We start from the raw sequence: 115,343 nt of genomic DNA, 5'->3' as shown, positions 1-115,343 counted from the left end.
CGAATAGGCGTGAGGAAAACCACATCAACGCGCGGGAGCGTGCGCCCCGCGCGCCCGCGGGCGCCTGCCCTTGCGAGCCGACCGCCGCGGGACATACCGCTCAGACCAGGCGGACCGGCTTGTCCGCGCGTACGCCACGGTCCGCCAGCCAGGCCTTGAGGGGCCCGGAATCCCCGTACTCGACGAGCCGCAGCACCAACTGCCCGACCTCCGCGTCCCGTTCACCGCCGACGAGCAGCGAGGGGCCGTCCAGCCAGTCGAGCCCAGGCGCCGCCCCGGCCGTGTCGACCGCGGCGCAGCACACCATCGCCTTCACATGGTCGGTCAGCAACTCCCTTGCCGTACGCGGCTGCTGGAGCGGAAACAGCGGCAGTATCCCGTCACCCCACCAGGCGGTGTCCGCCCCGGCCACACCGCCCTCGGCCCCGGCACCGAACGCCCGCGGCCCGGGCGAAGCGGCCTCCTCCCGCGCCAGCTCGGCACTCAGCCCGGCCGCGAGCAGCGAGGTCCGCTCGTCGAGTACGGGGTCGGGATCGGGGTCAGGGCCGAGGTCGGGGTCGAGGTCAAGATCGGGATCGAGGGCGGGGTCAGGATCGAGGGCGAGGCCGGGGCCCCTTTCCTCGTGCGGGGCGGGTGGTGCGCTCGGGTCGGACCGCTCGATCGGGTCAGGTCGCTCGCTCGGGCCAAGCGGCTCGCTCGGGCCGGGTCCCTCGCTCGGGTCAGGAGGCTCGATCGGGTCGAGCGGCTGAGGCAGGTCAGGGGAGGAAGGCAGCTCAGGTGGTTGAAGCAGCTCAGGTGGCCGAGGTGAGTAGTGAGGCGGCTGAGGCGGGCGGGACGGCGAGGGCGGCTCGGTCGGATCCGTCAGCTGGAGATGGGCCAGCACCCTTGCCAGCGTGGGGCCTTCGGGTGCCGGGGCGGCGGCGGTCGGCGAAACCGGGGCGACCCCCGCGCCATGGTCTGCGCCGCCGGAGTGCGGGCCGGCAGCCGTGCCCGGAGCGGTGGCCGCCGGGCCGGGGAGGCCCGCCGGGCCGGAGAGGCGGTCGAGGACCTTGTGCAGGCGGGCGGCGTCGGCGCGCCACTTCCGGTCGACGACCTCCTCCGGGTAGTGCTGCCAGTCCACCGGCGCCCAGTCCGGGCCCGGTTCGGCCGGGCCGCCGTGGAAGAGGCGGGCGGCGAGCAGCGAGGCGGCCTCGTCCATCGAGCCCGGCTCCTCCAGGAGATCGCAGGCCGGGCGCTCGCCGAGGCGGGAGGCGAAACCGTCCGCGAGGCGGTCGCGGCGGGAGAGTTCGGTGAGCGCGGAGACCACCCCGGCGTCCAGCCGCGCGGGCCAGCGCCCCATCCGCCAGGCGGGCAGCGCCACCTTGGTGAGCAGCCGGTCCCAGCCCGCGTAGGCCAGGCCCACCTGCTCCTGCGCGGTGATCCGCAGCCCGTAGTCCACAGCCTGTGCACGCTCTGCGGCGGCCGCCGCGGCGCCGCGCTCCATCTCGGCCGCGTGCACCCGGCAGCTCCGCAGCAGCAGCCGGGCCACCCAGCCGACCCCGGCCAGCGCGGCCCGCGCCACCGGTCCGCGACGGGGGGAGGCGCTCACGGCCACGGCCGCGTCCAGGCCGCGGACGAACCGCCGGGCCGCCGCTATGTCCGGGTGCGCGGAGGGCTCGGTCCCGGCGACCACCGGCGCGAGCACCGCCCGCAGCTCGGCCACCCGCATCCACCACAGGAAGGGCGAGCCGATCACCAGCACGGGCGCGGGCGGCACACCCCGCTCGCCACCGGCTCCCGACCCGTCGGCCGCCCGGAACCCGGAACCGCCGGCGGACCCGGATCCCGTACGGAATCCGTCCGCGGCCGGTCCCTCGCCGTCCGCCGCGCGGTACGCCCGATGCGTACGGTCCTCCAGCCAGCTGTCGCAGTCCGGGGTGAGCGCTATCGCCGAGGGTGCCGGGACGCCGAGGCGGTCGGCGAGATCGCGCACCAGCCGGTACAGATCCGGCGCGGACCGCTCCGGCACCGGCACCGTGGGGCTCACCGCCGGGCGCGCCCGCGCCACGACCAGCCCCACGGCCAGGGCGCCGAGCAGCGTGAGGACGGCGACCGCGGTCACCACCCAGCGCACGGTGTCCCAGACCCCGGCGCCGAGCCGTCCGGTGCCCTCCGCCACGAAGAGGACCACGGCGCAGGCGGCGGGCAGCAGGGCCGCGGCCAGCGCGCGACCGCGCATCCGCAGCACGGCCAGCGCGCGCGACCGCGCCACGTACGCCCCTGCCTCCAGACCCATAGCGGCCATGCCCGCTGCCACCCCCTACCGTCGCCCGTGACGGGAACTCCGCACGCCGCCCGCGGGGGCGGCCTTTTGCGCGCGAATGTCCCTGACTGTGCTCACTCCCCCACTGTGACAGCCGCCACTGACATCGCAATGCCGGTGGGCCAAGTGCCGGAAAGCCTGCGCCGCACCATAGTTGGGCCCCCCGCACCCGTCAGCGGGTTGAGCGGGGGGCTCACTCGATGGAATGGCTTTGGGTAAAGGTGAGGCCTCGGGGATCGCGGGGGCGTATGGGGCCGGTGCGGCGGACGGGACCGGTCGGCTGGAGGCCCTTCACCGCCGGAAGGGTCCTTCACCGCCGGTGGCCGGGGCTGGGCGACGGCCACGGCCAGAGCCACGGCCGCGGCCACGAAGGCGACCGTACGGGATCCGGAAGCGAGCGGGCCGGGATCGGCGGAGAGCGGGCCGGGCCCGCACCGCCGGTCTCAGACCTGGCCGGCCGCCCTCGCCGCGATGTCGGTGCGGTGCTGGGAACCGTCGAGGCGGATGCGGCCCACGGCGGCGTAGGCCCGTTCGCGCGCCTCGGCGAGGTCGGCGCCGGTGGCCGTGACCGACAGGACCCGCCCGCCCGCGCTGACGACGGCGCCCTCGGCGAGCCGGGTGCCCGCGTGCAGGACGTAGGCGTGCGGGGCGTCCTCAGCGGTGACCTCGTCCAGGCCCTCGATCCGGTCGCCGGTGCGGGGCGTACCGGGGTAGTTGTGGGAGGCGACGACCACGGTCACCGCCGCGTCCTCGCTCCAGCGCAGCGGCTCGGCGTCGGCGAGGGTGCCCTCGGCGGAGGCGAGCAGCAGCCCCGCGAGGGGGGTCTTCAGACGGGCCAGGACCACCTGGGTCTCCGGGTCCCCGAACCGGGCGTTGAACTCGATGACCCGCACGCCCCGCGAGGTGATCGCGAGCCCGGCGTAGAGCAGGCCGGAGAAGGGCGTGCCGCGGCGGCGCAGTTCGTCGACGGTGGGCTGCAGGACCGTGGCCAGGACCTCGTCCACCAGCTTCGGATCGGCCCAGGGCAGCGGCGAATAGGCGCCCATGCCACCGGTGTTGGGCCCCTGGTCGCCGTCGAGCGCGCGCTTGAAGTCCTGCGCGGGCTGCAGCGGCAGCACGGTCTCGCCGTCGGTGACCGCGAAGAGCGAGACCTCGGGCCCGTCCAGGTACTCCTCGATCACCACCCGCCCGCAGGCCAGCGCGTGCTCCCGCGCCAGGTCCAGGTCACCGGTCACCACGACGCCCTTGCCCGCCGCCAGACCGTCGTCCTTCACCACGTACGGGGGCCCGAAGGCGTCCAGCGCCGCGTCGATCTCCGCGGCGGTGGTGCAGACGTAGCTGCGGGCGGTGGGCACCCCGGCCGCCGCCATCACGTCCTTGGCGAAGGCCTTGGAACCCTCCAGTCGCGCGGCCTGGCGGGACGGGCCGAAGCAGGGGATGCCCGCCTCCCGCACCGCGTCCGCGACGCCCTCGACCAGGGGCGCCTCGGGGCCGACCACGACCAGCCCCGCCCCGAGCTGCCGCGCGAGCACGGCCACGGCGTCGCCGTCGCTCGCGTCCACGGTGTGCAGCTCGGCCAGCTCGGCGATACCGGCGTTGCCGGGCGCGCAGTGCAGTGCGCTGACGTCGGGGTCGAGGGACAGGGAACGGCACAGGGCGTGTTCGCGGGCACCGCCGCCGATGACAAGGACCTTCACACGGGCCAGCCTATCCGCCACCGGTCCCCACCCCTTGGACGGGCCACCGAACGGCCGGACCGGTCACTTTCGTATGTTCGGACAGCTTGCCTTCGGACAGCTCGTGTTCAGACAGCTCGTGTTCAGACAGCTCGTGTTCAGACAGCTCGTGTTCAGACAGCTCGTGTTCAGACGGCTTGTGTTCGGACGGCTTGGCTGTGGACGGCCGCGCTGATGCGTTCAGGCAGCGGCCCGGTGTGCGGAGTCCCGCGGGCGGCACGTGGTGAGGCGTGTACGTCGTACGTCGTACGTCGCCACGTCGCCACGTCGTCAGCCGTCCGGCCCGGTGCGGGCGGTCACCCGCGCGGGATCACTCATGCGGGCGGGACCGCTCATGCGAGATCACTCGTGCGGGATCTCCTCCAGGACGGTGGCGCCGAGTTCGCGGACGATCAGGTCGTGCCCGGAGAGCGCCGCGGTGGCGTCCAGGTCCGCGTCGTCCTCGGCGGGCATGTCGTCCTCGGGGGCCACATACGACGATCCCGGATGCCCGGAAGCCGAGGCGTTCGCCGCCTGCCCCGCCGCCCCGGAGGAGTGGGCCGCCCCGGTGTGCCCGCCGGACGAATGCGCGGACGAGTACCCGCCGCCGCCCTGGGCCTGGGCGGCGGAGGCCCCGGACGAGCCGGAGGAGTGGGCGGAAGCGGACGAGGAGTACGAGGAGGACGAGGACGAAGAATAGGAGTGCGGAGAAGAGGAGGAAGAGGAGGAAGCGGACGGAGAAGAGTCGGAGTACGAGGTGGCGGGCCGCTGGCCGGAGGAACCGCCACCGGGCGCCCCGCCGCCGTAGCCGCCGCCGGGACCGCCACCGGACATGCCTCCGCCGGGTGCGCCTCCCCCGGTCGGCCCGCCGCCGAAGCCGCCCGCCGCGGGGGGCGGGGCGCTGCCGCCCGAGGGGTCGACGATGGCCTCGACCTTCCACGGGACGTTGAACTGCTCCACGAGCGCCTGCCGCAGCACTTCCTCGCTGCCGCTGCTGGCGAAGTTGTCCCGGGCCCCGGCGTTCACGAAGCCGAGTTGGAGCGTGGTGCCGTCGAACCCGGCGACCTGCGCGTTCTGGCTGAGCAGGATCCAGGTGAACCGCCGCCGGTTCTTGACGGCCTCCAGGATGTTCGGCCACAGCACCCGGGGGTCGAGTCCGCCTCCGCCGCCGGGTGCGGAGTGGGCGGGCGCCGGTTCTGCCGGGGCGTACTGCGAGGGGGCGGATGGGCCGCTCGGCGCGGACTGGGATGGGCTGGACTGGGCGTTCGACGCGGAGGGCGTACCGGCACCCGGGGCCGGGGGCGCGGCGGACGGCCCGGCTGACCTGCCGGGGATCTGGCCCCCGCCCGCCGTGGCCGCGGTCGGCCAACCACCGGGGCGGCGCTCGCCACCACCGCCGGCGCCGGCGGGTGCGCCTTGGGCTCCGGCCGATCCGGCGGCTCCGGCAGCGCCTGGCCAGGCGCCCGGGGCGCGCGTACCCGAGTCCGTACCTTCAGCGGGAGCTGCCCCGGCCGAGGGCGCGGATGCGGCCGAGGGAGAAGAGGGAGAAGGGGGAGAAGGCGGAGAAGCAGGTGTCGGTGCGGAGGCGGCATCGGCTGTCGCGCCGGGTGCGGCCGCCGCGCCTTCGTCCGCCGGGTGACCGCCGGAGGGGCGCCCCTCAGCCGACTGCCCGGGACCGTGACCAGCGCCAGGACCCGGACCGGCCCCCGGCCCGGTGCCTGAGCCGCCGTCGCCCCCCTCCGGAACCCCGCCCCGTACCGCCGCACGAGCCGCCGCGGGACCGCCGCCCGGAGGCACCGCGCCACCGGCCGCCGGTCCGGGCGCGGCACCCTGCGCCGGGCCGGGCCCCGCCTGCATCGGCGGATGGGCGCCGGGCCCGGGCGCGTAGGCCATCGGCGGCCCCAGGTTCCCCGGTACGAAGTGCACACCGCCGCCGCGCTCCAGGCGGTCCAGGCGCGCGAGGAGGGCGCGCTGGTCGTCGTAGGCGGCGGGCAGCAGGACGCGGGCGCAGATCAGCTCCAGCTGGAGGCGGGGCGCGGTGGCGCCGCGCATCTCGGTGAGGCCCTCGTTGACCAGGTCGGCGGCGCGGCTCAGCTCGGCGGCGCCGAAGACCCCGGCCTGCGCCTGCATGCGCTCCAGGACATCGGCGGGGGCGTCGATGAGCCCCTTCTCCGCGGCGTCCGGCACGGCCGCGAGGATCACCAGGTCGCGCAGCCGCTCCAGCAGGTCGGCGACGAAACGGCGGGGGTCGTTGCCCCCCTCGATGACCTGGTCCACGACCTCGAAGGCGGCGGCCCCGTCCCCCGCGGCGAAGGCCTCCACCACGGAGTCGAGCAGGGTGCCGTCCGTATAACCGAGCAGCGCGGTGGCCATGGCGTACGTCACACCGTCCGCGGCCGCTCCCGCGAGCAGCTGGTCCATGACGGACATCGAGTCCCGTACGGAACCGGCGCCCGCCCGCACCACCAGCGGCAGCACACCGTCCTCGACCGGGATCTGCTCCCGCCCGCAGACCTCGCCGAGGTACTCGCGCAGGGTGCCGGGCGGCACGAGCCGGAAGGGGTAGTGGTGGGTACGCGAACGGATCGTCCCGATGACCTTCTCGGGCTCGGTCGTCGCGAAGATGAACTTGAGGTGCTCCGGCGGCTCCTCGACCACCTTCAGCAGGGCGTTGAAGCCCGCCGAGGTGACCATGTGCGCCTCGTCGATGATGTAGATCTTGTACCGGCTGGAGGCGGGCCCGAAGAAGGCCTTCTCCCGCAGCTCACGGGCGTCGTCCACACCACCGTGCGAGGCGGCGTCGATCTCGATGACGTCGATGGACCCCGGCCCCGTCCGCGCCAGATCGCGGCAGGACTGGCACTCCCCGCAGGGCGTCGGGGTGGGCCCCTGCTCGCAGTTCAGGCAGCGGGCCAGGATGCGCGCACTGGTCGTCTTGCCGCAGCCGCGCGGACCACTGAACAGGTACGCGTGATTGACCCGGTTGTTCCGCAGCGCCTGCTGCAACGGGTCGGTGACATGCTCCTGCCCGATGACCTCGGCGAACGACTCCGGGCGATAACGGCGGTACAGCGCGAGAGACGACACATCTACGAGGTTATAGGCGCCCACCGACAACCGGCCCCGCCCCTGCCCCGGCCCCTGCTCACAGCCCTGGAGACACAAAGGGCCCCCCACGCACCCGCCAGAGCCGACCTACCCTTGCTGCCTTCCGGCCCTGGGGGAGTTCAGTCAGATAGCGCCACGTGAGGGGCTGCGCCCAGGGTACCCGATCAGCTGACCGGGAACGAGTTCGCGAGCACTCCCACGCTTCATGTAATGTTCCCGGCGGAGGATTCGCCTAGAGGCCTAGGGCGCACGCTTGGAAAGCGTGTTGGGGGCAACCCCTCACGAGTTCGAATCTCGTATCCTCCGCCAGTGCCTCACCGGGCACGATGTCGAGGGGCCCCACCGCAAGCGGTGGGGCCCCTCGGCGTGTGTGGCGGCCGTTGCCCCCCTCACCCCTGCCCGCTGGGAATCACGCAGTTCTTGGGTTGAGGGCTGCCCGTGGGCCAGCCGAGGCCGATGAAGCGGAGTTTGCCGCGGCCTTTTTCGCCGGGGTCGAGTTCGACCACGGCGGCGGGTTTGTCGTAGGCGTTGCCGCCGCTGGTGAGGCAGATGAGGCCGCTGGTGCCGGGGACGCGGTGCTGGGACTGGAGGAGGACCCACTGGTTGCCGACGTCCTCGCGGGAGGGGATCCTCGTGCCGTCGCCCATGGCCTGGTGCACGGCCTTGCCGACGGTGACGAGGCCGTCGTAGGAGAGCATCGTGCGGGAGTCCTCCAGGCGCGGGGTCGCCGCCGGGGCCTTCCAGGTCTCCCCGGTGTCGGCGATCCACTGGTGCAGGGTGTCCAGGGCGGCCTTGGGCTGGGTGAGGTACTCGGGCGGCTCCGCGGTGCCGTGCTCGCGCCGCCAGCGCTTCAACTCCTGTTCCCAGGCGGCCGGGTGCCCGGGGGCGGCGTACTGGACGCTGACCTTCGGCCTGCCGTCCTCGCCGCGCAACTGCTCCCAGTTGCGGGGGGACATGGAGAGTTGGAGGGAGGCGGCGTCGGAGCCGCTGATGACGGTGTAGTGGCGGCCCTTGCAGCCCACCTCGGCGAGTTTGAGGGCGAAGATGCGCAAGTGCATGGAGCGGCCGGCGAAGTAGACGGTGTCGGCCTCGGAGTCGCAGATGTTGTTGGCGACCTGGGCGAACTGGTTGCCCGTCGAGCCCGCCTCGTCGATGGCGGGGGACTCGAAGGGCATCGCGGCGGGGCCCGAGGGTCCGACCTCCTCGATGTCGCCGAAGGCCTCGGCAAGGGATTCGGTGTAGGCGTCGGCGCGCTTGTCGTAGACCAGTACCGTCCTGCTGTCCCGGCGGCCCTTCTCGTTGAAGTCGGCGAGCGCCTGGGCGGCATCGTGATTGGTGGGGATGATCCGGGCAAGGCCGGGGAAGCGCTCCTCGCCCCTGTCCCTGTTGGCGATCTGGTCCCCGCTGATCCGGGCGGCGAGCACCGGGACCCGGTGTTCCGTGAGGCGTTCGACGGCCTTCTCGGTGTTGTCGAGCGTGAGGTTGAAGCCGGTGACGGCGCGCAGCCGGTCCTCAGCGGAGCCGGCCATGCGCACCAGGGTGTCGGAGACCGCGGCCCACTGCCCGTAGTTGCGCCCGGGGTTGGCGAGCACCAGCCGGATCCTCGGGGGCTCCCCCTCGCCCCGGTTGGCCTCCAACTGGCCCAAGTACGCGCCCTGGAGGTCGCTGCGCATCTGTCGGCGCAGCGCCTCGGAGCCGGACTGGAGCGGCAGCATCATCGCCACCGTGACATGCGGTTCGTCGGCGATCCGCGCGTTCTCCCTCGCGATGGCCCGGGACACCTCGGCGATCTCCGGGGAGCCGAAGTCGTAGCCGCCGGCGCTGACGCCGATGCACTCGCCGCCCTTCTTCTCCACGCCGTCGGCGCACATCTCCGGCTTGCGGAAGACGGTCCAGGCCGTCCAGGAGGCTGCCGCGAGGGCCGCGACGAGCAGCACCGAGTAGAGGATCTTCTTCCATCTGGGCATTGCGCTACCTCCTTCGTCCGAGCTGACCGGTGCAGGTGCAGCGCAGCAGCGGCTGCTCGTTCTCCGCGAGGCCGCTCCAGTCGGTGGCCATCTCGCTGAGCTGTCCCGCGCCGTCGAATTCCATGATCGACAGCAGGTCGAGGAGCTTGGCCAGGGTGCGGGCGGTCTCCCTGCCGGTCGGCCTGGTCCGCTCCTCGCACAGCCAGACCGCGTGCAGCAGTTGGTCGACGGTGCGGCGCAGCGCGGGGCCCCGGGCGGCCATCCGGCCCTGGGCCCGCTCCCGCCGGGCGTCCGCCCCGCCGGGGTAGGGCGCCTGCGCGATCTCCAGGAGGTCGGCGCACCACTGGCGGGGGCGGCCCGGCAGGGTGGCGACCAAGTGGTCGACGACGTCGTCCGCGCCGCCGGAGACCAGGTGGTGGCTCATCCGGTGCGCGGTGACCGAGCGGAACGCCCGGCCCTCCGGGGCTGCCCCGTCCACAGCCGCGCGCCCCGTGTAGTGGTCCCGCAGCAGGTGGTGGTCGGCGCTCCAGGCGGCGCCGCCCGGGCGCAGCCCGTACAGCCGGTGCACCAGCATCTGGCGCAGGCCGAAGTCGCCGATGAAGTGGCGTTCGCAGCTCGGCCAGCCCGTGTCGGTGAGGAGCTGGGAGAGGTGATGGGCCGTCAAGTGGTGGACGTGGCCTGCCTGGTGGTGGCGCAGAAGGACGTCCGCGCACTCCTTGTCGTGGGCGACCGACAGATGGGTGAGCAGGTCGAGCCACTGGTCGCGGTGCTCGGTCGGCAGCCGTACGGGCAGTTGGTCGAGGATCAGCTCCTGGAGCAGTACGTCGGCCACCCGCTGCTCGGGGGCGCCGTCGCCGGGTATGCGCAGCGGGGCGTCCAGGATGTCCCGGTCGTTGGCGTCCTCGGGCATCCGGAAGGCGGCCGCGGCGGCGGCGAGGCGGATCACCGTGTGCGGCCGTCCGCCGCTGAGCCGGGCCACCGCGGCGTCGATGCGGCGGCGGTTCGAGGCGCCCTCCGGCTCGGTGTGGAGCTGCCTGCGTTCGGTCTCCCGGCGGAGCTGGTCGCCGGTGAGCAGGGGCATGCGCAGCAGCAGTACTCCGTCGGCGAGCGGGGCGCGGTCGGCGGTGCCGTCCGCACGCCGGGTCCAGGCGGGCGGTCCGCCGTCGGCCGGCCGGAACTCCGCGGGGGCCGCCGCCTCCTCGGCCGGGAGTCCGCCGTGCAGGAAGGCGCCGCCGTCCGCCCTGCGGGCCGTGCCCACAATCACCAGGCGGTCGCGCTGCCCGCCCCGGCGGTCGGTGAGCGCGGCGCGCAGCAGCTGCTCCCCGAGCGGCGACTCGGCGTGGTCGAGGAGCAGTCCGGGGCGGCCGACCCGGCGCAGCCAGCCGGCGGCGGAGGCGTAGGCCGCCTCCAGGTCCTCGCGCAGCGCCCGGAAGAGGAAGCTCTCCGCCAACTCCCGTGCCTCGCCGCCGGTGTGGAAGTCAGCGGCGAGGTTGCGCAGTCCGTGCCTGGGCTGGCCCGCGGCGCCGGGGTACGAGCCGTAGATGCGTTCGAGTTCGTGCCGGCCGCGGGGGGCGAGGCGCTCGAAGAGGGCGTCCAGGATCGCGTTGCTGACGGCCGCCGAGTACGGGTCGAGGGCCTGCCCGGACAGGGTCGTCAGAAGGTTGCGGACGGTCCCGCCGAGCATGCCGCGCCAGAAGTCGCCGGTGACCAGGCCGCGCAGGCGCTGCTTCTGGGGCAGCTGCTCGTAGCGTTCGACCTCCGTGGCGACCGCCTCGGGCGAGCCCTCGGTGGCGCCGGTGGCGATCATCGCGAGGCCGGTGAAGAGCCGCGGGAAGGCGAACGAGCCGCCCGTCCCCTGCCACAGGCACAGCCGCCGGGCGACCTCCACCAGGGCCTCGGTCGCGGCGGAGCGGGCGCCGGGCTCCGGCTCGGCCCGGTCGGCGTAGACCGGCGAGCCGCAGTCCAGGTGGATCACCGGCACCTTGGCGGCGAAGGCGTCCCGCACCGCGCGCAGCAGCCGCCCCTTGCCCATGCCGGGTCCGCCGGTGAGCAGCACCACGGGCAGGTCGGGCCCGTACAGCGGATCCCGGCCGCCGCCGGAGGGCGACCGCCCGAGGAGGTGCGCGAAGAAGCCCTCCTCGCTCAGGAGTTTCTCGAACCCCAAGTCGTCACACACGGACCCCCCATGAAGTGTTCATCCCGTCCGAAGACGGTTTCCCACTGTCCGATGCACCAGAAAAGGGTTAGTGGAACACGAACACTGTTGTTCGGCAACGACCCCTGCAAAAAAGGGAGTTGGGGGGATGAGGGGGTGGCGCGAGGGTGGGCGCCGCGGCAGGCAGGCGCCCGCGTGCCGTCCCGGTGACGGGCACCTGCTCTCCGCTCGGCGAGGGGACGGGGGTGCCCCGGATGTCCGGGGGTGCGCAGGTGTGGACCCACTGGACGGAGCGGAGCGGTCCGGTACCGCCGAGGTCGCCGCGGCCGCCCGGGGGAGGCACTCCCCGGTGGGGACGCGGTGGTCGGTGCGCGCGTAGGAGGCCGCGTTCGGGTGGGCGTCCTCGCCGTAGCCGTTGTCGCACACCGAGCGGGGCGCCCTGGTGCGCAGCCGGTCGCAGACGATGATGCCGCTGAGGGTGTCCCGCTCGGTGTCGTACCCGACGACGATGCCGTACGGACCCATGGCGGAGCCTCCCCCGTGCGGAGCGGCTGCCGGCACCGGGTGGGCGTCACCCTGTGTGCGGGGCGGCACGCTGGCGGCAACTCGACCGGAGGGCACGGCGTTTGCGGCTGACGGCCGGGGGATCCGTGCGGCCGGGGACGCGTCCGCCGCGCTCGTCAGGACGTCCCGCGCGCCCCTCGTCCCGCCGCCCGGCGGGCCCACTCCCCCAGCACCGGGACGCACCGCTCGGCGAAGTGCTCGTAGTCGGCGGGGGTGTTGTAGACGTGGGTGGACAGGCGGAAGTAGCCGGTGCCGCCGAAGCTGGTGAAGGCGGCGGCGACACCCAGTTCGCGGCCGACGCGGTCGCGGAGGGCGTCCGCCTCGACGCGGGTGGCGCCGAGTGGTGCGGGGAGGCGGACCAGGCGCATCGCGCCGACCGGCATGCCGACGTCCACCCGGCTGTCCTCGCCGGTGAGTTCGGCGAAGGCCGCGCCGATCAGGTCCTCGGCGTAGTCGGCCAGGGCGCTCAGGTAGGCGCGGGCGGCGGGCCAGCCCCAGGTGTCCTCGACGAAGGCGAGTGCGGTGGGCGCCGCAAGCGGGCCCGTGGCGTCGACGGTGCCCTGGGTGTCGAAGCGCTCGGGGTACGGGTCGGGAGCGCCCCAGGAGTCGATCAGGGGGTGGAGGTCCTCGCGCAGGGGGCCGCGGGCGACCAGGGCGGCGGTGCCGCGCGGGGCGCAGCCGAACTTGTGCAGGTTGCCGACCCAGAAGTCGCAGTCGAGGCCGGCGAGCGGCTCCTCGGCGAGGCCGGGCACATGGGCGCCGTCCACGAGCACCGGCACGCCCCGCTCGCGGGCCGCCGCCGCGATCCGGGCCACCGGCAGCCAGCGCGCGGTGGCCGAGGTGATGTGGTCGATCACGAGGAGCCCGGTCGAGGGGCCGAGGGCGGCGGTCACCGCCTCGTGGGCGGTGTCGGCGTCCGCGTCCAGGGGGACATGGACGGTGCGCAGGCTGCCGCCCCAGCGGCGGGCGAGGCGGGCCGCGCCCATGGTGACCGCGCCGTAGCCGTGGTCGGTGACCAGGACCTCGGCGCCGGGGCGGGGCGGCAGGGCGAGGTGGGCCGCGCTCGCACCGCCGCTGGCGTTGGGGACGAGGGCGAGGTCGCCGGGCGGCACCCGCAGGAAGGCGGCGACGGCGGTCCGCGCGGCGGCGACCCTGCCGGGCAGCTCGGGGAACCACCGCACCGGTGAGGCCTCCATCTGCTGCCGCAGCCGGTTCTGCTCCTCCTGCGCGCAGCGCGGGACCGCCCCGAACGAACCGTGGTTCAGGTGCCTGATCGCCGGGTCGAGCGTCCAGGCGGCCGCGGCGGGCCGGCCGTCGGGCAGCGTGAGCGGTTCGGGCGCGGGGGCCTCGGTCGTACGCACGGGACTCCTGGTGGCCGGGCGGCGGGTGCCGCGGGGGCGTCGCGGCCGGCCCTGTGCTCGGGTGCCCCGCGACGGGACCGGTGTGACGGGCACTCCTCGCGGTGCCCGTCACACGGTAAGGGGGACAGTGGTCGGGGGCGGGGCGGTACCGGCGGCCCCGCCCGGCGCCCGGCTGCTACCAGGCGCGCATCTCGGTGCCCGCCGCCGACTCGCTGCGCAGTCCGCCGGGCCCCTCGACGGGCTCGCCGAGGACGGTCACGCGGTGCATGACGCGGTCCACGTCCAGGTGGGCGAAGTCGGTGGGGGCGAAGTGGCAGGTGCTGCGGTTGTCCCAGAAGGCGATGCTGTGCGGTTCCCAGCGGAAGCGGACGGTGTACTCGGCGCTCGTCAGGTGCTGGAAGAGGAGGTCGAGGAGGTGGCGGCTCTCCAGTTCGGAGAAGCCGGTGATCCGGGTGGTGGAGCCGGGGCTGACGAACAGGGCGCGTTCGCCGGTCTCGGGGTGGACGCGGACCACAGGATGCTCGGCGACCTGGGGGTCGGCGCAGAACTTGCGCAGGATCTCGCGGTCGCGTTCGTCGGAGTGGCGCAGGTGCACGGCGTTGAAGAAGGCGTGCTCGGCCATGAGTCCGTCGCAGAGCCGGCGCAGGGGGGCGGCAAGGCCCTCGTAGGCGGCGACGGTGTTGGTCCACTGGGTGTCGCCGCCGAACTCGGGGGTGCGCTCGGCGCGCAGGATCGAGAGGGCGGGCGGGTTGGGGTACTGGGTGAGGTCGCTGTGCCAACCGGCAAGCGGGGAGAGCCACTTGCGTCGGTAGTGCTCCTCGAAGTCGGCGCCGTAGCGCTCGGTGTCGGCCCGGGGGTCGACGGTGAGGATCTCGGGGTGGCCTTCCGGGTGGACCCCGTGCTTGGCGCCCTCGCGCCGGGTGAGGGCGCCGAAGCGGCGACCGAAGGCGATGTGCTGGGCGTGGTCGAGCGGCTGGTCGCGGAAGAAGACGACGCGGTGGGCGAGCACCGCGGCGCGTATCTCCGCCACGGTGGCCCCGTCGAGTTCCTCCCGCAGGTCGACGCCGGAGATCTCGGCGCCGATGCGTCCCGCGGTCCGGCGGACGGTGAGTCGGGTGGGCTGCACGGTCTGGTTCACGGTGGTGCCTTTCGGACGGGCTTTTCACATGGGGGGAGGGGCCGGGCGCGGCACGGGTGTGCCGGCGGGGCCGCCGGAAGGAGTCCTCGGGTGGGGGCGGTCAGGGGGTGCGGCTGAGGAACTGCGTCCACAGCGGGAGCAGCAGCAGCGCGGCCACGGAGCTCTTGACGACGAGGGCCGCGGCCATGTCGGCGCCCACGCGGTAGCGCTGGGCGAAGATGAACAGGTTCTGCGGGGCCGGCATCGCGGCGATCAGGACGAGCTGGTCGAGCCGTACGCCGTCGACGCCGAAGAGGTGGTGGCAGACCGCATAGGTGAGCAGCGGGAAGGCGAGGCACTTGAAGGCGATGAGCCCCAGTTCCTCGCGGGTGGTGCCGCGCACGTCGAGGCCGGTGCCGCCGAGGTGCAGGCCGAGGGCGAACAGGGCGACGGGGGAGGCGCTGGCGCCGACGAAGTCGAAGCTGTCGAGCACCACGCCGGGCAGGTGCAGCGGCAGCAGGTTGAGCAGGATGCCGGCGTTGCAGGCGAGGACGACGGGGGTCACCAGGGAGGCGTACACGGCGCCGCCGAGGCGGCGGGCGCGGCTGCCGGTGCGCTCGGCGCTGCCGAGCTCCATGACCGAGAGGATGATCAGGGAGAGCACGCACACCTGGAAGAGCAGCACCGGGAAGATCGGCGCCGCGTCCCCGAAGAGCATGATGAAGACGGGTACGGCGAAGTAGGCCGTGTTCACCTGGACGGCAGCCATCACCCGCAGGGCGATGCCGCGCGGATCGCGTACGCCGAAGGTGCGCACGAGGGTCCCGGTCAGCGCGGCGGCGGCCAGGGCCGCCGCCGCGTAGCCGGTGAACGCCCGCCAGTCGAAGAGGGCGCCCAGGTCGCTGCGGTAGATGCTGCCGAAGAGGAAGCAGGGCACCGCGAAGAGGAAGGCGTAGTCGGCGAAGACCTGGGAGGCGGCCGCGGGGACGGCGCCCCGCCGCGCGAGAAGGACTCCGCAGCCGAAGGCCAGCACCACCGGTGCCAGCTTCTCCAGCGCCTCGACCGCTCCCATGCGCGCGTCCTCGCCTCGTCCTGCCTGCTTCGTCCCGTGTGCGGTGCCCGCTCCCGCGGCGGCTGCCCGCGGGCCGGTCCCGGTCAGGGGGCCGGGGCCCACGCATTCGGCACTTCCACGTCGCCGCTGCCGTCAACCAGCCCGCGGTAGCCGGTGACGAGGGAGTGCAGGAGCGTGTTGCCCCGCACCTCGTAGCCGTGGCCGTCGATCTCGGCGACCGGGAGGATCTCGCAGGCCGTGCCGCACAGGAAGGCGCCGTCGGCCTCCTGGGCGAAGGCCGGGGGCAGGTCGCCGACGACGACCTCGACGCCCTGGTGCGCGGCGAGCGCGAGGACCGCCGCCCGGGTGATGCCGTCGATGGTGCAGCGGGTGGTCGGCGTGTGCAGGACCCCGTCCTTGGTGAAGAACAGGTGCGCGCCGGTGGCCTCGACGAAGTTGCCGCGGTCGTCGAGGAGCAGGGCGTCGTCGTAGCCCGCCCGCAGGGCCTCGTTCTTGCTGACGGTGCCGATCATGTAGTTGCCGGCCGCCTTGGACTTGACCGGCGCGTACGCGGGCGAGGGGCGCCGGTAGCGGCCGGTGACCAGCCGGATGCCCTTGTCGAGGGCGTCGGTGGCGGCGTAGTACCCGGCCGGGAGCTCCCAGGCGGCGAGGGTGGTGTGCACGGAGGTGTGCAGCGCCGCCGTCTGGATGATCTCGGAGCCGCGCCAGGCGTTGACCCGCAGGTAGCCCTCGGTGATGCCGGCCCGCTCGACCACGTCGCGGGCGGCCTTGTGCAGGACCTCGCGGTCGTACTCCAGCGTGAAGTCGAGGATGCGGGCGGAGGCGGCGAGGCGGTCGAGGTGGTGGCTGAGCAGGAAGGGCTCGCCGCGGTAGATGCGGATGCCCTCGAAGATGCTGGAGGCGTAGTGCAGTCCGTGGCTGAGGACGTGCAGGGTGGCCTCGCTCCACTCGACGAGGGAGCCGTCGTACCAGATGTGCCCGGTGCGCCGGTCGAAGGGAAGCATGCGGGCCTCCTCAGAGCGCCAGGTCGAAGAGGTGGTGCTGCAGGTCGCCGACGAGGGCGACGAAGCGGCGCTGGTGCTGGGTGAGGGCGCGCACCGAGACGCCGTGCAGGGCGAGCCGGTTGATCGGGTAGAGGACCAGGGTGTTCGCCTCGTAGGGGATGGTCATGACCTCCTCGACGTACTGCGGGTCGATGTCGAAGCGGTTGTCGCCGTACTCGGAGGCGCTGGTGTGGAACTTGTGGGCGCCGGGGCGGTACTTGTAGAGGACCAGGTCGCCGCCCTCGGTGTCGTCCTCGGGCAGGCGCATGTAGAAGAGGCCGCCGAAGAGCTTGTAGGGCTTGTCGACGTGCGGGCCGCGGTAGGCCGAAGGGCGGCCGGTGACCGCGGAGTTGATGACCGCCGTGCAGTCCATGAGGATGTCGTGGGTCTCGAAGCCGTCGCGGTTGCGGCGGCCCACCCGCAGCTCGCGCAGCGGGGTGCCGATCTTCTCCTCGGCCTCGGGCAGGTTGGCGAGCAGGTCCTCCTGGAAGAGGTCGAGGAACTCCTCCAGGAAGGCGGGCGAGGCGTGGTAGGTGACGAAGTCCTTCCAGACCTGCGCCACGGTGGGGTCGGCGAGTATGGGCTCGGACATGTAGTTGTAGCGCTCGTTGCTGGTGATGGGCTTGCCGATGCGCTCGGCGATGTACTCGCCGGTCGGCATCGACTTCGACAGCGCCTCGTAGAGCTCCTGCGGGAGCGCGTTGCGGACCACGACGTGCGGGAAGGGGTCCCGGCGGATGTCGTCCTTGGTGACATGGGCGAGCAGCGAGACGACGGAGGGTCGGTGCTCGGCCTGCGGTGCGGTCATGTTCGGCTCATTTCCTCGGGTGTGCGGCGGCCTCGGTGGTGAGGCCCCGGCGGTCTCGGGTGGTCAGGCGGTGAGGTCGCGGGTGGCGAGCCAGGTCTCCAGCATCAGCAGCGACCAGAGCGCGTCCGCGGCGTGCGCACCGGGCGACTCGGTCTGCAGGCGCAGGAGTTCGCGTACGGAGTCGGCGCGCACGAAGGCGTGGCAGCGGGCCCCGGGGGCCAGCAGCAGGTCGCCGATCATGTCGTAGAGGGCCTCGCCCGGCTTGATCATGGCGGCGATCGGCAGGGTGAACGGCTGCTTCGGGCGGTCGAGGACGCTCTGCGGGACCCAGCGGCGCGCGGCCCTGGCGACGGGCGCCTTGACGGTGTCCCCGGCGACCTTGATCCCGGCCGGCAGGGCGTGCGCGAAGCGCATCACCGAGGGCTGCAGGAAGGGCATCCTGGCCTCCACCGAGTGGGCCATGCTCAAGTGGTCGACGCGGCGCAGGATGTAGTACGGGAAGCGGGCGAACTGGTCGTAGCGCAGCAGGGTTTCGAGCTTGTTCCGCTCGCCGGTGCGCACCCGCCGGTCGAGTTCGTCGCCGCTGGCGTCGCCGAAGAAGCCGCCTGCGGCGCGGACCTGGGCGAGGTAGTCGGGGGTGTAGAGGCCGCGCAGGCCCTCGGTGTGCACGGCGGCCATGGTGCCCTGGTAGGCGCGGTGCCAGGTGGGGCTGTCGTCGCGGGCCGCCTTCACGAACCGGGCGTAGCCGCCGAAGAGCTCGTCGGCGCCGTCGCCGGTCAGGGCCACCTTGAAGCCGGCCTCGTGGACGGCCTCGAAGAGGGCGTACGTACTGAGGCTGTGCGGGGCGTTGTTGGGCTGGTCGAGGTGGCGGACGAAGCGGTCGACGAGGGCGGGGAACCCGGCCGGGTCGAGCAGGACCTGATGGTGGTCGGTGCCGCAGTGCCGGGCAACCTCGGCGGCCCAGTGGCGTTCGTCGGCGGGCCAGTCGCCGCGGTAGGCGATGTTGAAGGAGGACACCTCGGGCAGCAGGTGCGCGGCGAGTGCGGTGGTGTAGCTGGAGTCGAGGCCGCCGCTGGTGATGACGCAGACGGGGACGTCCGCGTCGAGCATGCGGCCCATCTCCCGCTGCAGGAGGGCGTCGAGCTGCTCGCCCGCGGCCTCCACGGTGGGCGTGGCGTCCGGCCAGTCGGGCCGGGCGGGCTCCAGCGCGGTCAGGCGCAGGTCGAGGCGGCCCGCGGCGAGGCGCAGGACGGAACCCGGCTCCAGGGTGCGGACCTCGCGGTGGACGGTGCCGGGGCCCCAGACGGCGCGTCCGCCGAGGTAGCGGTCCACGGCGAGCGGGTCGATCGCGGCGGGGAAGTCGGGGTAGCGGGCGAGCGCGCGCAGTTCGGAGGCGAAGCGGAGCCCGCCGTCGGAAGTCCGGTAGTAGTAGAGCGACTTCATGCCCGCGTGGTCGGTGAAGAGCTGGAGCACGGGCTCGGGCCCGCGTTCGTCGACGAGGGCGATCGCGAACATGCCCTCCAGGCGGGAGACGAAGTCCTCCCCGTGCCGCTCGTACAGCGGCAGCAGGACGTCCCCGTCGCAGTCGCCCTCGAAGAGGTGCCCCTGGGCGCGCAGTTCGGCCCGCAGCTCCCGGTGGTTGTAGATCTCCCCGTTGAAGACGCAGGTGAGCCCGGGGCGCCGGTAGGGCTGGCTGCCGTGGGCGATGCCCTGTACGGCGAGGCGGTTGCTGCCGAGCGCCCAGCGCTCGCCGAGGCCTGTGGTCTGCGCGTCGGGGCCGCCCTCGCGCATGGCCCCGCCGACCGCGCGCAGGGCCTTTGGGCCGAGGTGCGGGCCGTCGAGGTGTCCGTAGATGCGGCACATGGTTCAGACCTCCGCGGGGGTCCCGGCGCCGACCGGGGAGAGTCGCAGCCCGGCCGGGCTCTGGCGGGCGGCCGGGTAGTGGCGGGCGAGGAACTCGATGACGATCTCGACCTGCCGCAGGATGTCGTCGACCTGTTGGGGCCCGGGGCTCACCCCGTGGCCCTCCAGCGCGCTGTTGCCGGTCTTGAGGTGGAGCGGCGCGGCGACGCGGACGAAGTCGGGTGCCTCGTAGGTGCGGATGAAGCCGCCGGACTTCTTCGGGTTGTCGACGTGGCAGTCCAGCGGGATCCGCACCGCCTGCCGCAGGGCGGCGATCATCGGCAGGGTGAGGTCGCGCACCGGGTTGAAGCTGTCGGCCCCGAGCATCTCCAGCATCTGGGCGGCGGCCGGGTTGCCCTGCCCGCAGTGGGCGGAGACCTTCAGGTGCAGGTCGGCGGGGAGGTCTCCGGCGGTGCGCAGCCGCCCGAGGGCCCACAGCAGCCCCTCGTCGTAGACGACGAAGCCGCGTACACCGAGTTCGACGCCGCGCTTGACGTCCTCCACGGCGCGGACGATCTGCTCCTGGCCGCGCAGCCGGTAGCTGATGCGGGAGCCCTCGGGGGTCTGCACCCCGGCGCCGATGTCGTAACCGGCGCGGGGGCCGACGGACATCAGGATCTCGGCGCCGAAGTCCCTGCCGAGGGCGACGTACTCGCCGATCTCGCGGGCGGTGTGCCGGTACATGCCGCGGGTCTCGGTGATGCGGTTGATGGTGAAGCCCCGGCGGCGGCTCTCGCTGAGCAGGGTGGCCGCGGCCTGGACGGAGTTGACGGTGGGCACCTCGATGCGGAAGTGGCTGCCGTCCGCGAAGGTGCGGGCCGAGTCCGGTACGTCGGCCAGGTCCCCGGAGGGCAGCCCCAGCCGGGCGAGCTGCGCCCTGGTCTCCTCGTAGAAGGCGGTCGTGGTCACCTCGTCACCTCGAATCCCAACTGGTCGGCGGTGCGGTGGACGATCTCCTCCGCGAGGCGGATCGAGGTGTCGTGGTCGGGGTGGACGACCTGCACCTCGCCGAAGTTGCCGAGGTTTCCCCGGCAGGGGGCGAGGACCTCGCCCTCGGGGAAGCGGACGGTGAAGGAGTGCAGGTGCGGCGCGTACTGGGCGGCCCAGGCGGTGTCGGGCAGGTGCGCGGGGCGGGGCACGGCGTCGGCGGCGCCGAACCAGCGGACGGTGGCGTACTGGGTGAAGCGGGTGGGCGGCCGGTCGACGGGCTCGTTCAGGTGGATGCGCACCAGGAGTTCGAAGATGTCGCCGCCGCCCGCGAGCCGGAAGAGGTTCGGCAGGCAGGAGCCCATGAGGCGCGGGTTGCACTCGATGAGCCGGGGCCGGCCGTCCGCGCCGAGCATCACCTCGACGTGGAAGACGCCGAGCCCGAGTCCGAGCGCGCCGACCACGGACTCGGCGAACTCCATCACCCGGTCGTGGTCGGCCGCGTCCAGGGCGGCCGGGATGGTGGTGCCGGTCTCCAGCGCCTCGTGCCGGTGCCAGGTGGACCGCTCGCTGACCGCGAGGCGCAGGAACTTCCCCCCGGACAGGCCGAGTTCGGCGGAGACGAAGCGCCCGCTGAGGTACTCCTCCACCAGGATCCCCGCCGCATACGCGGGGTCGGCCGCCGCATCGGCGAGCACGGCGCGCAACTCGTCCTCGCCGGCGAGGACATGGGCGCCTTCGCTGCCGGAGCCGCGGGCGGGTTTGACCACCACCGGGTAGCCGTGGCGGGCGGCGAAGGCGGCGGCCTCCTCGGCCCCCGGCACCACGGCGTGCGCGGTGCCGTCGATCCCGGCGTCGGCGAGGATCCGGCGGCAGCGGTCCTTCTGCTTGGCGTTCTCTGCCGCGGCAGCGGAGGTGAAGGGCACCCCCAGCTCCTCCGCGATCCGGGCGACGGGCACCACGAGGGCGTCGACGGTGGCGACGAAGCCGTCCACGGGGTGCGCGTCGTGCACCGCGCGCACCTGCGTGCGCAGGGCCCCGAGGTCGGTGGCGTCCTGAAGGACGTGCACGGTGTCGACGAACCTGCCGTACGGGGTGGCGTCGAAGTCGATGTTCTGCGACTTCTCCATCCGCAGCGAGCGGATCAGCGTGACCCGGTGGCCGAGGCGGGCCGCGGCCTCGAAGGCGGGGGCGTTCCCGGCCTTCCAGGTCACGAACACCACGTGTTTTCGGCCCTGTCGGGGCTCTGCGAGCCCTTCGTGCCCGGTCATCGGGTCCTCCTCGCGAAGCGCTGGCCGATCCGTACGAAGCCGGGGGTGGCGCTGCCCGGTGCCGGGATGAAGGAGATGGAGCCCGCGAGGACGTTCCGCTCGGACATCGAGCTGAAGCCGCCCGCGCCGGACAGGACGAGGCTGCCCTCGTCGAGCTGCCGCCAACTGCCGTTCGGGGCGCGCTCGGCGTACTCGTACCGCAGGTGCTCCTCGCCCCGCAGGACGTGCAGGCGGTAGCCGTCGGAGGCGTACACCCCGGGGCAGTCGTCGAGTTCCATCTCGAAGGGGCGGCCGGTGCGGATGAGGCCCTCGCCGGTCAGCTCCCGCAGCAGGTCCTCGTAGAGCCCGAAGGCCGGGTAGGCGTTGGCGAGCAGCAGCAGGAAGGTCCCCTCCTCGGGGAAGATCTGCACGAAGTTGTGGTGGCCGCTGCCGTTGGAGTTGAAGCCGAAGGCGGAGGGGCCGAACATCAGCCAGCCCAGTCCCCAGGCGTGCATGAAGTGGTGGCCCGGCACCGGGATCTGCGGGGTGCGCATCTCCGCGGCGAGTTCGGCCGACAGCAGGCGTTCCCCGCTCGGGGCGACGCCGTCGTCGAGCGCCAGGCGGGCGACGGCCGCCAGCTCTTCGAGGGTGAGGCAGACGGAGAAGGATCCGGCGGCGTCGTCGGCGACGGTCTGCCGGGGCGGGTCGTGCGGCCGGTAGCTCTTGGTGGGCTCGTGCCACAGGTAGCCGGTGGAGATGTCGTCCCCGTAGTGGCCGTTCTCCGCGAGGGTCTCCGGGATCGCGGCGATGCCGAGCGGCAGGAGCATCAGCTCGTTGACGGCGCGCCGCCAGGACATGCCGAGCAGCTTCTCGATGACGCCGGCGACGATGGAGGTGCCGACCGCCGAGTAGGCGAAGACCTCTCCGGGCGCGAAGAGCTGGCCGTACTCGCCGAGGGTGGCCAGGTAGCTGTCCAGGTCGGGCAGATCCGTGTCGTGCCAGACCTCGTAGCTGTCGTCGACACCGCTGGTGTGCGAGAGCAGGTGCCGCAGGGTGACCCGGACCCGCTCGCCGCCGCGGCGCACGAAGGCCTCTGGGAGGATCCCGTCGAGCGGCTGGTCGAGCCCGAGGAGCCCGCGGTCCACCAGGCGCAGCGCGACGAAGGCGAGCATCGGCTTGGTGATGCAGGTGATGCGCTGGCGGGTGCGCGGCCCGTAGGGCGTGCCCGCGGCCACATCGGCGAGGCCGTGGTACGTGCACTCCACCCGCCCGTCCACCAGGACCGCGACACCCGCGCCGGGCACGCCGTGGCCGCGGGCCGACTCCCGCAGGGTCGCGGCGACGGCCGCCGCCCGGCCGGGGCCGCCGGCGGCGGTGCCCGCGGCGGGGGCCTCGGCGCGCTTGCGGCGCAGCAGCTCCGCCTGGGCGGCGAGGGTGCGGTGGGCGTAGATCTCGGCGACCCGCACCGGGCGCCCCGCGGTGTCGCCCAGGCGGGCGGCGAGCAGGTTCGCGAGCAGCGAGTGCCCGCCGACGGAGAAGAAGTCCAGCTCGGCGGCGAGCTGCGGCAGGCCGAGCAACTCCGTCCAGGCGTCGGCGACTTCGCGTTCCTCGGGGTCCTCGCCGGTGAAGGCGGCGGCGCCCGCGCGGCCCCAGTCGACCGGGCGGGCGGCCAGCGCCTTGCGGTCGACCTTGCCGTTCGGCAGGACCGGCAGCCGCTCCTCCAGGAGGATCTTCGCGGGCTGCATGTAGTGCGGCAGCTTGGCCCGCAGGTGGGCGGACATCTCCTCGGCGGTGACCGCGGCACCGTCGAGTCCGACCCAGCAGACCAGCCGGGTGTCGCCCGCGGTGCGCACGGCCAGCGCCGCCACGTCGCGCAGACCGACCACCTCGCGCAGCACCGACTCGATCTCGCCGAGTTCGATGCGGAAGCCGCGGACCTTGACCTGGTTGTCCTTGCGGCCGAGGAAGCGCAGTTCGCCGTCCTCGGTCCAGCGGGCCAGGTCGCCGGTGCGGTAGAGGCGGCAGGCGGGCCTGCCGGGCCGCGGGTCCGCGGGGGCGGGCAGGAAGGCGGCGGCGGTGCGCTCGGGGTCGTCGAGGTAGCCGTCCGCGACTTTGTCGCCCCCGAGGTGGAGTTCGCCGACGGCGCCGAGGGGCACCGGCCGGCCCTCGGGGTCGAGCAGGTAGGCGCGGGTGTTGTGCACCGGCACGCCGATGGTGGGCTGGCCCTGGACCGGCCCGGTGAAGCACTTCCAGGTGGAGTAGGTGGTGTCCTCGGAGGGGCCGTAGAGGTTGTAGAGGCGCTCCACCGAGGTCTGCGCGAAGGCCGTGTCGACCAGTTCCCTGGACAGCGGTTCCCCGGCGACGTTCAGCACCCGCACGGAGTCCGGCACCGCCCCGCGCTGCAGCAGGACGTTGAGCGCGCTGGGGACGGTGTTGACGAGGGTGGGGGCGAACCCGGGGTCCTCGGTGAGGGCCAGGACGTTGCCGACGACGACCACGCAGCCGCCGCGGGTCAGCGGCGCCCACAGCTCGTAGACCGAGAGGTCGAAGTTGAGCGAGGTGGAGAACAGGACCCGCGCGAGGTCCCCGGCCGGGTAGGTGTCCTCGGCCCAGGCGAGGAGGGCGACGACGTTGCGGTGGCTGATCACGACGCCCTTGGGCAGGCCCGTGGAGCCCGAGGTGTGGATGAGGTGGGTGGTGTCCTCGGGGCGCACGGCGAGCTGCGGGCTGCTCCCCGGCTCGGAGGCGGCCTTCTCCCACAGCTCCCCGCTGGGCAGGCCCGGCACCCCGGTCCCGGCCAGCCAGCCGGGGGCCTGCTCGCCCTCGTGCACGACGAGGGACATCCCGGCGGTGGCGGCGATGGTGCGCAGCCGGTCGGCGGGGTAGGCCGGGTCGAGCGGCACATAGGCGCAGCCCGCCTTGTGCACGGCGAGCAGCAGGGCGACGGTGCGGTGGGTGCGCTCCAGGCTGACGCCGACGCGCGCGCCGGGCGCGAGTCCGCGGGCGCCGAGCGCGCGGGCCAGACGGTTGGCCTGCTCGTCCAGCTGCCGGTACGTCCAGACGGTGCCGCCGAAGTCGACGGCGGGGGCCTCTGGGGTGCGGGCGGCCTGCGCCTCGACCAGGCCGTGCACGGTGGCGGTGGTGTCGTAGGGGTGGCCGGTGTCGTTGAGGACGGTCAGCAGGCGGTGGCTCTCCTCGGCGGAGAGCACGCTGAGCCGGCCCGCGGGGGCGTCCGGACGGGCGGCGGCGTCGCGCAGCAGGACGCCGAGGTTCACGGCCATCCGGGCGGCGAACGCCGGTTCCAGGAGGGCGGCGTCGTGGTGCAGGACCAGGTCGAGGGCGCCCTGTTCGGTACCGATCTCCAGGAGCAGGTCGTATCCCTCGGGCAGTGGGACACCCTCGCGCCGCAGGTGGCTGCCGGCGCGCAGCCCGGCACCGAGCGCGGCCGGGCCCCGGGCCGACGCGGCCCGCTCCTCGCGGAGCCGGGCGAGCGCGGCGGCGGCGACGGGCAGCGGGGTCTCCTCGTCCAGCAGGGCGGGCACCGCGAACTCGGCTGCCGCGGACGGGTGTTGGCCGCCCGGCGCGGGGTCGGCGGTACGGCCGAGGGCCAGCGCGGGCTGCCCGCTGCAGCGGTGCAGCAGGAGGGCGAAGGCGGCGTGCGCCAGGTCGTCGAGGCGGGCGCCCGCCTCCTCGGCGCAGCGGGCGAGGTCCCCGGGGCGCTCTTCGGACCAGGCGTGCCGCCTCGGCTCGGCGGCCGTGCCGCGCGGCTCCCTGACGGGAAGCTGCAGGGCCACGGTGGAAGAAGCGGCGGAAAGATCGCCCACGGTCATGTTCCCCTTGTTGTTCTGCTGGGTTCTTCTGCGTACTTCTGTTTTCTACTGCGCTTTTCCGGGTGCTGCGTCGCGCCTGCGGACGCGGAATCCGGGCGGCAGCGGCGGATCATTTCCCGGTGTTCTCCGGGCGCGGTCCGCCGCAGCCTTTTGTCATGTCATTTCCGCGCGGGATCGCTGCGGTTCCTCTCCCTTTCGCAAGGGAAGATGTCGGGCATTCCCCGGGCGGAGCGGCAGTGATTCCCTGCGGACTCACCGTGAATGCACGGTTCCTCGGCGGTCAGACCGCGGCCGGTTCGGGGGCCGCCTTTCCGGATTCGCCGGCGCGCTCGGCCCACCGCACGAGCAGCGGCATCGCGGCGCCCACCAGGGCGAAACCGACCGCCATCGCCACCCAGCCGGCCACCCCGTGCTCGATGGCGAGCCAGGTCAGCAGGGCGGGCGCGAGCATCTTGCCCATGTCGGCGCCCATCGCGTAGGTGCCCTGGTACTGCCCCTGGGCGTGCTCGGGGGCGAGCCCGAAGGCCATGCCCCAGCTCCCGGCGGACTGCCGGATCTCGCCGAGTACGTGGGCGAGGGCGCCCGCGAAGAGCAGCAGGCCGGCGAGGAGCGCCGAGCGGCCGCCGCTGCAGGCGAAGACCAGGCAGGCCGCGGCGAGGCAGAGCGCGCCCGAGCGGGAGGCGCGGGCGGCTTCCCGCGGCTCGTCGGTGCCGCGGGCGGCGCGCACCTGGAGCAGCACCACCGCGACGGTGTTGGTCAGCAGGATCGCCGCGATCATCCAGCGCGGGGCCTCGGTGCGGTGCAGCACCCACAGCGGCAGGACGACGTCGAGCAGCAGGTTGTGCATCGACAGCAGCCCGTCCAGGACGACGAAGGCCAGATAGGGCCGGTCGCGCAGCACGACTAGCGCGGGCCCCGGCCGGGCGGGCTGCGGGGCGACCGCGGGGAGCAGCAGCGAGAGCAGCCCGGTGACCAGGTAGGTCGCGGCGTTGAAGACGACGGCCGCGCGGTAGAGGGGCTCGGAGTCGACGGCGAGCAGGAGCCCGGCCAGGCCCGCGCCCACGGAGACGCTGACGTTGCTGGTGGCCCGCAGATAGGCGCGTACCGAGACCCGGTCCTCGGGCGGGATCAGGCCGGCCACCATGGCCATGCGGGCGCTGCGGCTGGCGCTGTAGGCGACGGCCTGCACGCAGACCACGGCCACGTACGTGCCGAAGCCGTCGACGGCGAGCAGGGCGGCGGTGAGCGGGCCGAGGGCGAGGAAGGACCAGAGCTGCAGGGCGCGCGGGCCGAGGCGGTCGGCCAGGTGCCCGGTCGGGGTGCTGACGGCGAGCGCGACGGCCGCGGCCGCTCCGACGCCGATGCCGAACTGGCCGGGTGTCAGGTCGAGCACGGTGGTCGCGTAGATCGCGTTGAGGGCCATCCACAGGCCCTGGCCCATGGTGTGGACGAGAGTGATGCCGGTCAGGGTGCGCGCCGGTCCGCGCGGGGGGAGGAAGCGGCTCAGCATGTCCCTGCCGTACGCCGCCGTCGACCGCCCCGCCGCCGCTCGCGGCACCAGGGCACCGCTCGGCCTCCGCCTGCCAGCAGACCTGACACGCTCCCCCACCTCTCGTTCAGCGCCATTGCCAACGAAGAACGGGTAAATCCCCCGTAACCGGGACCAAGATCACCGGTCCCGCGCAGCCCCTATCGAAACGGCGGACACGCCATGGTGTCCAGAAAACTATTCTGTGACGCGCATCACAGTGAATAGATATTCTATCTTCAACACAATCCCTCCTGGCAATTCCGGAAAGATTTGTCGCCGATATCCTATCTACCGGCGGGTACGAGCGGTCGGAGGCGTGAATTCCCGATAAACCGGAGACCTCACCCCTGCCCACCCCGGAAGCGCGGGTGCCGCACCCCTGCCCGGGCCCGCGGATGCAACCGCACGCAGACCGCACCACGCACCCTCGGAGATCACCGACTCGCCCTTCCTCACGGGGAATGGGCGCCGACGCACCCGGGAGCGGAGCCGAAGAGCCGGGCGGAGTCCGCGAGTCGGCGAGCGTGCGGGTCGCACGGCAGGGGCCGCACGGCAGGCAAGGGCACCGGGCGGCGGGGAACGGCAGAACACGACAGGGACACAGCGGCCGGGCCGCCGCCACCGCGAGGGCTACGCGCGTAGCGATTCCGCGGAGAAGTCATTGTCATGTCCGCAACATCTCGCTAGTGTGCGGGACTTCAGCCCTCGCTCCCGACTCCCGTGTGGTGCGAGGGCGTTCCTGTACCCCCACAGATCAGGAGCACCGATGCCCCGCCCCTCCACCTCCGGCCGCCGACTGCGCACCCTGGTCCTGGCCGGTATCACCGTCACCGCGCTCGCCACCACCGGACTGCCGGCCGGCGCCGCCGTGCTGGACGGTACGGCCCCCCACACCCGTACCCAGTCCGCGCAGGACACCTCACTCAACTCGGCCTTCGCCAAGGCCGCCGAGCGCTTCGGCGTGCCGCGCGACCTGCTGGCCGCGGTCGGCTACGGCGAGACGCACCTCGACGGCCACCAGGGCAAGCCGAGCCAGGCCAACGGCTACGGCGTGATGCACCTGGTGAGCAACCCAGGCCACCGCACCCTGCACGAGGCCGCCGAACTGACCGGGCTCAGCACCGCGGAACTGCGCCGGGACAGCGAGGCGAACATCCTCGGCGCCGCGGCCGTGCTGCGCTCCTACGCCGACAAGGCGGGCCTGAGCGCCGCCGAGCGCGGCGACCTGGACGCCTGGTACCCGGCCGTCGCCCGCTACAGCGGCAGCAAGGGCGCCACCGCCGCCCTGTACGCGGACACCGTCTACGACTTCCTCGCCAAGGGGCTGCTCGCCCGGACCGGCGGCGAGGAGGTCACCGTCGTCGGGCGCTCGGTGCACCCGGAGAAGGGCGGCCTCTCGGCGGAGGACGTCACCGCGCAGAGCCCGGACTACCCGCCCGCGCTCTGGGTGCCCGCCTCCACCAGCAACTACGCCGCCGGGCGCAGCGCCGCCATCGACATGGTGGTCATCCATGTGACGCAGGGCTCGTACGCGGGCACGGTCAGCTGGTTCCAGAACCCGGAGGCGCAGGTCAGCGCCCACTACGTGGTCCGCTCCTCGGACGGCGAGATCACCCAGATGGTGCGCGACGGCGACACCGCCTGGCACGCCAGGGACGCCAACAGCCATGCGCTCGGCATCGAGCACGAGGGCTTCGTCGACGACCCGAGCTGGTTCACGGACGCCATGTACCGCTCCTCGGCGGCGCTCACCAAGCACCTCTGCGACACGCACGGCATCCCGAAGGACCGGGCGCACATCCTCGGCCACGTCGAGGTGCCGGGCAACGACCACACCGACCCGGGCCCGCACTGGAACTGGGACTACTACATGCAGCTGGTCGGCGGCACCGGCGTCGGCGACGAGCTGAGCTTCCCCTCGTACACCACCCAGCAGGACGGGGCGAGCGGCGCTCAGGTCAAGGCCGTGCAGAAGCTGCTGAAGGCGCAGGACTTCGACGCGGGCGAGGTGGACGGGAAGTTCGGGCCGACCACCGTGAGCGCGGTGAAGGCCTTCCAGAAGTCCCGGGGTCTGACCGCGGACGGCGTCGTCGGCGCGAAGACCTGGACGGCGCTGCTCTCGGCCGGGACGAAGCCCACGCTGAAGAACGGCTCCTCGGGCGAGGACGTGAAGCGGCTCCAGCGGGCGCTGACTGCGGCGCTCGGCTCCACGGTGAAGGTGGACGGCTCCTTCGGCGCCACCACCGAGACCGCGGTGCGCTCCTTCCAGAAGGCGCGCGGGCTGAGCGTGGACGGCATCGCGGGCGCGGCCACCTGGACCGCCCTGCAGTCGGGCAGCTGACCACCGGCGCGCCCCTCCTCGCGCCTCCTCTCCTACGGGTCCTACGGGGCCGCCCCTTCGTGGGCGGCCCCGTAGCCGTACCCCGGGTCCCCGTACTTCTCGGCGGGGGCACCCCGCAACGCGTACCCCATCGGTCCCGGCGGCGCGAGGCCCGCCCATAGTGCTTACCCGTTCGGCCTAGGCACCGCCGATCCCAGGATCGCCAGGTCCTCCCGCGAGAGATAGCTCACCGGATACCTTCGGCCGTGCCGGGTACCTCACCGGCAGAGCCGTCTGCATCCGTCGGGAGCGCAGGCCGTCCATGTGGTGGGATCCGCCCGCACGAAGCTGTGCGAACGGCTTACCGGGCAGTAGCGTCGCCGCCACGGCAGTGTGCAGTGTTCCTAACGGGCAGGTTGAAGGGAATTCGGACATGTTCCGCAAGGTGCTGGTAGCCAACCGCGGGGAGATCGCCATCCGGGCGTTCCGCGCGGGATACGAGCTGGGGGCGCGGACCGTCGCGGTCTTCCCGCACGAGGACCGCAATTCGCTGCACCGTCTCAAGGCCGACGAGGCCTACGAGATCGGCTCGCCGGGCCACCCGGTGCGGGCGTACCTCTCGGTGGAGGAGATCGTGCGCGCGGCCCGCGAGGCCGGGGCGGACGCGGTCTACCCGGGGTACGGCTTCCTGTCCGAGAACCCGGACCTCGCGCGGGCCTGCGAGGAGGCGGGCATCACCTTCGTCGGGCCCAGCGCGGACATCCTGGAGCTGACCGGCAACAAGGCCCGCGCGGTGGCTGCGGCCCGGGCGGCGGGCGTGCCGGTCCTCGGCTCCTCGGAGCCCTCCACCGACATCGACGAACTGGTCACCGCCGCCGAGCAGTTGGGCTTCCCGGTCTTCGTGAAGGCGGTCGCGGGCGGCGGCGGTCGCGGCATGCGGCGCGTCGAGGACGCCTCGGTGCTGCGCGAGTCCATCGAGGCGGCGGCGCGCGAGGCGGAGTCCGCCTTCGGCGACCCGACGGTCTTCCTGGAGAAGGCCGTCGTGGAGCCCCGGCACATCGAGGTGCAGATCCTCGCGGACGGCGAGGGCAATGTCATCCACCTCTTCGAGCGCGACTGCTCGCTCCAGCGCCGCCACCAGAAGGTCATCGAGCTGGCCCCCGCGCCGAACCTCTCCCCCGAGCTGCGGGAGCGGATCTGCGGCGACGCGGTGCGCTTCGCCCGCGAGATCGGCTACCGCAACGCGGGCACCGTGGAGTTCCTCCTCGACCGCGACGGCAACCATGTCTTCATCGAGATGAACCCGCGCATCCAGGTCGAGCACACGGTGACCGAGGAGGTCACCGACGTCGACCTGGTCCAGTCCCAGCTGCGCATCGCGGGCGGCGAGACCCTCGCCGACCTCGGCCTCTCCCAGGACACCGTCTATCTGCGCGGCGCCGCCCTGCAGTGCCGGATCACCACCGAGGACCCGGCCAACGGCTTCCGCCCGGACACCGGCATGATCAGCGCCTACCGCTCCCCCGGCGGCTCGGGCATCCGCCTCGACGGCGGCACCGCCCACGCCGGTACGGAGATCAGCGCCCACTTCGACTCCATGCTGGTGAAGCTGAGCTGCCGGGGACGCGACTTCGCGACCGCGGTCGGCCGGGCCCGCCGGGCGGTGGCCGAGTTCCGCATCCGCGGTGTCTCCACCAACATCCCCTTCCTCCAGGCGGTCCTCGACGACCCGGACTTCCAGGCCGGGAACATCACCACCTCCTTCATCGAGCAGCGGCCGCACCTCCTGACCGCGCGGCACTCCGCGGACCGCGGCACCAAGCTGCTCACCTACCTCGCCGACGTCACCGTCAACAAGCCGCACGGCGAGCGCCCCCAGCTGATCGACCCGGCCGGCAAGCTGCCGCGCCTGGACGGCGCCCAGCCGCCCGCCGGTTCCAAGCAGAAGCTGGTCGAGCTGGGCCCGGAGGGCTTCGCGCGCTGGCTGCGCGAGTCGCCCACCCTCGGCGTCACCGACACCACCTTCCGCGACGCCCACCAGTCGCTGCTCGCCACCCGGGTCCGCAGCAAGGACCTGCTCGCCGTCGCCCCCGTGGTGGCGCAGACCCTGCCGGAGCTGCTCTCCCTGGAGTGCTGGGGCGGTGCCACCTACGACGTGGCGCTGCGCTTCCTCGCCGAGGACCCCTGGGAGCGGCTGGCCCAACTGCGCGAGGCGGCCCCCAACATCTGCCTCCAGATGCTGCTGCGCGGCCGCAACACCGTGGGGTACACGCCGTATCCGACCGAGGTGACGCACGCCTTCGTCGAGGAGGCCACCGCCACCGGCATCGACATCTTCCGCATCTTCGACGCCCTCAACGACGTGAGCCAGATGCGCCCCGCCATCGAGGCGGTACGCGAGACCGGCAGCGCGGTCGCCGAGGTCGCGCTCTGCTACACCTCCAACCTCCTCGACCCGGGCGAGCAGCTCTACACCCTCGACTACTACCTGCGCCTCGCCGAGCAGATCGTGGCGGCGGGCGCGCACGTCCTCGCCATCAAGGACATGGCCGGACTGCTGCGCGCCCCGGCCGCCGCGAAGCTGGTGACCGCGCTGCGCCGGGAGTTCGACCTGCCGGTGCACCTGCACACCCACGACACCGCGGGCGGCCAGCTCGCCACCTACCTCGCGGCGATCCAGGCCGGGGCGGACGCGGTCGACGGGGCCGTGGCCTCGATGGCCGGCACCACCTCGCAGCCCTCGCTCTCCGCGCTGGTGGCCGCGACCGACCACACGGACCGGCCCACCGGACTGGACCTCGGGGCGGTCGGCGACCTGGAGCCGTACTGGGAGAGCGTGCGCAAGATCTACGCCCCCTTCGAGGCGGGCCTCGCCTCCCCGACCGGGCGGGTGTACCACCACGAGATCCCCGGCGGTCAGCTGTCCAACCTGCGCACCCAGGCCATCGCGCTCGGCCTCGGCGACCGCTTCGAGGACATCGAGGCGATGTACGCCGCCGCCGACCGGATCCTCGGCCACCTGGTGAAGGTCACCCCCTCCTCGAAGGTGGTCGGCGACCTCGCCCTGCACCTGGTCGGCGCCGGGGTCTCGCCGGAGGACTTCGAGGCGGAGCCGCACACCTTCGACATCCCCGACTCGGTCATCGGCTTCCTCCGCGGCGAGCTGGGCGTGCCGCCCGGCGGCTGGCCGGAGCCCTTCCGCAGCAAGGCACTTGAGGGCCGTGCCGAGCCGAAGCCCACCCAGGAGCTGTCCGCCGAGGACCGCGAGGGCCTCGCCAAGAACCGGCAGGCCACGCTGAACCGGCTCCTGTTCCCCGGCCCGACCAAGGAGTTCGACGCCCACCGCCAGGCCTACGGCGACACCAGCATCCTGGAGAGCAAGGACTTCTTCTACGGACTGCGCCCGCGCCAGGAGTACACCGTGGACCTGGAGCCCGGGGTACGGCTGCTCATCGAGCTGGAGGCGATCGGCGAGGCCGACGAGCGCGGCTACCGCACGGTGATGTCCACGCTGAACGGCCAGTTGCGCCCGATCAGCGTGCGGGACCGCTCGGTCGCCTCCGATCTGCCCGCCGCGGAGAAGGCGGACAAGTCGAACGCGAACCATGTGGCCGCGCCCTTCGCCGGAGTGGTGACGCTGGTCGCCAAGGAGGGCGACCAGGTGGAGGCCGGGGCCACGGTCGCGACCATCGAGGCGATGAAGATGGAGGCCACCATCACCGCCCAGAAGTCCGGCACCGTCACCCGGCTCGCCATCAACGCCATCCAGCAGGTGGAGGGCGGCGACCTGCTGGTCGAGCTGAGCTGAGGGCTCTCCTCGGTGACTCCGGCCCGGCCGGGTCGACCGACCGGGCCGGAGTCGTCAACCGACCGGGCCGGAGCCACCGGGGCCGGGGAGACCAGCCGCCGCCACGGCGGCCTCCCTGGCTCCGCCGCGACGGCGAGCCTCCCGGGCCCGACCCCTAAGCGCGCGGAGTGGGCGAGGTGAGATCGCCCCGGCCGGTCTCGCCCTCGGGGCTGCCCCCGCCCGCAGCCCCAGGCTCTCCGACGGACCCAGGCTCCCCGACGGCCTCAGGCTGCCCCACGGGCTCAGACTCCCCCGCGGACTCGGGCTCCCCCGCGGACTCCGGCTCCACGGACGGCTTGCCGCGGCGGGTCATCGCCACTCCGGCCAGGACGACGGCCATCCCGGCGAAGATGCGCAGGCTCAGGTCCTCGCCGAGTACCAGGGCGCCGAGCAGTACGGAGACCACGGGCAGCAGGTAGCCCACGGTCGCGGCGTCGGTGGCACCCTCGTCCGCGATGATCCGGTAGGTCAGGTGGAAGGTGACCCCGGTGGCGAGGACCCCGAGCACGATGACCGCGAGCAGGGGCTTCAGCCCGGGGTCGAAGTGGCCGAGGCTGAGGAACTCCGAGCCCGGGGAGCCGGAGCCGCTGAACGGCAGCAGCAGCGCGGTCCATCCGGTGGCCGCGAGCAGCTGGGCGGTGGAGAGCGAGAGGGTGGCGTAGCCCTTGCCGACCAGGTGCCGGTGCATGTAGTTGAAGGCGATCGCGTAGCTCGCCCCGGCGCCGAGGATGGCCAGCGCGCCCCAGCTGGTGGCGCCGTCGGCACCCCAGGGCGCGAAGATCAGCACCGTACCGGCGAAGCCGAGCAGCAGTCCCGCGAGGCGGATGGGGCGCAGTCCGCGTTCGGTGCCCAGGGTGAGGCCGAGCAGCAGGGACCAGAGCGGGGTGGTGGCGTTCAGGACCCCGGCGAGCCCGGAGTCGACGCTCTGCTGGCCGAGGCTGAAGAGGGTGAACGGCAGCGCGTTGCAGAAGAACGCGGCGACGCAGACATGCCGCCAGACCCCGGCCCCGCGCGGCAGGCGGACCCGGCTCCACAGGCAGTACAGCGCCAGGGTGAGCGCGCCGAAGACGCAGCGGATGAAGGCGACCTGCACCGGGCCGAGGCCGTCCAGGGCCAGATCGATCCACAGGTACGTCGACCCCCACAGCAGCGCGAGAACGGCGATCCGTACCCCCGCCTGTGTCGTCCGCAGGGTCCCGCTCCCGGCCATGGGGCCTCCTCCTGGCGATGTGTACGCGGGCAGCGCGCCCGGCGGGCCCGGTGCCGTGTCTCAAGAGAACGGTGCCCGCATCGACTCGACAGCACAAGCGAAAAGTTCTGCAGGATCGTTAAGCTGGACTACATGTTGGACGTCAGGCGTATGCAGGTGCTGCGGGCAGTGATCACCAGTGGTTCCGTCACCGCGGCGGCGGCGCACCTCGGGTACACCCCTTCGGCGGTGAGTCAGCAGGTGGCCGCCCTGGAGAAGCAGACCGGGGTCGCGCTGCTCGAACGGGTGGGGCGCGGGGTCCGCCCCACGGCCGCCGGGCGGCTGCTCACCGAGCACGCCGCCACCCTCAGCCGGAACCTCGCGGAGGCCGAGACCGCCCTCGCCGAGCTGCGCGCCGGGCGCACCGGAAAGCTCACCCTGCACTACTTCGCGACCTCCGGCGCCTCCCTGGTCGCCCCCGCCGTGACCCGGCTGCGCCGCGACCACCCGGGGGTACGCATCGACCTCCGCCTCACCGAACCCCAGGACACCCCCCTCGACGAGGTCGCCCGCGGCCACGCCGACCTCGAACTCCTGGTCCGCCCCCGCGGGACGGGCGAGTCCCTGCCCGAGGGCATCCGCCTGGTGCATCTGCTCGACGACCCGTACGCGGCGGTGCTGCCCCTCGGCCATCCGCTGGCGGACAAGGAGGTGCTCGACCTCGCCGACCTCGCCGGGGAGCCCTGGGTCGGCAGCGAACCGCCCGGCCCCTGCCTGGCCCCGGTCCTCGACGCCTGCGCGGCGGCGGGCTTCAGCCCCGACTTCGCGGTGGACAGCCGGGACTACGCGACCGCGCAGGGCTTCGTCGCCGCGGGCCTCGGCATCGGCCTGATGCCCCGGCTGGGCCTGGGCACCCGGCACCCCGGCGTGGTCGTCCGCCCGGTCCGCAATCCGCAGCCGGTCCGCGGCCTCCAGGCGGCGGTCCGCGAGGTCGCCCTGGAGCAGCCGGTCCTCGTCACCCTGATCGAGGCATTGCGGGAGGCGGCGGGCCAGGTCTGACCGACGCCCGCCACCACCCCTGCCGCCTGCCTGCCCTGGCCCCTCCGCTCCCGAGCCCCGCCTGCCGCACCCCGCATCCTCACCGCACTCGAATCTCCGCCGCACCCGGGTCTCGGCCGCCCCCGGGTCTCGGCCACCCGCGGGTCTTCATCGCCGCCCCGACCCCCCGGGCTCGCCCCTCACCCGTTCGGACACCGCCCGCTGGGCTCGGCCGCCGCGCCGCCGGAGGATCGGCGGCAGGCGAGTACCGGCCGCCGCGCCCCGTCGTGGGCGTATCCAGCAGTGGGGGCGGGTGAACAGCGATGGCGCAGCAGGGCAGCGGCCCGGACCGGGATCCGGCCGAAGAGCCCGAAGGCACGCCTCGCCCCGGGTCCGCAGACCGTCCTGAGCCTCCGGACCGTACTGAGACCCCGGACCGTACTGAGACCCCGGACCGTACTGAGAACACGGGCCGTACTGAGGCGCCGAACCGTACTGAGTCCCCGGACCGGACCGCGGCCCGGAGGCGACCCGGGCTGCTCGGCCGCCTCTGGTTCTCCGAGCATCTGTGGTCGCTGGCGGGCTGCCTGATCGCCTGTCTCGTGGTCGCGTACGGGCTGCTGCCGCTCGACCATCCGAGCCTGCGCCGTCCCGCGCTCGGCTGGACGCTCTTCCTGCTCGCGCTCGCCGTGGTGGCGGGGCTGCTGCTGTGGCACATCAAGCAGGTGCTGCGGGAGCACACCGACAGCCACTCGGGGCTGGTGATCGCCTTCCTGGTGTGCCTGTCGGTCCTTGTGTTCTCCGCCGGGTACTTCGTGCTGGCCCAGGAACCGGGGCAGATGGGCGGGCTGCGGACCCGGCTCGACGCCCTCTACTTCACCGTGACCACCCTGGCGACCGTCGGCTACGGCGACATCAGCCCCCGGGGGCAGGCGGCCCGGCTCGTCACCATCCTCCAGATCAGCTACACCTTCGTCTTCCTCACCGCGGCGGCCACCGCCCTCAGCACCCACGTACGCGAACGGATCGGCCAGGGCCACAAGCACGGCCGACCCCACTCACCCCGCCACGGCGGCGCGGCAGGGCACCTCGAGCCGGGACACCCCGAGCCCGGACCCACCGAGCCCGAACACGAGCAGCACGGGAACGAGCAGCACGGGAACGAGCAGCACGGGCACGGGGAGCGCTCGAAGTAGCCGCGCGCACCCCTTCACCCCCCGTCTCCCCCACCGGCCTTCCGTGCCGCCTCGCAGGCCGTGCGGAGGTCCGGCCGGCGGGCGGGGCCGGCCAGGCCCAGGTGGTAGAGGTGCAGTTCGGCGGCGCCGGCGCGGGCGAGGCCGGGGATGTGCTCGGCGGGTACGGGGGCCGGGGCGACGGCGGTGACATAGCTCCCGAGGGCCACCCGCTCCGGCAGCAGCGCGCGGGCCCGGGCCGCCGTGCGTACCGACTCCGCGCCCGGGACCCAGGCCGGGGCGACCACGGCGTCGACGTCCTCCGCGGCGGCCGGGGTCAGTCCGGGCAGGGCGCCGGTGGCCCAGGGGTCGGGGCTGGCGTGCAGGACGCGGCGGACCCCGGTGGGCACCGCCTCCAGGACGGCATGGCGGAGCCGGTCGGTGGCCGACTGGCGGGTGGTGAGCAGGAGGCGGCGCAGTTCCTCCGGCAGCGCGTCGGCCTCGGTGGTCAGGTCCTCGTCGTGGAGCAGCCGGTGGGTCTCGGCGCGCAGCCGGGCGCGTACCTCCTGCGGGTCCAGGCCCGCCGCGCTCCAGGCCCGGGCGCAGGAGGGGCAGCAGCAGACCGAGAGCAGGCGCTGTACCGCGGGTGACCAGACGGCGTCGGTCTTCTCGTGCTGGTGCTGGTGGACGGCGCCGAGCGGGCCGCAGGCCTCCAGGACCACCGTGTCGGGCCGCGTCCCGCGCAGCGACTCGGCGGTGAGGGTGGCCGCGTAGGCGCGCACCCGGGGCTCGGCGGGGCAGAGCGCCCAGGGGTAGTGCTCGCCGAAGCAGTTGGTGACCGTGCAGTCCGGATGGGCGTTGCCCAGCAGGGAGTTGTGGGTCAGCACCAGCCAGGCGGCGGTGCGCAGCCCGCTCCCGGCGAGCAGGCGCAGGGCCTCGCCGCCGCTGTCCGGGCCGCGGACCCAGTCCGGCGCCGCGGGGCGCAGCGCGGCCTCCCGCCAGGCCTCCTCGCGCACCGGGCGGTACAGGGCGGCGTGCCGCGCGAGCACCGAAGTACCGTGCGGGGAATGGGGAGTTGCGGCGCGGGCGCTGTGGTACGCGAGCGCCACCGCCACCTCCTCGACCCCCAGGTCCACGGCCCGGCGCGCGAAGTCCGGGTCGTCGAGGACATCCCAGGGGTACGCGTAACCGGTGATCCTCACGGCGCCCCCTCCCGTACGGCGGCATCAAGCCGCACACCGACTTGCTGACGGAGCGTCATGACGGCTACCACCGTGCCGTGTTGGGTGTGAAGTGCGGGACGAAGCGGCGCATGTAGGTGACGTCGTCGCGGTGGGTCAGGCCGGAGCGTTCGTAGGTCTCGTGGGCTCTGGCGAGGGCGTCCGGGTCGAGGTCGATGCCGAGGCCGGGGCGGTCGGGGACGGTCAAGGCGCCGTCGGTGAAGGTGAGTTGGCCGGGGGCGATGACATCGGTGGTCTTCCAGGGCCAGTGGGTGTCGCAGGCGTAGCTCAGGTGGGGCGTGGCGGCGGCGGTGTGCACCATGGCGGCGAGGCTGATGCCGAGGTGGCTGTTGGAGTGCATGGACAGTCCGACGCCGAAGCTCTCGCAGACCGTGGAGAGCGCCTGGGTGGCGCGGATGCCGCCCCAGTAGTGGTGGTCGGAGAGGAGTACGCCGATGGCGCGGGCCCGCAGTGCCGGTTCCAGGTCGGCGTGGCTGACCACGCACATATTGGTGGCGAGCGGCATCGGCGCCCGCGCGGCGACCTCCGCCATGCCCGCGATACCGGGGGTGGGGTCCTCCAAGTACTCCAGTACGCCGTCGAGTTGCTCCGCCACCCCCAGCGAAGTGTCCACCGTCCAGGCCGCGTTGGGGTCGATGCGCAGCGGGTGGCCGGGAAAGGCCTCGGCGAGTGCCCGCACGCCCTCGGTCTCGCGCTCCGGTTCGAGGACCCCGCCCTTGAGCTTGATCGAGCGGAAGCCGTACTCCCCGATCATGCGGCGGGCCTCCTCGACCAGCGCCTCGGGGGTGAGCACCTCCCCCCAGGGGTCGGCCGGGGCGCCGGTGTCCGGGGCGTGGGCGGCGTACTTGTAGAAGAGGTACGCGGAGAAGTCGACGCGGTCCCGGGCCCGGCCGCCGAGGAGTTCGCAGACCGGGACGCCGAGGGCCCGGCCCTGGGCGTCCAGGCAGGCGGTCTCGAAGAGGGAGAAGACCGTGGCGGCGGTCTTGCGGGCGGAGAAGCCGCCGGTGAGTCCGTGCTGGTCGGTGACGACCCGTCCGGCGAGGGCGCGTTCCAGGGTGGCGCGGATGCCCTGGAGGTCGAAGGCGTCGTGGCCGAGGAGTTCGGGTACCGCCTCCCGCACCCGGTCCAGGAAGGCGAGGTCGCCGTAGGACTCGCCGAGGCCCACGATGCCGTCGTCGCAGACGAGTTGGAGGATGCCGCGCAGCGCGTAGGGCTCGTGGACGCCCATCACGTTCAGGAGCGGCGGGTCGGCGAAGGCGACCGGGGTGAGCACGGCCTCGCGGATGCGCAGGGCGCTCCGGCGCTCGGGGGCACGGCGGCCGCCCCGGCGGCGGGGCCCCTCGCTGCTGGTGCCGGAGTAGCTCACCGCGCCACCTCCGCCAGGGCCGCGTAGCCCTCCGCGACGATCCTCTCCAGCCTGCGGAGTTGGTCCGTACCGGGCTCGGCGAGCGGCGGGCGCACCGGCCCCGCCTTGTCGCCGCGCAGCCGGGCCGCGGCCTTGACCAGGGACACCGCGAAGCCGGGCGTCTCGTCGCGCAGCGCCACCAGCGGGAGGTAGAAGCGGGCGAGCAGGGTGTCCATCACGGCGGTGTCGCCCTCGGTGAGCGCGCGGTGGAAGCGGTGGGCGATCTCGGGGGCGAAGCAGTGCACGGCCGAGGAGTAGCGCGGGACGCCGATCGCCGCGTAGGCGCGGGCGGAGACCTCGGCGGTCGGCAGCCCGTTGAAGAAGAGGAACTGCCTTGCCCGCTCGGTGCCTTGGGCGCGCACCGCGGTGACGATGCGGCTCATCAGCTCGATGTCGCCGTGGCCGTCCTTGAGTCCGGCGACCGAGGGGATGTCGAGGAGGCGCAGGACGGAGCGCTCGGTGAAGACGGCGGTGGCGCGGTGGTAGACGACCACCGGCACACTGCTCCCGCCGACCGCGTACCGCACGAAGTCGACGAGTCCCTCCTGCGGTCCGCCGACCAGATAGGGCGGCAGCAGCAACACCCCGTCGGCGCCGCCCTGTTCGGCCGCCGCGAGGGAGGCGCGGGCCGCCGCGGCGCCGCCGCCCGCGCCCACCCACACCGGCACCCGTCCGGCCGCCGCCTCGCGGGCGCGGGCGAGCAGCGCGGCGTGCTCCCCGGGCGCGAGCGAGCTGAACTCGCCGGTGCCGCAGGCCACGAAGAGCGCGCCCGCCCCGGCCGCCACATGGGCCTCGACCGCCTGGCCGAAGGCGTCCAGGTCGATGTCGAGGCTCTCGGTGAAGGGGGTGAGCGGGAAGGCGAGGAGACCGTCGAGGCCGCTCGGGTGCGGCGTGGAGGACGGGGTCGGCTGGGGCACCGGGCCGGGCGACTGTGCCATGGGTCCTTCTTTCGGGCTTTCGGCGGGGCATCGGGTGGGGCGGCGGAACCGGAGCGCGGCTCAGGGCGGCCGGGGGCGGGCGACTGCGGGACCACCGGCGGCCCCAGCCGCCCGGGCGGCCGAACCGGCAAGCGGAGTACGGGTGTTCATACGAGAGCCGTGGAGCCGTCGTCCTTGCCGCGGGGCTCCTCGTCCGTGCCCGCCGGGGAGGAGGTGCCGTACGGGCCCCGCTCGTCCTCGCCGCCGATCGCCTCGACGAGGGCGTCGGTGGTGGCGCTGCGCTCGGGGGCGAGCAGGCCGAGGCCGGTGTAGAGGGTGAGGGAGACCAGGACCGGGGTGGCGATCAGCGCGGTCTGGCCGGTGTCGAGGACGTAGTACACGAGGGCGTAGGCAAGCAGACCGCCGGCCCAGGAGGTGAGTGCCGCGCGGGCGCCGCAGCGGCGGAAGGCGGGCAGCATGCCGAGGAGCAGCGGGATGGAGATCGGGCCCATCAGGGCGGCGACCCAGTTGACGACGATCTGCAGGACCCCGCCGAGGTTCTCGGCCTGGGTGGCGACGCCCATGGTCAGGAGCACGAAGACGACCGTGGTGAGGCGGGCGGCGGTCAGTCCCTGGCGGTCGGTCCAGGTGCGGGCGCGGCGGCTCATCACCGGGATCATGTCGCGGGTGATGACGGCGGAGATGGCGTTGGCGTCGGAGGAGACCATCGCCATGGTGTGCGAGAAGATCCCGGCGAGCACCAGGCCGATCAGGCCCGGCGGCAGGAACTCGGTGGTCATGATCGCGTAGGCGTTCTCGGGTTTGTCGATGCCGGGGATCAGCAGCGGCGCGGCGAACATCGGGAACATCAGGACGAGCGGCCACAGCAGATAGAGCAGCGAGGACAGCGCGGCGCCGCGGCGGGCCGCGTGGGTGTCGGGCGCGGCCATGTAGCGCTGCGCCAGGTTCCACATGCCGCCGTTGTACTCCAGGGTCTTCACCAGGACGTAGACCAGCAGGAAGACGGTGGTGTACTTCGGGGTCGTCGGATTGTGGTGGCTCGCGGGCAGCTCGCCCCACAGGGTCCACAGGCCCTCGATCCCGCCCAGCTTGCCGAGCACCACCACGATCATGACGAGCGCGGCGACGGCCTGGATGACGAACTGGCCCAGCTCGGTGAGGGCGTCCGCCCACAGCCCGCCGACCGTGCAGTAGAAGAGGGTCACCACGCCGGTGATGAGGATGCCCAGGTTGTAGTCGACGCCCGCGAAGACGTGCAGCAGGGTGGCGACCGCGAACCACTTGGCCGCGATGTCGAAGATCTTCAGCAGGCTGCCGCTCCAGGCCAGCGCCTGCTGGGTGGTGACGCTGTACCGCTTGGCCAGGTATTCGAGCGGGGAGGCCACGCCGAGCCGGGAGCGCAGCCGGTTCCAGCGCGGCGCGAACAGCCAGGTGCCGATGCCCACGCCGATGCCGATACTGGCGAAGCCCCAGAAGTAGACGGTGATCCCGCTGGTGTAGGCGACGGCCGCGTAGGCGACGAAGAGCACCGCGCTGTAGCCGGACATGTGGTGCGAGATGCCGGTCAGCCACCAGGGCATCCGGCCGCCCGCGGTGAAGAAGTCCTTGACGTCGCCCACGCGTTGGTGCGACCACCAGCCGATCAGCACCATCAGACCGAAGTACGCGCACATCACGGTCCAGTCGAGTCCGTGCACGGCCGACCCCCTTCTCGTCCTGACGCCCGGCCGGCCGCGGTCGTCCCCGCCGCGCCCGCTCCTCCCACGCGTCCACCCGGGCCACCGGAGCGGCGGCCGCCCTCCACCTATCCACATACGTGAATTGACTGTGTTATGGTGAACGAGTTCATCCATGGGAATTTCGTTCCGGGACGCTAGCCTTACCGTGGTCGGCAGTCAACGGCCAGGACAGAACTGAACGGAACTGAGGGGCGACATGCCGAATAAGGGCGAGCGGGCCGCGCGTTCGGGCACGGCCGCGAAGGCGGCGGCGAACGGCGGGCCGGCGGCCGGGGCGGCCGAGTCCGGCGGGGTGAAGTCGGCGCGGCGGGCCATCGAGCTCATCGAGGCCTTCGCGGCCACCGACGCCTGGCTCTCCCCCTCCGACCTGCACACCGGCATCGGCTTCCCGCGCTCCAGCCTGCACGGACTCCTGCGCACCCTCCTGGAGGCGGGCTGGCTGGAACTCGACCAGAGCTCCGGCCGCTACCGCCTCGGCGTGCGCGCGCTGATCTGCGGTACGGCCTACCTGGACCGCGACCCGGTGGTGCCGTACGCCACCGAGACACTGGAGAAGATCCGCAGCGAGACCGGCTGCACCACCCACTTCGCCCGCCGCAACGGCGCCGAGGTGGTCTACCTGGAGACCCGCGAGGCCAAGCGCTCCACGCACCTGATCTCCCGCGTCGGCCGCACCCTGCCGGCCCACGCCACCGCGCTCGGCAAGGCCCTGCTCGCCGAGCTGACCCAGGAGGAGATCGACCAGCTGCTGCCCGCGAAGCTGCCCGCGCTCACCCCGCGCACCCTCGTCTCCCGCGCGGACCTGCACGCCGAGTGCGCCCGCATCCGCGAGAGCGGCTACGCCTCCGAGGTCGAGGAGGGCACCTCCGGCGTACGGTGCGTGGCCGCCGTCATCCCCTACCGCATCCCCGGCACCGACGCGCTGAGCTGCTCGATGCCCGCCGCCGAGGTCACCGACGCCGAGGCCGCGCGCATCGGCGAGGTCCTCGCGGACGCCACCGCCGACCTCGGCCGCAGGCTGCGGCGCGCCGGGGTGCGGTGACCCGACCCCGGGGCCCGCGGCCCCGGCCCACCTGAGGAGAGCTGCACATGGCGGAATCCACGGCCCCGGCGACCGGACGCGCGCCGCACCAGCGGGTGCTGATCACCGGCGCCGCCGGCACCGTCGGCACCCTGATGCGCCCGCGGCTGCGGCGCCCCGGGCGGACCCTGCGGCTGCTCGACCTGGCCGCGCAGCCCGCCGCCGGGGACGGCGAGGACGTCGAGCTGCTGACCGGTTCGGTCACCGACCCGGAGGCGATGGCGGCGGCCTGCCGGGACGTGGACGCCGTGCTCCACCTCGGCGGACTCAGCCGGGAGAACACCTGGGAGGCCACCCTCGACGTCAACATCCACGGCACCCGCACCGTCCTGGAGGCGGCGCGCGCGGCCGGGGTGCCGCGGGTGATCCTCGCCTCCAGCAACCACGCGGTCGGCTTCCGCGACCCCGCCGAGGGCGGCCCCGGGGGCCTGCCCGCCGACTCCTCGCCGCGCCCCGACACCTACTACGGGGTGAGCAAGGCGGCCATGGAGGCGCTGGGCAGCCTCTACCACTCCCGGTTCGGCATGGACGTGCTCGCCGTCCGCATCGGCTCCTGCTTCGAGACCCCGCTCGCCCTCGGCCCGCGCGGGCTCGCCACCTGGCTCTCCCCCGACGACGGCGCCCGCCTCTTCGAGGCCTGCCTCACCGCCCCCTCCCCCGGCTACCGCCTCCTGTGGGGCGTCTCCGCCAACACCCGCCGCCACTACTCCCTCACCGAGGCCGAGTCCCTCGGCTACACCCCGCAGGACGACGCCGAACGCTTCGCCCCTCAACTCGACCCGGACGGTGCCGCGTTGACGGACCCCGATCGGTACGTGGGGGGTGGCTTCTGCACGATGCCGCTGGGGGAGGCGGAGCCCTCGGCAGCCACGGCGAGCGCACCCGCCGACTCGCCGCCGCTGGGGGAGGCGGAGCCTTCGGCAGCCGCGGCAAGCGCACCCGCCGGCTCGGCGGAGCCTCCCGAGACCGCCGCCTCCGCCGTCTGGAGCGTCGACCCCCGTACGGGGACGCGGCGCGAGCAGGTCGCCGTCGAGTCGGGGGCGGCCGAGGTGGACCGGGCGGTGCGGGCGGCGGCCGGGGCCGCCGAGGCGCTGCGGGACCGGGTGCGGCGGGCGGCCTTCCTGCGCCTCGCGGCCGCGGCCCTGGAAGGCGCCGAGGACGAGATCGTGCCGCTCGCCGACGCCGAGAGCGCGCTCGGCGCACCCCGCCTCAGCGGTGAACTCGCCCGCAGCGCCTACCAGTTGCGCTCCTTCGCCGAGGTCGTCGAGACCGGCGGCTACCTCGGCCTGCGCATCGACCACGCGGACACCGGACCGGCCCGCCCCGATCTGCGCCGGATGAAGGTCCCGCTCGGCGTGGTCGCCGTCTTCGGGGCCGCCAACTTCCCGCTGGCCTTCAGCGTGCCCGGCGGCGACACGGCCAGCGCCCTCGCCGCGGGCTGCCCGGTGGTGGTCAAGGCCCACCCGGACCACCCCGCCACCTCGGAGCTGTGCGCACGGCTGCTGCGCGGGGCCGCCCGCGAGAGCGGACTCCCGGCGGACGTCCTCTCCCTGGTGCACGGCTTCGAGGCCGGCACCGCACTGGTCCGGCACCCGCTGACCGCCGCCGTCGGCTTCACCGGCTCGGTACGCGGCGGCCGCGCCCTGCACGATCTCGCCGCCGCCCGCCCCCGCCCCATCCCCTTCCACGGCGAACTCGGCAGCCTCAACCCCGTGGTGCTCACCGCCCGCGCCGCCGCCACCCGGGGCGCCGAGCTGGGTGCCGGGCTCGCCGCCAGCTTCACGCTCGGCACCGGCCAGTTCTGCGTGAAGCCCGGCCTCGTCCTCGTACCGGCTCAAGAGCCCTCGGTGGAAAGGGAGTTGGTGAAGGCTGCGGCGGAAGCACCGGCCCGGCCGCTGCTCGATCCGCGGATGCGGGAGGCATTCCTCGCCGGGGCGGCCGAGCGGGCGGCACTGCCCGGCGTCGAGGTACTGCTCGAAGCGGGCGCCGAACCGACCGCCGAGGCCCCCCTCGCGGTACGCCCCGGGGTGCTCGCCGTCCCCGCCGCCCGGCTGCACGCGCGGCTGACCGAGGAGTGCTTCGGCCCGCTCACCGTCCTGGTCCGCTACGCCGACGAGGACGAACTCAGCGCGGTCCTAGGCCAGTTGGACGGCAACCTGACCGCCACCGTGCACCTCGCCGCCGAGGAGCGCGGCCCCGGCGCCGAGGCCCTCCTGCGCCGCCTCGAACCGCTCGCCGGACGGCTGGTCGTCGACGGCTGGCCCACCGGCGTGGCCGTGGCCCCGGCGATGCAGCACGGCGGCCCGTACCCGGCGTCGACCAGCAACACCACCTCGGTCGGCACCGCCGCCATCGACCGCTGGCTGCGCCCCGTCACCTACCAGAACACCCCCGACGCACTGCTGCCCCCCGAACTGCGCGAGGCCAATCCGCTGGGGGTGCCGCGGGAGTTGAGCGCGTAGCCCGGCTCGGATACGACGCACCGGATCCCGTCACCGAGGACGCCCGTTCGAGGAGCGCTATGCGTGGGACCTCGACGCACTACGCGTGGGACCTCGACGCCGATGACGTCGTCTTCAACGCCGATGAGGTCGTCTTCGCGGGCAGCCCCGGCGTCAAGGTGTCGGGGTCCGAGGAAGTGGATGGCCTCAGGGCCATGCGGCGAACGAGGGAGCCAAGGGGGACATGCGCAGTCACCACTGGATGCCCTGCTCCGTCTCGCTCGCCGTCAGCAGGCGGTTCGCGGTGTCCAGGCCGCCCGGAAGGGCGGCGGCGGACAGCAGCCGTTCGGCGAGGGCCTCGCCGGTCTCGGGTGGGACGACGAGGAGTTCGAAAGTGCCCTGGGTCTCGGAGTCGAGGACGATCTTGTGCGGGTCCCGCCGGTCGGTGAACCAGCCGACCTGCACGGTGCAGCCCTCGACGTGCACCTTGTGCGGGATCAGCGGCCAGTGGGCGGGATTGACGCGGGCGCCGCCGATCGCCCCGCACCGCTCGGCCAGGGCCGCGGCCAGCGCGGGCAGTTCACGTGTCAGATCGCGGGACCGCGGCCACCAGGCACCCACCGGCCCGCGCTCCCCGGTCGGCCCGCGCTCCCCGGCTTGGTCGCCCCGGTCGGTCCCGTCCATCCCTTCGGGCACCAACGACAGGCGGGCCGACGGCAGTTCGTGTCGGCTCGCCCTGGTCTTCCCGGGCTTCGTCTTCGTACGGCGCAGCGTGATGTTCATGGTGCGAACCTGCCTCCGGGGACGTCTCGGCGGCTCCGGCTGATCGATCACCGGCAGCGGCACCGACGGCCGGGCCGGTGCACGGGACTCCCGGTCATTCCACCGTACTCCGCCCCCTTTCGGAGGAAACCGACCGTGCGGGTGCGAGCGCGCACGGTATCCGACCTCGACCCGCTCACCGCTCGGTGATCGAGGCAGTGAGTTCAGTAGTCGAGGGTGTGCTCGCGGACGATGTCGAGGGCCTCGCCGGTGGTGGAGAGGCCCGCCTCGGGGCGGTCGACGGTGAAGTACTCGCGGAAGTCGTCGCTGCGGTGCCGGGACATCAGCGCGATGGTGCGGTCCCAGTCGCCGCCGTCGGGGCCGTCCTCGGCCCACAGGTCGAGCAGGGAGCTGCCGATCCGGCCCTGGACCGCGTCGCCGCGGTCCCAGTCGCTGTCGCGGTCGTTGCGCAGGTCGAAGGGGGTGCCGTCGACGTCGACATAGCGGTAGTCGCCGAGTGCGTACGCGGCCGCCGCGTCGGCGAAGCCCTCGGTCCAGGCGCAGCCGGGGGAGCTGGCGAGGGCGAAGGTGTGCTCCTCGCAGTCGGGGGTGGCGGGCAGCCAGTGGCCGTAGAGCTGCCACTGGAGCCAGTGCCCGGCCTCGTGGAGGATGGTGTGCCGGGAGTCGGCGTCCCCGGCCGCGAGGACGACCTGGTCGCTGTCGCCGACGTCGAAGTAGCCGCCCTCGGTCTCGTCCTTGCCCCAGGAGAAGGTCAACTGCTCGCAGGCGTCGTCGGGTTGGCGGCTCGTCCAGCAGAGCGAACCGCGGGAGTTGGCGTCGGAGGCGGGCCAGTACAGCTCGTTGAGGGTGTCGACGATCTTCCAGGCGGGCTGCTGGCCCCGGGGCACCCGCACCACACCGAGGCTCTCGGACGTGCGCACCTCGGGCAGGTGCCGGGACTCGAAGGTGTACTGGGCGCCGGTGCCCGGATTGACCACCCGCCACAGATTGGCGCTGCTGGAGCGGAACTTGAGGTGCACCTCGGAGAGCGGCCCGCCCTTGTCGGCGCAGGCCTTGAAGCCGCCCTTCTCCGCGCCGGTCAGCCCGGCGGCGAGCATCCGCGGCTGCGCACCGCCGCCCGCCCTGCCCCACAGCTCCCAGTTGGCGTTCCGGGCCGGCGCCGAGGCGAGCGGCTTGCCGGTACCCGCCTCCGCGTCCCGGTGCGCATACCGCAGCGAGCCCCGCAGGCAGACCCGGTCCCCGTCCCCGTCCGGGGACCCGGCACAGCCGACCGGGGCGAGCAGCAGCAGGGCCGCGAGCAGCCCGCCCCCGGCCTGCCACCGGCGCCCGCGCCCCGCCCGCCGCCGCGCACCCCCGCTGAACCCGCTCATCCCGACGCCACCGCTTCTGCTCCCTCACCCGTGCCCGTACCCCTTTGGCCTGCAAGGACGAAGTATCGGACGGAATTCCGGTACGGGCGAGTAACGGTGGTACGGGGACGGGTGCGGCCCGCGCCCCGGTGCACGCACAGCTAAGGAACTGTGCACGGACAGCCAATTCGCCGGAGCCCGGAGCTGCGTATTTTGGCCGCGTCGGGCAGATCGAGACCACGGGAAACTTCCGTGCGCTGCCCGGCGGACTCACCCAGAGACCGGGACGAGGGACTCCCCGCCCGGCGCTCATGGAAGGGAACCACCATGTCAGGAACGGCAGTTCACACTCACGGAACCCTCTCACGCAGGTGCGGCGCGGATGACGATCAGGACAGCGGCTGGGGCTGAGCGGACGAGGCGGCCCCCGCCAGTTCCTTCTCGAACGGATGCGGTCCGATGTCCTCCGGGGCGGCGGTCGGGTCGTAGAGAGGGGTGTAGCCCGCGGTCAGGTAGAGGTTCTTGGCCTCGGGCTGGCGGGGGCCGGTGGTCAGGTAGAGGCGGGTGTAGCCGCGGGTGGCCGCCTCCTGTTCCAGTTCGGTCAGGACCCGGCGGGCAAGGCCCCGGCGGCGGTGTGCCGAGTGCGTCCAGACCCGTTTGACCTCGGCGGTCGTCGCGTCGTAGCGGCGGAAGGCGCCGCCCGCGATCGGCCGCCCGCCGGTCAGCAGGAGCAGCAGTACCCCGTGCGGCGGGGCGAACTCGGTGTCCGGGTAGCGGGTCAGCTCGCGGTGCGCCTCGGGGCCGTAGCGCGCGGTGTACTCGTCCGCGAGTTCGCGGAGGAGGGGCGCGGCCAGCGGGTCGGAGACCGCCACCTGGACGACGGTCAGGGCGGAGGAGGACGTACGGCTGCTCGCGGGGGATGCGCTGGCTGCGGCGCGGGGACCGCCCTCGGCGCCCGTACTACTCGCGGCGTCCGTACTGCCCGCAGGGTCCGTACTACCCGCGATGTTCGGGGTGTTCCGGGGGTTCGGGGCGCTCGGGGCGTCCGCAGTGTTCGGGGCCTGGGTGCCGTCCACGGAGGTGGTGTCCACGGAGGTGGTCATCCGGCCACCGCCACCGCGGCGGCCGGGGCCGCGCCCGCCTCGGCGTCGGCCTGGATCTTGGCGAGGAGGTGCGGGCCGCGGTCGGCGCCCTCCCGGTCGCGCCGGGCGACGCCCTCGCGGACCAGCGGGATGACATGGCGGCCGAAGTCGATCGCGTCGCCCAGGAGGTCGTAGCCGCGGGCCGAGAGGATGTCGGTGCCGAGGTCGTAGTAGTCGAGCAGCGCCTGGGCGACGGTCTCCGGGGTGCCGACCAGCGCGTTGGAGTTGCCGGCGCCGCCGCTGGCCGCGGCGGTGGGCGTCCACAGGGCGCGGTCGTAACGCTCGCCGCGTTCGGCGAGGGCGAGCAGCCGCTGCGAGCCGGTGTTCTCGGGTGCGGTCAGCCGGGTCTTCAGCCGCGGGTCGGTCACCGTGGCGCGGCGGGCCCGGATGGTGGCGACGGTGCGGTGCGCCTTCTCCCAGGCCAGTCGCTCGGTCGGCGCGATGACCGGCCGGAAGGCGACCTGGATGCGCGGGGCGTCGGTGCGCCCGGCCGCCTTGGCCGCGGCGCGGACCGCCTCGATCTGCCGGGCGGTGTCGGCGAGCGACTCGCCCCAGAGTCCGTAGATGTCGGCCTCCGCGCCCCCCGCGGCGTACGCGGCCGGGGAGGAGCCGCCGAAGGAGACCCCGGGGCGCGGCTGCTGCACCGGGAAGACATCGCTCACGAAGTCGTGGAAGCGGTAGAACTCGCCCTCGTGGTCGAAGCGTTCGCGGTGCGTCCACACCTTCTTGACGATCTCGATGTACTCCCGGGTGCGGGCGTACCGCTCGTCCTTGGTCAGCAGATCGCCCTCGCGGGCCTGCTCGTGGTCGTTGCCCCCGGTGATGAAGTGCACCGTGAGGCGGCCGTCGCTGATCTGGTCCAGGGTGGCGAAAGTGCGGGCCGCGTAGGTCGGGTACGAGACGTTCGGCCGGTGCGCGAGGAGGATCTCCAGCCGGTCGAGCCTGCTCGCCAGGTAGGCGGCGGCCGGGGCCGGGATCGGCGAGTCGGAGCCGTAGGCGAAGAGCACCCGGTCCCAGCCGTGGTCCTCGTGCGCCCGGCCGAGCCGCAGCGTGTACTCCTTGTCGAAGGACGGACCGGAACGCACGTCCGTCTCCGAGCCGTTGTGGGTGGCGGCGATGCCGAGGAACTCGACGGGCATGAGGGGCAGCCTTTCGCGGAAAGAGCGGGCGTGCGGGGGGGGGCGGGTATGCGGGGAGGGCGGCGACGGGTCGGGAATCGGGAAGGGCAGAAGGAGCAGGCCGCTGCGGGACGGCTCAACTCCCTTGCGGGTGCGGGGCTTTGCGGTGGACTTCCGGCGGCTTCCGGCAGCTGCCGGTGGCTTTCCGGTACGAGGCGGTCCCGTACGCGGACCTCCGATTCCTGGACCGCCCGTACGCGGACCTCCCGTACGAGGGCTTCCGGTACGAAGACTTCAGGGGAAGCGGCGGTACGGGCGACAGGGCGCGGAGGGCGGGAAGGAGGGGAGCCGGTGGTGCGCCGGGCGCGGGCGTCGCTGCCGGGGCGGGCGCGGTCCTGCGAGGTCAGCGGCTACAGGAGGCGGACCACACGCGGCCGAAGTCGATGTGGTCGCGGGTGACCAGCGGCAGGCTCCTCTGCATGGGGCCAGTGGAACACCGGGCATTCGGTGCGTCAACCACGCTTTCGGGAGCCCGGGCGCTCACCTGCGGCGGTTGATGCGGCGTTCATCGCGCCGATACAGAGTTCATGCGGGTGTCACCTTCGGCGGGCAGGCGGGTCGGGGTGGGGTGGGGCAGGTGGGGTGAGGCAGGCGCCGGGCGGGGGGGGCTCCGGGCAGCCGCTCCCGCCGGCCCCTCCCGCGCCTCGCACCCCTCCCCTCACCAGCCCTGCCGGGCCGCCGCTGCCACCCGGACCGGTTCCTCGCAGGCGAGGAGGTCGATCAGGAGTCCGCGGACGAGGGCGAGGACGCGGGTGGCCCGTGCCTCGGCGGCCTCGCGCGGGACCCCGGGCTGGGCCGCGACGAGCAGGGCGAGCCACTCCCGGGCCGACTCGGCCGCGAAGCCCTCCCAGGGACCCGGCTGGTGGCTCAGCGAGAGCAGGAAGGCCTCGTAGGTCAGCCGTACGGCAGGGCGGCGGTCGGGGGCGGAGAGCCAGCTCCAGAGCCGGTCGGCCAGGGCTTCGAAACCGGCCGGTGAGGCGGGGCTCGTCGGGGACTCCCGGCCCGTCGGGGACTCGGGGTCCGTCAGGGACTCGGGGTCCGTCGAGGACTCGGGGCCCGTCGAGGACTCGGGACGGGTCAGGGCCTCGGCACGGGTCAGGGGCCCGGTACCGGCCGGGGACTCGGAACCGGCCAAGGTGCCGGAAGCGGAGGTCGCGTCCGGGGCCTCGGCACCGGCAGCCGTCGCCGGGTCCAAGGCAGCCGCTACCAGGGCGAGTTGCTCGCTGCGGGCCCGGCTGAGGAGTTCGCGGAGCAGGCCGTCCTTGCTGCCGAAGAGGTAGAGCAGGACCCGGGGGCTGGTGCCGGTCGCGGCGGCGAGGGGGCGCAGCGAGAGGCCGGTGAGGCCGTGGCTGAGCAGGTAGGCGTAGCAGGCGTCGAGCAGTTCGGCCCGGCGGGCGGAGGGCGGCGCCCCCCGGCGCGCGGAGGGCGGCGGCCCGACTGCCTCGGCCACCGCGCCCGTGTCAGCCACCGCGCCCGCCGTGCCCGCCTCGGCCGCCGCGCCCGCCTCGGTGCCGCCCGCGGCTCCCTCGCCCATGTACGCCTCCCGGTCCTGGTTCGCCTGGCTGCCGCCGGATCCGCTGACCCTGGCTGCCACCAGTGTCCTTGCCCTCGACGCTGCCGGTGCCGTTCCGCCCCCGCCGGCAGTGGGCCACCCCCGTGGTCCGCCTGCGGTAGCGTCACTGAAACTACTGTTTCAGTTGCTTCGGTGGAGGTGGCGGCATGGGCGTGGGCGTGGACTTCTCTCTTGCGGGCAGGCGGGCGCTGGTCACCGGCTCGGTGCGTGGGCTTGGTCTGGAGATGGCGCGCGGGCTCGCGGCGGCCGGTGCGCGGGTGGTGCTCAACGGGCGGGAGCGGGCGAGCCTCGACGAGGCGGTGGCGCGGCTGCGCGCGGAGGGGCTTGAGGCGACCGGCGCCGCCTTCGACGTGACCGAGCGCGGGGCGGCCGAGGAGGCGGTGGCGGCGCTCGGCCCGCTGGACATCCTCGTCAACAACGTCGGCCACCGGGACCGGCGCGGCTCCGAGGAGCTGACGCCGGAGGACCTGGCGCGGCTGCTGGACGTGCACCTCACCTCCGCGTACGCGCTGAGCCGGATCGTCGCCCGGGACCTGAAGAGCCGCGGCAGGCCCGGACGCCTCATCAACGTCTCCTCGGTGATGGCGCGGCTCGGCCGCCGCGGGGATGTCGCCTACACCGCCGCCAAGTCCGGCCTGGACGGGCTCACCCGGGCGCTCGCGGCCGACCTCGGCCCCTTCGGCATCACCGTCAACGCCGTCGCCCCCGGCACCTTCGCCACCGACGTCAACGCCCGCCTCGCCGAGGATCCCCAGTGGACGGACTGGCTGAAGTCCCGTACCGCGCTGGGGCGTTGGGGCAGGCCGGAGGAGATCGCGGGGCTCGTGGTCTTCCTCGCCGGCCCGTCCTCGTCCTTCCTCACCGGCCAGACCATCGCGGTGGACGGCGGGATGACGACGACCTTCTGACCGCCGGGCCACCCCGCCGCGTACCGCCGTCCTCAGGCCGGGTCGGGCACCCGCAGCCGGAGCAACTCCGCGTGGCGCAGGGCCTGGTCGAGGAGTTGGGAGACGTGGTGGTCGTAGAGGTCGTAGACGACGCTGCGGCCGCGCCGGGTACCGGTGACCAGGCCCAGCTCGCGCAGCAGCCGCAGTTGGTGCGAGCAGGCCGACTGCTCCATGCCGACCGCGCTCGCCAACTCCGTTGCGGGGCAGGGTCCTTCGCGCAGGCGCGCCAGTATCCGCAGCCGGGAGGGGGTGCCGAGGGCGTGCAGGGTGGCGGCGGCGTCCCGGGCGGTCTCGGCCGTCAGCCGGGTGTGCGGCGGAGCGGTGCCGCTGCCGACCCCCGGGCCTGCAGGAGCGTTCATTCCGTGGCCCATGCGCCGCATCCTACGGACCGGGGCGCAGGTCGGTCCGCTGAGCGGGGCACCGCGTCCGATATCCGCTCCCGGCGAGGCTCTCCCCGGCCATCGACGCCCTCGGCATGCGGCGCCCGCCCGTTCGTACGCCCGGTCGGCACGGCTCCCGTGCCCCGGCCCCTGGCGGCGGACCGCCCGGCCGGAACCGCAGGAAGCAGCTCAGAACCGGTCGGCCGGTAGGCCCGGCGGCGCCGCCTGCCGCGCGCGGCGGCCCTCCGGCCGGGCGGGTCCGCGCCTCCCGGGCCGGGACGGGGCACCCGGACCGGCGATTGGCCGGAATACATCCCTCGGTCCCGCCGGAACCCCTTCCCCGGAATGTCCGTCATTCAGGACAAGAGGGGGGATGAGCGAGAAGGAGGAGCAGCCATGAGCGTCGAGCCGCCGCAGGCATGGAACCCCCAACCGCCCACCTCCCGGGGCGGGTTGACCGGAGCCGCGTTCCCCCCACCCGGACCGCCGCCACGACCCGGACAGCCAGTGCCGCCCGGGTCGCCGGTGCCGCCCGGGTCGCCGGTGCCGCCCGGGTCGCCGGTGCCGCCCGGGTCGCCGGTGCCGCCCGGGTCGCCGGTGCCGCCCGGGTCGCCGGTGCCGCCCGGATCGTCGCCCGCGCCGGAGGCGCCCGCCTCGCCGGAGCTGCGGTTCGCGGTACTCGGGCCGCTGACGGTGGAGCGGGACGGGGCCCCGGCCCACCTCGGGGCGGTCATGGAGCGCTCGCTGCTCGCCCTGCTCGCGCTGCGCGCGGGCGAGACCGTCGCCCGGGAGGAGGTCATCGACGCCCTGTGGGGCGAGCATCCGCCGCCCTCCGCCTGGTCGCTCGTGCACAGCCATGTGGCGCGGCTGCGGCGCTGGATCGAGCCACGCCGCCACACCGGCCCGGCCACCATGCTGGCGGGTGACGAGGGCTACCGGCTCCAGGTCACCGCCGACCGCCTCGACCTGCTGCGCTTCCACCAGGCGGCGGAGCGGGCGGAGGCCGCGTACGCCCGCGGACCCGCCGCCGCACGGCCGCTGTTCGCGGCGGCGCTGGGCTGCTGGCGCGGACCCGTCCTCTCCGACCTGCCGAGCCGTCTGCGCGAGCACCCGGCCGCCCTCGCCGCCACCGCCCGCCGCATCGACACCGCCCTCGTCCACGCCGAACTCGCCTGCGCCCAGGACGCGTTCGAGGACGCGCTCGGCCCGCTCGGCACCCTCGCCGAGGAGGAGCCGCTGCACGAGGGCCTGGCCGCCCGCCTCATGCTGACCCTCGCGGCGGCCGGGCGCCCGGACCCGGCCCTGGAGGTCTACGAGGCACTGCGGCACCGCCTCGCCGAGGAGCGCGCGACCGCCCCGGGGCCGGAGGTCGAGCGCGCCTACGCGCACCTGCGGGAGACCCGGGGCTGAGCCCACCGCCCCCGGCGGCACCTCCCCCGCACACCCCCGCGCCCCTGCGCCCGCCCCGGCTTCCGCCACCCAACCCCGAGACCTCCCGGAGTCGCACCCTGAGAACACCCTGAGGCCGCCTCCCCCGGCTCCCCCAGAGATCCCCCATCGGCCCCGGACACCTGTCAGAACCTTTTGACAGGTGTCGGCCGGGGGTGTCAGCTTCTCCTGACAGGTACGGGAGAGGGGGCGCCATGAGCCAGGACGCCATGAGCCGAGAACCGACCCCGCACCCGGACGGGAACCAACTCCCGGGCGGGGAGCAGCTTTTGGGCGGCAACCAACTCCCTGGCGAGGAAGGGCACTTGGGCGAAACCCAACTGCCGCCAGAGGAACGGCACTTGGGTCAACATCAACTGCCGTGCGAGGAACGGCACTTGGACGGGGACCAGCTCCTCAAGGTGCTCAACGCGCTCGGCAATCCGCACCGGATACGGATCGTCGCCGCGCTGGCCGAGGGCCGGAACTACGTCAGCGCGCTGGCCCGCCAGATCGGCATGGGCCGACCGCTGCTGCACATGCACCTCCAGCGCCTGGAGGCGGCGGGCCTGGTCGTCGGCTCCCTGGAACTGTCCGAGGACGGCAAGGCGATGAGGTTCTACGAGCTGGCCCCCTTCCGCTACGAACTGACCCCCGAGACGGTCTCCCGCGCCGCCCCGACCCTCACCGAGGGCGAGAAGGGCGACGGGAGCGGGCGGCCCGGCGAGGGCAAGGGCGCGGAGCAGCCCGCCGGGAACCGGGACCGGGACAAGCACCGGACCGCGAAGCCCGGGAGAACCGGACGGACACAGGAGGAGAGAGCATCATGAACGGTACGGACTGGGCGGGAGTCGCCGGTGCCGGCGGGTTCTTCATCTTCATGATCGTGGTGGTCTGGCAGATCGCCGCGACCTGGCGGGCCCGGATGCTGGCCGCCCGCGAGGCGCAGTACAAGCAGCTCACGCTCAAGTACGCCCAACTCCTGGAGGACAACGTCGAGATCCAGCGCCGCTCCATGGAGGAACTCACGCAGGCCAGGCTCTCGATCGCCTCGATGGAGAAGATGATGCGCGAGATCGAGTGAGCGGCCGCCCGCGCCCGGCGGGCGGCACCGGGAGAGCCGCGCAGCACCGGAAGAGCCACGCGGCACCAGGAACGCCCGCCCCGTAAGAGACCCGACCGCAAGAGAAGCGTCCGGACCGGAAGACAGACGCACAGCGCAGGCGCACAACGTAGACGCACAGCACCGGCACACGGCGCACGGCACCGGCACCGGCACCGGCACCGGCACCGGCACGGAGCAGTACGGTCAGGGGCGGCACCCCCGGCTGTACCGAGTGCGCTCGACGGGGCGGCAACCCGTCCGGTGCGCCGCGCACCGCCGTGCACGCGGTGCCCGGCGCGAAAGCGCAGGTCGGCGGCACCACCGCGCAGACCCTGGACACCCGGCGGGCCGCCGGCCGCAATCTGCGCACCGTCATCCCGGTGGTGCTCGCCGTGGTGCCGCTGGTGACCATGGCCCAACTCGGCGTCCTGGTCGGCCTCGGCGTGCTCCTGGACACCTTCCTGGTACGCAGCATCCTGGTCCCGGTGCTCGCCCTCGACCTGGGCCGCCGCTTCTGGTGGCCGGGGCCGCTCAGCCGGACGCCGTCCCGAACTCCCCCGCTTTCTCCCTCCGTTCACCGAGACCACGCCATATGTACGACTGAGGGCGAGTCCTCTACCTTGTGAACCGAGCTGACTGGGGCCGGCTGCGCCGGGCGCCGTCCGGTGGCTTGCGAGTACGCCGGTGCCGTGCGCGCCGGGACCGAGGAGCGGACATGCCCGTCAGCGATGCCACGCCCCGCAGAACGACCGGACGGCGACCCGTACCGGCGGGCTGGGCCGAGTTCGGGGAGCTGCTGCGGCACCACCGGCGCCGGGCCGGGCTCACCCAGTCGCAGCTCGGGGCGCGGGTGGGCTACCACCACAGTCTGATCAGCAAATGGGAGTCCGGGCAACGGGAGTTGGCAGCGCCCCTGGTCGACCGCCTCGACGCGGCACTCGGCGCCGGGGGTGCCCTGCGGGCGGCCGAGGGACGGCTGCGCGCGGCCGAGGAACGGCAGCGGGCCGCGGAGGGGCAGCTGCGGGCCGCGGAAGGGCAGCTGCGGGCGGGCCAGGACCAGCTGCCATCCGCCCACTCCGCCGATTCCGCCCACTCCGCCCCCGGGCCGCTCCCGGCACCCGGCGTCTTCGGCGGGGCGGGCCTCGGCGGCGCCCTGCTCGGCGGCACCCTCCCGGGCGGGCCGGGCAGCCGGGGCGGCAGCGGGAGCCGGGGCGGGGGCCTGCCGCTCCCGGCCGGGCTCGCGGACGACTGGCCCTCGCGGCTGCCGGTGGGCGGGACCCCCTGCCCGCTGCACGGGCCCGCCGACTGCGCGGTACCGGAGGCGACCGCCCTTCCCCCGCTGGTGGACACCCTGCTGCGGGCGGCCCGGCTGCCCCCGCCGCCCGAGGACCCGGACCTCCTGCACGCCCTCACCGCGCTGCTCAACCACTGCGCGAAGGCGGACTCCGCTCCCCTGCCCAGCGCTCAACTCGCCGCCGTGGAAAAGCTGTTGCGCGCCCTCGCGGCCTGGGGCGCGGGCATCGGGGAGGCGGGCCGGACCCCGTACGCGCAGTTGCGGCTGGCCACGCACTACGCGCAGACGGCGGGGCGGCTGCGGCTGCACCGGGGGCAGACGGGGCTCGCGATGCTCTGGTTCTCGCACGGGCTGCGCTGGGCCGAGGCGAGCGGCGACGCCGCGGCGCACGCCGTGCTGCTCACCGATGTCTGCACCCTCAGCCGTCTCGAGGGCGACCCGGCCACCTCGCTGGCTCATGCCGAGGCGCTGAACGCCCTAGCCGGGACGAGGCAGTTGGCCGGTGGCGGCCGCCACTGGCGGATCCTGCTCTCGCACCTCTACCAGGCCCGGGCCCTCGCCCAACTCGGCGCCGCCTCGGGCACGGCGGCCCAACTCGCCCTGGCGCGGCGCTGGTTCGCGCGGCTCGACGCGGACGATCTCGCCGAGGTGCCCTGGCTGGGCGGTTCCCAGGGCGAGTTGTTCGTGCAGAGCGCCTTCGCGGGGGCGCACCGCGATCTCGCCGCGGCGGGCGGCCGGGGCCCTGCGGCCCGGCAGGCGGTACGCGCCGCCGAGCACGCCCTGCGGCTCGCGCCCGAGCGGACGCAGCCCGTGCACCTGCTGCTCAGCCTGCGCCTCGCCGACTCCCGGGCCTGCGCGGGCGACGCCCACGGCGCACTGGCCACCCTGACACCGGTCCTCGGCGCCGCCGCCCGCTCCGGCCGCCTCCTGGTCACCGCCGAACTCGGCGGCCTGCACCGCAGGTTGGCCTCCCGCTGGCCCCACCTGCCCGAGGTACGGGAACTCCGCGACCGCCTCCGCGCGGAGGAACCGCCGACGGCTCCGGTACCCGGGTAGCGGTACGGCCGACTGCCTGCCTCGGTGCGGGCAGCGGCACCGCCCACGGCTCCGGTGCCGGGTAGGGACCGCCGACTGCCTCCGTGCCCGGGGAGCCATTCGGTCGGGGTCAGAGCGGTACCCGCCCGGTCGGGGCCGGAGTCCACCGGCCCGGCCCAGCCCCGCCCGGCCCGGCCCGACTAGCCCCGCCCAGCCGCCGCCGGATACACACCCGTACGTACCGGCACACAGCCGTACACACCCAGCAGCCCACCGCACCCCAACGCCCGCACCTACACGCGGAGTTGTCGTGCCCCGCACCCTGCCCGGATACCGGGCGGAACTTGCCGCTTTTTGACCGCTGGGCGGGAGGGGGCCGATTCCGTTGACCGCGCCGCGCGCCCGGTGCGACCGTCCCGACATTCAGGCAGGGACATGCCATCGCCACCGGCCACCACCCCCGCCGCACTCACCCCCCAAGGAGCCATGGTGCTACGAAGACTGGGCCTCGCCGGCCTCTCGCTCGCGGTGACCCTGGGGCTCGCCGCCCTGCCCGCCGCCACCGCCGGGGCCACGCCCGCCGATCGGGCCCCCTCGGCCGCCGCCGCGGACCAACTGGCCCTGGCCGCACCGGACATCGACGTGGCCAAGGTCCGCGCCCACCTCAGCCAGTTCCAGACCATCGCCACCAACAACGGCGGCAACCGCCGCTCCACCGGCCAGGGCTACCGCGACTCGGTCGCCTATGTGAAGGGCAAGCTCCAGGCGGCCGGTTACACGGTCACCGAGCAGCCCTGCACCTCCGGCTGCTCCAGCGGCGCGGGACCGAACCTGATAGCCGAGTGGCCCGGCGGCAACGCCTCCAACGTCTACATGTTCGGCGCCCACCTGGACGGCGTCTCGGCCGGACCCGGCATCAACGACAACGGCTCCGGCAGCGCCGCCCTCCTGGAGACCGCGCTCACCCTCGCCGCGCAGAACCCGACGATGACCAACAAGGTCCGCTTCGGCTGGTGGACCGACGAGGAGCAGGGCCTCAACGGCAGTGACTTCTACGTCCGTTCCCTGTCCTCGGCGCAGCGCTCGGCGATCAAGGCGTACTACAACTTCGACATGATCGCCTCGACCAACGGCGGCTACTTCATCAACCACATCACCTCCTCCGCCGCCGCGCCGATGAAGGAGTACTGGGACTCGCTGAACCTCCAGCCGGAGGAGAACCGCGAGGGCGCGGGCCGCAGCGACGACTACTCCTTCGAGCAGTACTCCATCCCCACCTCGGGCTACGCGATGGGCGCCAGCGCCCGCAAGACCTCCGCGCAGCAGGCCAAGTGGGGCGGCACCGCCAACGCGGCCTACGACGGCTGCTACCACTCCTCCTGCGACACCACCAGCAACATCAACGCCACCGGCCTCGACCGCAGCGTCGACGGCATCGCCCACACCCTGTGGAAAGTCGCCGTCTCCGGTGGCGCCCCGACCACCTGCCAGGCCGCCCAGCTCCTCGGCAACAGCGGCTTCGAGAGCGGTACTTCGCCCTGGACCGGCTCGACCGGCACCATCGGCGCGCACAGCGGTCAGCCCGCGCACGGCGGCAGCCGCAGCGCCTGGCTCGGCGGCCACGGTCGCGGCGCCACCGACACCCTCAGCCAGCAGGTCACCGTCCCGGCGGGCTGCACCAAGGCCACCCTGTCGTACTGGCTGCACATCGACACCGCCGAGACCGAGCGCCGGGTGTACGACAAGTTGACCGTGAAGGCGGGCAGTTCGACGCTGGCCACCTGGTCCAACACCGACGCCGCGAGCGGCTACACCGAACGCACCCTCGACCTGAGCGGCTACGCGGGCCAGCAGCTCACCCTCACCTTCAGCGCGACCGAGGACGCCAGCCTCCAGACCAGCTTCGTCCTGGACGACGTCACCCTGCGGACCAGCTGACGACGAGGAGACGAAGAGACGAGGAGACGAGGAGGACGACGGGGACCGGACCTCGCCGGACACCTCCGGCACCTCCTCGCACCGGGCCGGTGACGGGCAACCACCCCGTCACCGGCCCTCCGGCTGCCGCCGCCCCGCCGACCGCACCCGCACCCGCACCCGCACCCGCACCCGCACCCGCGAAATAATCCCCGCGCGCCCCCGTTCGTCCCGTCCTAGACTGCCGAACCGGATCCTGTACCGACGGGGTCCCCGGCCGCGCCCGCCCTTCCGCTCGCCGGGCGCGAGGCCCACCTCACCGCACTCCCGGGCAGCAGTGTGTCCGGGCCCGCACGGACGGACAGGGACCGCATGAGTGACCTCCCCGCACGATGGAGCCAGGCGACCGTATACCCCGATATGTGGGCGGACCCGGACGACGATCCGCGCAACAGCGAGGCCAGTCCGGACGGTGAACTGGCCACGCTGCTCGACTTCCTGAGCGGCTACCGGCTGACCCTGCGGATGAAGTGCGAGGGCCTGAGCCCGGAGCAGCTGGCGCGCCGGTCGGTCCCGCCGTCGACCATGTCGCTGCTCGGCCTGCTCCGGCACCTCGCCGAGACGGAGCGGGACTGGCGCAACTGGATCACCGAGGGCGACCCGCTGCCGAAGCTGTACGGCGCGCGGGACGCGGACTTCGACGGGGCGGTCGGCGAGCAGTCCGTGGTCGAGGCCGCCTACGCCGACCTGGCCCGCGAGCAGGAGGCGACCGACGCCGCCCTGGCCGCCCACCCGGACCTCGGCGAACGCCTCGGCGAGGACGACACCTCGGTGCGCGAACTCCAGGTGCACCGCATCGAGGAGTACGCCCGCCACTGCGGCCACGCCGACCTGCTGCGCGAGTGCGTCGACGGCCGGGTGGGGCAGTAGCCCCCGACGGGGACGGGCCCATGAAGAGGGCGGGGGCGTCTCACCGCCCCCGCCCAACTCGGCTTCCGTATGCGCTGGTTGTGTACCGGCTGGCTACCGGTTGACCGACTGGATCTCCTTGACGGTCACCGGGATGTCGTTCTCCGTCTCGCCGTCCGGGAGGTCGTCGTGGACGGGCGCCCCGTCCGGCCCCGCGGTCGGGTTCCAGGTGACGTCCCAGGTGATCGAGGCGTTCAGGTCGTAGGTGCCGTTCCCGGAGGACTTGCGGTAGGTCAGCAGGCACCCCGAGTCACCCGAGTCGACCGTGTACGTGCCGCCGCTCTTCACCAGGTCGTAGGTGCACGTCTGCGGGTCGGCGAACTCCGTACCGGCCTCCAGGCGCAGCTGCTTGGGGGTGGCGACCGTGGTGGCGGCCAGGTCCACGCCCATGGCGTCGATGCTCGCGGTCACCGAGACCCGGTCGAGTCCGCCCTCGAAGGCCACCTTGGTGGGGAGGTTGACCTTCAGGCGGCCGGGGTCGGGGGAGAGTTTCACGGGCGGGGTGGGGAGTTCGGTGCGGTTGTAGGCGAGGCCCGCGAGGATTTCCGGGGTGATCACCGGGCTTCCCGGCGGCGGTGGATCGGCGGGGCCCACCCATTCGTAGAGCCGCAGGGTGCGGCACCGGTTGCCGTACTCCTCATAGCTGGCGTTGGGATTCTTCACCAGCTTGTACCAGGCGCCCTTGTCCCCCTGGTGGTATTCGCCGTCCGTCTCCTCGAAGTATTCGTTGTGGATGTCCGTACCGGCGCTCCCGCCCCCGTAGTTGTGCGAGGCGAGTTCCTTCTCGAAATCCTTCGGGTTGTACTTCGGCTCGAACCAGCAGGCCGGAGGCGACCAGTTGCCCCCGGCGGGAGCCATCGGCTTGCCGGACTTCGCGGACGAGCGGTAGGTGAAGCTGACCTGGGAGCCGATCTCGTCGGAGGGGCTCTCCTTCGGCGGCTTGGAGGGCTGGTTGTCGCGCCCGGCCGAGGCGGGGACCGCCGTGGCCAGCACGCAAGCCGCCGACAGCGTCAGGACGGCCAGGCCTCTCGCCTGCTTCAGCGCTGGCAACTGCTCGCCCCTTCCTCATTGAACTGGTCGATCATCCGCCAGATCCCGTCGTCGCCCTTCTGAAGGGTGTCGGCATGACCGATGAAATCGTCCTTGCTGGGCTGCGTCTTGATGGTCTTGCCCGTCTTGGCGTCCTTGCGATAACCGTGGCTCTGGTCCTCGCAGTACGTGACCGTGGCCCGGTTTCCCTTGACCCCCACCACTTTGTGGTTGTAATAGGCCGAGTCACCGGTGATCGAATGCCCCTCCTTCTTGAGGGATTCCACGCTGCCGCGCCAAGCGGTCGCCGCCGGGCCGACCACGTACTTCTTGAACACCGGAAGATCGGGGTCCATCTTGGCGAAGGCCAGGTTGATCGCCTTGTTCGCGTAACCGAGATCCCGCAGAACGGCGTCCTTGGTCTTGTCCCCCGTCGGCTTGCTCTCGACGGTCACCGTCACATCACTCGGAAAGTCGAACTTCGGCGCCCCCGCCTCCGCCGAAGGGCTAGCCTCGGCCGACTTCGAAGGGGACTCCTTGCCCGCGCCCTCGATCTCGTCGGAGTCCTTGTCGTCGGAGCCTCCGCACGCGGTGAGGAGCAGGGCGGCGAGGGCGGCGGCGAGGGCTCCGCCGGTCGTGCGCTTCTTCATCGTGCAACCAACTCCCGTAGCTCATAAGGGTCTTCGCGGGAGCGTGGCTGGCCGGGCCGTGCCGATAGTGGTGCGCCCCCCGTAGGCCTGAACCCGTCCGACTTTACCGATGCAACGCAGAGGGCGACAGACCCGACCCGCCTTACGGCAACCGAGCTGTGACCCGGCGTGAGCCCGAGCGGCCCCGGGCGCCGGGAACTTCCCCCCTTCTCCCGGTGTACTCAGCACCACCCCCGATCCGGGTCGTGGGCCCCATGCGACCGGCGTTCACCGTCCGTAACGTCGAAGGCGAGGCGCACCGGGCGCCGGAGGACGGAAGGGGACAGCATGTTCGGGAAGCGGAACCGCGGTGCGAGGGCCGGGCGGGCGGGGCACCCGGAGGCCCTGCGGCTGGTGAAGGTCAGCAAGCGGTACGGGAGCGGGGCGGGCGGCGGTCCGCAGGACAACTCCGTGACCGCGCTGGACGAGGTGACGCTGAGCCTGCCGGCCGGGAGCTTCACGGCGATCATGGGGCCCTCGGGCTCGGGCAAGTCGACGCTGCTGCAGTGCGCGGCGGGGCTCGACCGGCCGGACAGCGGCCTGGTCATGGTGGACGGCGAGGAGATGACCGGCGGCAGCGAGGCGGAGCTGACGAAGTTCCGCCGGAGCCGGATCGGTTTCGTCTTCCAGCAGTACAACCTGCTGCCGACGCTCACCGTCGCGCAGAACACCACCCTGCCGCTGCGCCTCGCGGGCCGCCGCATCGACCGGGCGCGTACCGAGCAGGTGCTCGCCCAGGTCGGCCTCGGCGACCGGCTCGGCCACCGGCCCGACCAGCTCTCCGGCGGGCAGCGGCAGCGGGTCGCGATCGCCCGGGCGCTGGTCACCGAGCCGCGGGTGGTCTTCGCGGACGAGCCCACCGGCGCCCTGGACATGCGCAGCGCCCGCGAGGTGCTGCGGCTGCTCCAGCAGGCGGTACGGGTGCACGGGCGCACCGTGGTGATGGTGACCCACGACCCGGTCGCCGCCTCCTACGCGGACTCGGTGGTCTTCCTCGCCGACGGACGCCTCGCCGGACAGCTGCAGTCGCCCAGCGTGGACGCCGTCGCGGAGCGCCTCGCGCACCTCGGCGACCTCGCGCAGGGCGGCGCCCGGAGCCCGTACCCCGCCGCGCCCGGCCACCCCGCCCCGGGCACCGCCACCGACCACACGATCCGACTGGGGGCCTGACCCGCATGTTCTCCCTCGCATGGAAGTCCGTACGGCAGCGCCCCGGACGCTTCCTGGCCACGCTGCTCGCCGCCCTCCTCGGCGCGGGCGTCACCATGACCTTCAACTCGCTGCACGACACCGCCGCGGGCGCGGGCGTCGACGACACCAGCGCGGAGACCCTCACCACCGCGGCGAGCGTCGTCGGCGGCTACGGCACCCTGCTCGTCTTCTTCGCGATCGCCTCCACCCTCACGGTCAATGTGCGCCAGCGCGGCGAGGAGATCGCCCTGCTGCGCAGCACCGGGGCGACGCCCGCGCAGATCAAGCGGATGGTGGTCGGCGAGTCGGTGGTGGTGGCCGCGGCCGGGATGCTGCTCGCCGTCGGCCCGGCGATGCTCGGCGGGCGGGCCCTGTTCGGCATGTTCCAGGACAGCGGCCAGGTCGCCGCGGACGTCGACTACGCCTTCGGTCCGATCGCCCTCTCCTCCGGCTTCGCCATCACCCTGCTCGCCGCGGTCGGCGCCGCCTTCCTCGCGGTGCGCCGCGCCACCCGGGCGCTTGCGGGCGGCCGTCCGCCGCGCGGCCGGCTGCGGGTCCTCGGCGGGGCCGCGGCCCTGGTCCTCGGTGCCGCGAGCGTCGCCGCCACCTTCTCGATGGACGCCACCGAACCGGCGCTGATGGCGGCGCCCGCCTACGGCGCGATCCTGCTCGCGGTCGGCTTCGCCGTCTTCTCGCCGCACCTGCTGCGACTGCTGCTCGGCTGGTTCGCCCGGCCGCTGGCCCGGATCGGCGGGGCGGGCGCGTACCTCGCGGTGCACAACATGCGGCAGCGGGCCGCCCAACTGGCCGGTGTCCTGATGCCGTTGATCCTCTTCACCGGTGTGGCCGCCGCGACGCTGTCCATGCAGGCCGTCGAGAACGACGCGCTCGCGGCATCGGGCCTGACCAAGTCGGTCGACGACAAGAACCTGGAGACCCTGAACCTCACCGTCGTCGGCATCATCGCCGCCTTCGCCTGCCTGATGCTGATCAACTCCCTGTACGCGGCGACCTCGTACCGCACCCAGGAGTTCGGCCGCCAGCGCCTCGCGGGCTCCACCCCGCGCCAGGTACTCGCGACGGTGGGCTTCGAGGGCCTCTTCCTCACCCTGACCGGCACCTTCTTCGGCACCCTCGCGGGCCTCGCCGGCACCCTCGCCTTCACCAGCGTCCGCACCGACACCGCCCTGCCGGACCAGGTCTACGCCCTCTGGCTCGGCGTCCTCGCCGTAGGCACCGCCGCCACCCTCCTGACCTGCCTCGGCACCACCCGCCGCACCCTGCGCACCCCGGCGGTGGCGGCGGTCGCGGTGGCGGGCTGAGGGGCTTCGGTACGGGGCTTCCGGTACGGGGGCGGGGCAGGACGGGCAGGGCCGCTGGGGTGCGGGGGTTCCCGGCGGCTCTGTCGGTGCGGGCGGCTAGCGTGCGGAACCGGACCACACAGGGCCGGACCCCACAGGGAAGGACGGAGGAACAGGGGAGTGAAGCTCACCTCGCGGGAGCCGCTCGCTGTCGCGGTCACCGGGGCGATTCGCTCCGGTGACCTGCCGGAACTGCGGCGCCTGCTCGACGCGCACCCCGGGCTCGCGGCCGCTCGCGTGACGCATGCCCCGGCCGAGGGCGGCGGCGCCGGTACGCGGAGCCTGCTGCATCTGGCCACCGACTGGCCGGGCCACGCCCGGGCGTCGCCGCGACGGTGGCCCTCCTCGTGGCGGCCGGTGCCGATCCGAACGCCCGGTTCGGCGGCGCCCACCGCGAGACCCCGCTGCACTGGGCGGCCAGTTGCGACGATGTCGAGGCCCTCGACGCGCTCCTCGACGCCGGGGCGGACATCGAGGCGGACGGCGCGGTCATCGCGGGCGGCACCCCGCTCGCCGACGCCCGCGCCTTCGGCCAGTGGCGTGCGGCCAGACGGCTCCTCGCGCACGGCGCCAGGACGACCCTCCAGGACGCGGCGACCCTCGGTCTGCGGGAGGTGGTCGAGGAGTACGTGCGCTCCGGGCGGCCGGACGCCGAGGACCTCACCCAGGCCTTCTGGGGCGCCTGCCACGGCGGCCATCCGGCGACGGCCCAGTACCTCCGCGGACTCGGCGCCGACCCCGGCTGGGTGGGCTGGGACGGGCTGACCCCGCTGGACGCCGCCCGCGCCCAACTCGCGGAGGGGGCCGAGGATCCGGCCCGGTCGCGGGCGGTGGTGGAGTGGCTGACCGCGGGGGCGCCGGGGGAATGAGAGGGGCCGACGGTCTCAGCTCACCGACCGGCTGAGCAGGCCCGCCCCGCCAGCGCCCGCGTGAAGGCCGTGCTGTCCCGCGGGCGTTCGTGTGAAGGTCGTGCTGTCCCGCGAGCGCCCGCGTGAAGGCCGCGCTGTCCCGCCAGCGCCCGCATGAAGGCCGGTGCTATCCCGCAGGCGCTGCCCTGCTGTCGGCCCGGTCCGCGAGCGCCCGGGTGAAGGCGTGCACCGGGCGGCCCAACACCTCTGCCGCCGGGCCCTGTTGCAGGATTTCGCCGCCATCCAGTACGGCCAGGCGGTCGGCGAGGGCGGCCGTGTCGCGGTCGTGGGTGATGAGGAGGAGAGCGAGGCCGGGGTCCTGGTCGAGGCGGGTGCGCAGGAAGGTGAGGAGGGTGTCGCGGGAGGCGCGGTCCAGGCCGGAGGTGATCTCGTCGCAGACCAGTACCCGGGGGTGGGCGAGCAAGGCCCGGGCGAGCGCGGCCCGTTGGAGTTCGCCCCCGGAGAGCGCGGCGGGCAGCCTGCGTACCGTCTCCTCCGGCAGGCCCAGCGCGGCGAGCACGGTGAGCGCCTCGCGGGTGGCCGCCGCCCGGTCCGCGCCGCGCAGCCGTACCGCCGTACGGGCCACCTGGTCGAGGACCGGCCACGTACCCACGAAGGCGGCGCGGGCGTCCTGGAACACGTACTGGACCTGGGCCAGTTGGGCGGTCGAGCGGCGGCGCAGGCTGCGGGGCAGCGGAGCTCCGCCGAGGAGCAGCCGTCCCGTGTGGTCGCGGTGCAGACCGGCCAGGCAGCGCCCGAGGGTCGTCTTGCCGCTGCCCGAGGGGCCCACCACGGCGAGGCACTCCCCCGCCCGGACGTCGAGTTCGGGCACCCGGAGGGAGGTGGTGCGGCCGTGCCGGGCCACCAGTTCGCGTACGGAGAGGGCGACCAAGCCCTGGGCGCCAACATCCTTCTCTCTACGAGGAGTTGGTCGATCGGCGGGGGCCGGTGCGGGCCGTACGGCCGCCGGGCCGGGCTCGGGGTCGCCCGGCGGGTCGCCGTCCTTCTGCCCTGCCGCGCCCAGGAGTTGACGGGTGAGCGGGGAGCGCGGGGCGGTCCACAGGCGGGGGGCCGGGCCGCTCTCCACCACCCTGCCCTGGTGGAGGATGAGCACCTCGTCGGCGAGGGCGCGGACGATCTCCAGGTCGTGGCTGAGCAGGACGAGGGCGATGCCCCGTGCGGCGACGGCGGCCAGGCGGTCGGCGACGGCGCGCCGGGTGAGGACGTCGAGGCCGGTGGTCGGCTCGTCCGCCACCACCGCGCCCGCCCCGGCGAGCAGGGCCTGGGCCAGGACCAGGCGCTGCTGCTGGCCGCCGGAGAGCTGGTGCGGATAGCGGCGCAGCAGGGCGGTGCCGCCGGGCAACTGGGCCTGCTCCAGGGCCTCTTCGAGGTGCCGGCGGAGTGCCTCGGCGCGGGCGGGGCGCGGCAGGTGGCGTACCCGGAGGCGGGCGATGTCGTGCAGCAGGGCTCCCGCCCGGCGGGCCGGGTTGAGGACCGAGGCCGGGTCCTGGGGGACGTAGCCGACGCCGCCGGGGGCGCTGCGCAGCCGCCCGGTCACCCGCGCGCCCGGCGGGAACTCGCCCAGCAGGGCGCGCCCGGTGGTGGTCTTGCCGCTGCCCGAGGGGCCGACGAGTGCGGTCACCCGGCCCGGGAGCGCCCGCAGGCTCACCCCGTCGACGAGCAGACGGCCCCCGGCCTCGACGCTCAACTCGCTTATTTCGGCGACCGCTTCCATCGGCGGGGCTCCTTTCGGTCTGCGAGAGCCGCCTCGGCGCCGGGCTCGGCCCGGCCGTGCCACTCGGCCGGGTCGACGTGATTCCGCACGGCCGGGTCGTCCCGCTCGGCCGGGTCGACGTGGTTCCGCTCGACCCGGTCGTCCCACTCGACCCCGTCGCTGTGTCCGGCCCCATCGCTGTGCCCGGCCCGCTCGCCGTACTCGGCCCCATCGCTGTGCTCGGCCCAGTCGCTGCGCTCGGCCCGGTCGCCGTGCTCGGCCCCCTCGCTGCGCCCGGCCCGCTCGCCGTACTCGGCCCGGTCCTCCCCCTTGGCCAGGGCCGCGTCCGCGAGGAGGTTGCCGCCCATGGTCAGGGCGACGATGAGCAGGGCGGGGACGACCACCGCCCAGGGCTGGAGGAAGAGGCCGGTGCGGTTGCGGTCGACCATGACGGCCCAGTCGGAGGCGTCCGGGGCGACGCCGACGCCGAGGAAGGCCGCGGTGGCGACGAGGTAGAGGACGCCGGTGAGGCGGACCCCGGCGTCGGCGGCGAGGGTGGGCAGCGACTGCCGTGCCACCTGGGCGAAGGCGAGGCGGAACCGGCTCTCGCCCTGCATCCGCAGCGCCTCGACGACCGGGCGGGCGGCGGCCTCGGCGGCGACGGTGCGCACGATACGGGCGGCGTCGGGGACGTTGACCGCGGCGACCAGGAGCGCGAGTCCGACCGGGCCCGGTTCGAGTACGGCCGAGGCCAGCAGGATGGCGAGCAGCGAGGGCACCGCGAGCAGCACGTCGAGGGGGCGCATCAGGAGGTCGTCCAGCCAGCGGCGGGAGGTGAGCGCGCAGGCCAGGCCGATCGGGAGGGCGAGCAGATACATCAGGGCGGTGGCCAGCAGGGCGACGAGGACCACCGAGCGCCCGCCGAGCAGGATCTCGCGCCAGACGTCCCGGCCCACGAAGTCGGTGCCGAGCGGATGGCCGCCGCCCGCGGTGAAGGAGGCCCCGCGCCGCCCCGCCTCCCCCGCGCACCACGGCCCGCACAGGGCGAGCAGCAGCGGCGGCACGGTGAGCAGCAGACCGGGCAGGAACCGCCGACGGGCGCGCGTAGACGCGCACTTGACCGTGCCTCTGGTCATGGCTGGGGTGATGGCTGGGGTGTTGGCTGGGGTGCTGGATGGGGTCATGCCGCCGCCTCCGTGCGCGGGGTGAAGCGGTGGGCCACCACATCGGCGGCGAGGTTGACGAGGACGGTCAGGACCCCGAAGACGACCGCGAGGCCCTGGAGGACGGGGAGGTCGCGTTCGGCGACGGCGCTGACCAGGACGGTGCCGAGACCGGGGATGACGAACAGCGCCTCCACGACGATGACGCCGCAGAGCAACCAGTCGACGGTACGGGCGAGTTGCTGCACCGCGGGGGCGACGGCGTGCGGCAGCGCGTGGCCCCAGCGGATGCGGGTGCCGGAGACCCCGTAGCGGGCGGCCTGGGCGGCGTAGGGGGAGTCCAGGGCCTCGATCATGCCCGCGCGGATCAGCCGGGCGAGCGAGCAGACCGGGCGGGAGAGCAGCACGACGACGGGCAGGACGAGGGCGGCCGGGTCGTCGAGCAGGGAGCCGGAGCTGCCGACGGCGGTGGGCGGCAGGAGGTCCCAGTGCAGCGCGAAGAGGCTGATCAGCAGGACCCCGAGGGCGAACTCCGGTACCGCGTAGACGCCGAGGGTGAGGGCGCTGACCAGCCGGTCCACCCAGCCGCCCGCGCGGGCCGCGGCGAGCACGCCGAGCCCGAGCGCGAGCGGCAGGAGCAACGCGAGGGTGAGCGCGGCCAGTTGGAGTGTGGGGCCGAAGCCGCCGGAGAGGTACGAGGTGACGGGGCGGCCGGAGACCAGGGAGGTGCCGAGGTCCCCGTGGAGGAGGCCGCCCGCCCAGTCCAGGAGGCGTTCGTGGGCGGGGCGGTCCAGGTGCATGGCCTCCCGGATGGCGGCGATCCGGGCGGGGTCGGGCTGGTCCCCGGCGAGGGCGACGGCCGCGTCGCCGGGGAGCGCCTCGGTGAGGGCGAACACCAGGAGCACCACGGCGGCCGTCTGCCCGAGGCCGAGCAGCAGCCGCCGCAGCGCGAAGGCGCCGAGTGCGTTCACCGGAGCCAGACCTTGTCGAAGCGTGCCCAGTCGAGGGTGTTGGCGGGGGCCTTCTCCTCGACTCCGCGCAGCTTCTTCGCGGTGCCGAGGACCATGTCGCCGAAGCCCCAGACGAGGAAGCCGCCCTCGGTGTGCAGGCGGCGCTGCATCCGCCCGTAGACGGCGCCGCGGGCCTTCTTCTCCCGGGTGGACTGGGCCTGCCGGTAGAGGGCGTCGAAGTCCTGGTGCCGCCAGTGGGTGGCGTTGGTGGTCGAATCGGTCAACAGGCGCTGGGAGAAGTGCGATTCGATGGGCATGGCGCCGGAGCGGTAGCAGCACAGGGTGCCCGAGTCGAGGATGTCCTGCCAGTAGCTGTCCTTGCTGCCGAGGCGGACCTTGACCTTCACCCCGGCCTTCGCGGCCTGGTCGCGGAAGATGGTGGCGGCCTCGGTGAATCCGGCGGCCACCGCGGAGGTGTCGAGGGTGACGTGCAGGTTCTCGGCGCCCGCCGCCTTGAGGAGCCTGCGGGCGCGGCCGAGGTCCTGTTCGCGCTGCGGCAGGGAGTCCGCGTAGAACTCGTAGCCCTTGCCGAAGAGGTCGTTGCCGATCTCGCCCGCGCCGGAGAGGGCGCCGTCGACGAGTTCCCGGCGGTCGGCGATGAGGAAGAAGGCCTCGCGGACCCGGGGGTCGTCGAAGGGCGGGCGGTCGGTCTTCATGGCGAAGGCCTGCATGACGCTGCCGGACAGGCGCACGATGCCGATCCGGCCGCCCTTCTCGTGGGCGCGGGCGCTGGTCGGGTTCAGCTCGTGGGCGTACTCGATCTGGCCGCCGATCAGGGAGTTGACGCGCGCCGACTCCTCGTTGGCGACGAGGAATTCGAGCTCTTCGAGGTGCGGGGCGCCGTCCCAGTAGTTCTCGTTGCGGGCGAGCACGGTGGAGCGGCCGGGCCGGAAGGAGACGAAGCGGAAGGGCCCGCTGCCGACCGGCGCGCGGTCGAAGTCCTGGGTGCGGGCCGGGACGATGTACGCGCCGAACGCGGCCAGCACATTGGGGAGTTCGGCGGTCGGGCGCTTGAGGACGAACTCGACGGTACGGGTGCCGAGGGCCCGGCTCGCGGCCAGGTCGATGGGCTCCAGGGAGGCCTTGGCGCGGTAGGCCTTCTTCGGGTCGGCGATGCGGCGGTAGCTGTACAGGACGTCCTTCGCGGTGACCGGAGTGCCGTCGTGGAAGACGGCCTCGCGCAGGGTGATGCGCCAGCGGTCCAGTCGGGCGTTGGGTTCCCAGCGGGCGGCGAGCCGCGGTACGGCCGCCAAGTCGGCCCCGTAGTCGGCGAGTTTGTCGAAGAGGGCCTTGGCGCGGGCGGCGTCGGCGAAGAGGTTGCCCAGGTGCGGGTCGAGGGTCTCGCTCGCGCCGCCGCCCGCGAAGGCGGCCCGGAGCCTGCCGCCGCGGCGGGGCCTGCCGTCGCCGGAACCCTCCTCGCCGCCGGAGGAGCCGCAGCCGGTGAGGGCGAGGGCGCCGAGCCCGGCGGCCGTACCGGCGGCGAGGAAGCCGCGGCGGTGCAGGCCGGGAAAGCGAGGTGCGGGGTCGAGGGGCTCGGGCGGGCGGGGAGTGGCGTCGTTCATGGCGGTCCTGCCGTTCTGTGCTCTGCTGTGCCGTGCTCGGGGTCGTGAAGTCGGGGCGCTTGCGGGGGCGGTCGTGAAGTCAGGGCGCCTGAGGGCCTGTTGGTGCCGGGCGCGGGGCCGGGACGGCTCCCGGTACGGATCCGGGGGCGCCGCGGCGCAGGCGGGCCACCAGGTGGAGGCGGTCGCCGGAGGCGCTGGTGCCGGGCTCCTCGCCCTGCTGCCAGGGCGGTTCGGTGCGCGGGCCCGGGCGGTCGTACAGGGCGAGGACCTCGAAGCCGTGGACGGCGAGGAAGTGCCGCAGCTCCTGCGGGAAGAGCAGCCGCCAGGCCGAGCGCTGGGCCACCGGGGGCGCCCCGTCGTCGGAGACGAACACCCGCAGCCTGCGCAGGAGTTGGGCGCTGTGGTCCAGGTGCAGATGGGTGGTGGAGGTGTAGTGCACGCCCTGCCAGTCGAAGCCGCCGCGGGCCGGGGCGCCGAGGAGTTCCGAACTGCCCAGGAAGAAGGCGCCGTTGCGCATCTCGGCGAGGAGCAGCCCGCCCGGGCGCAGGGCGGTGCGGCAGGAGTGCAGGAAGCCGTCGAGCTCCTCGTTGGTGTGGCAGTAGAGCAGGGCGCTGTCCAGGCAGACCACGGCGTCGAAGGCGTCCTCGCCGAGGTGGAAGCGGCGCAGGTCGGCCCGTACGTACCGGGGTCCCGGGTGGTGGGCCGCCGCGTACCGGAGCATCGTCTCGGAGAGGTCGGCGGCGGTCACCTCGCGGCCCGCGCGGTGGAGTCGGGCGGCGTCGCGGCCGGTGCCGCAGCCGAGGTCCAGGACGCGCCGCCCGGCGTGGTGGCGGCGCAGCACGTCCTCGGCCCAGCGGCCCGCGAGCCGGGTGGGGTCGGGGAAGCGCGCCTCGTACAACTCGGGGTTGTCGGTGAGGAAGTTGCCCTCGCGGGCGCCCTGGGAGCCGTCCTGGTGGGCGGGTTCGGGGTGGTCGGTGCTGGGCATGCCGGTCTCCTTCAGGCCTGGGCGGGCGCCGGTACGGGGGCGGGCCGCGCGGGCAGTGAGCGCAGGCGGTGCAGCCAGGCGACGGCGGCGGCGGAGAGCAGGCCGAAGGCGAGGCAGCAGGCCCAGGGCAGCCAGGCGGATCCGGTGCGGGCGCCCGCGTCCATGGCCCAGCCGACGACCGCGTTGCCCCCGGCGGCGGCAATGCCGGAGACCACGTAGAACAGGCCGAAGTAGGTGCCGGTGAGTTCGCCGCGGCCGAAGTCGGGGACGAGTTCCATGACGAAGGGCTGGGCGATCATCACGCCGAGGTAGAGCAGCAGGGCGCCGGCGAGCACCGGCAGGGCGAGCAGGATCGCGGGCAGCAGTCCGTCCGGGGTGGCGAGCGCGGCGACCGTCATCGGCGGCACGAAGGCGAGGCCCATCAAGGCGAGCCCGCCGCTGATCCAACGCGCCCTGCTGCCACGGGACTTGAGGGCGCGGGTGATCCGCAGCTGGAGGCTGAGGTTGGTGACGGTGCCGACCAGGAAGACCAGGCCCGCGGCGCCGTCCCAGCCGGTGGCGCGGCGGGCGCCGTCCGGGATCAGCAGATAGAGCTGGTTCTCCATGGTGAACATGCCGACCATGGCGAGCGCGAAGGCCACGAACCGCTTGTTGGAGACGACCTCCCGCCAGTCGCCGAGCAGGCTGGAGCCGGTCGGCGCCACCTCGCGGGCGGGCAGGACGAGGGCCTGGGCGAGGGTGAGCACGGCGAAGATCGCGGCGGCGGTCAGCGCGGAGGCCCGGAAGTCGACCAGGAGCAGGGCGCTGCCGAGCAGCGGCCCGATCAGCGCGCCGGTGGTGGCGAAGACGTTGAACAGCGCGAAGGCCTCGGCCTTGTCCGCCCCGGCCTCGGTCGCCAGGTAGGCGCGTACGGCCGGGTTGAAGAGCGCCCCGGCGAGCCCGCTGAGCACGGAGGCGGCGAGCAGCACGGCGAGCGAGTCGCCGAGCGCGAACAGCGCGAAGCCGAGGGTGCGCAGCGCGCAGCCCGCGATGATCACGCCGCGGGCGCCGAGCCGGTCCGCCGCCGAGCCGCCGATCAGGAACAGGCCCTGCTGGCTGAGGTTGCGCACCCCGAGGACGATGCCGACGAGCGCCGCGGACATCCCGAGGTCCTCGCCGAGGTGCACGGCGAGATAGGGGACGAGCAGGTAGAAGCCGGTGTTGACGCCGAGTTGGTTGACCAGGAGCAACTGGACGGCGAGCGGGAACCTCCGCATTTCGTGCAGTGCGTTCATGCCGTGCTGTGCCCCTCGGTGTACGGGCCGTCGGCGGCGCCGTGGCCCTCGTGCGGTGGGTGGTCGGGTGTGTGGGAGGTGGTGCCGTGCCCGGCGGCGGTACGCGGCGCGGTGGCGCGCAGCAGCAGGCGCCGCATCCGGTGGCAGGTCACCCGGGCGCGGCTCATGCGGCCGCCCGGTTCTCGGGTGGCGGACTTCCGGGGGTCGGGTCTCCGGGTGACGGGTCTCCGAGTGCCCGGTTTCCGGGTGACGGGTCTCCGGGTGTGCGGCGGCGGACGCCGAGGCCGGGGAGGCGGCTCGCGGCCACCACGCCGTGCTCGCCGCCGATGCCGGTCCACGGGTCGTGGGCGAGCAGCAGATGCCCGTCGAGATCGGTCCAGCGGGCGCGCCCCGCGAGGTGGACGGCGGGGGCGAGGCCGAGGCTGCTGGCGGTGAGGCAGCCGAGCATGAGCGCGGTGCCGCTGCCCTCGACCGCCTCGGCGAGGCGCAGCGCGGCGCTGGGTCCGCCGCACTTGGCGAGCTTGACGTTGATGCCGTGCACCCGCCCGGCGAGGCGCCGCGCGTCCGCGAGGCCCACCGCGTCCTCGTCGGCGATCACCGGCAGCGGGGAGGTCGCGGCGAGCCGGGCCAGGGCCTCCGGGTCGCCGGGCGCGAGGGGCTGCTCGACCGCGGTGACGCCGAGCGCGGCGAAGCGCGGCAGCAGGGCGCGGGCCTGCGCGAGGCTCCAGGCGCCGTTCGGGTCGAGCAGCAACTCGGCCCCGGGAGCGGCGGCTTGGACGGCGGCGACCCGGTCGAGGTCGTCCGCGGGGTCGGCGGATCCGGCCTTGATCTTCAGGGTGGTGAAGCCCGCCGCGGCGAGCCGGGCGGCGGTCCGCGCGGCCTCGGCGGGGGCGCCGATGCCGAGGGTGCGCGCGGTCGCCGCCCGGGGCGGCTCGGTGGCGCCGAGCAGCTGGTGCACCGGGCGCAGCGCGCGCTTGCCGACCAGGTCGAGCAGGGCCGAGTCGACGGCAGCGGTCACCGCGGGCGGGCCCTGGGCGCAGCGGAGTCCACCGGAGCGCAGCGCGTCGAGGGCGCTCTCCGGCTCGGCGAACCGGGCCAGCTCGCGGCCCGCCTCGGCGCACAGCCGCCCGAGCGTCTGGGCGTCCAGCCCGTAGTACGTACTGGTCACCGCCTCGCCGTGGCCGATACGGGCCTCGTGCTCGACCGCGAGCCAGACGGCGTCCCTGGCGGCCATCGTGGACCGCGAGATCCGCAGCGGTTCGGCGAGGCGCAGCCGCACGGTCTGCTGACTGGCCTTCACGGTGCCTCCGGGGGTGCGAGGGGGGCGAGGGCGGCGGGCTCGGCCGCGGGGGCGAGGCGGTCGGGTACGCGGGCGGGGCGGCCGGGGGCGCGGGCGGGCCGCCGCAGCGGGTCGGTCACGGTGCGGCAGCGGGCCCAGCCGGTGGCCTCGGCGGCGGCCGGGTGCGGGATCTCGACCGGCCGCCGGGCCGCGCGGGCGAGGTCGAGTCCGTGCGCGGCGGCGAAGCCGTCGTCGAAGACGGTGCCGAGATAGCGGTGCGGGCCGTCCGGGAAGACGGTGGCGACGACCGCGCCCGGGTGGACGCGGGCGGCCCAGGCGGCGACCAGGGCGACCGCGCCGGTGCTCCAGCCGCCGCTGACGAAGTTGCCGGTGGCGAGCCTGCGGCAGGCGTCGGCCGACTCGGCGGGCCCCACCCAGTGCACCTCGTCGAAGGCCTCGTAGGCGACATTGCGGGGGTGGATGCTGCTGCCGAGGCCGCGCATCAGACGGGGCCGCGCGGGCTGCCCGAAGATCGTGGAACCGGTGGCGTCCACGCCGATCAGGCGCAGCGCGGGCCAGTGGCGGCGCAGGGTCGCGGCCACCCCGGCGCTGTGCCCGCCGGTGCCGACGCTGCACACCAGGACGTCCAAGTGGTCGAGTTCGGCGGCCATCTCGGCGGCGAGCCCCGCGTATCCCGCGGTGTTGTCCGGGTTGTTGTACTGGTCGGGCCAGTAGGCGCCGGGCAGTTCGGCGAGCAGCTCCCGCAGCCGGGCCAGCCGCGCCGCCTGCCAGCCGCCCTGCACGGCGGGCCGCTCCACCAGCTCCAGGCGCACCCCGTAGGCACGCAGCAACTGCCGTACGGAGGGCTCCAGTTCGCTGTCGCCGACCAGGACGACCGGGTGGCCGAGGGCCTGTCCGGCGAAGGCGAGGCCGATGCCGAGGGTGCCCGAGGTGGACTCCACCACCGGTGCGCCCGGGCGCAGTTCGCCGCGCTCGCGGGCGCCGAGCAGCATCGCGACGGCGGGCCGCGCCTTCATGCCGCCCGCGCCGAGCCCTTCGAGCTTGGCCCAGAACCCGGGCTGCGGGCAGGGCAGTTCGGCGGTGATCCGGGCCAGCGGGGTGCGTCCGAGGAGGGCGAGCAGCTCGCGGTTGCCGCGCGGGGCGGCGAGCAGGGCGGGGGCGGGGCTCATCGGTCGGCCCCGTTCCCTGCGGTACGGGCGGGCCGGTCCGCGGCGGCCGGGGAGTGGCGGGGCGCGGCCCGGTAGCGGTGCACGAGGCCGGGGCCGCCGTCCAGCCAGAAGAAGGGGTACGGCTCCGCGCAGACCGCGCTCACCCCGGCGCCGAGCAGCCGCGGGAGCACCGCGCTGCCGGTCTGCGCGAACATCACCAGCTGCTTGCCGTGGTGCCGCGCGTGCCGCCGCAGCGGTTCGAAGCTGCCGTTGCCGAGCGTCATCCCGGAGGCGAGCACCGCCTCGCACTCGTCCAGGGCCTCGGCGGCGTCAGTGCGGACCGGCTCGCCCCACTCGGTGGTGCCGCCCTTCAAATCGCAGGGTACGTAGGTGAGTTCGCGCTCGCGCAGGGCTTCCAGGAGGGAGTTGACGACGCCCACCACCAGGACCCGCGCGCCGGGCGGCAGGTCGAGCAGGCCGACGACACCGCGGGCCCGCGCCCGGGACTTCTCCAGCGAACTGCCCGGGGGCAGCGGCCAGGGGGAGGCGCCGTTCTCCGGCAGATGCGGGAAGTGCCGCAGCAGATAGGCGTCCAGGGCGGCCACCCGCACCGCGGGCAGCGGATGCCCGAGCAGGCTCGCCACGTCGGCGCCCACGCAGTCGTCCAGCGCCTCGGCGGGCAGCTGCCCCGGCTCCACGGCGCAGGAACCGACCGCCGCGCCGAGCCGCAGGCTCAGCACCTCGTTGCGGTAGCCGCCGCCGCGCCCGTCGTGCCGCACCGCCTGCCGGGTGCCGAAGGCCACCGCGACGCGCTCCTCGCGGGGGTCGGGGCCCAGCTCACCGGCGCGGACCCGGGTGCGCAGGTCCTCGTAGGAGGAGAAGGGGAGGGCGGGGTCCGTGGAGTGAGGTGCGGGTGCGTTGGTGGGTGCGTTGGTGGGGTGTCGGGCGGTCACAGGGACACCACCCGGGGACAGAGCTGGGCGAGCAGGTCCTCGACGCGGGCGCGGGCGCCCGGCCCCTCCGGGTCCCCGGCCATCAGATGCCCGAGGTACTCGTTGTTGCTGCCCGCCGCCTTCACCGCCCGCCCCGGCTCGGCAAGTTGGACCTCGATCAGCTCGGCCGGCTCGGCGTCCAGCCGGTCCCGGCCGTCGATGGCTTCGAGGACACCCTCGCGCTCCGGGACCAGGAAGCCCACGGCCGCGCTGCGCAAGCCCGTGTCCCGGGGCGCGAGTTCGGGCTCCCGGCCGAGGGCGACGTCCACACAGGCGGCGGCGAGGTCGATGCCGGTCACATGGCGGACCAGCTCGGTGATCCGGTTCCCGGCCGGGCGCGGATTGACCTCGACCACCCGCGGACCGCGCCGGGTGAGCTTGATCTCGGTATGCGCCACCACCTCGTCGAGCCCCAGCGCCGCCACCGCGCGGACGGCCGTCTCCCGTGCCCCGGCGGCCTGTTCGGCGTCCAGCGCGGCCGGGAACATGTGCCCGGTCTCGATGAAGGCGGGCGCCCCGCCGATGCTCTTGTCGGTCACCCCGACCACCCGGGTACGGCCGCCGTACGAGACGGTCTCCACGCTGACCTCGGGCCCGTCGAGCAACTCCTCCAGGAGGACGGCCGGTTCGCGCCGCTGGCCGCGCGCATTGACCGGGAAGCCGGCCAAGGCCCGGTGGGCTTCGGCGAGTTGGCGCTCGTCGTCGACCCGGCGCACGAACATCCCGGCACACAGGTCCACCGGCTTCAGCACCAGCGGATAGCCCAGCTCCGCCGCGGCGGCGGTCGCCTCGGCCAGGTCGGCGCAGCGCGCGAACCCCGGCCCCGGCAGACCGGCCGCGGCCAGCGCCTCCCGCGTACGGTCCTTGCGGCAGGCCGCCGAGACCGCCGCGTAGGAGGGGCCGGGCAGGCCGAGGCGCTCCGCGATCCGGGCGACCGCGGGCAGGTAGTAGTCGCAGGAGGTCAGCACCCCGTCGAAGCCCAGACTCCGGTGCAGCCGCTCCACGTACGGGAGGAGGCCGCCGCCCGGGGCGCCGGGGCCGGTGGCGGGCGCCTCGCCGAGGTCGTTGGTGTCGGCGGTGAGGATGTTGCGGGCGCCGAGCAGCGGGTGGGCGGTGCCCTCCGGCGCGGCGCGCAGGTAGTGGTGCAGGTCCCGGGTGAGGAACGTGAAGTCGTGCCCGCCCTCGCGGATCGCCCGGGGCAGGAGCCTGCTCATCGACCCCACCCAGCTCTCGACCATCAGCAGATGAGCCACGCTGCGCCTCCCTCTCTCTTCCCGTCGCTTGTCGTTCTTGCGGTGCTTGTGGTGCTTGTGGTGCTTCTCGTGGCCGCTTGCCGCCGCCGGGGCTTCGGGTCGCCGTCTGCTCGGGCGCCGCCTGTCGCGACTCAGCGGTTCGGCAGCTCGGCGGTTCGGCAGCCCGGCGACTCGGCACGGCCGCGGGCCGGTGCCCGCGGGACGGTTCCGGCCGCCGCGGGCAGCCAGGGGTCGCCTTGACCGAGACACACACTAAACGATAATCATTTTCATTGTCACCTCGCCCCGCGCTCCGTCCCCGATACCGGGCCGAACACCGACGGGAGCTGACAAACCCTCCACCCGAACCGAACGCCCCCACCCCGCGAATGCGAGACCCCGTGCCTGCCTCACCCGCCCTCCGCCGCACCGCGCTGCTCTGCGCGCTCGCCGCCACCACGGGCGCCCTGCTGCCCGCGAGCCCGGCGGCGGCCACTCCCCCGACCGCCCCCGCGGCTGCCGGTGCCGAGCCCCAACTCCCCACTCCCGCCCTGCACTTCGGCCCCTGCCCGGACTCCGTCCCCGACCCCGAGGGCCCGGACCGCGTGGAATGCGCCGGCCTCCGGGTCCCCCTGGACCACACCCGGCCCGCCGGACCCTCGCTGGAGATGGCGGTCTCCCGGGTGCGCGCCACCGGCACCCCCGCCGAGCGGCGCGGCGTGCTCCTGGTCAACCCGGGCGGGCCCGGCGGCTCCGGACTGCCCTATGTCGTGACGAAGCGGGCCAAACTCCCCGAGAGCGTCCGGCGCGCGTACGACGTCATCGGCTTCGACCCGCGCGGCACCGGCCGCAGCGCGCCCGCCGACTGCGGAGCCATGGGCGGCCTCTTCGCGAGCCCGGGCGCCGATCCCGTCCCGGTGGGCCCCGCCGCCGAACGCGGCTATCTGCGCGGCCTCCGCGCCACCGCCGCGGACTGCGCCACCGGCCTCGGCGCCCGGCTGCCGCACCTGTCCACCGCCGAGACCGCGCGCGACATGGACGCCCTGCGGGCCGCCCTCGGCGAGCGGCGCATCGGTTTCCTCGGCGTCTCCTACGGCAGCTACCTCGGCGCCGCCTACGCCGCTCAATTCCCGCACCGGGTAGGGCAGATGGTGCTCGACAGCGTCGTCGGCCCCTGGTCCTGGTACGACTTCGACCTCCGCCAGAGCCGCGAACTCCTGCGCCAGCGCGGGGACTTCTTCGCCTGGGCCGCCCGGCACGCGGAGCGCGTCGGCCTCGGTGCCGACGCCGCCGCCGTACGCCGCTCCTACACGAAGGTCCGCGCCGCGCTCGCCGCCCGGCCCGAAAACGCCTTTGGAGCAGCCGAGTTCGACCGCGCCGTCTACCGCGCCCTCGGCCGCACCGAACGCTGGACCCCGCTCGCCGACGGGCTGCGCGCCTACCTCCGCGAGGGCAGCACGGCCGGACTGCGCCCCGAAGAGCCCTTCGACAGCCCGGAGTCACGTACGTACGAGGCGGCCAACCGCACCGTGAAGTGCGCCGACGGGCCCGCCCCCGGCGCCGGGCGCCTCCTCGCCGATCTGCGCGCCCTGCGCGAGCGCGACCCGCTGCCGGTACTGACCGGGATGGAGGCCTCGGTCTGCGCCTACTGGCACCACCGGCCCGGCCGGGGCACGCCGCTCGGCAGCCGCCAGGCGCCGCCGGTGCTGCTCGTCGCCGCCGCGCACGACCCGGTCACCCCGATCGAGGGCGCCCGCGCGCTGCGGAAGCGGCTGCCCGGCTCCCGCCTGGTGACCCTGCACGAGGACTACTCGCACGGCGTCTTCGCCAGCCGGGGCAACGACTGCGTGGACGGCACCACGGCCGCCTTCCTCGTGGACGGGACGGTCCCGGCGGGGGATGTGGACTGCCGGGGGACGGGGCTGCCGGAGCCGGGGGCGGCCCCGGGCGGGAAGTGAGGCGGGTGGGGAGGCGGGCGTAAGGCCCGGGCAAGTCCCCGTAGCGGAAGGCGAGTTCGCGGAGCCGGTGGCTCCAGGACAGCCCGTCTCAGGCGACCGGCTCGCCGCAGCGGACCGGCCCTCGGTCAGCCGGTGCCTCCGCCCCCGGTCAGTCGGTGCCCCGGCCCTCGATCAGTCGGTGCACCGGCCCCCGGTCAGTCGGTGCCTTCGACGATGCGGAAGTCGCGCTCGACGCCGTCGGAGAGGGCGGCCAGCGCCTCCTGCTAGGCCGCGCTCTCGCGCACCGCGACGGCCTGCTCGAAGCTGTCGAACTCGACCAGGACGGTGCGTTCGGCGATTCCGGCGTCATGGGCCAGGACCCGGCCCCCGCGGACGAGGACCCGACCGCCCCCGGCCGCGACGGCCGCAGCGGCCAGCTTGTTGTAGGCGGCCAGCTTCTCCGGGTCCGGGAGGGTGCGGTAGACGCTGACCCGGTAGCCCTTGGGCATGGAACCTCCCGTACGGGGAGGAGTGCGTCGGACGTGTACCGGCGACCGCCGCGGCGAGCGGAGCGGGGAACATCAGGGCGGAGACCAGCGGTCGCGCCTCGGGGCACGCGACCGGGACGCCTTCACCGGGACCCCGCTGACCAAGACCGGCTGCCCGGTCGCGGCTTCGGCCCTTCGCGGTCCTGGCTTGCGAGCGCTGCCGGCCGGGCGCGGCCCTCACCTCGGCGGGGGCTGCCGCCGGTCCTGCTCCTCCCGGCGGTGGCGGCGGGCGCGGTCGCGGAACATGGCGTGCAGGCTGCGGGCCGCGTGCGGGGCGGTGCCCGTGGTCGACTGGCGGCGCTGGAGGACCAGGACGACCTCGGTCGTGGTGTCGTCGGCGAGCGGGCGGCAGGTGAGCGCGCCCAGCCGTTCGAGCGGGTCGCCGAGCACACTGAAGTCCGGCAGCACGGTGGCGCCCAGGCCCTCGGCGACCATCAGCTTGCCCATCTCGGCGCCGTCGGTGGAGTACGAGAAGGTCGGCGCCCGGCCCGCGAGGAGCCGGTGCACATAGCGGTGCATCACATAGCCCGCGCGCATCACGATGAGCGGCTGGCCGAGCAGGTCCTCCACGCTCACGGCGGGAAGGGCGGCCAGCGGGCTGTCCGGGCGCAGGCACACCACCGGGCGGCCGCGCAGCAGTTCGGTGGTGTCCAGGCCCGGGGTGATGTCGTCACCGCTGAGGTAGTTGACCAGGCCGAGGTCCAGGCCCCCTTCCAGCAGCGCCCGGTGGATGTCCGCCTGCTGGGAGCCGACCACCTCGACCTGGGTGTCCGGATGCGCCCGGCGGAAGTCCTGGATGGTCGGCACGAGCAGCGGCACGGTCGCCGAGTTCACCGTCCCGAGGCGCACCATCCGGCTGGTCAGGTGCTGGTTGCGGGCGGCGCGGCGCAGTTCGTCCACGGCTTCCAGGACGGTGGTGATGTGCGGGAGGAGTTCGCTGCCCTCCGCGCTCAGGGTGGCCCCGGAGCGGCGGCGGTCGAGCAGGTCCACGCCCAGTTCGCGTTCGAGGTTGCGGACCGTCTCGCTGAGCGCGGGCTGCGAGAGGTGGAGGGCGTCGGCGGCCCTGCGCAGCGAGCCGAGCCGGGTGACCGCGGTGATGTATTCGAGCTGCTCGATACGCATCGGGGGGCCTGCCTCCGTACTGTCTCCGGCCCGCTGTCCGGCGCCCCCAGGGGCCCTGATGAAAGGGAAACCCTAGCAGGGTGTCGCGAATGCCTATTCGACCAAACCCCCTGCGGCTTGGTTCAATCGTGCGCATGACGAAGCGATCGGACCTCACGCGGCGACTCCATGTCGACCTCGCCCGGGTCTCCAGCGCCGTCTGTCGCGACCGCGCCGCCTGAGGCCCGGCCGCCGGGCGGGCCGGCCTGAGGCCCCCGCCACCCGCGCCTGAGCCGGGCCGGTTCCGCCCCTGCCCGTGCAGCCCGCGGCCGTGACCGCCCCGAGCACCACACCTCGGCCGTCGCGCCATGGCACCCGCGAGTTCACGTCCCGCACTTCGTGATGCCGCGCCGCCCGACACCCCGGGGCGCCCGCGCATCCGTGCCCGTCCCCGCCTCCGCATCCGGTACGCGGTGTCCCGCCGCCGGTCGCCGGTCTCCCCCGCCGGGCCGGAGACCGGCTGACGGCTGCCTCCGCCCTGTGATCGCCTTTCCCTTCCTCCCCAGGAGCACCTCATGTCCCCCAGCCCTCCCGATTCCCCCAACTCCCCCGCACGGTTCGCCTATTGGGTGCCCAATGTCAGCGGGGGCCTGGTGACGAGCAAGATCGAGCAGCGCACCGACTGGGGCTACGACTACAACCGCGAGCTGGCCGTGCTCGCCGAGAACAACGGCTTCGAGTACGCGCTCAGCCAGGTCCGGTACATGGCCAGCTACGGCGCCGAGTTCCAGCAGGAGTCGACGAGTTTCAGCCTGGCGCTGCTGCTCGCGACCGAGCGGCTGAAGGTGATCGCCGCCGTCCACCCGGGGCTGTGGCACCCAGGGGTGCTTGCCAAACTCGGGGCCACCGCCGACCAGTTGTCGGGCGGGCGGTTCGCCGTGAACGTGGTCAGCGGCTGGTTCAAGGGGGAGTTCACGGCGCTCGGCGAGCCCTGGCTGGAGCACGACGAGCGGTACCGCAGGGCCGAGGAGTTCATCCGCGCCCTGCGCTCCCTCTGGACCGAGGACCACGCCGAACTCGCGGGCGACTTCTACCGCATCCGCGACTTCTCGCTGAAGCCGAAGCCGGTACGGGACGCGCTGCGCCCCCATCCGGAGATCTTCCAGGGCGGCAACTCCACCGCCGCCCGCGCGATGGCCGGACGGGTCTCGGACTGGTACTTCAGCAACGGCAAGGACTTCGCCGGAGTCACCGAGCAGCTCCAGGACGTGGCCCGCGCCGCCGCCCAAGTCGGCCGCCCCGCACCGAAGTTCGGCCTGAACGGCTTCCTCATCGCCCGCGACACCGAGGCCGAGGCGCGCGAGACGCTGCGCGAGATCGTCGCCAAGGCGGACACCGAGGCCGTGCACGGCTTCCGGGACGCGGTGCGCCAGGCGGGGCAGTCGGCCGCGGACGGCAAGGGGATGTGGCAGGACTCCTCCTTCGAGGACCTGGTCCAGTACAACGACGGCTTCCGCACCGGACTCATCGGCACCCCCGAGCAGATCGCCGAGCGCATCGTCGCCTACAAGCGGCTCGGCGTGGACCTCTTCCTCCTCGGCTTCCTGCACTACCTGGAGGAGGTCGAGTACTTCGGCAAGCGGGTGCTGCCCCTGGTCAGGGAGTTGGAGGCGGCCGAGCGGGAGAAGGCGGACCGCACCGCCACCGCCCCGGCCTGACCCCGCCGCCCGAGAGGCCCACCACCCCACCGGCCCGCCCGTACGCCGCCTCCCGCACCCGAACCCGTACGCACCCGCCCGGCCGCCCGCGCCGCCGCCCCGCCCACCACGCACCAGGGGAGACCCCATGCCCACCGTCCTGTCCCTCTCCGGCAGTCCCTCCGCCACCTCCCGTACGGCCCGGCTGCTCCGCCTCCTCGACGCGCGGCTCGCCTCCCAGGGCCACCAGGTCGTCCCGCTCGACGTACGGGAGCTGCCCCCCGAGGCGCTGCTCGGCGCCGACTTCGCGCACCCGGCGCTGGTCCGGGTGCGGGAGCTGATCGAGGCGGCCGACGGGATCGTGGTCGGCACCCCGGTCTACAAGGCGGCGTACTCGGGGCTCCTGAAGTGCCTGCTCGACCTGCTGCCGCAGTACGCCCTCACCGGCAAGACGGTGCTGCCGCTGGCCACCGGCGGCTCCCCGGCGCATGTCCTCGCGGTGGACTACGCGCTGCGCCCGGTGCTCTCCTCGATGGGCGCGCTGCACATCGTGCCGGGCTGGTTCGTGATCGACCGCGACATCGAGGCCCGCCCGGACGGCCGCACCGTACTGGCCCCGGCGGCGGAGCAGGCGCTGCTCCCGCTGCTCGACCAGTTCTCGGCTGCGGTGCACCGCGCGGCCCCCGCCCGTCTCGCCGCCACCGCCTGACCGGGAGCCGACCACCATGCCCCAGCCAGCGGCCGGTTCGCCGGACGAGACGACAACCGCCCCTACCGCGACGGACATCGAGGCGCACGCGGCCATCCTGAAGACCGAGGCCGAAGTGGAGCGGACCGCGCGCGAGCTGGCCGACGCCTTCCGCGCCGGTGCCGCCGAGCGGGACCGCGAACGGCGCCTGCCCAGGGCGGAGTTGGACCGGCTCTCCGCCTCAGGGCTGCTCGCGGTCACGGTGCCCGCGGAGTACGGCGGCGCCGAGGTGAGCGCGCGCACCCTCGCGGAGGTCTTCCGGCTGCTCGGGGGCGCCGACGCGAGCCTCGCGCAGATCCCGCAGAGCCACTTCGTGTACGTGGCCGTGCTGCGGCGCCAAGGCACCCCGGCCCAGCAGGAGTTCTTCTTCCGCGAGATCCTGGCCGGGCGCAGGCTCGGCAACGCCCAGTCCGAGGCGGGCACCCGGCACGTCCAGGACCTCCGCACCCGCCTCGAACCCGCCCCGGACGGCGCCCACTTGCTGCTCACCGGGGTGAAGAACTACTCCACCGGCGCGCTGTTCGCCGACTGGATCCCGGTCCTCGCCCGGGACGTACGGGACGAGGAGCTGTACGTCGCCTATGTGCCGCGCACCGCCCCCGGCCTGCGGATCGAGGACGACTGGGACGGGCTCGGCCAGCGCACCACCGCGAGCGGCACCGTCCACCTGGACGCGGTGCCGGTCCCCGCCGACCGCGTACTGCCGCACCACCTCACCTTCCGCGGGCCCCAACTCCACGGCGCCCTGGCCCAGTTGCTGCACGCGGCGATCGACACCGGTATCGCCGGGGACGCGCTCGCCACCGCGGCGGAGTTCGTCACCACGAAGTCCCGGCCCTGGTTCGAGAGCGTGGACCGCGGCTGGGGCGGGACGGCGGCCGAGGACCCGCTGCTGGTCCAGCGCTTCGGCGAACTCGACCTGCTCGTACGGTCCGCGAAGGCGCTGCTCGTCCAGGCCGCGGACGAGGTCGACACCGCGCGCGCCGCGCTCGACGAGGAGAGCGCGGCCGCCGCCTCGCTCGCGGTGGCCGCGGCGAAGGTCCAGTCCGGCAAGGCGGCCGTCGAGGTGGCGAGCGCGCTCTTCGAGGTCGCGGGCACCCGCGCGGCCCTCGCCTCGCTCGGCCTGGACCGGCACTGGCGCGACGCCCGCACCCACACCCTGCACGACCCGGCCCGCTGGAAGCTCCAGCACCTCGGCCGCCACGCCCTGTCCGGCATCCGCCCGCCACGCCACGGGCTCCTGTAGCCACCGGCGCGGGCCGCCGCCCCGGTCCTCGCCGCGCCCCACCCACTCGCCGTACGGCCCGGATCCGCGGGCCGCACCCCCGCACCACCTGGAGACACCGTGAGCCTGACCTTCCACTGGTTCCTGCCCACCTACGGCGACAGCCGCCATGTCGTCGGCGGTGGCCACGGGCTGCCCGCCGGATCCGCGAGCGGCCAGCGCCCCGCCACCCTCGGCTATCTCACGCAGATCGCCCGCGCCGCCGAACAGCTGGGCTTCGAGGGCGCGTTGACCCCCACGGGCGCCTGGTGCGAGGACGCCTGGCTGACCACGGCGATGCTCAGCCAGCAGACCGAGCGCCTCAAATTCCTGGTCGCCTTCCGCCCCGGCTTCGTCTCGCCGACCTACGCGGCCCAGATGGCGGCGACCTACCAGCGGCACAGCGGCGGGCGGCTCCTGCTCAATGTCGTCACCGGCGGCGAGAGCCACGAGCAGCGCGCCTACGGCGACTTCCTCGGCAAGGCCGAGCGCTATGCCCGTACCGGTGAATTCCTCGACATCGTGCGGGAGTTGTGGCGCGGCACCGAGGTGACCCGGCACGGCACGCACCTGTCCGTGGAGAACGCCCGCCTGGAGCGGCTGCCCGACCCGGTGCCCGAGGTCTACTTCGGCGGCTCCTCACCGGCCGCCGGTGAAGTCGCCGCCCGGCACAGCGATGTGTACCTCACCTGGGGCGAACCGCCCGCGCAGGTACGGCGGAAGATCGAGTGGATACGGGAACTCGCCGCGCGGGAAGGCCGGACACCGCGCTTCGGGATCCGGCTGCACGTGATCAGCCGGGACAGCTCCGAGGCCGCCTGGGCGGAGGCGCGGCGCCTGCTCGACGGCTTCACCCCGGAGGCGATCGCCGCCGTGCAGGAGGGCCTCGGGCGCTCCGAGTCGGAGGGGCAGCGCCGGATGCTGGCCCTGCACGGCGGCAGCCCCGAGCGCCTTGAGGTCTCGCCGAACCTGTGGGCGGGCATCGGCCTGGTCCGGGGCGGCGCGGGCACCGCCCTGGTCGGCAGCCACCGCGAGGTCGCCGCACGCATCGAGGAGTACGCGGCGCTCGGCATCGACGAGTTCGTCCTCTCCGGGCACCCGCACGTGGAGGAGGCCTACTGGTTCGGCGAGGGCGTACTGCCGCTGCTCGCCGCCAAGGGGCTGTGGCGGTCGCCGGTGGAGGAGGGCGCGAGCGGGGGGCGGGTGCAGGTGCCGTTCGCCTCGTAGGCGGAGGCGGAGGCGGAGGCTGGGCGGGAGATGGGGGCGGGCGCGCGGCTGCCCGGAGCCCTCAAGCCGCGCCCTGCGGACGCCGGTTGCCGATCCGCTAGATTCCCGCACATGCCTTCCTACTCCATCGGCCAGGCGGCACGCCTCCTCGGCGTGAGTCCCGACACCGCGCGCCGCTGGGCCGACGGCGGCCGCCTCACCACGCACCGCGACGAGAACGGGCGGCGCCTCGTCGACGGCCGGGCGCTGGCCGCCTTCTCCGTCGAACTGGCCCAGGGCGGTACCGGCGAGGAGGAGGATCCGTACACCTCCGCGCGCAACGCCTTCCCCGGGATCGTCACCGCGGTGAAGCTCGGCGACGTCGCCGCCCAGGTCGAGATCCAGGCGGGCCCGCACCGGCTCGTCTCGCTGCTCACCCGGGAGGCCGTCGAGGACCTCGGCCTGGAGGTCGGCATGCAGGCCACCGCGCGGGTGAAGTCGACCAACGTGCACATCGACCTGGTCTGAGCCCGTTCCCTTTCCACCCACTGCGCCCCGTACGCGGGCGGCGCGGGGAGCCCGGACCGCGAAGTCGGAAATTCGCCGGACGCGGGGGCCGCCACCGAGTTGGATCAGGGCATGGACACCACCTTGCGCGATGCGCTGCGCGACCGAGCCCAGGCCTTCCACTCCCTCCATGTGCGCCAAGGCGGCGCCCCCCTCGCCCTCGCCAACGCCTGGGACGCGGCCAGCGCCCGGCTGACCGAGGAGGCCGGCGCCCCCGCGATCGCCACCAGCAGTGCGGGCGCCGCCTGGGCCCTCGGCTTCGGCGACGGCGACCGGCTGACGCCCGAGGAGGCCCTCGCCCTGGTGGCGCGGGTGGTGCGGGCGGTGCGGGTGCCGGTGACCGCGGACATCGAGGGCGGGTACGCGGAGGACCCGGCCGGGGTCGCCCGCACCGTGGAGGGCGTGCTCGCCGCGGGTGCCGTCGGCGTCAACCTGGAGGACGCCCGGTACGAGGGCGCGGCCCTGCTCCCAGTCGCCGAGCAGGCGGCGCGGATCGCCGCCGCCCGGGCCGCCGCCGACACCGCGGGCGTACCGCTGTTCCTGAACGCCCGTACCGACACCTATCTGCGCGGCATCGGCGCACCCGAGGGCCGCCTCGCCGAGACGCTGGAGCGCGCCGCGGCCTATGTCGCGGCGGGCGCCGACGGCATCTTCGTCCCCGGGGTCACCGATCTGGACACCGTGGCCCGCCTCGCGGAGGGCATCCCGGTGCCGCTGAACATCCTGGTCGGGCCGGGCGCGCCCTCGGTCGCCGAACTGGGCAAGGCGGGCGCGGCGCGGGTCAGCCTCGGCTCCTCGGTCGCCTCCGCCGCGTACGCGGTGGCCCGCCGGGCGGCGGCCGAACTGCACGCCGAGGGCACGTACGCGACGCTGTCCGAGCCGGTGACGTACGGGGAGTTCAACGCGCTCTTCGACCGGTAGGCCGGTCGGGGCGGGCGCGCGGCGGGGCGCGGGGGCGAGCGCCGCGCGGCGGGGCGCGGGGGCGCGCGGCGGGGCCGGGAGGCTGCGTCGGGCGCCCCGGGGGTGGGGCCGGGAGGCTGCGTGGCGCGCCCCGAGGCGGGATCATCGGGGGCATGGACGCCACCCTTCACCTCGCACAGCAGCCCGAGGCCGACGCGCTGCTCGGCCGCAGCCCGCTCGCGGCGATGGTCGGCATGCTGCTGGACCAGCAGGTCACCATGGAGAAGGCCTTCGCGGGGCCGTACACCATCGCGCGGCGGATGGGCGCCGAGGACCTCGACGCGGACGAGATCGCCTCGTACGACCCGGAGGCCTTCGCCGCCCTGCTCGCCGAGAAGCCCGCGGTGCACCGCTACCCGGGCTCGATGGCGGGGCGGGTGCAGCAGCTGTGCCAGTACCTCGTCGCGCACTACGGCGGCTCGGCGAGCGCGGTCTGGGAGGACGCCGCCTCCGGCCAGGAGCTGCGCCGGCGCCTGGAGGAGCTGCCCGGCTACGGCAAGCAGAAGGCGCAGATCTTCCTCGCCCTGCTCGGCAAGCAGCTCGGGGTGCGGCCCGAGGGCTGGCGGGAGGCCGCGGGGCCGTACGGCGAGGAGGGGGCGTACCGTTCCGCCGCCGACATCACCGGGCCCGAGTCGCTGGCGAAGGTCCGCGCCCACAAGCAGGAGAGGAAGGCGGCGGCCAAGGCCGCGAAGGCGGCGAAGACCGTCAAGCCCGCCGAGTAGGCGAAGGCGGGCGGCCGGGCACCGGAAACCCGGACAGCCGGAACGCAACGTAGTCGCGCCGCCCGCGCACGGAAAATTCACGCGTACGGGAGCGGACCGGCGTCCGGCCGCCCCGCTGCCCCTTTCGGGCGAATACGGGCCCCCTGGTTGCCGGGCGGTGGGAGAGCGAGCGCTTTCTCCGGACACTTCGGGCCGCCCCTTTGCCGCCTTTTGGCGCCGGGAATCCGCTCTGTCCCGCCCACACGACGGGATTACGCAGCGTCGCCATGGCTGCGCCCGAAGAGCCCGGACCGGTAGGCTTTCCGTGTGATCTTCAAGCGCATCGGAAACTCCCGGCCGTACCCCGACCACGGCCGGGAAAGCACCCGGCAGTGGGCGGACGTCGCGCCGCGCCCGGTCCGCCTCGATCAGCTCGTGACGACCAAGGGCCAGCTCGACCTGGAAACCCTGCTCGCCGAGGACTCGACCTTCTACGGCGACCTGTTCGCGCACGTCGTCAAGTGGCAGGGCGATCTCTACCTGGAGGACGGACTGCACCGCGCCGTCCGCGCCGCGCTCCAGCAGCGCCAGGTGCTGCACGCCCGCGTCCTCGAACTGGACTGACCCCGGGCTCGACCGCACGGGCCCCCGCGCCCGGAACCCCGCGCCCGAAGCTCCCGGCCGGGGCCCGAACAGCCCAGTCGCGCCCGGATGGTCCACCGGGACCGCCGGGACGGGGAGCGAGGCGCCCGGAACCCGCCATTCCGTGGACGGCCGCCGGGGTTCCCCCCAGGCCCGCCGGGAAACCTCCGTCGACCCACCGACAGGGAATTGGCCCTTTCGGGTTGGACCGGCAACAAGGCGTTGATCATCTGGTAGGCATTGTCCGCTCGTCGCACTACGCTGCGCCCATGAGCATGCTCACTCCCCCCGGCATGGGTCGCCGCTACCGCATCACCGGATCGAAGTATCCGCGCATGCGCAGGCCCCGCCGCCGTGGCCGGTGGACGCTCGCCGCGATCGCCTCCGCCGCCGCCCTCGGCATGGTCGGCTGGGGAACCCTGCAGCTCATCGACGTCTTCTCCGGCGGCGGCGACACCGCCGCGGCCACCTCGCCCGCCTGCTCGCCGAGCGCCTCGGCCAGCGCCTCGGCCGAGGGCGGCAAGACCGGCTCCGGCGCGAAGCCGCCCGCGCCCGGCAAGATCACCGTCAACGTCTTCAACGCCACGCCCCGTAGCGGTCTCGCCAAGGACACCGCCGACGAGCTGAAGAAGCGCGGCTTCAAGATCGGCGAGGTCGGCAACGCCACCAAGGAGTACGACAAGAAGGTCCGCGGCACCGGCCTCCTCCTCGGCCGTACGACCGCCCTGGACACCTCGCTGCCGGTGCTCGCCACCCAGCTCGGGGGCGCCGAGAAGCGCGCCGACGCCCGCAAGGACGCCAAGGTCGACCTGATCCTCGGCACCGCCTTCAAGAAGCTCGCCCCGAAGGCCACCGCCACCCGCGCCCTGGACCGGCTGAGCCACCCCTCCCCCGCACCGAAGCCCTCGGGCAGCAACTGCCGCTGAGGGGGCCCGGCCGCTCTCCGCGTCTTCGCGCGCGACGGTCCCGCGTGCCGTTTGCCGCACGCCGCATGCCGCATGCCGCATGCCGCATGCCGCATGCCGTACGGGAGCCTGCACCCCGTACACGGTCCGGTATCCCGTACGCGGCCCCGTGGGCGCCGCGCGCTCAGCCGGAGCACCCGTCCGCATGCCGGATGCCGTACGCCGAAGGGGCCGCCCCCGTGTGCGGGCGACCCCCTTCTTTTCGGCCACGTCCCTGACCTTGATCTGGCCATATTCCTGGCTGGTTTTCGCATACTGGCCGATATGCGCGGTCCGAGCGGCTCCGGGGCTACTCGGCCGCCCCGTACATCCGGTCCCCGGCGTCGCCGAGGCCCGGGACGATGTAGCCGTTCTCGTTGAGGCGCTCGTCGACGGAGGCGGTGACGACGGTGACCGGGGTCCCGGCCAGTTCCCGTTCCATGACCTCGACGCCCTCGGGGGCCGCGAGGAGGACCACCGCGGTGACGTCGTCGGCGCCGCGGCGGATCAGCTCGCGTATCGCGGCGACCAGGGTGCCGCCGGTGGCGAGCATCGGGTCGAGGACGTAGACCTGCCGGCCGGAGAGGTCCTCCGGCATCCGGGTGGCGTAGGTGGAGGCCTGGAGGGTCTCCTCGTTGCGGATCATGCCGAGGAAGCCGACCTCGGCGGTGGGCAGCAGCCGCACCATGCCGTCGAGCATGCCGAGACCGGCGCGCAGGATCGGCACGACCAGCGGCCGGGGACGGGCCAGCTTGACGCCGGTGGTCCGCGAGACGGGCGTCTCGAGGTCGACCTGCTCCGTGCGCACGTCCCGGGTGGCCTCGTAGGCGAGCAGGGTGACCAGCTCGTCGGCGAGGCGCCGGAAGGTGGCGGAGTCGGTGCGGCGGTCGCGCAGGGTGGTGAGCTTGTGGGCGACCAGCGGATGGTCGACGACGTGGAGACGCATACCGACCAGCGTAGCCAAGGGCACCGGCGGCCCCGCGCTGGCATCAAACGGGCCACCCGGGGGAAAGTGAGAGGGATCGACCGGGGTGGTGTAGCCGATGCCGGAGCAGGAGCAGAGCAGCGCCGAAGCGGGCGCCGGGAGCGCGGAACCGCTGCCGGGGGCGGACGGCCCCCTGGGCGGCCCGGAGCTGACCGAGGCCGAGCGCCGCAAGCGCCGTGCCCAGTTCCTGCGCGACCTGAACGAGGCACGGGAACTGCGCGACCGGGTCCAGCCGCGGCGCGCCCGGGCCGCGCGGATGCGCCAGCAGATGCGCATGCGGACCTTCCGCTGGTGAACGGGTGGTGAACGGGCCCCCGACGCCGGGCGGGGCCCGGGCGGGCGCGGACCCCGGACGGCGCCACTGTGACGAGGCGCGCGAAACACAGCGGGCGGAAGACCTCTCCTGACGGCGCTGTATCTGCCACGATTCCGATGGCGGGGTCGCGCCTGCGTTCCCGCCCGCAGCCTCCGCCGGGGAAACCCCAACCGGCCCTAGACAGTGGGAGAGTCACGGTGTATTTCGCCGCACTGCTCGCGCGCACCGAAGACGGGTGGGAAGCGAGCGACACAGAGCTCGACGATGTGGAGACCCTGTCGGACCTGACCGACCTCGCCCGCGAGGCCTCGGTCGACGACGACACGGTGCTCGTCCTCGTGGAACAGGAGGACGCCTGGTTCGGCGTCGTCCGGGTCGAGGGCGAGGACGATCCGCGTATCTACGTCTCCGACGCCTCCGCCGCCGCGCGGAGTTCGTACGGGGAGATCCTGCTCACCGACGAACTCCTCGGCCGGGAACCGGGAGCCGACGACGACGGCGCCGACCTGGACTCGCTCGACCTCGACGGCACCGAGGACGGCGAACCCGGGGCGGACCAGGACACCGGGGCCGAGGACGACGACGGCATCGACGCCCTCGACCCGCTCCCCGCGGGCCCCCTCGGCGACCGCACCGTCCTCGCCGACCTCGGCGTCGCGGAGGCCGACCTGCTCGCCCTCGCGAGCAACGACGCCCTCGGCGAGATCGCGGAGACCCTGGGCGCGGCGGAGGTTCTGGAGACGGTGCGCTAGGCGGGGTGGGGTTGGTTGGGTTGGGGTCGAGGTCGGGGCCGGGGCTCCGGGCAGCCGTCGCCCTCCCCATCCCCCTCCCCCCTCGCGTCCGCCGGGCGGCCTCCGGCGGTAGGTTCCGCTGCATGAGCACTGCGCAGGACGGCACCCCGGACCCGGACCCGCGGCCGTACCGGGTGCCGGATCCCGGCCCGGACGCGGACCCGCTGCGCGATCCCTGGCGTACGGCGATGGGGCTCGCCCTGGAGCAGGCCCGGCTCGCGGTGCCGGGCGGCGACGTCCCCGTGGGCGCGGTGGTGCTCGCGCCCGACGGGAGCCCGCTCGCCGCGGCGCACAACGAGCGGGAGGCGACCGGCGACCCCACCGCGCACGCCGAGGTCCTCGCCATCCGCCGGGCCGCCGACCGCCGCGGCGAATGGCGCCTGGTGGACTGCACCCTGGTGGTCACCCTGGAGCCCTGCACGATGTGCGCGGGGGCGATCGTCCTCTCCCGCCTCGGCCGCGTGGTCTACGGCGCCCGCGACGAGAAGGCCGGGGCGGTGGGCTCCCTCTGGGACGTGGTCCGCGACCGGCGCCTCAACCACCGCCCCGAGGTGGTCCCCGGCGTCCTCGCCGAGGAGTGCGCCCGCCTCCTCACGGAGTTCTTCCGCACCCGCTGAGGGCCGCCGTGTCCGGGCCGGTGCGGACCCCCGGATACGGATTTCGGCGCACGCCGACTGTGGGCTAGGATCTCTCTCGGTAGCGTGTCCGAGCGGCCGAAGGAGCTCGCCTCGAAAGCGAGTGTGGCGCAAGTCACCGAGGGTTCAAATCCCTCCGCTACCGCAGGTAGACGAAGGGTCCGGCTCATCGAGTCGGGCCCTTCGTGCATCTCTGTCTCAGTTGCCGTTTCAGTTGGCCTGTCGAGCGCAGAAAAACCCCACCGATCCAGCTGCCCCGCCATCTACGCTCCACAGGTGGATCGTGAGTGGATGCGGCAGAAGCTCGAAGCCTTCGACGAACTGACAACCCTGTACTGGGGGATCCGGTTCGCCCAGCACGACTCATCGCAGGAGCGGAAGCGGCTATTCGAGGCTGAGCCGACAGTGCTGAAGATCTTGCACCGTCTTGATCCTCAGTCTGGAGAGAAGGAGATCCTCGGTGAGGATGAGTGGAGCGGACTGACGATCAACGTCGATGAGATCAGGCGTGGCATCGGCATACTCGCAGACATGGATGAGTGGGAAGTTCGCCTCGCTCCAGAAGGGCCATCCTTCCGCGCTGATGGACTTCACCCGTGGGTCTGGGACGCGGCCCTGACCTTCTGGGAGTCCAACCACTATCGAGCTGCGGTCCATGCCGCCGCCAACTCGGTTAATGCCCACCTTCAGGACAAACTCGGTCGGCGTGATGTGTCGGATACCAAGCTCCTCCAAGAGGCTTTCAGCGACAAGGCTCCAGAAGCGGGTAAGCCTCGACTGCGGCTTCCTGGCGACCAAACAGATCCAGGAGTCCAGACGCGCCAGCGAGGCGCCCTGCTACTTGGTCAGGGCGCCTTCGCCGCGTTCCGGAACCCCGCTGCTCACGAAACAGGCGACTTGGCGGAGCAGGAAGCTTTGGAACAGCTAGCCACGTTCAGCCTTGTTGCAAGCTTCATCGAGCAGTGCGTGGTCTTAACGTGATCGGATGAGGCGGGTCTGCCCTCATCCGCCCACTCCTCGGCCGCGTCGCCTCCCCCGGCGCCCCGGGCCCCCGGCGGACTCCCCCGCCCGAGGCCGCGGGGCGCCCCGGTCCCGCACCCGCGAGATCGGGCCACGGAAGGGCGGACGGCGGCCCAACTCCCGCTTCCGCGCGGCCCCATTGATCAGGGAATGCCGGATGCGCGCGGACTCTCCCCCATGGCCGCGGAAGCCGGGCGGGATACACTCGCCGCCGTCAGGCGGGGAGTACGAGGGACATCGGGCAAGGGGAGCCACAGCGTGGGTGTGCAGTCGAAGAAGATCGCCGTCTACGTCGTCGCGGTCTTCGTCCTCTACGTGATCATCACCGACCCGGCCAAGGCCGCCGACTACGTGCAGATGGGCTTCGAGGGGATATCCAGCGCCGCCAAGTCCATCGGTGAGTTCATGACCTGGGCGGCCAACGGCGGCAAGGACAACTAGGCCGCAGCCGCGGTCCCACCCGGGGCCGCCCGTACCCGTAACGCCATATCGCCGCACCAGCCGCACCGCCGCACCGGCACCCAGGGAGCGCACGTGATCCGCCACCTCGTCCTGTTCAAGCTCAACGACGGTGTGCGGCGCGAGGAGCCGCGTGTGCGGGCCGGGGTGGAGGCCTTCCGGGCGCTGGGCGGGGAGATCGAGGAGCTGCGGTTCTGGGAGTGCGCCTGGAACATCACCGAGCGGCCGATCGCCTACGACTTCGCCATCAACTCGGCCGTCGAGGACACCGAGGCGCTGCGCCGCTATCTCGAACACCCGGCGCACCAGGCCGCCGCCGCGCTCTGGCGCGAGTTCGCCACCTGGGTGATCGCCGACTACGAGTTCTGAGGGCGGAGTTCCGAGCGCGGCGCCCTGAGAGGGGAGTCCGAGGGCGGCGCCCCCTTGCGCCACCTGCCGACGCACGCGCCCGGCAGCGGTCGCTCCGCCCGCCGAGCCCCCGATGCGCCGCCCGCCGAGCCCCGGCGATCCGCCCCCGATCCGCCGGTCAACACGGAGTCAAGCGGTGCTTGCTTAGGGTGCGCATGTCTTGTGATGCTATGACCGCTTTTGACGGAAGAGTTACCCATCCATACATCTTCCGAGGTCCCGATTGTTCCGATGTTCCGAAGAGGGGTGGCGTCGACCGTGCCGGCCAGGACTGCGCCTCAGACTCCACCCCAGCGGGAATCGGACGAGCGGGACACGGAGGTGCGGGACGAGCAGCAGGTACGAGCGGTACGGGACGGCGGGGACGACCGGGGCGACCGCGAGGAACGGGACGAACGCGCAGAGCACGTGGAGCGCGCCGAGCGGGACACGGAGCGGCAGGACCCCGGTGAGGAGCCCGCGAAGCGGCGCGGTGCGGACACCCGCGCGCTGACCCAGCTCCTCTTCGCGGAGCTCAGCACGCTGCAGCCGGGGACCACCCGGCACACCCGGGTGCGGGCCGCGCTGATCGAGGCGAACCTGCCGCTCGTCCGGTACGCGGCGGCACGTTTCCGCAGCCGCAACGAGCCGATGGAGGACGTCGTCCAGGTCGGCACCATCGGGCTCATCAACGCCATCGACCGCTTCGACCCGGAGCGCGGGGTGCAGTTCCCGACCTTCGCGATGCCCACGGTGATCGGCGAGATCAAACGTTACTTCCGGGACAACGTCCGTACCGTGCACGTACCCCGGCGGCTGCACGAGCTGTGGGTGCAGGTGACCGGGGCGACCGAGGACCTCACCACCGCCTTCGGGCGCTCGCCGACCACCGCGGAGATCGCGGAGCGGCTGCGGATCACCGAGGAGGAGGTGCTGGCCTGCATCGAGGCGGGCCGCTCCTACCACGCGACCTCGCTGGAGGCGGCGCAGGAGGGCGACGGACTGCCCGGCCTGGTGGACCGGCTCGGCTACGAGGACCCGGCGCTGGACGGCGTCGAACACCGCGATCTGGTACGGCATCTGCTCGTCCAGCTGCCCGAGCGCGAGCAGCGGATCCTGCTCCTGCGGTACTACAACAACCTGACGCAGTCGCAGATCAGCGCGGAGCTGGGCGTCTCGCAGATGCATGTGTCAAGACTCCTCGCCCGGAGCTTCGCACGGCTTCGCTCCGCAAACAGGATCGAGGCGTAGCCCTCAGGGGTGGAGCGGCTGCCGGGGCGTCAGATGTGAGCTGCGCCACGGCAGTTGGCGCGCACCCCGCGCTTGCTGGGCGGATGCCGGGAGCAGATGTCGACAAGTCACTACAGCGTGTTGCCGACTTGTGACATTCTGCGGGAAGTGCGTTTGGGGGGCCTCCGCAGCCGGTATTCAGGTGGAGGCTGCGTTCCTTTGGACGGGAGCGCCCACCGCGACCGTTACGCGACCTCAAGGGGGTGGCATGTCCGCAGAACAGGGCAGCTCGAAGGTGCTGACACTCAGCAAGAGCGAGTCCGCACCCGACGTGCTCCACAGCTCGGAAGGCATCGACACCCGGACCCTGTCCCGCTCCCTGTTCCTGCGGCTCTCCGCGCTCGACCAGGACAGCCCGGAACGCGCCTATGTGCGCGACACCCTGATCGAACTCAACCTCCCCCTGGTCCGGTACGCCGCGGCGCGCTTCCGCAGCCGCAACGAACCGATGGAGGACATCGTCCAGGTCGGCACCATCGGCCTCATCAAGGCGATCGACCGTTTCGACTGCGAACGCGGCGTGGAGTTCCCGACGTTCGCGATGCCGACCGTGGTCGGCGAGATCAAGCGCTTCTTCCGGGACACCTCCTGGTCGGTGCGCGTCCCGCGCCGCCTCCAGGAGCTGCGGCTCGCGCTCACCAAGGCCAGCGACGAGCTCTCGCAGAAGCTCGACCGCTCGCCCACCGTCGCCGAACTCGCCGCCGTACTGGGCGTGTCCGAGGAGGACGTGGTCGACGGTCTCGCGGTGGGCAACGCCTACACCGCCTCCTCGCTGGACTCCCCTGCCCCCGAGGACGACGGCGGCGAGGGCTCGCTCGCCGACCGCCTGGGGTACGAGGACAGCGCGCTGGAGGGGGTGGAGTACCGCGAGTCGCTGAAGCCGCTGCTCGCCAAACTCCCGCCGCGCGAACGGCAGATCATCATGCTGCGCTTCTTCGCCAATATGACGCAGTCGCAGATCGGCGAGGAGGTCGGCATCTCGCAGATGCACGTCTCCCGGCTGCTCACCCGCACCCTCGCCCAGCTGCGCGAGGGCCTGATCTCGGACTGACCGCGGCCACCGCCGCACCAGCGGCCGCGGTCGTCGCCGAAGCCAGCCGAACCGAGCCGAGCCGTGGGCCCGGGCGCGCCCCCTTGCCGGTACGCGCCCCGACCCGTGACCGGGCTCAGCCCAGGGCGAGCCAGGCCACCGCCGCGACCACGGCGAGGACGACCACCACGCCGACGATCACGCCGAGGCGCGAGCCGGAGGAGGAGGCCGCCGCCTGCGGGCGCGCCTGCGGACCGCCGCCCTCGTCGACGAAGGCGCGGAACATCTGGGTGCTGCCCGACGGGTCGTGACCCTCGGGGCCCTGAGGGGCTTGGGGGTTGTGTGCCATGGGCCAGGACCCTAGCGAAGTCGGGTGCTCCGCCCAAGCCCGGACGGGCGGTTCGGGGCCACCGCGCACGGGTTTCCGTGCCGCCGGGCCGCCGCGGGCGGCTGGGCCGCTGCCGCCTGCCCCTTTCCGGCGGCGATCCCCGGAATCCCGCCTCACCAGGGCTTTTATCCGGACCCGCCGATACCTTTGCCCCTTCTTTAGCCGTCTCGGGCCCCTTTCGTTTGCCTGCGGCAACCAACCGATTCTATGGTTGCCGCAAGCAACGAAATCCCCCGGAGCCGGAGAGGCGGCATGGCGGCGCAGGAGCAGTACGAGGAGCTGGCCCGCCAGCTCAACACGGTCAACGCGGTCAAGCGCGACCTCGCCCGGGCACTGCCCGCGGACTGCCCGCCCGCCGCGGCGGCGGTGCTGCTCGCGCTGGCCCGCGGCGGCGAGATGCGGATGAGCCGCCTCGCCGAGCTGCTCGCCGTCGACATGTCGGTGACCAGCCGCCACGTCGCCCATGTCGCGGACCGCGGCTGGATCGAGCGGCTGCCCGACCCCGCCGACAAGCGCTCGCGGCTGCTGCGCCTGACCGCGGCCGGCGCGGGCAAGCTGGACGAGCTGTCCGAGCGGACCGCCGAGCGCCTCGCCGAGCAGCTGGGCGACTGGTCGGACACCGAGGTCGGCGAGCTGATCCGGCTGATGACCAAACTGCGGGCCAGCTTCGGCGACTGCCGCACGCCCGCCCGCGCCCGCCCGCTCACCCCCGGGCCGCGCGAGAGCGGGCGCCCGCGCCACTCCGGCCCCGAACCGCCTACGCTCGACCCGCCGTCACCGGCCGGGGACCGGGCCGCCGGTTCACCCGCGTAACCACCCGTACACCCGCGTAAGCAAAGGAAATCCATGGCCACGACCACACCGGCCGGTGTGCGGGGCAGCCATGCCAAGCATGGCGGGGCGCGTCAGCACCACCCGCAGGACGACGCCCCGATGACGCACCGCCAGATCATGGAGGCGCTGTCCGGGCTGCTGCTCGGCATGTTCGTCGCCATCCTGTCCTCCACCATCGTCTCCAACGCCCTGCCGGAGATCATCGGTGATCTCGGCGGCGGGCAGAGCGCCTACACCTGGGTCGTCACCGCGGCCCTGCTCTCGATGACGGCGAGCACCCCGCTGTGGGGCAAGCTCTCCGACCTGTTCTCCAAGAAGGCGCTCGTCCAGATATCCCTGGTCGTCTACGTCGCCGGTTCGGTCGTCGCGGGGCTCTCGCAGAACCCGGAGATGCTGATCGCCTGCCGGGTCGTGCAGGGCATCGGCGTCGGCGGCCTCTCCGCGCTCGCCCAGATCGTGATGGCCGCGATGATCTCCCCGCGCGAACGCGGGCGCTACAGCGGCTACCTCGGCGCAACCTTCGCGGTCGCCACCGTCGGCGGCCCGCTGCTCGGCGGCGTCATCACCGACACCTCCTGGCTGGGCTGGCGCTGGTGCTTCTACGTCGGCGTGCCCTTCGCGGTGATCGCGCTGATCGTGCTCCAGCGCACCCTGCACCTGCCGGTCGTCAAGCGCGACGTCAAGGTCGACTGGGGCGGCGCCTTCTTCATCACCGCCGCGGTCTGCCTGCTCCTGGTCTGGGTCACCTTCGCCGGGGACAAGTACGACTGGCTCTCGGTGCAGACGTACGCGATGGTCGGCGGCGCGGTACTGCTCGCGCTGCTCTTCCTGCTCGTCGAGTCGAAGGCCAGCGAGCCGATCATCCCGCTGCGCCTGTTCCGCAACCCCACCATCACGCTGGCCTCGCTGTCCTCGCTCTTCGTGGGCGTGGCGATGTTCGCGGGCACGGTCTACTTCAGCCAGTACTTCCAGCTGGCGCGCGGCAAGTCGCCGACCATGTCCGGCGTCATGACCATCCCGATGATCGGCGGGCTCTTCCTCTCCTCCACCGTCGCCGGACAGGTCATCACCAAGACCGGCCGCTGGAAGGCCTGGCTGCTCGCGGGCGGTGTGCTGGTGACCGCCGGCCTCGGCCTGCTCGGCACCATGCGCTACGACACCGAATACTGGCGGCTCTCGCTCTACATGGGCCTGCTGGGCCTCGGCGTCGGCATGATGATGCAGAACCTGGTGCTCTGCACGCAGAACCAGGTCGCGCCCTCCGACCTCGGCGCCGCCTCCTCGGTGGTCACCTTCTTCCGCTCCCTCGGCGGCGCGATGGGCGTCTCCGCGCTCGGCGCGCTGATGGCCCACCGCATCCCCGACTACGTCAAGGACGGACTGACCGACCTCGGCCCCGAGGGCGCCAAGCTCGCCGCCCAGGCCGACCGCGGCCACGGCGCCATCCCCGACCTGGACGCGATGCCCGCGCCGCTGCGCCAGATCATGGAGAGCGCCTACGGACACGGCATCGCGGACGTCTTCCTCTACGCGGCGCCGATGGGCCTGCTCGCCCTGATCGCCGTGGTGTTCATCAAGGAGGTCCCGCTGCGCACCGCCGCCGGTCTCCAGCAGGCCGCCGCCTCGGAACCGGCGGACACCGCCGCGGCCGACCCGCTCGGCGGCGCCCGGCTCCCCGCCGAGACCGACGCGGTCTCCGAGGAGGCCACCACGCCGCTCCTGGTGACCGGGGAGGCCGCCGGGCAGCCGGACGGCGTCCTGATCACCGGCCATGTCCGCGGCGCCGAGCACGCCCCGGTGGCGGGCGGCGCGGTCACCCTGACCTCGCTGGCCGGACGCCAGGCGGGCCGCGCCTTCACCGGCCCGGACGGCAGCTACAAGCTGACGGCGCCGGGCCCGGGCACCTATGTGCTGATCGCCGCCGCCGGGCGGTACCAGCCGCAGGCGGCCACCGTCGTGGTCGCCGGGGAGCCGGTCACGTACGACCTGCTGCTCAGCGGGACCAGCGGGCTCGCCGGGCTGGTGCGGGACGCGGGGACCGGGGCGCCGGTGAAGGCGGCGATGGTGGTGGTCACCGATGTGCGCGGCGACGTGCTCGCGACGGCGGCCACCAGCGAACTGGGCGAGTTCCTCTTCGGGGACCTGGTGCCGGGCCCGGTCACCCTCGCGGTGAACGCGGCCGGACACCGTCCGCACGCCCGGCCCGTCGAGGTCGGCACCACCGGGGTGACCCGGATCGAGGTCGAACTGAGCCCGGGCGCCGAGGTGCAGGGCACCGTGCACGCCGGCGGGCGGCCGCTCACGGACGCCAGGATCACCCTGGTCGACGCGGCCGGCAATGTGGTCGCCCTCGCGACCACCGGCGCGGACGGCGCGTACGCCTTCACCGACCTGGACGCGGGCGAGTACACGGTGATCGCCACCGGCTACCCGCCCGCCGCGACCGCCCTCACCGTGACCGGCAGCGACGCCGTCGGCCACGACATCGAACTCGCCCACCCGGCCGAGTAGTCCGAGGGCGTTCCCCAGATCCCCGCGGGCCGTGCAGGGTGTCCTGAGCGGAGGCACCGCACGGACCGCGGGAGAAGGCCCCCGGCAGGCGGGCGGCGGCAGGGGACGGCCGCTGCCCCCGCCGGGGGCCCACCCTGCCCTTCCCCGGGCGGACCGGACCCACAGCGAGACCACCCCGGGCACGCCCGCAGCGCGCCCGGCACGCAAGGAGAGAACGCGATGGCACTGAGCGCACGCATCGGTACGCGGGACGGCTGGGCGGTGCCGCACGCGGTCGTCACGCTGACCGATATGACGGGTACGCAGGTGCTGCGTACCGAGGTCGACGAGGACGGCGCCGTCCAGGAGCCCACCGACCTCGCCCCCGGCGCCTACACGGTGATCGTGACCGCCATCGGCTACCAGCCGCTGGCGCAGAGCGCCCTGGTGACCGCCTCGGGCCGGGTCGACCTCGGCCGGATCGTGCTCGCCCGGCAGGGCGGCGGCGAACTCCCGCCGCCCGGGCCCTGGACCGTCGACCCGGTGCACTCCTCGGTGGGCGCGATCGCCCAGCACCTGGGGATCTCCAGTGTGCGGGGGCGGTTCCTGGACTTCGGGGCGCGGATCGAGATCGCGGCCGACCAGGCGGACATCGCCAAGTCCCGGGTGGAGGCCGTCATCCGCTCGGCCTCCATCGACACCGGCAACGCGATGCGCGACGGGCACCTGAAGTCCCCCGACTTCCTGGACGTCGAGCGCTACCCGGAGATCACCTACCGCTCCCACGGCCTCACCCCGGCGGGCACCGACCGCTGGACCGTGCACGGCGAACTCGGCCTGCACGGCGTCCTGCGCGAGGTGGAGCTCGACCTGAGCTACCTCGGCACCGGGCCCGACCCCTGGGGCGGACTGCGGGCCGCCTTCCGCGCCACCGCCGAACTGCGCCGCGAGGACTTCGCGATGAACTACAACCAGGTGCTCCAGACCGGCATGGCCGCGATCGGCACCACCCTCCGCGTGGAGCTGGACATCCAGGCGGTGCGGGGGGAGTCGCTGCCCGAGGTGTAGCGCGGGAACCCGCCGTGTCCGGGGCCGGGCCAAGAGCCTCCCCCGGCGGTACGGTATGGGGCGGAGAACTGAAAAAAGGGGAGTGTCGGATGCCGGTGCCCTTGCCCTTGTCCCTCCTTTTCCGCACCCGCCGCGCGTTCCGTACCCGTCGCGGGTCACCTGTCCGGTCCGGGTCAGCTGTCGGGTCCGGGCCGTCTGTCCGGTCTGGGTCAGCTGTCCGGTCCGGATTACCTGTCTGGTCCGGGCCATCTATCCGCTCCGGGGCATCTATCCGTTCCGGATCACCTGTTCGTTCCGGGTCATCATCTGTCCGGTCCGGGGCCTCATCTGTCCGGTCCGGGGCCTCATCTGTCCGTTCCGGGTCATCCGACCGGCGCGCGCTGTGTGCGCGGCGGTTGCGTGCCCCCCTGGCCGCGCTGCTCGGTGCCGGGCTGCTCGCCGTCCTCGCCGCCCCGCCCGCGGGGGCCGAGTCCCCGGCCGGGCGGCGGCACGGCGCGGTGCCGCTGCGGGTGGCCACGTACAACATCCACGCCGGGGCGGGCATGGACAACGTCTTCGACCTCGACCGGCAGGAGGCGGCGCTGCGCGCGCTGGGTGCCGAGGTGATCGGCCTGGAGGAGGTCGACGTCCACTGGGACGCCCGCAGCCAGTGGCGCGACCTGGCCGGCGAACTCGCCCGACGCCTCGGTATGCACGTCTACTTCGCGCCGATATACAGCCTCGACCCGGCCGCCGAGGGCGGTCCGCGGCGCGAGTTCGGGCTCGCGGTGCTCTCCCGGTACCCGATCACCGAGGCGCACAACCACGCGATCACCCGGCTCTCCACCCAGGACCCGGACCCGGTGCCCGCCCCGGCCCCCGGCTTCCCCGAGGTCGTCGTACGGGTCCGCGGGGTGCCGGTGCACGTCTACGCCACGCACCTGGACTACCGGGGCGACCCCGCGGTGCGCACCGCCCAGGTCGCCGACACCCGCCGCCTGATGGCCGAGGACTGCGACCGGCACGGCCGCTGCCCCCGCCAGATCCTCCTCGGCGACTTCAACGCCGAACCGACCGCACCCGAACTCGCGCCCCTGTGGCGGGAGTTGACGGACGCCGACCCTTCGGGCCCGAGCTATCCGGCACAGGACCCGGTCAAGCGGATCGACTATGTGGCGGTGGGCGAGGGGGTACGCGTCCGGGATGCCCGGGTGGTCGCGAGCCTCGCCTCGGACCACCTGCCGGTCGTCGCCGACCTCCGGCTGCGCAAGGGGCGTTGAGGCCGGGCACGGGCAGGGGAGGCGGTCCGCCGCATGCCTTCCGGGAGGGTACGGGCTCTGCGAGGATTGGCCCCGCTGTCAGAGGCGAGGGCCGGTCCGCGTCAGGAGGTCGAGGGTGTTCTTCCGGAGGAAGCGGCGCAAGGAGGACGCCGGTACGGGCTTGGAGGGCGGCACCGGGTACACGGTGATCGGCGAGGAGTGGGCGTCCCGGGTCTGGGACCACCGGCCGATCCGGGTCCCGGCGGTGCTCGATGTCGAGGACTTCCTCCAGCAGGAGCCGATGCCCTCGCTCTTCCCGGCGGACCCGGACTTCCAGGAGTACGCCTCCGGGGACGAGCACCTGCGCGACCTCTGGCTGCTCGCCCTCCTCGGCCACCCGGACCCCGCCGTGATCGTCCAGTGCCTGCGCTCCCCGCGCCTGGAGGGCAGCCACGCGAACCACGTGGTCGATCTGCTCCTCGACGACCGGGTGGCGCGCGAGGCCGCCGGGGCCCTCTGGCGCGTCGGCGCCGACGACGACCTGCGCACCGTGGTCACCGTCGTCCTCTCCCGCGGCTTCGTGCCCTCGGGGTACACCCCCGTGCAGGCCCGCCGCGCGACCCGGCTGCTGCGCGAGACCTGCCCGCCGGAGCGCCGCGACTTCCTGGAGGCCGAACTCCTCGGCGAGGGGCACGAGAAGACCGCCGTCGAGCTCGTCCGCCTGGTGGAGACCGCGTACGGTCGCTACGACCGGCTGGACGAGGAGCAGCGGGACCAGTGGCACGACCGGAAAGGCCTGGACGAGCTGGTCCGACGGGGTGGGGAAGTCCCTCCCGAGCTGGCCGAGTTGGCGGAGATCCGGGCGATCGGGCACCGGCTGAACGCGGCGGGCGGGATCACCCTGATGCAGGATGTGGCCCAGCGGGCAGGCGAGTTGAGCCCCCACCGGATGGCCGAGCGGCACCTGAACGCGATGTGGGACCGGATCGGGGAGTGGCAGGCCTGAGGCGCCGACCGGGGGATTGAGACACCAAGGGGCCGAGACGCCGAGGGACTCAAGTCGGCCGGTGGGCAAGGCGGTTGACGGGTGAGTCGTCGGCTGGTGGGCGGGCGTTTCACGGAAGCCGGGACCGGAGCCGCTCCCGCTCCCGGCCCCGGTCCCTCCCCTCATCCCCCGAGCTTCGGCTTCGTACCGGCTAACTGCTCGCCGTCGCCTTGGAGTTCGCCTCCTTGACCGTCCCCCGCTGACCCTTCGCCGTCGACTTCCCGTCCGTCGTCGACTTCTCCTTCGTCAGGTCGTAGAAGGTGGATTCGCCGACCGTCACCTTGGTGAAGTGGGACTCGACCCAGGTGGAGACGGCCGAGGAGGTGCCGCGTTCGCCGCCGCCCGTGCGGCCGCCGGGCGTCTCCGTGCCGCCGTCCATGCGGCCGCCTCCCATGCCGCCTCCGGCGAGGAAGTAGTGGATACGGCCGTCCGCCACGTACTGCTGGAACTGGGCGAGGGTCGGGGAGGGGTCGGTGCCGTTGAAGCCGCCGATCGCCATCACGGGCTTACCGGTGGAGAGTTGGTAGCTCGCCGCGTTCTGGGAGCCGATCGCCGCCGCTGCCCAGGTGTACCGGTCGGCGTCCTTCTTCAGCAGTGCGGACGCCTTCGCGCTCACCTGCTGACCGCCGAGCAGGCCGCCCATTCCGCCACCGCCGCCGCGTCCGCCGGGGCGTTCGGCACCGCCGCCCGTACCTCCGCCGGGGAAGCCACCGGGGAAGCCGCCTCGGCCGTTGCCCTGGCCGCCGGGTGCCTGGCCGCCGGGGCCTTGTCCGCCGCCGGGGAAGGCGCCACCGGGGCCCTGTCCGGCGCCGCCGCCCGCACCGTTGCCGCCCGGAGCGTTGCCGCCCTGGCCGTTGCCGCCCTGGCCGCCGCCGGGGAAGTTGCCGCCGGGGCCGCCCGGGCCCCCGGCTCCTCCCCCGGGGCCGCGGCCGCCGCCGAAGCCGGGCATGCCCGCGCCCGCCGGTCCGGCCGTCGGAATCGAGCCGGTGTGCGGGGAGTTGAGGGTCGACAGGGTGTACGCGACCGGGCCCGCCAGGCAGGCCGCGAGGGCCAGGGCGAGGGCGCCGCGGGCCAAGGCGCGGTGCAGCCGCGGCGCGAGGGCCAGCAGGACAGCCGCCGCGAGGCCGCCGAGGAGGACGGCCCAGCGCAGCCAGGGCAGGTGGTCGGGGGTGCGCTTCAGCAGGACATGGGCCCAGACGGCGGTGCCCGCGACGGCGGCGCCGAGCAGCAGCGCGGGCCAGGCCTCGGCGCGGCGCTCCCAGAGGCCGGTCGCGCCCATCGCCACGACGGCGGCGAGGTACGGGGCGAGGGCCACCGTGTAGTACTGGTGGAAGATCCCCGCCATGAAGCTGAAGACCAGGCCGGTGGCGAGCAGGGAGCCGCCCCAGGCGAGGTGGGCCGCGCGCGCCGTGTCGGTGCGCGGCGCCCGGCGGGTGAGGACGAGTCCGGCGATCAGCAGGAGCAGCGCGGCGGGCAGCAGCCAGGCGACCTGGGCGCCGGTGGACTCGTCGAGCATGCGCAGCAGCCCGGTGTCGCCCCAGCGGCCGCCGCCCCCGCCCGGCCCGCCTCCGCCGCCGACGCTGCCGGTCTCGTTGCCGTTGATGCGGCCGAGGCCGTTGTAGCCGAAGGTCAGCTCCAGGAAGGAGTTGTGCTGGGAGCCGCCGATATAAGGCCGCGAACCGGCGGGCCAGAGCTCGACGAGCGCCACCCACCAGCCGCCCGCGAACACCAACACCACTCCGGAGAGCAGGAGTTGACCCAGCCTGCGGCGCAGCGGCACCGGCGCGCAGACCGCGTACACCAGGGCGAGCGGCGGCAGGATCAGGAAGGCCTGGAGGGTCTTGGTGAGGAAGGCGAGGCCGACGGCGGCTCCCGCGAGGAGCAGCCAGGCGGTGCGTCCGGCCTCCAGGGCGCGCAGCACCGCGTACACCGTCACCGTCATCAGGAGGGTGAGCAGCGCGTCCGGGTTGTTGAAGCGGAACATCAGCGCCGCGACCGGGGTGGTGGCGAAGACGGCGACCGCGAGGAGTCCGGCCGCGGCGCTGAACCGGCGCCGCACCGCCGCGTACAGCACGGCCGCCGTGCCCACGCCCATCAGCGCCTCGGGCACCAGGATCGCCCAGGAGTCGAGGCCGAAGAGGCGTACCGAGAGCGCCATCGGCCAGAGCGCGGCCGGGGGCTTGTCCACGGTGATCGCGTTGCCCGCGTCCAGCGAACCGAAGAAGAAGGCCTTCCAGTCCGCGCTGCCCGCCTGGGCCGCCGCCGAGTAGAAGGAGTTGGACCAGCCGGAGGCGCTGAGGTCCCAGAGGTAGCCGACCGCGACCAGGAGCAGCAGCCCGAGGAAGGCGGGCCGCACCCAGCGGGCGTCCTCCGGGCGACCGCGCCACAGCCGCGCGGCGCCCCGGGCGGCGCGGGCCGAGACGGCGGACAGCCGGTCCGGGGGCCGGGCGCCGGGGGCGGCGGGGCGGAGGGTCTCGGTATGGCTGCTCATCGTCCTGCTCATCGTCGTCATCGGGAGCTCTCCCGGTCGTGGGCGGGGGCGGGGACACCGGTAGGGATGTCGTCGTGGGCGGGGGCGGGGACACCGGTGCGGATGTCGTCGTGGGCGTGACCGGTGGGGGGCGGTGGGGTGCGGGCCTCGGTGAAGACCCAGGCGCGGAGCAGCAGGAAGCGCAGCACGGTGGCGGCCAGGTTCGCCGCGATGAGGACCGCGAGTTCGGCGGAGTGCGAGGCGTGGCTGCCCGCCGCGTCGAGGGCGGCGAGCGAGCCGCTGGTGAGCGCGAGCCCGATGCCGAAGACGACGAGCCCCTGCGCCTGGTGCCGTACGGCGCCGGGCCGGCCGCGCACCCCGAAGGTCAGCCGCCGGTTCGCGGCCGTGTTGGCGAGGGCGGAGAGCAGCAGGGCGAGCGCGTTGGCGGCCTGCGGTCCGCACACCGTACGGAAGCCGGAGTACAGGAGCAGATAGAGCAGCGTCGACAGGACACCGACCGTGCAGAAGCCGAGGAGCTGGCGGGCAAGCCCGCGCGGCACCCCGGGCAGCGCGCGGTCGCGCGGATCGTCGCCGAAGGGGCGGGCCAGCCGGTCCAGCGGCAGCGAACCGGCGGCGAGCGCGCGCCCCACCCGCCAGACGCCGCGCAGGTCCTCGACCGCGGTACGCACCAGGTGCACGGTCGAGTCCGGGTCGTCGACCCAGTCCACCGGCACCTCGTGGATCCGCAGCCCGGCGCGCTCGGCGAGGATCAGCAGCTCGGTGTCGAAGAACCAGTTGGTGTCCTCGACCAGCGGCAGCAGCGCCTGCGCCACCTCGTAGCGGATCGCCTTGAATCCGCACTGGGCGTCGGAGAAGCGGGCGGCGAGCGAGCCGCGGAGCACCAAGTTGTAGGCGCGGCTGATCAGTTCGCGGCGGGGGCCGCGCACCACCCGGGAGCCGCGGGAGAGCCGGGTGCCGATCGCCAGGTCCGAGTGGCCGGAGATCAGCGGGGCGACCAGCGGCAGCAGGGCGTTGAGGTCGGTGGACAGATCGACGTCCATGTACGCGAGCACCGGCGCCGTCGAGGCCGACCAGACGGTGCGCAGCGCCCGCCCCCGGCCCTTCTCGTCCAGCCGGACCGCCGTCACCTGCGGCAGACTCAGCGCGAGCCGCTCGGCGATCTCCGGGGTGGCGTCGGTGGAGGCGTTGTCCGCGACGGTGATCCGGAAGGGGTACGGGAAGGTCCGCAGCAGATGGGCGTGGAGGCGCCGGACACAGGGTTCGAGGTCGCGCTCCTCGTTGTGGACGGGGATCGTCACGTCGAGCACCGGGGCGGCCCCCGGGTCGGCGCCCGGGGCGGTGCCGGGAGCGGCCTTCGGGTCGGCATCCCGGCTGGTCGCGGGCGCCGGGGGGATGGCCGGGAGGTGCTGCCGGGCGGGCAGGGCGCCGGGCGGGGCCAGGTACCGGGGCGGGCCCGGCGGGATGTCTGTGCGCATGGCCCCGACACTCGCCGGGGCCGCTGTCACGGCTGTGTGCTGAGGCTGTGGCCGGGCTGTGAGGCGGGGGGCGGGGGTGACTTCGGGGGCGCTTCTTCTTCGGTTGGGGGTGCGGCTTCGTTGTTCGGGGGTGCGGCTTCGTCGTCCGGTTCCGCGTGGGCGCCTTCGTCGTCCGGTTCGGCGTTGTCCGGTTCGGTGTGGGCGTTCGCCGGTTTCGCGTACGGGTCCGGGCCGTCGTACGTGTTTCGGTCCTCGTAGGCTTCCGGGCCGTCGTACGTGTCCGTGTCCTCGTACGCGTCCGTGTCACCGTCCCCGTCCCCGTACGCCTCCGGATCCTCGTACGCCGCCGCCGGGAGCCGCAGGGTGAAGACGGTGCGGCCCGGTCGGGAGGTGACGGTGACCTCGCCGCCGTGGGCGCGGGCCACCGCCCGGACGAGGGCGAGACCGAGGCCGGTGGAACCGGCGGCCCGGGAGCGGGAGGTGTCCCCGCGGACGAAGCGCTCGAAGACCTGGCCGAGCAGCGGGGCGGGGATGCCGGGGCCGTTGTCCTCGACGTCCAGGAGGAGGTGGGGGCCGCCGATCGGACCGCTGATCGGACCGCCGACCGGACCGGCCGCGGGGTCCCTGAGCGAACTGGCGGCTGGGCCAGTGGAGTTGTCCGGCACCCAGGGTTCGACCTCGCCGCCCGTGGAGGTCGCGACGGGTCCGCGGTCCTCGTGGCATGCCCCATGGCGTGCCGCCTTCTCGCCGGGTACGAGGCGCGGTCCGGGTACGGGATCCTCGCGCCGGAGCCGCAGGGTGACCGTGGTGCCCGGTGGGGTGTGGGTGCGGGCGTTGGCGAGGAGGTTGACCAGGACCTGCTGCAACCTGCCCGCGTCGCCGCGGACTTGGACGGGCTGCTCGGTCAACTCCAGTCGCCAGTGGTGCTCCTGGCCCGCGGCCCGGGCGTCGCTGAGCGCGTCCACCGCCAACGGGGCGAGGTCGACGGGCTCGTGGAGCAGGGGGCGGCCGGAGTCGAGGCGGGCGAGCAGCAGCAGATCCGCCACCAGCCCGGTCATCCGCTCGGCCTCGGACTCGATGCGGTGCAGGGCGTGCCGGGTGTCCGGGCCGGTCATCTCGCCGCTGCGGCGGGTGAGTTCGGCGTAGCCGAGGATGGAGGCGAGCGGGGTGCGCAGCTCGTGTCCGGCGTCCGCGACGAACTGGCGTACCCGCGTCTCGCTGCGCTGCCGGGCGTCGAGCGCCTCGTGCACATGGTCCAGCATCCGGTTGAGGGCGGCGCCGACCTGGCCCACCTCGGTCCGGTCGTCGGCGTCCGGCACCCGCTCGTACAGCCTCACCTCGCCGCGGTGCAGGGGGAGTTCGGAGACCCGGGTCGCGGTGGCGGCCACCCGGCGCAGCGGGCGCAGCGCCACCGAGGCGAGGGCGGTCCCGGCGAGGGTGGCCGCGACCAGACCGGCGGCGGTGACGCTCACCTCGACCACCAGCAGGGTGCGCAGTGTGTTGCTGACCTTCTCGGTCGGCACCCCGACGAGGAAGGAGCCGTTGGCGCCGCTGCGGAACTCCACCCGGTAGCCGCCGAGGCCCGGCAGCTCCACGCTGTGCGGCCGGCCGTCCCTGGCCACCGAGCCGAGCGCGGACCGCTGCGCGGCGGTGAGCACGGCGGCCTCGGACCGGGGGCCACGCCAGCGGTCCGGGCTCTCGTCCTGGTTCTGCGCGTTCCCCTGCCCCTGCTCCTGCTGGTTCTGGTCCTGGTCCTGATCTCGTTCCTGACCCTGGTCCGCCGGGCTGCCGGTCTCGGCCTCGGTACTGGAGTCGGTACCGGCCTCGGCCCCGGAGTCGGTCTCCGTGCTGACCAGGGCGCGCCGGATGGTGCCGTTGCCGTCCAACTGGGCGCCTATGGTGCCGAGTTCCTGGGGGCCGAGGGTGACGAAGGCGAGGCGGTCGTCGGGGCGGTGGCGGTCCGGGAGTTCCTTCGGCGGTCCGGCCGCGCGCATCGCGACCTCGCCGAGCGAGCCGTCCAGTTGCTCGTAGAGGTGCGAACGCAGCGCTATCGCGGTGACCGAGCCGATCACCGTGCAGACCACCGCGATGAGCACCACGGCCGAGACGACGAGCCGGGTGCGCAGCGAACGCGGCCCGGTGCGCGGTGCGCGGAGCCAGGTGCGCGGGGCGCGGGTCCTGGTGTGCGAGGCGCGGGGCCGGGCGGTGCTCACTGCCCGGTGGCCGCCTTGATCAGGTACCCGGCGCCGCGCCGGGTGTGGATCATCGGCTCGCGGCCCGCGTCGATCTTCCGCCGCAGATAGGAGATGTACAGCTCCACGACATTGGCCTGGCCGCCGAAGTCGTACGACCAGACGCGGTCGAGGATCTGCGGCTTGCTCAGCACCCGGCGCGGATTGCGCATCAGGAAGCGGAGGAGCTCGAATTCGGTGGCCGTCAGATGGATGGACGTGCCCGCCCGGGTCACCTCGTGGCTGTCCTCGTCGAGGCTGAGGTCGCCGACGACGAGTACCGAGTCGTTGCGGGTGTCGGCGGCGCCCGAGCGCCGGATCAGTCCGCGCAGCCGGGCCACCACCTCCTCCAGGCTGAAGGGCTTGGTGACGTAGTCGTCGCCGCCCGCGGTCAGCCCCGCGATACGGTCCTCGACGGCGTCCTTGGCCGTGAGGAACAGCACCGGGATGTCCGGCAGTTCGCGGCGCAGGCGGCCGAGGATGGACAGCCCGTCCATGTCGGGCAGCATCATGTCGAGCACCACCGCGTCGGGGCGGAAGGCGCGGGCGGTGCGCACCGCCTCGGCACCGTCGGCGGCGTGGCGGATCTTCCAGCCCTCGTAGCGCAGCGCCATCGAGAGCAGCTCGGTGATCGACTGCTCGTCGTCGACCACGAGCACCCGTACCGGACTCCCGTCCGGCCTCAGCAGTTCGGTACGCCCCTGGGGCGAGGTCACGGTCATACCGCATACGATCGGCCGCCGCGGTGAGAGGCCTCTCAGGGAATTCTGTGAATTCCCTGAGAAAGCCCCGGCGGGTGGCCACCGCTCAGAACAGCCCGCCCTGCACCGCCTCCGGGGAACCGGGCAGCGGCCGTACCGGCGCCGTCGCCCGCTCCGCCCCCTCGGCGGCGAGCAGCCGCCAGCCCGCGAGCAGCCTGCTGTCCACCACGAGGAGACGCCCGCCGCCGTCCGCCGCCGTGCCGGGTTCGGCGAGGTGCAGATCGGGACCGGCGGCCGCGAGCAGCCGCCCGGCCACGGTGGCCTCCGGCGCGAGGGAGGTCACCACCCAGGAGGGTCCGGTGGCCGCGCGGGACGAGCCGGTGGCCAGGCCGGGCGGCCCGGGTCCGTCCAGCCCGAACACCCCGCCGTGGTCCACCACTTCGCAGGGCAGCGGCTCCAGGGACTCCGGCCAGCCGGGCAGGGCGCGGGCCCGGGCGTGCAGAGCGGCGATCTCGGCGGCGCGGTCCGCGGGCGGCGGCAGCGCGGCACGTACGGTGCGCTTGGCCGCGTACGGGATGCGGTCGGGTACGCCGAGGGCGGTGCGCAGCAGCTCCTCGGTCCTGCGGGCCGCCATCAGCGGGCCGACGCCGAGCCAGCTGAAGGCGACGGCGCCCTGTTCGAGGAGCCGCGCCGCGCCCCGGGCCGCCCCGGTGATCCCGGTCTTCAGCATCCCGGGGCCGAACCAGGCGAGATAGACCCGGTACGGCCGCGGGTCCTCGGCGAAGGTGTCGGCGGCCACCGAGTGCGCCCGGTCCAGGGCCGCGCACTCGGGGCACTGCGCCCGGGTGGCCGTATCCGGCACCTCCCGCGCCCCGGGGCAGGGCGTGACCCGGCCGCCGCGCCACACCCCGGTGCACCGGCGCTCCCCGACCGCCCGGAAGGCCAGCCGGTCCCCGAGCGTGAGCACGCTCCCGCGCTCCCCGCGCTCCTGCCCGTACCAGCGGAGCACGGGCCGGGCACCCGACCCGGACCCGTCCCCTTCTCCCCGCTCTTCTGCGCCCTGCTCCCTCCGATCCTGCTCCCGTTCCCTCCGGCCCTGCTCCCGTTCTCCCCGCTCCCGTTCCCGTCCTCTCCGGGCCCGTTCTCCCCGCTCCCGCTCTCTGCGGTCCCGCTCTCTGCGGCCGTCCTCGGCCTCCCCCTGCCGTCTCCCCTCCCCCTGCCGTCTCCGGCCCTGCTCGTCCTCCCCTTCCGGGCCCCCGCCCTCCTCGCGCCACCGCATCCCCGTGCACCACCACGCCATGGCCCGACGCTAGCCGGGGGGTCTGACAACGGCCCCGGCAGCGGCGGCGGCAGCAGCAGCGGCAGCAGCAGCAGCGGCAGCAGCGGCAGCGGCAGCGGCAGCGGCAGCGGCAGCGGCAGCGGCAGAGCTCGACGCCGGGCGACACGGCCCGGTTCGAGGCAGTGGGAGCGGCGGACGGGTGCCGGGTGGCGGTAACAAGGGGAGTGCCCACGTGTCACCCGTGAACCCTCACCAGGGAGCCCCCATGATCCAGCCGCGTCCCTCGGACCCCCACCCCTCCGGCCCCTACTCCGCGGGCCTCGGCAGCCCCTTCGCCGGCGGCCGGGTGGCGACCCGCCTGCCCGCCGTGGACCTCGACCGCGCCCGCCGCTTCTACGCGGAGAAGCTCGGCCTCGAACCGGTCGACGAACGCCCCGGCGGCCTCCTCTACCGCACCCCCGGCGGCGACTTCGCCCTCTTCCAGTCCACCGGCTCCTCGCCCGGCACCTTCACCCAGTGCGGCTGGGAGGTCCCGGACCTGGACGCCCTGGTACGCGAACTCCGCTCCCGCGGCGTGGAGTTCGAGGAGGTCGACGTCCCCGGCCTGCGCACCGTCGACGGCATCGCCGAGGTCGAGGGCAACTACCCCAGCAAGCACTCCCACGGCGAACGCGCCGCCTGGTTCCGCGACAGCGAGGGGAATCTGCTGGGGGTGGGGGAGCCGGTGGCTTGAGGCGGGGGAGGCGGGCAGTCGCAGGGCGGCGGGACTGGCCGGTCGGGTCCCCTGAAGCTGGTCGGCTGCGGGTGGTCACCCGCCGAGGGGATCACCCGTCGAGGAGTCATCCCGCCCGTACTGCCCGGCCAGGATCACCCTGCCCGTGGCCACCCCGGCCCCGGCGACCACCGCCACCGCCGAGGCCCGCTCCGCACTCACCGCACCCGCGAACACCAGCACGCAGAGCACACCGGCACAAAGCGAAGCCCCGGCTCGATGAACTCCACCAGCCGAGGCTTCCCCGCGTCCGGGGCGGTCAGCTCTGCTCGTCGTCCTCGGGCTCTCCGCCAACGATGGCCGGGTCGGGCTCAGCAGGGGCCGTACTGATCCGCAGGCACCCGTCCGTGCCGAACAGCTCGATCAACTGCGACAGATGGGCCCGGGCAGTGCTGCGGCCAGGGGTCTCTCCCGAGGTCACCCGCGCCCCTCCAGATCCGCCCACACGATTTTGCCCCAGCGCCGTTCGTCGGTGCCCCAGTCAGCGGCCAGCATCGCCACCAGGAACAGGCCGCGCCCGCACTCTGCGCCGTCCTCGGGGGCGCGCAGCACCGGCCGCACTCGGGACAGGTCCGCGACGGCCACCCGGACCGTGCGCTCGGCGGGGCGCTCCACCACCACGCGGATGTACTCCCGCCGGGCGTGCTGCACGGCGTTCGCCACTAATTCGGAGACGACTACGACCCCGTCCTCGGCCACGTCGTCCAGCCCCCAGACGCCACAGGCGGTGCGCAGCAGGCGCCGGGCGGTGGCTGCGCTCTCGGGCCGCCTCGGCAGGGTCTCGCTGTAGCCGGGGTGCCCGGTCCGGCGAGCCCGAGTCGTAGGTTGCGGCATGTCGGTCTGCTCTTTCAGATCGGCCAAGCCCCGGGGCCGTTCGCGCGGTCGCCGGGGCACTGTCCGTTCATGTAAGCGACATGCCAGGGACGCTGACAGGGGCGCAGCGTCCCACTTTCCGCACGCTATTCACCGACCCCCAGGAACTCCGCCAACGGCCGTAGTCCCGGAGGGTGGTTGGGGAGCGCCCACAAGTCCCGCACGATGGCGACGGCCAATGTGTGGTGCTGCATCCATGTCGGTGCCACCCGGCGCAGCGACTCCAGTGCCTTCACCGCTCCGGCGGCATCCCCGATGTCCGTGTGGGCGCGGGCCACGTCCAGCAGGAGCCAGGTTCGCCAGGACGGCGGGGTGTCCTTGCTCAACCGCATCCCCTTGGCCAGCGCCAGGGCGTCGTGCGGATGCCCGTACTGGACTGCGAGCCGGACGCGTTCGATGCGGACCGAGGACGGGCTGAAGACGCTCACCATGCGGTTGTCGCTGCCCTCCGGCAGCTTGGACACCCGGGCCGCTTCCTTCTCCGCTCCCGCCATCAGCTCCGCTGCGCGCTCGTAGTCGCCGCTCCGCGCGGCGGAGGTGGCGGCGCTCATGGTGAGGGCGCCCCACACCTTCAGCCCGTCGGCCGTGTCCGTGTGCCCGCCGCCCTCAGTGGCCTCAGCTGCTCGAAGGGCGATCCCCAGGGCGTCTTCCAGGCGGCCCTGCCGCTGGTACGTCCAGGCGACAGAGTTCACGATCATGGGGGCCAACAGTGGATCTTCGGACTGCTCTGCTGCGCTTATGGCGCGTTCCAGGCTCGTGAGGGCAAGGTCCGTCTTGCCCATGCGCACGGCGACATGTCCGGCGAGCTGAAGTGCCTTGCCCAGGGCCGCGAAACCAGCTCTGCGGTCGTCATCGCCTCCCGACACCGTGGCGGATCGCGCTTCCGTGATCAGGCCGGGGAGGCTCTTCATCACGGTGTCGAACTCGGCAGCGTGGTACTGCGACCACCCCTCCGCGATCTGCTCGCGGAGGCGGTCCAGGGAGAAGTCCCGACCGGTGGGCTCAGGCTGCGGTCCCCACAGCGCGGGCATGATGGCCCGGCGTACGGCGACGAAGCGGGGTCCGTCGCTCTCCCCACTCGCCGTGACCGCCGGGGGGTCGCCCAGAAGCGTGGTCAGCTCCACGCCCAGGCCGTTGGCCAGCGCATGCAGCGTGGGAAGCCGCGCCGAATGCTTCCTCTGCTGTTCGAGCTGACGGATCACATCAACGGACACACCCGAGCGCTCGGCCAGCTCTTCTTGTGTCAGGGCGGCCAGACGGCGCAAGCGGCGCAGGGTCTTCCCCAGGTCTTCGTTTGCCACGCCGCCACGGTACGCCGCCGCTCTGCTGTGCTTCTTCGGCAGTACGGAGGAGACGCACCAGGCTCGGGCCCCTCCTCTACCCCGCTTCTTGGAAGCGGGTACGAGAAACGCGGTGAACTGCCGACCTGGGCATGATCGTTGGATACGTGCGTAAGAAGACACGAGAGAGGCCCCGCACCGCATAAGCGGTAACAGGGCCTCCGATCTG

At 73.8% G+C, this 115,343-nt stretch carries 90 protein-coding genes, 2 tRNA genes, 1 other RNA gene and 4 pseudogenes; 45 read left to right on the top strand and 52 right to left on the bottom strand.

Annotated features, from left to right (window positions below):
• Window positions 1-100: 100 nt before the first annotated feature.
• The 4 genes from MID12_RS17030 to ffs form a co-directional block, all read right to left on the bottom strand.
• On the bottom strand, window positions 101-2,284 hold the full coding sequence (locus tag MID12_RS17030; protein ID WP_263168299.1) for a hypothetical protein: 2,184 nt from the start codon (window positions 2,282-2,284) through the stop codon (window positions 101-103).
• A 461-nt stretch (window positions 2,285-2,745) separates the two neighbouring features.
• Window positions 2,746-3,999: a phosphoribosylamine--glycine ligase gene (gene purD / locus MID12_RS17025; protein WP_040251727.1), complete on the bottom strand. Its 1,254-nt coding sequence runs from the start codon at window positions 3,997-3,999 to the stop codon at window positions 2,746-2,748.
• A gap of 381 nt (window positions 4,000-4,380) precedes the next feature.
• Window positions 4,381-7,104 carry a DNA polymerase III subunit gamma and tau gene (locus MID12_RS17020; protein ID WP_263168297.1) on the bottom strand — a complete coding sequence of 908 codons (2,724 nt, stop codon included), beginning with the start codon at window positions 7,102-7,104 and terminating at the stop codon, window positions 4,381-4,383.
• Window positions 7,105-7,178: 74 nt separating this feature from the next.
• Window positions 7,179-7,275, bottom strand: an RNA gene (ffs, locus tag MID12_RS17015) — signal recognition particle sRNA small type.
• A 71-nt stretch (window positions 7,276-7,346) separates the two neighbouring features.
• Between ffs and MID12_RS17010 the strand changes: the two genes are divergently transcribed.
• Window positions 7,347-7,434 (top strand) — tRNA-Ser (locus MID12_RS17010).
• A gap of 80 nt (window positions 7,435-7,514) precedes the next feature.
• Here the strand turns inward: MID12_RS17010 and MID12_RS17005 are convergent.
• From MID12_RS17005 to MID12_RS16950, 12 genes are all read right to left on the bottom strand, one after another.
• Window positions 7,515-9,092 (bottom strand): amino acid ABC transporter substrate-binding protein, encoded by a 1,578-nt coding sequence (locus MID12_RS17005; RefSeq protein WP_263168295.1) that lies wholly within the window; start codon window positions 9,090-9,092, stop codon window positions 7,515-7,517.
• A 4-nt stretch (window positions 9,093-9,096) separates the two neighbouring features.
• A complete protein-coding gene (locus tag MID12_RS17000) occupies window positions 9,097-11,268 on the bottom strand; it encodes a hypothetical protein (protein ID WP_263168292.1) in 2,172 nt (723 codons plus the stop codon).
• 659 nt (window positions 11,269-11,927) lie between these two features.
• Window positions 11,928-13,172, bottom strand: a complete 1,245-nt coding sequence (locus tag MID12_RS16995) for an aminotransferase class V-fold PLP-dependent enzyme (protein WP_263168290.1) — start codon at window positions 13,170-13,172, stop codon at window positions 11,928-11,930.
• 175 nt (window positions 13,173-13,347) lie between these two features.
• Window positions 13,348-14,310 carry a TauD/TfdA dioxygenase family protein gene (locus MID12_RS16990; protein ID WP_263168289.1) on the bottom strand — a complete coding sequence of 321 codons (963 nt, stop codon included), beginning with the start codon at window positions 14,308-14,310 and terminating at the stop codon, window positions 13,348-13,350.
• A 100-nt stretch (window positions 14,311-14,410) separates the two neighbouring features.
• Window positions 14,411-15,361 (bottom strand): AEC family transporter, encoded by a 951-nt coding sequence (locus tag MID12_RS16985; protein WP_263168287.1) that lies wholly within the window; start codon window positions 15,359-15,361, stop codon window positions 14,411-14,413.
• Between the two features lie 83 nt (window positions 15,362-15,444).
• The gene (locus tag MID12_RS16980; RefSeq protein WP_263168286.1) at window positions 15,445-16,365 is read right to left on the bottom strand and encodes an aminotransferase class IV; all 921 of its coding nucleotides are present in this window, start codon (window positions 16,363-16,365) and stop codon (window positions 15,445-15,447) included.
• A 10-nt stretch (window positions 16,366-16,375) separates the two neighbouring features.
• A complete protein-coding gene (locus tag MID12_RS16975; protein ID WP_263168284.1) occupies window positions 16,376-17,212 on the bottom strand; it encodes a hypothetical protein in 837 nt (278 codons plus the stop codon).
• A gap of 63 nt (window positions 17,213-17,275) precedes the next feature.
• Entirely contained in the window at window positions 17,276-19,075 is a 1,800-nt protein-coding gene (asnB, locus tag MID12_RS16970) for an asparagine synthase (glutamine-hydrolyzing) (protein WP_263168282.1), read from the bottom strand.
• A 3-nt stretch (window positions 19,076-19,078) separates the two neighbouring features.
• Window positions 19,079-20,023 carry a peptidase gene (locus MID12_RS16965; RefSeq protein ID WP_263168281.1) on the bottom strand — a complete coding sequence of 315 codons (945 nt, stop codon included), beginning with the start codon at window positions 20,021-20,023 and terminating at the stop codon, window positions 19,079-19,081.
• A complete protein-coding gene (locus MID12_RS16960; protein WP_263168279.1) occupies window positions 20,020-21,312 on the bottom strand; it encodes an ATP-grasp domain-containing protein in 1,293 nt (430 codons plus the stop codon). Before MID12_RS16960 ends, MID12_RS16965 begins: the two co-directional genes overlap by 4 nt.
• On the bottom strand, window positions 21,309-25,121 hold the full coding sequence (locus MID12_RS16955; protein WP_263168277.1) for an amino acid adenylation domain-containing protein: 3,813 nt from the start codon (window positions 25,119-25,121) through the stop codon (window positions 21,309-21,311). Before MID12_RS16955 ends, MID12_RS16960 begins: the two co-directional genes overlap by 4 nt.
• 280 nt (window positions 25,122-25,401) lie before the next feature.
• Window positions 25,402-26,631, bottom strand: a complete 1,230-nt coding sequence (locus MID12_RS16950; RefSeq protein WP_263168275.1) for an MFS transporter — start codon at window positions 26,629-26,631, stop codon at window positions 25,402-25,404.
• A gap of 787 nt (window positions 26,632-27,418) precedes the next feature.
• Between MID12_RS16950 and MID12_RS16945 the strand changes: the two genes are divergently transcribed.
• Together MID12_RS16945 and MID12_RS16940 are read left to right on the top strand one after the other, a co-directional pair.
• Entirely contained in the window at window positions 27,419-28,993 is a 1,575-nt protein-coding gene (locus MID12_RS16945; RefSeq protein WP_040251700.1) for a peptidoglycan-binding protein, read from the top strand.
• A gap of 412 nt (window positions 28,994-29,405) precedes the next feature.
• Window positions 29,406-32,780: a pyruvate carboxylase gene (locus tag MID12_RS16940; RefSeq protein WP_263168271.1), complete on the top strand. Its 3,375-nt coding sequence runs from the start codon at window positions 29,406-29,408 to the stop codon at window positions 32,778-32,780.
• 154 nt (window positions 32,781-32,934) lie between these two features.
• Here MID12_RS16940 and MID12_RS16935 read toward each other — a convergent pair whose 3' ends face one another.
• Entirely contained in the window at window positions 32,935-34,029 is a 1,095-nt protein-coding gene (locus tag MID12_RS16935) for a DMT family transporter (RefSeq protein WP_263168268.1), read from the bottom strand.
• A gap of 132 nt (window positions 34,030-34,161) precedes the next feature.
• Between MID12_RS16935 and MID12_RS16930 the strand changes: the two genes are divergently transcribed.
• A complete protein-coding gene (locus tag MID12_RS16930) occupies window positions 34,162-35,067 on the top strand; it encodes a LysR family transcriptional regulator (RefSeq protein WP_040251695.1) in 906 nt (301 codons plus the stop codon).
• Window positions 35,068-35,648: 581 nt separating this feature from the next.
• Window positions 35,649-36,242, top strand: a complete 594-nt coding sequence (locus MID12_RS16925; protein ID WP_263168266.1) for a potassium channel family protein — start codon at window positions 35,649-35,651, stop codon at window positions 36,240-36,242.
• A gap of 14 nt (window positions 36,243-36,256) precedes the next feature.
• Here MID12_RS16925 and MID12_RS16920 read toward each other — a convergent pair whose 3' ends face one another.
• The 4 genes from MID12_RS16920 to MID12_RS16905 form a co-directional block, all read right to left on the bottom strand.
• Complete coding sequence (locus MID12_RS16920; protein ID WP_263168264.1) at window positions 36,257-37,420, bottom strand: hypothetical protein; 1,164 nt, start codon at window positions 37,418-37,420, stop codon at window positions 36,257-36,259.
• Between the two features lie 64 nt (window positions 37,421-37,484).
• On the bottom strand, window positions 37,485-38,750 hold the full coding sequence (locus tag MID12_RS16915) for an enolase C-terminal domain-like protein (RefSeq protein ID WP_263173209.1): 1,266 nt from the start codon (window positions 38,748-38,750) through the stop codon (window positions 37,485-37,487).
• A 71-nt stretch (window positions 38,751-38,821) separates the two neighbouring features.
• Window positions 38,822-39,802, bottom strand: coding sequence for a 5-dehydro-4-deoxyglucarate dehydratase (locus MID12_RS16910; protein ID WP_263168263.1), 981 nt, complete (start codon window positions 39,800-39,802; stop codon window positions 38,822-38,824).
• A 146-nt stretch (window positions 39,803-39,948) separates the two neighbouring features.
• A complete protein-coding gene (locus MID12_RS16905) occupies window positions 39,949-41,499 on the bottom strand; it encodes a sodium:solute symporter family protein (RefSeq protein ID WP_263168261.1) in 1,551 nt (516 codons plus the stop codon).
• A gap of 238 nt (window positions 41,500-41,737) precedes the next feature.
• On the opposite strand from MID12_RS16905, the gene MID12_RS16900 reads away from it, so the two are divergent.
• From MID12_RS16900 to MID12_RS16895, 3 genes and pseudogenes are all read left to right on the top strand, one after another.
• The gene (locus tag MID12_RS16900; protein ID WP_052482408.1) at window positions 41,738-42,583 is read left to right on the top strand and encodes an IclR family transcriptional regulator; all 846 of its coding nucleotides are present in this window, start codon (window positions 41,738-41,740) and stop codon (window positions 42,581-42,583) included.
• 47 nt (window positions 42,584-42,630) lie between these two features.
• Window positions 42,631-43,161, top strand: a pseudogene (locus tag MID12_RS32480) (NAD-dependent epimerase/dehydratase family protein); the annotation flags it as partial.
• A 297-nt stretch (window positions 43,162-43,458) separates the two neighbouring features.
• Window positions 43,459-45,084, top strand: a complete 1,626-nt coding sequence (locus tag MID12_RS16895) for an aldehyde dehydrogenase (NADP(+)) (RefSeq protein WP_411577070.1) — start codon at window positions 43,459-43,461, stop codon at window positions 45,082-45,084.
• A 231-nt stretch (window positions 45,085-45,315) separates the two neighbouring features.
• On the opposite strand, the gene MID12_RS16890 is transcribed toward MID12_RS16895, so the two are convergent.
• The 5 genes from MID12_RS16890 to MID12_RS16870 all read right to left on the bottom strand — a co-directional run bounded on the left by MID12_RS16890 (window position 45,316) and on the right by MID12_RS16870 (window position 51,109).
• The gene (locus MID12_RS16890) at window positions 45,316-45,846 is read right to left on the bottom strand and encodes a DUF5994 family protein (protein ID WP_263168256.1); all 531 of its coding nucleotides are present in this window, start codon (window positions 45,844-45,846) and stop codon (window positions 45,316-45,318) included.
• Window positions 45,847-46,049: 203 nt separating this feature from the next.
• Window positions 46,050-47,216, bottom strand: coding sequence for a metalloprotease (locus MID12_RS16885; RefSeq protein WP_263168255.1), 1,167 nt, complete (start codon window positions 47,214-47,216; stop codon window positions 46,050-46,052).
• A 368-nt stretch (window positions 47,217-47,584) separates the two neighbouring features.
• Window positions 47,585-48,082 (bottom strand): GNAT family N-acetyltransferase, encoded by a 498-nt coding sequence (locus tag MID12_RS16880; protein WP_263173208.1) that lies wholly within the window; start codon window positions 48,080-48,082, stop codon window positions 47,585-47,587.
• 212 nt (window positions 48,083-48,294) lie between these two features.
• Entirely contained in the window at window positions 48,295-49,476 is a 1,182-nt protein-coding gene (locus MID12_RS16875; RefSeq protein WP_263168253.1) for an LLM class flavin-dependent oxidoreductase, read from the bottom strand.
• A gap of 697 nt (window positions 49,477-50,173) precedes the next feature.
• Window positions 50,174-51,109 carry a TetR/AcrR family transcriptional regulator gene (locus MID12_RS16870; protein WP_263168251.1) on the bottom strand — a complete coding sequence of 312 codons (936 nt, stop codon included), beginning with the start codon at window positions 51,107-51,109 and terminating at the stop codon, window positions 50,174-50,176.
• 125 nt (window positions 51,110-51,234) lie between these two features.
• Here MID12_RS16870 and MID12_RS16865 point away from each other — a divergent pair, with 125 nt between their 5' ends.
• Complete coding sequence (locus MID12_RS16865; protein ID WP_263168250.1) at window positions 51,235-51,996, top strand: SDR family oxidoreductase; 762 nt, start codon at window positions 51,235-51,237, stop codon at window positions 51,994-51,996.
• Window positions 51,997-52,028: 32 nt separating this feature from the next.
• Here the strand turns inward: MID12_RS16865 and MID12_RS16860 are convergent, their stop codons facing one another.
• Window positions 52,029-52,406, bottom strand: a complete 378-nt coding sequence (locus MID12_RS16860; RefSeq protein WP_040251679.1) for an ArsR/SmtB family transcription factor — start codon at window positions 52,404-52,406, stop codon at window positions 52,029-52,031.
• Between the two features lie 624 nt (window positions 52,407-53,030).
• Here MID12_RS16860 and MID12_RS16855 point away from each other — a divergent pair.
• The 7 genes and pseudogenes from MID12_RS16855 (at window position 53,031) to MID12_RS16825 (ending at window position 60,124) form a co-directional block, all read left to right on the top strand.
• Window positions 53,031-53,825 (top strand): BTAD domain-containing putative transcriptional regulator, encoded by a 795-nt coding sequence (locus tag MID12_RS16855; protein WP_263168248.1) that lies wholly within the window; start codon window positions 53,031-53,033, stop codon window positions 53,823-53,825.
• Window positions 53,826-54,220: 395 nt separating this feature from the next.
• The gene (locus MID12_RS16850) at window positions 54,221-54,673 is read left to right on the top strand and encodes an ArsR/SmtB family transcription factor (protein WP_263173205.1); all 453 of its coding nucleotides are present in this window, start codon (window positions 54,221-54,223) and stop codon (window positions 54,671-54,673) included.
• Window positions 54,670-54,927, top strand: a complete 258-nt coding sequence (locus MID12_RS16845) for a hypothetical protein (RefSeq protein ID WP_040251677.1) — start codon at window positions 54,670-54,672, stop codon at window positions 54,925-54,927. The genes MID12_RS16850 and MID12_RS16845 overlap by 4 nt, the downstream gene beginning before the upstream one ends.
• Before the next feature lie 290 nt (window positions 54,928-55,217).
• Window positions 55,218-55,574: pseudogene (locus tag MID12_RS16840) on the top strand (MMPL family transporter); the annotation flags it as partial.
• A gap of 89 nt (window positions 55,575-55,663) precedes the next feature.
• The gene (locus MID12_RS16835) at window positions 55,664-57,298 is read left to right on the top strand and encodes a helix-turn-helix domain-containing protein (protein WP_263168245.1); all 1,635 of its coding nucleotides are present in this window, start codon (window positions 55,664-55,666) and stop codon (window positions 57,296-57,298) included.
• A gap of 465 nt (window positions 57,299-57,763) precedes the next feature.
• Window positions 57,764-59,215, top strand: a complete 1,452-nt coding sequence (locus MID12_RS16830) for a M28 family peptidase (protein ID WP_263168243.1) — start codon at window positions 57,764-57,766, stop codon at window positions 59,213-59,215.
• A gap of 351 nt (window positions 59,216-59,566) precedes the next feature.
• Window positions 59,567-60,124: a DinB family protein gene (locus MID12_RS16825; protein WP_040251669.1), complete on the top strand. Its 558-nt coding sequence runs from the start codon at window positions 59,567-59,569 to the stop codon at window positions 60,122-60,124.
• 93 nt (window positions 60,125-60,217) lie between these two features.
• On the opposite strand, the gene MID12_RS16820 is transcribed toward MID12_RS16825, so the two are convergent.
• Entirely contained in the window at window positions 60,218-61,213 is a 996-nt protein-coding gene (locus MID12_RS16820; protein ID WP_263168242.1) for a hypothetical protein, read from the bottom strand.
• Window positions 61,201-61,842: a hypothetical protein gene (locus MID12_RS16815; RefSeq protein WP_040251663.1), complete on the bottom strand. Its 642-nt coding sequence runs from the start codon at window positions 61,840-61,842 to the stop codon at window positions 61,201-61,203. The genes MID12_RS16820 and MID12_RS16815 overlap by 13 nt, the downstream gene beginning before the upstream one ends.
• A 327-nt stretch (window positions 61,843-62,169) precedes the next feature.
• Here MID12_RS16815 and MID12_RS16810 point away from each other — a divergent pair, with 327 nt between their 5' ends.
• From MID12_RS16810 to MID12_RS16800, 3 genes are all read left to right on the top strand, one after another.
• Window positions 62,170-63,051, top strand: coding sequence for an ABC transporter ATP-binding protein (locus MID12_RS16810; RefSeq protein ID WP_052482403.1), 882 nt, complete (start codon window positions 62,170-62,172; stop codon window positions 63,049-63,051).
• A 5-nt stretch (window positions 63,052-63,056) separates the two neighbouring features.
• Complete coding sequence (locus tag MID12_RS16805) at window positions 63,057-64,394, top strand: ABC transporter permease (protein WP_263168240.1); 1,338 nt, start codon at window positions 63,057-63,059, stop codon at window positions 64,392-64,394.
• A gap of 374 nt (window positions 64,395-64,768) precedes the next feature.
• Entirely contained in the window at window positions 64,769-65,302 is a 534-nt protein-coding gene (locus MID12_RS16800; protein ID WP_263168239.1) for an ankyrin repeat domain-containing protein, read from the top strand.
• A 166-nt stretch (window positions 65,303-65,468) separates the two neighbouring features.
• Here the strand turns inward: MID12_RS16800 and MID12_RS16795 are convergent, their stop codons facing one another.
• From MID12_RS16795 to MID12_RS16745, 11 genes and pseudogenes are all read right to left on the bottom strand, one after another.
• Complete coding sequence (locus MID12_RS16795) at window positions 65,469-67,076, bottom strand: ABC transporter ATP-binding protein (RefSeq protein WP_263168237.1); 1,608 nt, start codon at window positions 67,074-67,076, stop codon at window positions 65,469-65,471.
• Between the two features lie 308 nt (window positions 67,077-67,384).
• Window positions 67,385-68,191: pseudogene (locus tag MID12_RS16790) on the bottom strand (ABC transporter permease); the annotation flags it as partial.
• Window positions 68,192-68,235: 44 nt separating this feature from the next.
• On the bottom strand, window positions 68,236-69,189 hold the full coding sequence (locus tag MID12_RS16785) for an ABC transporter permease (RefSeq protein WP_263168234.1): 954 nt from the start codon (window positions 69,187-69,189) through the stop codon (window positions 68,236-68,238).
• A complete protein-coding gene (locus MID12_RS16780) occupies window positions 69,186-70,790 on the bottom strand; it encodes an ABC transporter substrate-binding protein (RefSeq protein WP_263168232.1) in 1,605 nt (534 codons plus the stop codon). The genes MID12_RS16785 and MID12_RS16780 overlap by 4 nt, the downstream gene beginning before the upstream one ends.
• Window positions 70,791-70,869: 79 nt before the next feature.
• On the bottom strand, window positions 70,870-71,775 hold the full coding sequence (locus MID12_RS16775; RefSeq protein ID WP_263168230.1) for a class I SAM-dependent DNA methyltransferase: 906 nt from the start codon (window positions 71,773-71,775) through the stop codon (window positions 70,870-70,872).
• A gap of 11 nt (window positions 71,776-71,786) precedes the next feature.
• On the bottom strand, window positions 71,787-73,049 hold the full coding sequence (locus MID12_RS16770; protein WP_263168229.1) for an MFS transporter: 1,263 nt from the start codon (window positions 73,047-73,049) through the stop codon (window positions 71,787-71,789).
• Entirely contained in the window at window positions 73,046-73,216 is a 171-nt protein-coding gene (locus tag MID12_RS16765) for a hypothetical protein (RefSeq protein WP_159393013.1), read from the bottom strand. Before MID12_RS16765 ends, MID12_RS16770 begins: the two co-directional genes overlap by 4 nt.
• On the bottom strand, window positions 73,213-74,349 hold the full coding sequence (locus MID12_RS16760; RefSeq protein ID WP_263168227.1) for an enolase C-terminal domain-like protein: 1,137 nt from the start codon (window positions 74,347-74,349) through the stop codon (window positions 73,213-73,215). Before MID12_RS16760 ends, MID12_RS16765 begins: the two co-directional genes overlap by 4 nt.
• On the bottom strand, window positions 74,346-75,518 hold the full coding sequence (locus MID12_RS16755; protein ID WP_263168224.1) for a PLP-dependent cysteine synthase family protein: 1,173 nt from the start codon (window positions 75,516-75,518) through the stop codon (window positions 74,346-74,348). Before MID12_RS16755 ends, MID12_RS16760 begins: the two co-directional genes overlap by 4 nt.
• The gene (locus MID12_RS16750) at window positions 75,515-76,360 is read right to left on the bottom strand and encodes a Rossmann-like domain-containing protein (RefSeq protein WP_263173203.1); all 846 of its coding nucleotides are present in this window, start codon (window positions 76,358-76,360) and stop codon (window positions 75,515-75,517) included. Before MID12_RS16750 ends, MID12_RS16755 begins: the two co-directional genes overlap by 4 nt.
• A gap of 86 nt (window positions 76,361-76,446) precedes the next feature.
• On the bottom strand, window positions 76,447-77,742 hold the full coding sequence (locus tag MID12_RS16745) for an ATP-grasp domain-containing protein (protein ID WP_263168223.1): 1,296 nt from the start codon (window positions 77,740-77,742) through the stop codon (window positions 76,447-76,449).
• A gap of 380 nt (window positions 77,743-78,122) precedes the next feature.
• Between MID12_RS16745 and MID12_RS16740 the strand changes: the two genes are divergently transcribed.
• Window positions 78,123-79,679 (top strand): alpha/beta hydrolase, encoded by a 1,557-nt coding sequence (locus tag MID12_RS16740; protein ID WP_263168221.1) that lies wholly within the window; start codon window positions 78,123-78,125, stop codon window positions 79,677-79,679.
• Window positions 79,680-79,873: 194 nt separating this feature from the next.
• Here the strand turns inward: MID12_RS16740 and MID12_RS16735 are convergent.
• Window positions 79,874-80,167: pseudogene (locus MID12_RS16735) on the bottom strand (DUF1330 domain-containing protein).
• A 216-nt stretch (window positions 80,168-80,383) separates the two neighbouring features.
• The gene (locus tag MID12_RS16730) at window positions 80,384-81,328 is read right to left on the bottom strand and encodes a LysR family transcriptional regulator (RefSeq protein WP_040251630.1); all 945 of its coding nucleotides are present in this window, start codon (window positions 81,326-81,328) and stop codon (window positions 80,384-80,386) included.
• 89 nt (window positions 81,329-81,417) lie between these two features.
• Here MID12_RS16730 and MID12_RS32475 point away from each other — a divergent pair, with 89 nt between their 5' ends.
• The 10 genes from MID12_RS32475 to MID12_RS16685 all read left to right on the top strand — a co-directional run bounded on the left by MID12_RS32475 (window position 81,418) and on the right by MID12_RS16685 (window position 90,018).
• Entirely contained in the window at window positions 81,418-81,549 is a 132-nt protein-coding gene (locus MID12_RS32475) for a putative leader peptide (protein WP_376770628.1), read from the top strand.
• 333 nt (window positions 81,550-81,882) lie between these two features.
• Window positions 81,883-83,025, top strand: coding sequence for a dimethylsulfone monooxygenase SfnG (gene sfnG, locus MID12_RS16725; protein WP_040251627.1), 1,143 nt, complete (start codon window positions 81,883-81,885; stop codon window positions 83,023-83,025).
• A gap of 127 nt (window positions 83,026-83,152) precedes the next feature.
• Window positions 83,153-83,713 (top strand): NADPH-dependent FMN reductase, encoded by a 561-nt coding sequence (gene ssuE / locus MID12_RS16720; protein ID WP_040251624.1) that lies wholly within the window; start codon window positions 83,153-83,155, stop codon window positions 83,711-83,713.
• A 16-nt stretch (window positions 83,714-83,729) separates the two neighbouring features.
• Window positions 83,730-84,998: an SfnB family sulfur acquisition oxidoreductase gene (locus MID12_RS16715; RefSeq protein WP_263168216.1), complete on the top strand. Its 1,269-nt coding sequence runs from the start codon at window positions 83,730-83,732 to the stop codon at window positions 84,996-84,998.
• Window positions 84,999-85,097: 99 nt separating this feature from the next.
• Window positions 85,098-86,243, top strand: a complete 1,146-nt coding sequence (locus tag MID12_RS16710; RefSeq protein ID WP_263168214.1) for an LLM class flavin-dependent oxidoreductase — start codon at window positions 85,098-85,100, stop codon at window positions 86,241-86,243.
• A gap of 111 nt (window positions 86,244-86,354) precedes the next feature.
• Complete coding sequence (locus tag MID12_RS16705; RefSeq protein ID WP_263168213.1) at window positions 86,355-86,750, top strand: molybdopterin-binding protein; 396 nt, start codon at window positions 86,355-86,357, stop codon at window positions 86,748-86,750.
• Between the two features lie 111 nt (window positions 86,751-86,861).
• Entirely contained in the window at window positions 86,862-87,710 is an 849-nt protein-coding gene (locus MID12_RS16700) for an isocitrate lyase/phosphoenolpyruvate mutase family protein (RefSeq protein ID WP_040251615.1), read from the top strand.
• A gap of 152 nt (window positions 87,711-87,862) precedes the next feature.
• On the top strand, window positions 87,863-88,471 hold the full coding sequence (locus tag MID12_RS16695) for an HhH-GPD-type base excision DNA repair protein (RefSeq protein ID WP_040251612.1): 609 nt from the start codon (window positions 87,863-87,865) through the stop codon (window positions 88,469-88,471).
• A 306-nt stretch (window positions 88,472-88,777) separates the two neighbouring features.
• Entirely contained in the window at window positions 88,778-89,074 is a 297-nt protein-coding gene (locus tag MID12_RS16690) for a type II toxin-antitoxin system VapB family antitoxin (RefSeq protein ID WP_040251609.1), read from the top strand.
• A gap of 287 nt (window positions 89,075-89,361) precedes the next feature.
• A complete protein-coding gene (locus MID12_RS16685) occupies window positions 89,362-90,018 on the top strand; it encodes a LytR C-terminal domain-containing protein (protein WP_263168209.1) in 657 nt (218 codons plus the stop codon).
• 328 nt (window positions 90,019-90,346) lie between these two features.
• Here MID12_RS16685 and upp read toward each other — a convergent pair whose 3' ends face one another.
• The gene (upp, locus tag MID12_RS16680) at window positions 90,347-90,982 is read right to left on the bottom strand and encodes a uracil phosphoribosyltransferase (protein WP_040251603.1); all 636 of its coding nucleotides are present in this window, start codon (window positions 90,980-90,982) and stop codon (window positions 90,347-90,349) included.
• Window positions 90,983-91,079: 97 nt separating this feature from the next.
• Here upp and MID12_RS16675 point away from each other — a divergent pair, with 97 nt between their 5' ends.
• The 9 genes from MID12_RS16675 to MID12_RS16635 all read left to right on the top strand — a co-directional run bounded on the left by MID12_RS16675 (window position 91,080) and on the right by MID12_RS16635 (window position 96,970).
• Window positions 91,080-91,316, top strand: a complete 237-nt coding sequence (locus MID12_RS16675; protein WP_063778659.1) for a hypothetical protein — start codon at window positions 91,080-91,082, stop codon at window positions 91,314-91,316.
• 218 nt (window positions 91,317-91,534) lie between these two features.
• Window positions 91,535-92,089: a hypothetical protein gene (locus tag MID12_RS16670; RefSeq protein ID WP_040251601.1), complete on the top strand. Its 555-nt coding sequence runs from the start codon at window positions 91,535-91,537 to the stop codon at window positions 92,087-92,089.
• 122 nt (window positions 92,090-92,211) lie between these two features.
• On the top strand, window positions 92,212-92,745 hold the full coding sequence (gene tadA, locus MID12_RS16665; protein WP_411576965.1) for a tRNA adenosine(34) deaminase TadA: 534 nt from the start codon (window positions 92,212-92,214) through the stop codon (window positions 92,743-92,745).
• 78 nt (window positions 92,746-92,823) lie between these two features.
• Window positions 92,824-92,908: transfer RNA gene (locus tag MID12_RS16660), tRNA-Ser, on the top strand.
• Window positions 92,909-93,039: 131 nt separating this feature from the next.
• On the top strand, window positions 93,040-93,744 hold the full coding sequence (locus tag MID12_RS16655; RefSeq protein WP_263168205.1) for a TIGR02391 family protein: 705 nt from the start codon (window positions 93,040-93,042) through the stop codon (window positions 93,742-93,744).
• A 297-nt stretch (window positions 93,745-94,041) separates the two neighbouring features.
• Window positions 94,042-94,224 (top strand): hypothetical protein, encoded by a 183-nt coding sequence (locus MID12_RS16650; RefSeq protein ID WP_040251595.1) that lies wholly within the window; start codon window positions 94,042-94,044, stop codon window positions 94,222-94,224.
• A gap of 93 nt (window positions 94,225-94,317) precedes the next feature.
• On the top strand, window positions 94,318-94,611 hold the full coding sequence (locus MID12_RS16645) for a Dabb family protein (RefSeq protein WP_263168202.1): 294 nt from the start codon (window positions 94,318-94,320) through the stop codon (window positions 94,609-94,611).
• 297 nt (window positions 94,612-94,908) lie between these two features.
• Window positions 94,909-95,880 (top strand): RNA polymerase sigma factor SigF, encoded by a 972-nt coding sequence (locus MID12_RS16640; RefSeq protein ID WP_411576964.1) that lies wholly within the window; start codon window positions 94,909-94,911, stop codon window positions 95,878-95,880.
• Between the two features lie 247 nt (window positions 95,881-96,127).
• Window positions 96,128-96,970, top strand: coding sequence for an RNA polymerase sigma factor SigF (locus MID12_RS16635; RefSeq protein WP_040251589.1), 843 nt, complete (start codon window positions 96,128-96,130; stop codon window positions 96,968-96,970).
• Between the two features lie 115 nt (window positions 96,971-97,085).
• Here the strand turns inward: MID12_RS16635 and MID12_RS16630 are convergent, their stop codons facing one another.
• Window positions 97,086-97,298, bottom strand: coding sequence for a hypothetical protein (locus MID12_RS16630; protein WP_040251587.1), 213 nt, complete (start codon window positions 97,296-97,298; stop codon window positions 97,086-97,088).
• A 291-nt stretch (window positions 97,299-97,589) separates the two neighbouring features.
• Between MID12_RS16630 and MID12_RS16625 the strand changes: the two genes are divergently transcribed.
• From MID12_RS16625 to MID12_RS16605, 5 genes are all read left to right on the top strand, one after another.
• Complete coding sequence (locus MID12_RS16625; protein ID WP_078845029.1) at window positions 97,590-98,150, top strand: MarR family winged helix-turn-helix transcriptional regulator; 561 nt, start codon at window positions 97,590-97,592, stop codon at window positions 98,148-98,150.
• A gap of 33 nt (window positions 98,151-98,183) precedes the next feature.
• Window positions 98,184-100,682 carry an MFS transporter gene (locus MID12_RS16620; RefSeq protein ID WP_263168200.1) on the top strand — a complete coding sequence of 833 codons (2,499 nt, stop codon included), beginning with the start codon at window positions 98,184-98,186 and terminating at the stop codon, window positions 100,680-100,682.
• A gap of 219 nt (window positions 100,683-100,901) precedes the next feature.
• A complete protein-coding gene (locus MID12_RS16615; protein ID WP_040251582.1) occupies window positions 100,902-101,729 on the top strand; it encodes a YceI family protein in 828 nt (275 codons plus the stop codon).
• Window positions 101,730-102,124: 395 nt separating this feature from the next.
• Window positions 102,125-102,988 (top strand): endonuclease/exonuclease/phosphatase family protein, encoded by an 864-nt coding sequence (locus MID12_RS16610; protein WP_237282785.1) that lies wholly within the window; start codon window positions 102,125-102,127, stop codon window positions 102,986-102,988.
• 115 nt (window positions 102,989-103,103) lie between these two features.
• Entirely contained in the window at window positions 103,104-103,973 is an 870-nt protein-coding gene (locus MID12_RS16605; RefSeq protein ID WP_263168196.1) for a hypothetical protein, read from the top strand.
• Between the two features lie 190 nt (window positions 103,974-104,163).
• Here MID12_RS16605 and MID12_RS16600 read toward each other — a convergent pair whose 3' ends face one another.
• From MID12_RS16600 to MID12_RS16580, 5 genes are all read right to left on the bottom strand, one after another.
• Window positions 104,164-106,503 carry an ArnT family glycosyltransferase gene (locus MID12_RS16600; RefSeq protein ID WP_263168194.1) on the bottom strand — a complete coding sequence of 780 codons (2,340 nt, stop codon included), beginning with the start codon at window positions 106,501-106,503 and terminating at the stop codon, window positions 104,164-104,166.
• 17 nt (window positions 106,504-106,520) lie between these two features.
• Entirely contained in the window at window positions 106,521-107,978 is a 1,458-nt protein-coding gene (locus MID12_RS16595) for a glycosyltransferase (RefSeq protein WP_263168192.1), read from the bottom strand.
• Window positions 107,979-108,004: 26 nt separating this feature from the next.
• On the bottom strand, window positions 108,005-109,972 hold the full coding sequence (locus MID12_RS16590; RefSeq protein ID WP_411577069.1) for a sensor histidine kinase: 1,968 nt from the start codon (window positions 109,970-109,972) through the stop codon (window positions 108,005-108,007).
• A 215-nt stretch (window positions 109,973-110,187) separates the two neighbouring features.
• Window positions 110,188-110,931 carry a response regulator transcription factor gene (locus MID12_RS16585; protein WP_040251576.1) on the bottom strand — a complete coding sequence of 248 codons (744 nt, stop codon included), beginning with the start codon at window positions 110,929-110,931 and terminating at the stop codon, window positions 110,188-110,190.
• Window positions 110,932-111,016: 85 nt separating this feature from the next.
• Window positions 111,017-111,919, bottom strand: a complete 903-nt coding sequence (locus MID12_RS16580) for a DUF2797 domain-containing protein (RefSeq protein WP_263168188.1) — start codon at window positions 111,917-111,919, stop codon at window positions 111,017-111,019.
• Between the two features lie 535 nt (window positions 111,920-112,454).
• Between MID12_RS16580 and MID12_RS16575 the strand changes: the two genes are divergently transcribed.
• Window positions 112,455-112,922 (top strand): VOC family protein, encoded by a 468-nt coding sequence (locus tag MID12_RS16575; protein ID WP_263168186.1) that lies wholly within the window; start codon window positions 112,455-112,457, stop codon window positions 112,920-112,922.
• A 75-nt stretch (window positions 112,923-112,997) separates the two neighbouring features.
• On the opposite strand, the gene MID12_RS16570 is transcribed toward MID12_RS16575, so the two are convergent.
• From MID12_RS16570 to MID12_RS16560, 3 genes are all read right to left on the bottom strand, one after another.
• Window positions 112,998-113,144, bottom strand: a complete 147-nt coding sequence (locus tag MID12_RS16570; RefSeq protein ID WP_263168184.1) for a hypothetical protein — start codon at window positions 113,142-113,144, stop codon at window positions 112,998-113,000.
• Between the two features lie 234 nt (window positions 113,145-113,378).
• Window positions 113,379-113,795 (bottom strand): ATP-binding protein, encoded by a 417-nt coding sequence (locus tag MID12_RS16565; protein WP_040251571.1) that lies wholly within the window; start codon window positions 113,793-113,795, stop codon window positions 113,379-113,381.
• Window positions 113,796-113,920: 125 nt separating this feature from the next.
• Complete coding sequence (locus tag MID12_RS16560) at window positions 113,921-115,135, bottom strand: helix-turn-helix domain-containing protein (protein ID WP_040251568.1); 1,215 nt, start codon at window positions 115,133-115,135, stop codon at window positions 113,921-113,923.
• Window positions 115,136-115,343: the final 208 nt, after the last annotated feature.

It is taken from the genome of Streptomyces sp. SCSIO ZS0520 (genome assembly GCF_025643355.1).
GTDB lineage: Bacteria > Actinomycetota > Actinomycetes > Streptomycetales > Streptomycetaceae > Streptomyces > Streptomyces physcomitrii.
This window is presented reverse-complemented; position numbering and strand designations above follow the sequence as displayed.

Coding starts and splice junctions, on each gene's coding strand:
- MID12_RS16695 (WP_040251612.1), top strand. CDS start 87,863: ATGGACGCCACCCTTCACCTCGCACAGCAGCCCGAGGCCGACGCGCTG.
- sfnG (WP_040251627.1), top strand. CDS start 81,883: ATGTCCCCCAGCCCTCCCGATTCCCCCAACTCCCCCGCACGGTTCGCC.
- MID12_RS16935 (WP_263168268.1), bottom strand. CDS start 34,029: ATGGCCGGGAGCGGGACCCTGCGGACGACACAGGCGGGGGTACGGATC.
- MID12_RS16715 (WP_263168216.1), top strand. CDS start 83,730: ATGCCCCAGCCAGCGGCCGGTTCGCCGGACGAGACGACAACCGCCCCT.
- asnB (WP_263168282.1), bottom strand. CDS start 19,075: ATGTGCCGCATCTACGGACACCTCGACGGCCCGCACCTCGGCCCAAAG.
- MID12_RS16755 (WP_263168224.1), bottom strand. CDS start 75,518: ATGAGCCCCGCCCCCGCCCTGCTCGCCGCCCCGCGCGGCAACCGCGAG.
- MID12_RS16945 (WP_040251700.1), top strand. CDS start 27,419: ATGCCCCGCCCCTCCACCTCCGGCCGCCGACTGCGCACCCTGGTCCTG.
- MID12_RS16975 (WP_263168284.1), bottom strand. CDS start 17,212: ATGACCGCACCGCAGGCCGAGCACCGACCCTCCGTCGTCTCGCTGCTC.
- MID12_RS16895 (WP_411577070.1), top strand. CDS start 43,459: ATGCCGCTGGGGGAGGCGGAGCCCTCGGCAGCCACGGCGAGCGCACCC.
- MID12_RS16865 (WP_263168250.1), top strand. CDS start 51,235: ATGGGCGTGGGCGTGGACTTCTCTCTTGCGGGCAGGCGGGCGCTGGTC.
- MID12_RS17005 (WP_263168295.1), bottom strand. CDS start 9,092: ATGCCCAGATGGAAGAAGATCCTCTACTCGGTGCTGCTCGTCGCGGCC.
- tadA (WP_411576965.1), top strand. CDS start 92,212: ATGAGCACTGCGCAGGACGGCACCCCGGACCCGGACCCGCGGCCGTAC.
- MID12_RS16795 (WP_263168237.1), bottom strand. CDS start 67,076: ATGGAAGCGGTCGCCGAAATAAGCGAGTTGAGCGTCGAGGCCGGGGGC.
- MID12_RS16585 (WP_040251576.1), bottom strand. CDS start 110,931: ATGACCGTGACCTCGCCCCAGGGGCGTACCGAACTGCTGAGGCCGGAC.
- MID12_RS16900 (WP_052482408.1), top strand. CDS start 41,738: ATGCCGAATAAGGGCGAGCGGGCCGCGCGTTCGGGCACGGCCGCGAAG.
- MID12_RS16955 (WP_263168277.1), bottom strand. CDS start 25,121: ATGACCGTGGGCGATCTTTCCGCCGCTTCTTCCACCGTGGCCCTGCAG.
- MID12_RS16940 (WP_263168271.1), top strand. CDS start 29,406: ATGTTCCGCAAGGTGCTGGTAGCCAACCGCGGGGAGATCGCCATCCGG.
- MID12_RS16700 (WP_040251615.1), top strand. CDS start 86,862: ATGGACACCACCTTGCGCGATGCGCTGCGCGACCGAGCCCAGGCCTTC.
- MID12_RS16780 (WP_263168232.1), bottom strand. CDS start 70,790: ATGAACGACGCCACTCCCCGCCCGCCCGAGCCCCTCGACCCCGCACCT.
- MID12_RS16805 (WP_263168240.1), top strand. CDS start 63,057: ATGTTCTCCCTCGCATGGAAGTCCGTACGGCAGCGCCCCGGACGCTTC.
- MID12_RS16960 (WP_263168279.1), bottom strand. CDS start 21,312: ATGACCGGGCACGAAGGGCTCGCAGAGCCCCGACAGGGCCGAAAACAC.
- upp (WP_040251603.1), bottom strand. CDS start 90,982: ATGCGTCTCCACGTCGTCGACCATCCGCTGGTCGCCCACAAGCTCACC.
- MID12_RS16600 (WP_263168194.1), bottom strand. CDS start 106,503: ATGAGCAGCCATACCGAGACCCTCCGCCCCGCCGCCCCCGGCGCCCGG.
- MID12_RS16835 (WP_263168245.1), top strand. CDS start 55,664: ATGCCCGTCAGCGATGCCACGCCCCGCAGAACGACCGGACGGCGACCC.
- MID12_RS16885 (WP_263168255.1), bottom strand. CDS start 47,216: ATGAGCGGGTTCAGCGGGGGTGCGCGGCGGCGGGCGGGGCGCGGGCGC.
- MID12_RS16595 (WP_263168192.1), bottom strand. CDS start 107,978: ATGCGCACAGACATCCCGCCGGGCCCGCCCCGGTACCTGGCCCCGCCC.
- MID12_RS16825 (WP_040251669.1), top strand. CDS start 59,567: ATGAGTGACCTCCCCGCACGATGGAGCCAGGCGACCGTATACCCCGAT.
- MID12_RS16830 (WP_263168243.1), top strand. CDS start 57,764: ATGGTGCTACGAAGACTGGGCCTCGCCGGCCTCTCGCTCGCGGTGACC.
- MID12_RS16635 (WP_040251589.1), top strand. CDS start 96,128: ATGTCCGCAGAACAGGGCAGCTCGAAGGTGCTGACACTCAGCAAGAGC.
- MID12_RS16930 (WP_040251695.1), top strand. CDS start 34,162: ATGTTGGACGTCAGGCGTATGCAGGTGCTGCGGGCAGTGATCACCAGT.
- MID12_RS17030 (WP_263168299.1), bottom strand. CDS start 2,284: ATGGCCGCTATGGGTCTGGAGGCAGGGGCGTACGTGGCGCGGTCGCGC.
- MID12_RS16615 (WP_040251582.1), top strand. CDS start 100,902: ATGGCACTGAGCGCACGCATCGGTACGCGGGACGGCTGGGCGGTGCCG.
- MID12_RS16985 (WP_263168287.1), bottom strand. CDS start 15,361: ATGGGAGCGGTCGAGGCGCTGGAGAAGCTGGCACCGGTGGTGCTGGCC.
- MID12_RS16810 (WP_052482403.1), top strand. CDS start 62,170: ATGTTCGGGAAGCGGAACCGCGGTGCGAGGGCCGGGCGGGCGGGGCAC.
- MID12_RS16705 (WP_263168213.1), top strand. CDS start 86,355: ATGCCTTCCTACTCCATCGGCCAGGCGGCACGCCTCCTCGGCGTGAGT.
- ssuE (WP_040251624.1), top strand. CDS start 83,153: ATGCCCACCGTCCTGTCCCTCTCCGGCAGTCCCTCCGCCACCTCCCGT.
- MID12_RS16630 (WP_040251587.1), bottom strand. CDS start 97,298: ATGGCACACAACCCCCAAGCCCCTCAGGGCCCCGAGGGTCACGACCCG.
- MID12_RS16770 (WP_263168229.1), bottom strand. CDS start 73,049: ATGAACGCACTGCACGAAATGCGGAGGTTCCCGCTCGCCGTCCAGTTG.
- MID12_RS32475 (WP_376770628.1), top strand. CDS start 81,418: ATGCCTATTCGACCAAACCCCCTGCGGCTTGGTTCAATCGTGCGCATG.
- MID12_RS16890 (WP_263168256.1), bottom strand. CDS start 45,846: ATGAACATCACGCTGCGCCGTACGAAGACGAAGCCCGGGAAGACCAGG.
- MID12_RS16620 (WP_263168200.1), top strand. CDS start 98,184: ATGGCCACGACCACACCGGCCGGTGTGCGGGGCAGCCATGCCAAGCAT.
- MID12_RS16675 (WP_063778659.1), top strand. CDS start 91,080: ATGCCGGAGCAGGAGCAGAGCAGCGCCGAAGCGGGCGCCGGGAGCGCG.
- MID12_RS16575 (WP_263168186.1), top strand. CDS start 112,455: ATGATCCAGCCGCGTCCCTCGGACCCCCACCCCTCCGGCCCCTACTCC.
- MID12_RS16625 (WP_078845029.1), top strand. CDS start 97,590: ATGGCGGCGCAGGAGCAGTACGAGGAGCTGGCCCGCCAGCTCAACACG.
- MID12_RS16845 (WP_040251677.1), top strand. CDS start 54,670: ATGAACGGTACGGACTGGGCGGGAGTCGCCGGTGCCGGCGGGTTCTTC.
- MID12_RS16590 (WP_411577069.1), bottom strand. CDS start 109,972: ATGCGCGCGGCCGGACCGCCGAAGGAACTCCCGGACCGCCACCGCCCC.
- MID12_RS16875 (WP_263168253.1), bottom strand. CDS start 49,476: ATGCCCGTCGAGTTCCTCGGCATCGCCGCCACCCACAACGGCTCGGAG.
- MID12_RS16950 (WP_263168275.1), bottom strand. CDS start 26,631: ATGCTGAGCCGCTTCCTCCCCCCGCGCGGACCGGCGCGCACCCTGACC.
- MID12_RS16775 (WP_263168230.1), bottom strand. CDS start 71,775: ATGCCCAGCACCGACCACCCCGAACCCGCCCACCAGGACGGCTCCCAG.
- MID12_RS16730 (WP_040251630.1), bottom strand. CDS start 81,328: ATGCGTATCGAGCAGCTCGAATACATCACCGCGGTCACCCGGCTCGGC.
- MID12_RS16765 (WP_159393013.1), bottom strand. CDS start 73,216: ATGAGCCGCGCCCGGGTGACCTGCCACCGGATGCGGCGCCTGCTGCTG.
- MID12_RS16685 (WP_263168209.1), top strand. CDS start 89,362: ATGAGCATGCTCACTCCCCCCGGCATGGGTCGCCGCTACCGCATCACC.
- MID12_RS16815 (WP_040251663.1), bottom strand. CDS start 61,842: ATGAAGAAGCGCACGACCGGCGGAGCCCTCGCCGCCGCCCTCGCCGCC.
- MID12_RS16860 (WP_040251679.1), bottom strand. CDS start 52,406: ATGGGCCACGGAATGAACGCTCCTGCAGGCCCGGGGGTCGGCAGCGGC.
- MID12_RS16910 (WP_263168263.1), bottom strand. CDS start 39,802: ATGGCACAGTCGCCCGGCCCGGTGCCCCAGCCGACCCCGTCCTCCACG.
- MID12_RS16565 (WP_040251571.1), bottom strand. CDS start 113,795: ATGCCGCAACCTACGACTCGGGCTCGCCGGACCGGGCACCCCGGCTAC.
- MID12_RS16980 (WP_263168286.1), bottom strand. CDS start 16,365: ATGCTTCCCTTCGACCGGCGCACCGGGCACATCTGGTACGACGGCTCC.